Source organism: Pseudomonas sp. 2848 (assembly GCF_003253945.1).
Classification (GTDB): Bacteria; Pseudomonadota; Gammaproteobacteria; order Pseudomonadales; family Pseudomonadaceae; genus Aquipseudomonas.
Genome location: NZ_QKZD01000008.1, coordinates 1 through 112,750 on the forward strand (window position 1 = coordinate 1; position 112,750 = coordinate 112,750).

General features: G+C 63.2%; 106 protein-coding genes, 5 tRNA genes and 1 pseudogene. 79 read left to right on the top strand and 33 right to left on the bottom strand.

Features of this window, described 5'->3' with window-relative positions; translation table 11 throughout:
* Positions 1-154: 154 nt before the first annotated feature.
* Positions 155-2,284 carry a TonB-dependent siderophore receptor gene (locus DFS21_RS16735; RefSeq protein ID WP_111532678.1) on the bottom strand — a complete coding sequence of 710 codons (2,130 nt, stop codon included), beginning with the start codon at positions 2,282-2,284 and terminating at the stop codon, positions 155-157.
* A 235-nt stretch (positions 2,285-2,519) separates the two neighbouring features.
* Complete coding sequence (locus DFS21_RS16740; protein ID WP_046856576.1) at positions 2,520-2,897, bottom strand: hypothetical protein; 378 nt, start codon at positions 2,895-2,897, stop codon at positions 2,520-2,522.
* A gap of 439 nt (positions 2,898-3,336) precedes the next feature.
* On the opposite strand from DFS21_RS16740, the gene DFS21_RS16745 reads away from it, so the two are divergent.
* The 5 genes from DFS21_RS16745 to DFS21_RS16765 all read left to right on the top strand — a co-directional run bounded on the left by DFS21_RS16745 (position 3,337) and on the right by DFS21_RS16765 (position 9,641).
* Positions 3,337-4,794 (top strand): serralysin family metalloprotease, encoded by a 1,458-nt coding sequence (locus tag DFS21_RS16745; RefSeq protein WP_110698136.1) that lies wholly within the window; start codon positions 3,337-3,339, stop codon positions 4,792-4,794.
* A 64-nt stretch (positions 4,795-4,858) separates the two neighbouring features.
* On the top strand, positions 4,859-5,224 hold the full coding sequence (locus tag DFS21_RS16750; RefSeq protein ID WP_256591405.1) for an AprI/Inh family metalloprotease inhibitor: 366 nt from the start codon (positions 4,859-4,861) through the stop codon (positions 5,222-5,224).
* Positions 5,225-5,268: 44 nt separating this feature from the next.
* Positions 5,269-6,990: a type I secretion system permease/ATPase gene (locus tag DFS21_RS16755; protein ID WP_110698140.1), complete on the top strand. Its 1,722-nt coding sequence runs from the start codon at positions 5,269-5,271 to the stop codon at positions 6,988-6,990.
* Positions 6,987-8,279, top strand: coding sequence for an HlyD family type I secretion periplasmic adaptor subunit (locus DFS21_RS16760; RefSeq protein WP_110698142.1), 1,293 nt, complete (start codon positions 6,987-6,989; stop codon positions 8,277-8,279). Before DFS21_RS16755 ends, DFS21_RS16760 begins: the two co-directional genes overlap by 4 nt.
* 9 nt (positions 8,280-8,288) lie before the next feature.
* Positions 8,289-9,641 (top strand): TolC family outer membrane protein, encoded by a 1,353-nt coding sequence (locus tag DFS21_RS16765; RefSeq protein WP_110698144.1) that lies wholly within the window; start codon positions 8,289-8,291, stop codon positions 9,639-9,641.
* Positions 9,642-9,779: 138 nt separating this feature from the next.
* Here DFS21_RS16765 and DFS21_RS16770 read toward each other — a convergent pair whose 3' ends face one another.
* Both DFS21_RS16770 and DFS21_RS16775 read right to left on the bottom strand, forming a co-directional pair.
* Positions 9,780-10,967, bottom strand: coding sequence for an MFS transporter (locus tag DFS21_RS16770; protein WP_110698147.1), 1,188 nt, complete (start codon positions 10,965-10,967; stop codon positions 9,780-9,782).
* Between the two features lie 169 nt (positions 10,968-11,136).
* Positions 11,137-11,886, bottom strand: a complete 750-nt coding sequence (locus tag DFS21_RS16775) for a 3-oxoacyl-ACP reductase family protein (protein ID WP_111532679.1) — start codon at positions 11,884-11,886, stop codon at positions 11,137-11,139.
* A gap of 124 nt (positions 11,887-12,010) precedes the next feature.
* On the opposite strand from DFS21_RS16775, the gene DFS21_RS16780 reads away from it, so the two are divergent.
* Complete coding sequence (locus DFS21_RS16780) at positions 12,011-12,940, top strand: LysR family transcriptional regulator (protein ID WP_110698223.1); 930 nt, start codon at positions 12,011-12,013, stop codon at positions 12,938-12,940.
* Positions 12,941-12,947: 7 nt separating this feature from the next.
* Here DFS21_RS16780 and DFS21_RS16785 read toward each other — a convergent pair whose 3' ends face one another.
* Both DFS21_RS16785 and DFS21_RS16790 read right to left on the bottom strand, forming a co-directional pair.
* Positions 12,948-13,430, bottom strand: coding sequence for a GreA/GreB family elongation factor (locus DFS21_RS16785; RefSeq protein WP_110698149.1), 483 nt, complete (start codon positions 13,428-13,430; stop codon positions 12,948-12,950).
* A 2-nt stretch (positions 13,431-13,432) separates the two neighbouring features.
* Complete coding sequence (locus DFS21_RS16790) at positions 13,433-13,831, bottom strand: hypothetical protein (protein ID WP_110698151.1); 399 nt, start codon at positions 13,829-13,831, stop codon at positions 13,433-13,435.
* 135 nt (positions 13,832-13,966) lie between these two features.
* On the opposite strand from DFS21_RS16790, the gene earP reads away from it, so the two are divergent.
* Together earP and efp are read left to right on the top strand one after the other, a co-directional pair.
* The gene (gene earP, locus DFS21_RS16795; protein ID WP_110698153.1) at positions 13,967-15,100 is read left to right on the top strand and encodes an elongation factor P maturation arginine rhamnosyltransferase EarP; all 1,134 of its coding nucleotides are present in this window, start codon (positions 13,967-13,969) and stop codon (positions 15,098-15,100) included.
* Between the two features lie 48 nt (positions 15,101-15,148).
* Positions 15,149-15,718 (top strand): elongation factor P, encoded by a 570-nt coding sequence (efp, locus tag DFS21_RS16800; protein ID WP_012271109.1) that lies wholly within the window; start codon positions 15,149-15,151, stop codon positions 15,716-15,718.
* A gap of 108 nt (positions 15,719-15,826) precedes the next feature.
* Here efp and DFS21_RS16805 read toward each other — a convergent pair whose 3' ends face one another.
* The 3 genes from DFS21_RS16805 to DFS21_RS16815 all read right to left on the bottom strand — a co-directional run bounded on the left by DFS21_RS16805 (position 15,827) and on the right by DFS21_RS16815 (position 17,853).
* Positions 15,827-16,255 (bottom strand): organic hydroperoxide resistance protein, encoded by a 429-nt coding sequence (locus DFS21_RS16805; RefSeq protein WP_011532840.1) that lies wholly within the window; start codon positions 16,253-16,255, stop codon positions 15,827-15,829.
* Positions 16,256-16,385: 130 nt separating this feature from the next.
* A complete protein-coding gene (locus tag DFS21_RS16810; protein ID WP_110698155.1) occupies positions 16,386-16,841 on the bottom strand; it encodes a MarR family winged helix-turn-helix transcriptional regulator in 456 nt (151 codons plus the stop codon).
* A gap of 55 nt (positions 16,842-16,896) precedes the next feature.
* Positions 16,897-17,853, bottom strand: a complete 957-nt coding sequence (locus DFS21_RS16815) for a LysR family transcriptional regulator (protein WP_046856564.1) — start codon at positions 17,851-17,853, stop codon at positions 16,897-16,899.
* Positions 17,854-17,968: 115 nt separating this feature from the next.
* Between DFS21_RS16815 and DFS21_RS16820 the strand changes: the two genes are divergently transcribed.
* A complete protein-coding gene (locus DFS21_RS16820; RefSeq protein WP_110698159.1) occupies positions 17,969-18,718 on the top strand; it encodes a sulfite exporter TauE/SafE family protein in 750 nt (249 codons plus the stop codon).
* A gap of 76 nt (positions 18,719-18,794) precedes the next feature.
* Here DFS21_RS16820 and DFS21_RS16825 read toward each other — a convergent pair whose 3' ends face one another.
* Positions 18,795-19,646: a LysR substrate-binding domain-containing protein gene (locus DFS21_RS16825; RefSeq protein WP_031316005.1), complete on the bottom strand. Its 852-nt coding sequence runs from the start codon at positions 19,644-19,646 to the stop codon at positions 18,795-18,797.
* Between the two features lie 96 nt (positions 19,647-19,742).
* Between DFS21_RS16825 and DFS21_RS16830 the strand changes: the two genes are divergently transcribed.
* Together DFS21_RS16830 and DFS21_RS16835 are read left to right on the top strand one after the other, a co-directional pair.
* Positions 19,743-19,961, top strand: a complete 219-nt coding sequence (locus DFS21_RS16830; protein WP_031316004.1) for a DUF1127 domain-containing protein — start codon at positions 19,743-19,745, stop codon at positions 19,959-19,961.
* A gap of 70 nt (positions 19,962-20,031) precedes the next feature.
* On the top strand, positions 20,032-21,252 hold the full coding sequence (locus DFS21_RS16835; RefSeq protein ID WP_110698161.1) for a winged helix-turn-helix domain-containing protein: 1,221 nt from the start codon (positions 20,032-20,034) through the stop codon (positions 21,250-21,252).
* Here DFS21_RS16835 and DFS21_RS16840 read toward each other — a convergent pair.
* Positions 21,233-22,579, bottom strand: a complete 1,347-nt coding sequence (locus DFS21_RS16840; protein ID WP_110698163.1) for a class II 3-deoxy-7-phosphoheptulonate synthase — start codon at positions 22,577-22,579, stop codon at positions 21,233-21,235. The genes DFS21_RS16835 and DFS21_RS16840 overlap by 20 nt on opposite strands.
* 116 nt (positions 22,580-22,695) lie before the next feature.
* Between DFS21_RS16840 and DFS21_RS16845 the strand changes: the two genes are divergently transcribed.
* Positions 22,696-23,451: a spermidine synthase gene (locus DFS21_RS16845; RefSeq protein WP_110698165.1), complete on the top strand. Its 756-nt coding sequence runs from the start codon at positions 22,696-22,698 to the stop codon at positions 23,449-23,451.
* A gap of 303 nt (positions 23,452-23,754) precedes the next feature.
* Positions 23,755-25,471 (top strand): annotated as a pseudogene (locus tag DFS21_RS16850) (DEAD/DEAH box helicase).
* An 86-nt stretch (positions 25,472-25,557) separates the two neighbouring features.
* On the opposite strand, the gene DFS21_RS16855 reads toward DFS21_RS16850, so the two are convergent.
* On the bottom strand, positions 25,558-26,310 hold the full coding sequence (locus tag DFS21_RS16855; protein WP_111532680.1) for a class III extradiol ring-cleavage dioxygenase: 753 nt from the start codon (positions 26,308-26,310) through the stop codon (positions 25,558-25,560).
* 101 nt (positions 26,311-26,411) lie between these two features.
* On the opposite strand from DFS21_RS16855, the gene DFS21_RS16860 reads away from it, so the two are divergent.
* Positions 26,412-27,062 carry a thiopurine S-methyltransferase gene (locus DFS21_RS16860; protein ID WP_110698169.1) on the top strand — a complete coding sequence of 217 codons (651 nt, stop codon included), beginning with the start codon at positions 26,412-26,414 and terminating at the stop codon, positions 27,060-27,062.
* Between the two features lie 65 nt (positions 27,063-27,127).
* Here the strand turns inward: DFS21_RS16860 and htpX are convergent, their stop codons facing one another.
* Both htpX and DFS21_RS16870 read right to left on the bottom strand, forming a co-directional pair.
* Positions 27,128-28,015 (bottom strand): protease HtpX, encoded by an 888-nt coding sequence (htpX, locus tag DFS21_RS16865; protein ID WP_111532681.1) that lies wholly within the window; start codon positions 28,013-28,015, stop codon positions 27,128-27,130.
* Positions 28,016-28,243: 228 nt separating this feature from the next.
* Complete coding sequence (locus tag DFS21_RS16870; protein ID WP_110698171.1) at positions 28,244-29,455, bottom strand: pyridoxal phosphate-dependent aminotransferase; 1,212 nt, start codon at positions 29,453-29,455, stop codon at positions 28,244-28,246.
* Between the two features lie 167 nt (positions 29,456-29,622).
* Here DFS21_RS16870 and msrB point away from each other — a divergent pair, with 167 nt between their 5' ends.
* Together msrB and DFS21_RS16880 are read left to right on the top strand one after the other, a co-directional pair.
* A complete protein-coding gene (gene msrB, locus DFS21_RS16875; protein WP_110698173.1) occupies positions 29,623-30,018 on the top strand; it encodes a peptide-methionine (R)-S-oxide reductase MsrB in 396 nt (131 codons plus the stop codon).
* A gap of 12 nt (positions 30,019-30,030) precedes the next feature.
* A complete protein-coding gene (locus tag DFS21_RS16880; RefSeq protein WP_110698175.1) occupies positions 30,031-30,519 on the top strand; it encodes a glutathione peroxidase in 489 nt (162 codons plus the stop codon).
* Here the strand turns inward: DFS21_RS16880 and DFS21_RS16885 are convergent.
* A complete protein-coding gene (locus DFS21_RS16885) occupies positions 30,509-32,863 on the bottom strand; it encodes a response regulator (RefSeq protein WP_111532682.1) in 2,355 nt (784 codons plus the stop codon). The two genes, DFS21_RS16880 and DFS21_RS16885, sit on opposite strands and share 11 nt — an antisense overlap.
* 177 nt (positions 32,864-33,040) lie before the next feature.
* Between DFS21_RS16885 and DFS21_RS16890 the strand changes: the two genes are divergently transcribed.
* Positions 33,041-33,928, top strand: coding sequence for an ATP-binding protein (locus tag DFS21_RS16890; RefSeq protein ID WP_110698179.1), 888 nt, complete (start codon positions 33,041-33,043; stop codon positions 33,926-33,928).
* Positions 33,929-34,411 (top strand): GAF domain-containing protein, encoded by a 483-nt coding sequence (locus tag DFS21_RS16895; protein WP_046856554.1) that lies wholly within the window; start codon positions 33,929-33,931, stop codon positions 34,409-34,411. It abuts the gene before it with no gap.
* An 84-nt stretch (positions 34,412-34,495) separates the two neighbouring features.
* Here the strand turns inward: DFS21_RS16895 and DFS21_RS16900 are convergent, their stop codons facing one another.
* Positions 34,496-35,263 (bottom strand): hypothetical protein, encoded by a 768-nt coding sequence (locus DFS21_RS16900; protein WP_046856553.1) that lies wholly within the window; start codon positions 35,261-35,263, stop codon positions 34,496-34,498.
* A gap of 446 nt (positions 35,264-35,709) precedes the next feature.
* On the opposite strand from DFS21_RS16900, the gene DFS21_RS16905 reads away from it, so the two are divergent.
* The 6 genes from DFS21_RS16905 (at position 35,710) to DFS21_RS16930 (ending at position 36,742) form a co-directional block, all read left to right on the top strand.
* Positions 35,710-35,785, top strand: a tRNA-Glu gene (locus tag DFS21_RS16905).
* 4 nt (positions 35,786-35,789) lie between these two features.
* Positions 35,790-35,865 (top strand) — tRNA-Gly (locus DFS21_RS16910).
* A 92-nt stretch (positions 35,866-35,957) separates the two neighbouring features.
* Positions 35,958-36,033: transfer RNA gene (locus DFS21_RS16915), tRNA-Glu, on the top strand.
* A gap of 4 nt (positions 36,034-36,037) precedes the next feature.
* Positions 36,038-36,113, top strand: a tRNA-Gly gene (locus DFS21_RS16920).
* Positions 36,114-36,193: 80 nt separating this feature from the next.
* Positions 36,194-36,269: transfer RNA gene (locus DFS21_RS16925), tRNA-Gly, on the top strand.
* A gap of 248 nt (positions 36,270-36,517) precedes the next feature.
* Positions 36,518-36,742, top strand: coding sequence for a hypothetical protein (locus DFS21_RS16930; RefSeq protein ID WP_110698183.1), 225 nt, complete (start codon positions 36,518-36,520; stop codon positions 36,740-36,742).
* Between the two features lie 68 nt (positions 36,743-36,810).
* On the opposite strand, the gene DFS21_RS16935 is transcribed toward DFS21_RS16930, so the two are convergent.
* The 4 genes from DFS21_RS16935 to DFS21_RS16950 form a co-directional block, all read right to left on the bottom strand.
* Positions 36,811-37,221, bottom strand: coding sequence for a PA2817 family protein (locus DFS21_RS16935; RefSeq protein ID WP_110698185.1), 411 nt, complete (start codon positions 37,219-37,221; stop codon positions 36,811-36,813).
* 232 nt (positions 37,222-37,453) lie between these two features.
* Entirely contained in the window at positions 37,454-39,901 is a 2,448-nt protein-coding gene (locus tag DFS21_RS16940) for an acyl-CoA dehydrogenase (protein WP_111532683.1), read from the bottom strand.
* Positions 39,902-40,049: 148 nt separating this feature from the next.
* Positions 40,050-40,289: a DUF3077 domain-containing protein gene (locus DFS21_RS16945; protein ID WP_110698189.1), complete on the bottom strand. Its 240-nt coding sequence runs from the start codon at positions 40,287-40,289 to the stop codon at positions 40,050-40,052.
* Positions 40,286-40,525: a hypothetical protein gene (locus tag DFS21_RS16950; protein WP_111532684.1), complete on the bottom strand. Its 240-nt coding sequence runs from the start codon at positions 40,523-40,525 to the stop codon at positions 40,286-40,288. Before DFS21_RS16950 ends, DFS21_RS16945 begins: the two co-directional genes overlap by 4 nt.
* Positions 40,526-40,926: 401 nt before the next feature.
* Between DFS21_RS16950 and DFS21_RS16955 the strand changes: the two genes are divergently transcribed.
* The 3 genes from DFS21_RS16955 (at position 40,927) to DFS21_RS16965 (ending at position 43,392) form a co-directional block, all read left to right on the top strand.
* The gene (locus DFS21_RS16955) at positions 40,927-41,550 is read left to right on the top strand and encodes a glutathione S-transferase (protein ID WP_111532685.1); all 624 of its coding nucleotides are present in this window, start codon (positions 40,927-40,929) and stop codon (positions 41,548-41,550) included.
* 133 nt (positions 41,551-41,683) lie between these two features.
* Positions 41,684-42,616 carry an ABC transporter ATP-binding protein gene (locus DFS21_RS16960; RefSeq protein ID WP_110703895.1) on the top strand — a complete coding sequence of 311 codons (933 nt, stop codon included), beginning with the start codon at positions 41,684-41,686 and terminating at the stop codon, positions 42,614-42,616.
* Positions 42,613-43,392 carry an ABC transporter permease gene (locus tag DFS21_RS16965; RefSeq protein WP_046856545.1) on the top strand — a complete coding sequence of 260 codons (780 nt, stop codon included), beginning with the start codon at positions 42,613-42,615 and terminating at the stop codon, positions 43,390-43,392. The genes DFS21_RS16960 and DFS21_RS16965 overlap by 4 nt, the downstream gene beginning before the upstream one ends.
* On the opposite strand, the gene DFS21_RS16970 is transcribed toward DFS21_RS16965, so the two are convergent.
* Positions 43,276-43,896 (bottom strand): DUF2062 domain-containing protein, encoded by a 621-nt coding sequence (locus DFS21_RS16970; protein WP_146603145.1) that lies wholly within the window; start codon positions 43,894-43,896, stop codon positions 43,276-43,278. The genes DFS21_RS16965 and DFS21_RS16970 overlap by 117 nt on opposite strands.
* Before the next feature lie 144 nt (positions 43,897-44,040).
* On the opposite strand from DFS21_RS16970, the gene DFS21_RS16975 reads away from it, so the two are divergent.
* The 8 genes from DFS21_RS16975 to murB all read left to right on the top strand — a co-directional run bounded on the left by DFS21_RS16975 (position 44,041) and on the right by murB (position 50,912).
* The gene (locus tag DFS21_RS16975) at positions 44,041-46,251 is read left to right on the top strand and encodes a DNA internalization-related competence protein ComEC/Rec2 (RefSeq protein ID WP_111532686.1); all 2,211 of its coding nucleotides are present in this window, start codon (positions 44,041-44,043) and stop codon (positions 46,249-46,251) included.
* 124 nt (positions 46,252-46,375) lie between these two features.
* On the top strand, positions 46,376-47,011 hold the full coding sequence (locus DFS21_RS16980) for a MotA/TolQ/ExbB proton channel family protein (RefSeq protein ID WP_110703965.1): 636 nt from the start codon (positions 46,376-46,378) through the stop codon (positions 47,009-47,011).
* Complete coding sequence (locus DFS21_RS16985; protein ID WP_111532687.1) at positions 47,008-47,442, top strand: biopolymer transporter ExbD; 435 nt, start codon at positions 47,008-47,010, stop codon at positions 47,440-47,442. Before DFS21_RS16980 ends, DFS21_RS16985 begins: the two co-directional genes overlap by 4 nt.
* Positions 47,442-48,452 (top strand): tetraacyldisaccharide 4'-kinase, encoded by a 1,011-nt coding sequence (gene lpxK / locus DFS21_RS16990; protein WP_110703899.1) that lies wholly within the window; start codon positions 47,442-47,444, stop codon positions 48,450-48,452. Before DFS21_RS16985 ends, lpxK begins: the two co-directional genes overlap by 1 nt.
* 33 nt (positions 48,453-48,485) lie before the next feature.
* Complete coding sequence (locus tag DFS21_RS16995) at positions 48,486-48,671, top strand: Trm112 family protein (protein WP_003247142.1); 186 nt, start codon at positions 48,486-48,488, stop codon at positions 48,669-48,671.
* Complete coding sequence (gene kdsB, locus DFS21_RS17000) at positions 48,668-49,432, top strand: 3-deoxy-manno-octulosonate cytidylyltransferase (RefSeq protein WP_110703901.1); 765 nt, start codon at positions 48,668-48,670, stop codon at positions 49,430-49,432. The genes DFS21_RS16995 and kdsB overlap by 4 nt, the downstream gene beginning before the upstream one ends.
* Positions 49,432-49,896: a low molecular weight protein-tyrosine-phosphatase gene (locus DFS21_RS17005; RefSeq protein ID WP_111532688.1), complete on the top strand. Its 465-nt coding sequence runs from the start codon at positions 49,432-49,434 to the stop codon at positions 49,894-49,896. Before kdsB ends, DFS21_RS17005 begins: the two co-directional genes overlap by 1 nt.
* Positions 49,893-50,912, top strand: coding sequence for a UDP-N-acetylmuramate dehydrogenase (gene murB / locus DFS21_RS17010; RefSeq protein ID WP_111532689.1), 1,020 nt, complete (start codon positions 49,893-49,895; stop codon positions 50,910-50,912). The genes DFS21_RS17005 and murB overlap by 4 nt, the downstream gene beginning before the upstream one ends.
* Positions 50,913-51,094: 182 nt before the next feature.
* On the opposite strand, the gene rne is transcribed toward murB, so the two are convergent.
* Positions 51,095-54,310, bottom strand: coding sequence for a ribonuclease E (gene rne, locus DFS21_RS17015; RefSeq protein WP_111532690.1), 3,216 nt, complete (start codon positions 54,308-54,310; stop codon positions 51,095-51,097).
* Positions 54,311-55,104: 794 nt separating this feature from the next.
* Here rne and rluC point away from each other — a divergent pair.
* Genes rluC through DFS21_RS17035 form a run of 3 tightly spaced genes read left to right on the top strand, consistent with a single transcriptional unit; the run spans position 55,105 to position 57,731 of the window.
* Complete coding sequence (rluC, locus tag DFS21_RS17025; RefSeq protein ID WP_102683593.1) at positions 55,105-56,058, top strand: 23S rRNA pseudouridine(955/2504/2580) synthase RluC; 954 nt, start codon at positions 55,105-55,107, stop codon at positions 56,056-56,058.
* A gap of 3 nt (positions 56,059-56,061) precedes the next feature.
* On the top strand, positions 56,062-56,742 hold the full coding sequence (locus tag DFS21_RS17030) for an HAD family hydrolase (RefSeq protein WP_111532691.1): 681 nt from the start codon (positions 56,062-56,064) through the stop codon (positions 56,740-56,742).
* Positions 56,743-56,744: 2 nt separating this feature from the next.
* On the top strand, positions 56,745-57,731 hold the full coding sequence (locus DFS21_RS17035; protein WP_110703910.1) for a S49 family peptidase: 987 nt from the start codon (positions 56,745-56,747) through the stop codon (positions 57,729-57,731).
* Between the two features lie 90 nt (positions 57,732-57,821).
* Here the strand turns inward: DFS21_RS17035 and DFS21_RS17040 are convergent, their stop codons facing one another.
* Positions 57,822-58,400: a nucleoside triphosphate pyrophosphatase gene (locus DFS21_RS17040; RefSeq protein ID WP_111532692.1), complete on the bottom strand. Its 579-nt coding sequence runs from the start codon at positions 58,398-58,400 to the stop codon at positions 57,822-57,824.
* Positions 58,401-58,496: 96 nt separating this feature from the next.
* Between DFS21_RS17040 and DFS21_RS17045 the strand changes: the two genes are divergently transcribed.
* The 12 genes from DFS21_RS17045 (at position 58,497) to DFS21_RS17100 (ending at position 68,356) form a co-directional block, all read left to right on the top strand.
* On the top strand, positions 58,497-59,024 hold the full coding sequence (locus DFS21_RS17045) for a YceD family protein (protein WP_023630499.1): 528 nt from the start codon (positions 58,497-58,499) through the stop codon (positions 59,022-59,024).
* A 13-nt stretch (positions 59,025-59,037) separates the two neighbouring features.
* Positions 59,038-59,220 carry a 50S ribosomal protein L32 gene (gene rpmF, locus DFS21_RS17050; RefSeq protein WP_028690987.1) on the top strand — a complete coding sequence of 61 codons (183 nt, stop codon included), beginning with the start codon at positions 59,038-59,040 and terminating at the stop codon, positions 59,218-59,220.
* A gap of 3 nt (positions 59,221-59,223) precedes the next feature.
* Positions 59,224-60,234 (top strand): phosphate acyltransferase PlsX, encoded by a 1,011-nt coding sequence (gene plsX / locus DFS21_RS17055; RefSeq protein WP_111532693.1) that lies wholly within the window; start codon positions 59,224-59,226, stop codon positions 60,232-60,234.
* A gap of 168 nt (positions 60,235-60,402) precedes the next feature.
* Positions 60,403-61,341: an ACP S-malonyltransferase gene (gene fabD, locus DFS21_RS17060; RefSeq protein ID WP_111532694.1), complete on the top strand. Its 939-nt coding sequence runs from the start codon at positions 60,403-60,405 to the stop codon at positions 61,339-61,341.
* Positions 61,342-61,357: 16 nt separating this feature from the next.
* On the top strand, positions 61,358-62,098 hold the full coding sequence (fabG, locus tag DFS21_RS17065; protein ID WP_023630496.1) for a 3-oxoacyl-ACP reductase FabG: 741 nt from the start codon (positions 61,358-61,360) through the stop codon (positions 62,096-62,098).
* 203 nt (positions 62,099-62,301) lie between these two features.
* The gene (acpP, locus tag DFS21_RS17070) at positions 62,302-62,538 is read left to right on the top strand and encodes an acyl carrier protein (protein ID WP_046856533.1); all 237 of its coding nucleotides are present in this window, start codon (positions 62,302-62,304) and stop codon (positions 62,536-62,538) included.
* A 154-nt stretch (positions 62,539-62,692) separates the two neighbouring features.
* Positions 62,693-63,937: a beta-ketoacyl-ACP synthase II gene (fabF, locus tag DFS21_RS17075; RefSeq protein ID WP_111532695.1), complete on the top strand. Its 1,245-nt coding sequence runs from the start codon at positions 62,693-62,695 to the stop codon at positions 63,935-63,937.
* Complete coding sequence (gene pabC, locus DFS21_RS17080) at positions 63,937-64,752, top strand: aminodeoxychorismate lyase (protein ID WP_110703916.1); 816 nt, start codon at positions 63,937-63,939, stop codon at positions 64,750-64,752. The genes fabF and pabC overlap by 1 nt, the downstream gene beginning before the upstream one ends.
* A gap of 3 nt (positions 64,753-64,755) precedes the next feature.
* The gene (gene mltG, locus DFS21_RS17085) at positions 64,756-65,931 is read left to right on the top strand and encodes an endolytic transglycosylase MltG (RefSeq protein ID WP_110703918.1); all 1,176 of its coding nucleotides are present in this window, start codon (positions 64,756-64,758) and stop codon (positions 65,929-65,931) included.
* Positions 65,928-66,560, top strand: a complete 633-nt coding sequence (tmk, locus tag DFS21_RS17090; protein ID WP_111532696.1) for a dTMP kinase — start codon at positions 65,928-65,930, stop codon at positions 66,558-66,560. The genes mltG and tmk overlap by 4 nt, the downstream gene beginning before the upstream one ends.
* Complete coding sequence (locus DFS21_RS17095) at positions 66,553-67,539, top strand: DNA polymerase III subunit delta' (RefSeq protein ID WP_046856528.1); 987 nt, start codon at positions 66,553-66,555, stop codon at positions 67,537-67,539. Before tmk ends, DFS21_RS17095 begins: the two co-directional genes overlap by 8 nt.
* 34 nt (positions 67,540-67,573) lie before the next feature.
* A complete protein-coding gene (locus DFS21_RS17100; protein WP_102683581.1) occupies positions 67,574-68,356 on the top strand; it encodes a TatD family hydrolase in 783 nt (260 codons plus the stop codon).
* Positions 68,357-68,602: 246 nt separating this feature from the next.
* On the opposite strand, the gene DFS21_RS17105 is transcribed toward DFS21_RS17100, so the two are convergent.
* Positions 68,603-69,736 carry an aminotransferase class V-fold PLP-dependent enzyme gene (locus tag DFS21_RS17105; RefSeq protein ID WP_111532697.1) on the bottom strand — a complete coding sequence of 378 codons (1,134 nt, stop codon included), beginning with the start codon at positions 69,734-69,736 and terminating at the stop codon, positions 68,603-68,605.
* A 73-nt stretch (positions 69,737-69,809) separates the two neighbouring features.
* On the opposite strand from DFS21_RS17105, the gene DFS21_RS17110 reads away from it, so the two are divergent.
* The 8 genes from DFS21_RS17110 (at position 69,810) to DFS21_RS17145 (ending at position 75,806) form a co-directional block, all read left to right on the top strand.
* Positions 69,810-70,445: a TetR/AcrR family transcriptional regulator gene (locus DFS21_RS17110; protein ID WP_023630645.1), complete on the top strand. Its 636-nt coding sequence runs from the start codon at positions 69,810-69,812 to the stop codon at positions 70,443-70,445.
* A 128-nt stretch (positions 70,446-70,573) separates the two neighbouring features.
* On the top strand, positions 70,574-71,542 hold the full coding sequence (locus tag DFS21_RS17115; RefSeq protein ID WP_111532698.1) for a GTP 3',8-cyclase MoaA: 969 nt from the start codon (positions 70,574-70,576) through the stop codon (positions 71,540-71,542).
* Positions 71,543-71,608: 66 nt separating this feature from the next.
* Positions 71,609-72,214 (top strand): DUF4823 domain-containing protein, encoded by a 606-nt coding sequence (locus DFS21_RS17120; RefSeq protein ID WP_023629097.1) that lies wholly within the window; start codon positions 71,609-71,611, stop codon positions 72,212-72,214.
* A gap of 11 nt (positions 72,215-72,225) precedes the next feature.
* A complete protein-coding gene (locus tag DFS21_RS17125) occupies positions 72,226-72,786 on the top strand; it encodes a DUF1285 domain-containing protein (RefSeq protein WP_111532699.1) in 561 nt (186 codons plus the stop codon).
* Positions 72,787-72,892: 106 nt separating this feature from the next.
* Entirely contained in the window at positions 72,893-73,306 is a 414-nt protein-coding gene (locus DFS21_RS17130; RefSeq protein ID WP_110703930.1) for a GFA family protein, read from the top strand.
* A 73-nt stretch (positions 73,307-73,379) separates the two neighbouring features.
* Complete coding sequence (locus DFS21_RS17135; RefSeq protein ID WP_102683576.1) at positions 73,380-73,718, top strand: FKBP-type peptidyl-prolyl cis-trans isomerase; 339 nt, start codon at positions 73,380-73,382, stop codon at positions 73,716-73,718.
* Positions 73,719-73,907: 189 nt separating this feature from the next.
* Positions 73,908-74,570, top strand: coding sequence for a histidine phosphatase family protein (locus DFS21_RS17140; RefSeq protein WP_102683575.1), 663 nt, complete (start codon positions 73,908-73,910; stop codon positions 74,568-74,570).
* A gap of 33 nt (positions 74,571-74,603) precedes the next feature.
* On the top strand, positions 74,604-75,806 hold the full coding sequence (locus DFS21_RS17145) for a D-amino acid dehydrogenase (protein WP_256591408.1): 1,203 nt from the start codon (positions 74,604-74,606) through the stop codon (positions 75,804-75,806).
* A 95-nt stretch (positions 75,807-75,901) separates the two neighbouring features.
* On the opposite strand, the gene DFS21_RS17150 is transcribed toward DFS21_RS17145, so the two are convergent.
* The 5 genes from DFS21_RS17150 to DFS21_RS17170 form a co-directional block, all read right to left on the bottom strand.
* Entirely contained in the window at positions 75,902-76,630 is a 729-nt protein-coding gene (locus tag DFS21_RS17150; protein WP_110703939.1) for an aspartate/glutamate racemase family protein, read from the bottom strand.
* 17 nt (positions 76,631-76,647) lie between these two features.
* Complete coding sequence (locus DFS21_RS17155; RefSeq protein WP_111532701.1) at positions 76,648-78,183, bottom strand: NCS1 family nucleobase:cation symporter-1; 1,536 nt, start codon at positions 78,181-78,183, stop codon at positions 76,648-76,650.
* Between the two features lie 466 nt (positions 78,184-78,649).
* Positions 78,650-79,111 (bottom strand): toxin-activating lysine-acyltransferase, encoded by a 462-nt coding sequence (locus DFS21_RS17160; protein ID WP_110703943.1) that lies wholly within the window; start codon positions 79,109-79,111, stop codon positions 78,650-78,652.
* 4 nt (positions 79,112-79,115) lie between these two features.
* Positions 79,116-80,837: a hypothetical protein gene (locus DFS21_RS17165; RefSeq protein WP_111532702.1), complete on the bottom strand. Its 1,722-nt coding sequence runs from the start codon at positions 80,835-80,837 to the stop codon at positions 79,116-79,118.
* A 156-nt stretch (positions 80,838-80,993) separates the two neighbouring features.
* Positions 80,994-81,197, bottom strand: coding sequence for a response regulator transcription factor (locus DFS21_RS17170; protein WP_094010633.1), 204 nt, complete (start codon positions 81,195-81,197; stop codon positions 80,994-80,996).
* 244 nt (positions 81,198-81,441) lie between these two features.
* On the opposite strand from DFS21_RS17170, the gene DFS21_RS17175 reads away from it, so the two are divergent.
* From DFS21_RS17175 to DFS21_RS17190, 7 genes are all read left to right on the top strand, one after another.
* The gene (locus DFS21_RS17175) at positions 81,442-82,695 is read left to right on the top strand and encodes an HlyD family secretion protein (protein ID WP_256591409.1); all 1,254 of its coding nucleotides are present in this window, start codon (positions 81,442-81,444) and stop codon (positions 82,693-82,695) included.
* Between the two features lie 10 nt (positions 82,696-82,705).
* Positions 82,706-84,859: a peptidase domain-containing ABC transporter gene (locus DFS21_RS17180; RefSeq protein ID WP_111532704.1), complete on the top strand. Its 2,154-nt coding sequence runs from the start codon at positions 82,706-82,708 to the stop codon at positions 84,857-84,859.
* Positions 84,856-86,268 (top strand): TolC family protein, encoded by a 1,413-nt coding sequence (locus DFS21_RS17185; protein ID WP_110703953.1) that lies wholly within the window; start codon positions 84,856-84,858, stop codon positions 86,266-86,268. The genes DFS21_RS17180 and DFS21_RS17185 overlap by 4 nt, the downstream gene beginning before the upstream one ends.
* Before the next feature lie 87 nt (positions 86,269-86,355).
* A complete protein-coding gene (locus tag DFS21_RS26490; protein WP_146603146.1) occupies positions 86,356-86,649 on the top strand; it encodes a hypothetical protein in 294 nt (97 codons plus the stop codon).
* A 51-nt stretch (positions 86,650-86,700) separates the two neighbouring features.
* Complete coding sequence (locus DFS21_RS26495) at positions 86,701-86,922, top strand: hypothetical protein (RefSeq protein WP_146230448.1); 222 nt, start codon at positions 86,701-86,703, stop codon at positions 86,920-86,922.
* Positions 86,923-87,409: 487 nt separating this feature from the next.
* Entirely contained in the window at positions 87,410-87,565 is a 156-nt protein-coding gene (locus DFS21_RS26630; RefSeq protein ID WP_158539556.1) for a hypothetical protein, read from the top strand.
* Positions 87,566-87,693: 128 nt separating this feature from the next.
* The gene (locus DFS21_RS17190) at positions 87,694-88,806 is read left to right on the top strand and encodes an SbmA/BacA-like family transporter (protein WP_111532705.1); all 1,113 of its coding nucleotides are present in this window, start codon (positions 87,694-87,696) and stop codon (positions 88,804-88,806) included.
* Between the two features lie 21 nt (positions 88,807-88,827).
* Here DFS21_RS17190 and DFS21_RS17195 read toward each other — a convergent pair whose 3' ends face one another.
* A complete protein-coding gene (locus tag DFS21_RS17195; protein ID WP_110703957.1) occupies positions 88,828-89,265 on the bottom strand; it encodes an Lrp/AsnC family transcriptional regulator in 438 nt (145 codons plus the stop codon).
* 133 nt (positions 89,266-89,398) lie between these two features.
* On the opposite strand from DFS21_RS17195, the gene DFS21_RS17200 reads away from it, so the two are divergent.
* From DFS21_RS17200 to DFS21_RS17255, 12 genes are all read left to right on the top strand, one after another.
* Positions 89,399-90,298 carry a DMT family transporter gene (locus DFS21_RS17200; protein WP_110703959.1) on the top strand — a complete coding sequence of 300 codons (900 nt, stop codon included), beginning with the start codon at positions 89,399-89,401 and terminating at the stop codon, positions 90,296-90,298.
* A 149-nt stretch (positions 90,299-90,447) separates the two neighbouring features.
* Complete coding sequence (locus DFS21_RS17205; protein ID WP_111532706.1) at positions 90,448-92,142, top strand: ShlB/FhaC/HecB family hemolysin secretion/activation protein; 1,695 nt, start codon at positions 90,448-90,450, stop codon at positions 92,140-92,142.
* 56 nt (positions 92,143-92,198) lie between these two features.
* On the top strand, positions 92,199-102,971 hold the full coding sequence (locus DFS21_RS27100; RefSeq protein ID WP_111532707.1) for a DUF637 domain-containing protein: 10,773 nt from the start codon (positions 92,199-92,201) through the stop codon (positions 102,969-102,971).
* Positions 102,971-103,399 carry a hypothetical protein gene (locus tag DFS21_RS26500; protein ID WP_146603147.1) on the top strand — a complete coding sequence of 143 codons (429 nt, stop codon included), beginning with the start codon at positions 102,971-102,973 and terminating at the stop codon, positions 103,397-103,399. Before DFS21_RS27100 ends, DFS21_RS26500 begins: the two co-directional genes overlap by 1 nt.
* 229 nt (positions 103,400-103,628) lie before the next feature.
* Positions 103,629-104,027 (top strand): hypothetical protein, encoded by a 399-nt coding sequence (locus DFS21_RS17220; protein ID WP_111532709.1) that lies wholly within the window; start codon positions 103,629-103,631, stop codon positions 104,025-104,027.
* A 305-nt stretch (positions 104,028-104,332) separates the two neighbouring features.
* Positions 104,333-104,647: a hypothetical protein gene (locus tag DFS21_RS26505; protein ID WP_146603148.1), complete on the top strand. Its 315-nt coding sequence runs from the start codon at positions 104,333-104,335 to the stop codon at positions 104,645-104,647.
* 168 nt (positions 104,648-104,815) lie between these two features.
* The gene (locus DFS21_RS17230; RefSeq protein ID WP_111532710.1) at positions 104,816-105,337 is read left to right on the top strand and encodes a DUF2247 family protein; all 522 of its coding nucleotides are present in this window, start codon (positions 104,816-104,818) and stop codon (positions 105,335-105,337) included.
* Between the two features lie 165 nt (positions 105,338-105,502).
* A complete protein-coding gene (locus tag DFS21_RS26820; RefSeq protein WP_218281292.1) occupies positions 105,503-106,012 on the top strand; it encodes a hypothetical protein in 510 nt (169 codons plus the stop codon).
* Complete coding sequence (locus DFS21_RS26510) at positions 106,009-106,344, top strand: hypothetical protein (RefSeq protein WP_146603149.1); 336 nt, start codon at positions 106,009-106,011, stop codon at positions 106,342-106,344. Before DFS21_RS26820 ends, DFS21_RS26510 begins: the two co-directional genes overlap by 4 nt.
* Positions 106,345-106,656: 312 nt before the next feature.
* Positions 106,657-107,016 (top strand): hypothetical protein, encoded by a 360-nt coding sequence (locus tag DFS21_RS17245; protein ID WP_146603150.1) that lies wholly within the window; start codon positions 106,657-106,659, stop codon positions 107,014-107,016.
* 366 nt (positions 107,017-107,382) lie between these two features.
* A complete protein-coding gene (locus DFS21_RS17250) occupies positions 107,383-107,760 on the top strand; it encodes a hypothetical protein (protein WP_256591412.1) in 378 nt (125 codons plus the stop codon).
* A gap of 228 nt (positions 107,761-107,988) precedes the next feature.
* On the top strand, positions 107,989-108,855 hold the full coding sequence (locus DFS21_RS17255) for a hypothetical protein (protein WP_111532713.1): 867 nt from the start codon (positions 107,989-107,991) through the stop codon (positions 108,853-108,855).
* Here the strand turns inward: DFS21_RS17255 and nfi are convergent.
* Entirely contained in the window at positions 108,824-109,537 is a 714-nt protein-coding gene (gene nfi / locus DFS21_RS17260; protein WP_111532714.1) for a deoxyribonuclease V, read from the bottom strand. The two genes, DFS21_RS17255 and nfi, sit on opposite strands and share 32 nt — an antisense overlap.
* A gap of 406 nt (positions 109,538-109,943) precedes the next feature.
* Here nfi and DFS21_RS17265 point away from each other — a divergent pair, with 406 nt between their 5' ends.
* Together DFS21_RS17265 and DFS21_RS17270 are read left to right on the top strand one after the other, a co-directional pair.
* A complete protein-coding gene (locus DFS21_RS17265; RefSeq protein ID WP_111532715.1) occupies positions 109,944-110,447 on the top strand; it encodes a hypothetical protein in 504 nt (167 codons plus the stop codon).
* A gap of 221 nt (positions 110,448-110,668) precedes the next feature.
* A complete protein-coding gene (locus tag DFS21_RS17270) occupies positions 110,669-111,061 on the top strand; it encodes a DUF2846 domain-containing protein (protein WP_031314530.1) in 393 nt (130 codons plus the stop codon).
* Between the two features lie 119 nt (positions 111,062-111,180).
* Here DFS21_RS17270 and DFS21_RS17275 read toward each other — a convergent pair whose 3' ends face one another.
* A complete protein-coding gene (locus DFS21_RS17275; protein ID WP_046856513.1) occupies positions 111,181-112,041 on the bottom strand; it encodes a glutathione S-transferase C-terminal domain-containing protein in 861 nt (286 codons plus the stop codon).
* Position 112,042: 1 nt separating this feature from the next.
* The gene (locus tag DFS21_RS17280) at positions 112,043-112,690 is read right to left on the bottom strand and encodes an FMN-dependent NADH-azoreductase (protein ID WP_023629104.1); all 648 of its coding nucleotides are present in this window, start codon (positions 112,688-112,690) and stop codon (positions 112,043-112,045) included.
* Between the last annotated feature and the right edge of the window lie 60 nt (positions 112,691-112,750).

Here is a 112,750-nt window from a genome sequence, read left to right on the forward strand (position 1 = left end):
GCTTCGCCAGCGACTCCATCTGGAGGGAGTCGCTGGCGAAGCTATGTCTGAAAGGATCTTTCTAAAAAAATCCCCTCAAGACAGTTGCTCCCACAAGGTAATGCGATCTCCTGTGGGAGCCGGCTTGCCGGCGATGGGCTGCGAAGCAGCCCCTTTAGAAACTTACTGAGGCCGACAGCCGTGCCGTGCGCGGCGCGCCCTGGAACAGGTAGTTGTCGCCCAGGTAGTCGCCCACGTCGCGCCAGTAGCGCTTGTCGAAGACGTTGTCCACGGTCAGGCGCAGCACGGTGTCGTAGCCGCCGATGTTCGTGCGGTAGCGGCTGCCGATGTCGAACACGGTGTAGCCGCCGACTTCGACATTGCCTGCAGAGCTTGCGTACTTGCTGGCGCTGTAGCGGGCGCCGCCGAGCAGGGCCAGGCCGGGGACGGGGAGGGCGTAGTCGGCCTGCAGCGCGGCGCGCAGGCGCGGCACGTTGATCGCCTGGTGGCCTTCGTAGGCGACGGTGTCGCTGTTCTGCACCCGGGCGCGGATCGCCGCGGCGCTGGCCTGGATCTGCAGGTTGGAGGTGACCCAGCCGCTGGCGCCGAGTTCGAGGCCGGTGTTTTTCTGCTGGCCCGACTGCACGTAGGTCGGCGCCGGGTTTTCATCGGGGCGGGCGTACTGGTAGGCCTGGCGGATCTGGAACAGGGCCGCGCTGAAACTCATGCCCTGCCAGTCACGCTTGATGCCGACTTCGAGCTGGCGCGACAGGGTGGGGGCGAGGATTTCGAACGCGTTGCTGGCATACCAGGGGGCGGTGCCACCTGAGGACAAGCCTTTCGCATAGCTGGCGTACAAGGTGGTGTCCGGCTGCGGCTTGTAGATCAAAGCTGCGTTGGGCAGCAGTTGGTACTGTCGGGTGTGGCGCCCGGCAACGCCATTCTGGTCCCAGGTCTTTTCGTCCAGGCGCACTTCCCGTGCGCCGATCACGGTCTGCCAATTGTCGTTGAAGGTGATGCGGTCGCTGAAGAACAGGCCGTACTGGCGGCTGTCCAGGCGACGCTCACTGCTGCCAATGGGCTTGTCCGATGGCTCCACGGCTGGCGCACCGGTATGGATGTTGCCCGTACCTCGCCACTCGTTGTAGCCCGGTCGCTGATCGAGCGTGCGGCGTTGGGCGCTGGTGCCGACGGTCAGCTCATGGCTCACGCCCAAGGCATCGAAGCGCCCGTCGAGCGTGGCCTGGGCTTCGTCGATGCGACGGGTATCGTCAGGGCTGCGGAAATCGTAGATGTCGTAGTCGCCATTGCTGCCGAAGTAGGACCCTTCGCTCGAACCCCAGGCGAATGCGCTGTAGTCATCGATTACCACCTTGCTGCGCGAGGCGCTCAAGGTACCGTTCCAGTTGTCGTTGAACTGGTACTTGAAGCGCCCGCCCAGGTTGAGCGAGTCGTTCTGCACGGGTTTGGCCCACGACTGCCAGGCCAAGTGATCCTTGGGGTCGACGCCATGGGGCAGTTGGGTGCCGCCGAGCAGTTGATACCCCGGCACCGAATACTGCTCGCGGTGCTGGTATTCGGCATCCAGCTCCAGCACGGCATTCGGGTTGAGCTGCCAGTCGAGGGCCAGGGAGGCGAAATCGCGCTTGCCGTCGGCATGATCGACATACGAGCGGATATCCTCGTGAGCAAGGTTCACCCGCAGGCCCAGCTGGCGCTCGGCGCCGAACCAGCCGCCCAGGTCGGTGGCCAGGTAGCGTTCGCCCTGTTCGTTGCTCGACACGCTGAGGCTGCGTACATCCTCCGGGCGCTTGGTCACATAGTTGACCAATCCGCCGGGCTCCGACACGCCGCTCTGCAACCCGGACAGCCCCTTGAGCAGCTCCACCTGCTGCTTGTTCTCCAGCGCCACGTTCTGCTCGCCGGCGATGGTCTGGCCGTTGACCCGGTAGCTGCTGGCAGCGTTGAGCTCGAAGCCGCGCACGTTGAAGTTTTCGTAGTAGCCGATCGGCGCATAGCTTTCGCCCACCGAGGCATCGCTCTGCAGCACCTCGCTCAGCTTGCGCACCTGGCGGTCGTCCAGCAGCTGGCGGCTGAACACGCTGACCGCTGCCGGGGTGTCGAGCAGCGGTGTGCTGTGCAGGCCGCCGACCTGGGCTTCGCGTGCCTGGTAGCCGCTGTCCTGAACATCCGAGATGCGCACGGGGGCCAGGGCCACACTGTCGTCGGCAAGGCCATGGCCACTGTGCAGGGCAAGGCCCAGGCCGAGCAGGCCCAAGGGTAGGCGGGGGCGAAGCGGGGTCATGCAAGGCTCCTTGAAAAGCGGACGCGCCGTTATCGCTCGGCAGCTGTCGGGCAGGCAAAAGGGCGCCATGGTAGCAGGCTGCCGAGCCTTTCAGGGATGCAGGGTGCAGACATGGGATTGGCGCACCGCCGCTCCCACCGATACCGCGCAATGCAGAGGCATGCGCGTTTCCTGTGGGAGCCGGCTTGCCGGCGATGACGCCAGTACAGTCAATACGAACGAAGCGGGGTGTGATTCAGGCCGCCGCCGGGCGCTGGTGCCGGCGCCAGCTGTCGTCGATCTTCGACCAGGTCTTGCCGTCGGTGATGGCCAACAGCTTGCGGCCATCCTTGAAGGTGGCGAGGAAGGTGACTTCTTCCTCCTTGCCGCCCAGCAACAGGCCGGCGAGCAGGCCGACCGGGCCGGCCACCAGGGCGCCGGCCACCCCCCAGCCCAGGGCGGTGCCCAGGCTGCGGGTCGACTCGAGGTTGGCCAGTTTCAGATCCTTGATCCGCGCCAGTGAAATGCGCTCGCCGGGCGAAGGGCTGCGCGGGGTCTTGAGTGTGAGCGCTCCATTGCGATACTCGCCTTCACCTTGCAAGAAATCGCCGGATTGCACCGTGAGTCTTGTCATTGTGTCGTCCTGTCAGGAAGGGGCTTTGACCAACGCCTACTGAGCGCTCCGCACGCTGGCAAGTCAACGCCGAGGCGACGGAGGGTCGTGCGGCAGGTCGTCGCGTAGTAAAGCGCCTAAACGAAGCGTTGATGGCAAATCACAGGCACAAGTCGCATTTTCGAAAGTAAACTTCGAATCGTCGTCTATAAAGCCCTGGGGGCATGATTGGAACTAATGCTTGCAGCTGCCGCCATTGATCCATCGCAGTTTGCGCAAATAAGTGCGATGCAGTTGAGTTTTCGAAAACGAAAAAATGGCGCCAAAAAACGCTGGACATTAAGTTTCAATGTGTGTCAGTTTTTTTGCGCCTCATAAAGGCGAGTGACAGGAAGTTCTCGCCAGGTGGGAAATCCTGTCTGACATCAACTGCTTTTTTGTAAACAAGGAAGTAACCTGCATGTCGAAAGTCAAAGAAAGCGCTATTGTTTCGGCCGTTTCCGCACTGCAGCCGAAGGGACCAAGTTCGTCCTTCGGCCTGATCGATAGCTTTGCCCACCAGTACGATCGCGGCGGCGCGAACATCAATGGCAAGAAGTCCTTCACGGTCGACCAGGCCGCCGACCACCTCCTGCGTGATGGCGCAGCCTGGAAGGACCTGAACAAGGACGGCACGATCAGCCTCACCTACACCTTCCTGACCAAGGCACCGTCTGACTTCTACAGCCGCGGACTGGGCTCGTTCAGCCAGTTCAGCGACCTGCAGAAACAACAGGCCAAGCTCTCCATGCAGTCCTGGTCGGACGTGGCCAAGGTCACCTTCACCGAGGCAGGATCGGGCGGCGACGGTCACATGACCTTCGGTAACTTCAGCGCCAGCAACGGCGGCGCGGCATTTGCCTACCTGCCGTTCGACGGCCCGGGTTCGCACAAGGGCGAGTCCTGGTACCTGATCAACAGCGGCTACCAGGTCAACATCACCCCGGGCACCGGCAACTACGGGCGCCAGACCCTGACCCACGAGATCGGCCACGTGCTCGGCCTGTCCCACCCTGGCGACTACAACGCCGGCGAGGGCAACCCGACCTACCGTGACGCCGACTACGCCCAGGACACCCGTGGCTACAGCGTCATGAGCTACTGGAGCGAAAGCAACAACGGGCAGAACTTCATCAAGGGCGGCGGGCAGTACTACGCCTCGGCTCCGTTGATGGATGACATCCTGGCGATCCAGAAGCTCTACGGCGCCAACTATGCCACCCGCGCCAGCGACACCACCTACGGCTTCAACTCCACCGCTGATCGCGACTTCTACTCGGCCACCTCGGCCTCGTCGAAGCTGGTGTTCTCGGTGTGGGACGGTGGCGGCAACGACACCTTCGACTTCTCTGGCTTCACCCAGAACCAGAAGATCAACCTCAACGAAGCGTCGTTCTCTGATGTCGGCGGCATGGTCGGCAACGTATCCATCGCCAAGGGCGTGACCATCGAAAACGCCTTCGGCGGCTCGGGCAACGACCTGCTGATCGGCAATGCGCTGGCCAACGTGCTCAAGGGTGGTGCCGGCAACGACATCATCTACGGCGGCGGCGGTGCCGACCAGCTGTGGGGCGGCAGTGGCGCGGACACCTTCGTGTTCGCCGCCGTCAGCGACTCCACCAAGGCGGCGCCGGACCGCATCATGGACTTCACCTCGGGCGTGGACAAGATCGACCTGTCGGCCATCTCCGCGTTCGCCGTGAACAAGCTGCCGCTGCAGTTCGTCAATGCCTTCAGCGGCCATGCCGGCGAGGCGCTGCTGACCTACGACCAGGCCACCAACCTGGGCAGCCTGTCCATCGACTTCACCGGAAACGCCTCGGCTGATTTCCTGGTGACCACCGTTGGCCAGGCCGCTGTCACCGACATCGTGGTCTGATGTACCAGGGGGCGGCGTTCGCGCGTCGCCCTTTTGTCGGCGAGGCAGACGAATGAAAGCAACCTTGCGAACGATCGCGCTGGCCGCGATTGCCCTGATGTCGATGACCGAGGTAGGTATGGCGAGCAGCCTGTTACTCCCCAGCGCCGCGCAAATGGCCGGTGATTGGACGCTTTACTCCGAACAGCCGCAGGCGCAAACCTGCAACCTGCACCTGGGCGCCAACGAAGGCGAAATCGAAGGCGACCTGGATTGCGCCAGGGACCTGCTGGGCCTGCGCCCCGGCAGCTGGCTGGTAACCCCCGACACCCTGGCCCTGGTGGGCGGCGACGGCAGCAGCGTGGTGCACTTCAGTCGCGAGGGTGCCAGGCGTTACGCCTGGACCCGGCCGGACGGTACGCAACTGGTGCTCAAGCGCCTGGACAAATAACCCCGGCCTGAAACTTAAAAGTTTCAGGCAAGCAAGGGCGAAACATGAAACTACCGAGCAAAAAGCCCGGGGCGCCTTTGTGGGCGGCACTCGGCGAACATAAGTCGACCTTGATCAGCGTCGGCTGTTTCACGGCATTGATCAACTTGCTCATGCTGGTGCCGTCGATATATATGCTTCAAGTGTACGACCGTGTACTGAGTTCGCAGAGCACGACAACTTTGTGGGTGCTGACGCTGATGGTGGTCGGCTTCTTCGTTTATATCGGCGGGCTTGAAGCCGTACGCAGTTTCATTGTCATTCGGGTCGGCAACCAGTTGGAAAAGACGTTCAATATGAAGGTCTACCGCGCCGCCTTCGAACGCAATCTGCGCCAGCGTGACGGTGCCGCTGGCCAGGCCCTGGGCGACCTCACCCAACTGCGTCAGTTCATCACCGGCCCCGCGCTGTTCGCCTTCTTCGATGCGCCCTGGTTCCCCATCTACCTGGCGGTGATCTTCGCCTTCAACGTCTGGCTGGGCGTGATGGCGACGGTCGGCGCGCTGCTGTTGATTGCCCTGGCCATCCTCAACGAGCGCCTCACCCACGCCACCCTGGCCGAGGCCAGTGGCATTCAGCAGCAATCGACACTGCTGGCTGGCAGCCAGCTGCAAAGCGCCGAAAGCATCCAGGCCATGGGCATGCTCGGTGCCCTGCGTCAGCGTTGGTACAGCTTGCACGGGCGTTTTCTCGACCTGCAGAACAAGGCCAGCGACACCTCGGCGGTGATCACCGCCACCAGCAAGGGCCTGCGCTTGTGCCTGCAGTCGCTGGTACTGGGGCTGGGCGCGCTGCTGGTGATCGAGGGGCAGATGACCCCGGGCATGATGATCGCCGGCTCCATCCTCATGGGCCGGGTGCTGGCGCCGATCGACCAGTTGATCGCGGTGTGGAAGCAATGGAGCGGTGCGCAGCTGGCCTACCAACGCCTGGACGGCCTGCTGCGCGAACACCCCGAGCCGCCGACGCCGATGCCCTTGCCGGTGCCCACCGGGCAACTGGCGGTGGAGCAGGTCAGCGCTGGCCCGCCCGGGCGTAACTTGGCCACCCTGCAACAGGTGAACTTCGCCCTGGCGCCGGGTGAACTGCTCGGCGTGCTGGGGGCTTCGGGGTCGGGCAAGTCGACCCTGGCCAAGGTGCTGGTCGGCGTCTGGCCGACCCTCGGCGGCCATGTCCGCCTCGATGGCGCCGAGCTCAGCCAATGGGACCGCGACGCGTTGGGCCCGCACATCGGCTATCTGCCGCAGAACATTGAGTTGCTGCGCGGCAGCATCGCCGAGAACATCGCCCGCTTTGGCGAGCTGGACGGCATCAAGGTGGTCGAGGCGGCTCGCCTGGCGGGCGTGCATGACCTGATCCTGCGCCTGCCCCAGGGCTACGACACGCGCCTGGGCGAGGAGGGGGTGGACCTCTCCGGCGGCCAGAAGCAGCGCATTGCCCTGGCCCGCGCCCTGTACGGCGATGCCCGGCTGATCGTGCTCGACGAACCCAACTCCAACCTCGACAGCCACGGCGAGGCCGCCCTGGCCAACGCCATCGTCCAGCTCAAGGCCCAGGGCCGCACCGTGGTGCTGGTGACCCACCGCAGCGCGGCGTTGGCCCAGGCCGACAAGCTGCTGGTGATGAACGAAGGGCGCATGCAGGGCTTCGGCCCGGCTCGCGATATCCTCCACGCCATGGGCCAGGCCCCGGCGCAACGACCCCTGCAAGCCGGAGGTGGCGCATGAGCCAGCACACCCGTGATGCCCGTTTCCATGTCCGCCTGGGGTGGTGGCTGACCCTGGTCGGTTTCGGCGGCTTCATGGCCTGGGCCAGCTTCGCCCCGCTCGATCAGGGCGTGCCGGTGCAAGGCACCGTGGTGGTGTCGGGCAAGCGCAAGGCGGTGCAGTCCATGGGCGCGGGCGTGGTCAGCCGCATCCTGGTCAGCGAAGGCCAGCTGGTGCGCCAGGGCGAGCCGCTGTTCCGCCTCGACCGCACCCAGGTGCAGGCCGACGTCGATGCGCTGCAGGCCCAGTACCGCATGACCCGCGCCGCCCTGGCACGCTGGCAGAGCGAGCGTGACAACCTCGGCCAGGTGCAGTTTCCCACGGAGTTGCTCGAAGACGCCGACGCCCGCCTGGCGCTGATCCTCGAAGGCCAGCGCCAGCTGTTCGACAGCCGCCGTCAGGCCCAGGCCCGCGAGCAGGGCGCCCTGGCCGCCAGCATCGACGGCTCCCAGGCCCAGCTGACCGGCATGCGCCGGGCGCGCGGCGACCTGCAGGCCCAGGCCGACTCGTTGCGCGAGCAGCTCGACAGCCTGCGCCCGTTGGCCGGCGAGGGCTATATCCCGCGCAACCGCGTGTTGGAATACCAGCGCCAGCTGTCGCAGGTGCAGCGCGACCTGGCGCAGAACGCCGGCGAAAGCGCGCGCCTGGAGCAGGTGATCGTCGAAGCCCGGCTCAACTTGCAGCAGCGCCGCGAGGAGTACCAGAAAGAGGTGCGCAGTCAGCTGGCCGAAGCCCAGGTCAAGGCCGCGACCCTGGAGCAGCAGCTCAACTCCGCGCACTTTGAACTGCAGCACAGCGAGATCATCGCGCCGGCCGACGGCATCGCGGTAAACCTTGGCGTGCACACCGAAGGCGCCGTGGTGCGGGCCGGCGATACCCTGCTGGAAATCGTGCCCCAGGGCACCGCGCTGGAAGTGGAAGGGCGCCTGCCGGTGAACCTGGTGGACAAGGTGGCACCGCAGTTGCCGGTGGACATCCTGTTCACCGCCTTCAACCAGAACCGTACGCCGCGGGTGACCGGGGAGGTGGCGCTGGTGTCGGCCGACCAGCTGATCGACGAGCGCAGCGGCCAGCCGTACTACGTGCTGCGCAGCACGGTCAGCGAAGAAGCGCTGGCGCGTCTCGAGGGGCTGGCGATCCGCCCGGGCATGCCCGCCGAGCTGTTCGTGCGTACCGGCGAGCGCTCGCTGCTCAACTACCTGTTCAAACCCCTGCTCGACCGTGCAGGCACCGCCTTGACCGAACAATAAGGACCGCCAGTGAAGAAGTTCCCACTGATCGGGTTGCTGCTGGCCTGCGCCTGGCTGCCGACCGCCGCCCAAGCCGCCATGGGGCCGTTCCAGGTATACGAGCAGGCCCTGCGCCGCGATCCGACCTACCTCGCGGCGTTCAAGGCCCGCGAGGCCGGCCAGGAATACCGCGCCATCGGCCGCGCCGGCCTGCTGCCCAGCCTGTCGTACAGCTACAACAAGGGCCGCAACGATTCCGAGGTGCGCTACCTCGGCGATTCACGCCGGCAAAAGGAAGACCGCACCTACAACAGCATGGGCTCGACCTTCATCCTCCAGCAGCCGCTGTTCGACTATGAAGCCTATTCGAGCTATCGCAAGGGCGTGGCCCAGGCGCTGTTCGCCGACGAGAGCTTCCGCGACCAGAGCCAGCAACTGCTGGTGCGGGTGATGACCAGCTACACCCAGGCGCTGTTCGCCCAGGACCAGATCGCCATCAGCGTCGCCAGCAAGCAGGCCTACCGCCAGCAGTTCCAGCAGAACCAGCGGCTGTTCGACGCAGGCGAAGGCACGCGCACCGATATTCTCGAAGCCCAGGCCCGCTACGAGTTGGCCGATGCCGAGGAGATCAAGGCGCGTAACGAACAGGATGCCGCGCTGCGCGAACTGGGCGCGCTGATTGGCGAGCCGGCGGTGCGGGTCGAGGACCTGGCGCCGCTGCGCCTGGGCTTCGCCCTGCCAGTGGTCGACCCCAGCGGCTACGAGGCCTGGCAGGAGCGGGCCCTGGCCAACAACCCGCAACTGGCGTCATCGCGCCAGGCCCTGGAAGTGGCGCGCTACGAAGTCGAGCGCAATCGTGCCGGGCACCTGCCCAAGGTCACCGCGTTCGCCACCTCGCGGCGCCAGGAGTCGGACAGCGGCAACACCTACAACCAGCGCTACGACACCAACACCGTGGGCATCGAAGTCAGCGTGCCGATCTTCGCCGGGGGCGGGGTGCTGGCTTCGACCCGCCAGGCCAGTCGGCATCTGGAGCAGGCCGAGTACGAGCTCGACGGCAACACCCGCAGCGCCTTGATCGAGCTGCGCAAGCAGTACAACGCCTGCCAGTCCGGCGCCAGCCAGTTGCGTGCCTACGAGCGGGCGCTGGTGGCGGCCGAGGCGCTGGTGGTGTCCACACGCAAGAGCGTGCAAGGTGGCGAACGGGTGAACCTGGATGTGCTCAACGCCGAACAGCAACTGGCCACCACCCGCCGCGACCTGGCCCAGGCGCGCTACGACTACCTGCTGGCGTGGATCAAGCTGCATTACCAGGCGGGGGTGTTGAGCGAAACCCAGCTGGCGCGGGTGGACGAAGCGTTTATTGAGGGCAAATCCGGTTGATGCTCTGATCGCCTACCAGCGTGGGAGCGGGCTTGCCCCGCGATCACCGGCGAAGCCGGTGCCATATATCGCATCGCGGGGCAAGTCGCAGCGGCGAACCGCCGCTCCCACGCTAGTAGGCGAGTCACTGAAAAGCATTCAGGCTGTCACCGCTGCCTTTCCCCGCTTGCGCTCAGCCAGCCCCCACACCAGTAGCGCCAGCGCACCGATCACCAGCCCGGCCACCACGATCCCATCCCAGCCATGCACCTCGAACAGTTGCGTCCCCAGCAGCGACCCCAGCGCGCCGCCGATGAAGTAGCAGGTGATATAACCGGCATTGAGCCGCGTGCGCGCCTCGGGGCGCAGCACGATCACCGCGTTCTGGTTGCTCACGTGCACCAGTTGCACCGCCAGGTCGAGCAGCAGCACCCCAACCAGCAATGCCACCAGCGAGTTCTGCGCAAACCCCAACGGCACCCACGACAGCAACAACGCCAACAGCCCCACGGTGGTGCCCAGCGAACCTTTGCCGCGGTCGGCCAGGCGCCCGGCCCAGTTCGCCGCCAGTGCGCCGATCGCCCCGGCCAGGCCGAACAGGCCGATCACCGCGTCGGAGTAATGGTAGGGCGCCTCGCTCAACAGGAATGCCAGCGGTGTCCAGAACAGCGCGAACAGGCTGAACGCCAGCAAGCCCAGCAGCGAGCGCAGGCGCAGCACCGGTTCTTCTACGAACAGACGGAACACCGAGCCGATCAGCGCCGGGTATTTCAAGCCGGCGTGGCTGTGGTGTTGCGGCAGGCTGCGGTACAGCGCGAGGGCACTGATGGCCATCAACACCGCGGCCAGCACGTAGATGCTGCGCCAGCCGCCCAGCTCGGCCATGAAGCCGGCGGCGGTGCGCGCCAGCAGGATGCCCAGCAGCAGGCCGCTCATCAGCGTGCCCACGGCGCGGCCGCGTTGATCCGGCGCACTGAGCGCGGCGGCCATGGGTACCAGCACCTGGGCCACCACCGAGAACAGCCCGGTCAGCGCCGTGCCGAACAACAGCCACGGCAGGCTTGGCGCGCAGGCGCTGATCACCAGCCCGGCGGTGGCGATCAGCACCATGGTGACGATCAGCCGTCGCTGCTCGAACAGATCGCCCAGTGGCGCGAGCAGCAGCAGCCCGGCGCCGTAGCTGAGCTGGGCGGCGATGACGATGGTGCCGGCGCTGGCGGTACTCAGGCCGAACTGCTCGGCGATGCTGTGCAGCAGGGGCTGGGCGTAGTAGTTGCTGGCCACGGCCAGGCCGGTGGCGGTGGCCATCAGCAGGATCAGGGCGCGACTCAGAGTCGGGGAATTCATGGGCAGTCTCGGTGCAGGCAAGGTTGAATAGCGACAAGTATCAGGAAGTGCCCGGCATGATGCCAATTTATGGTTTTCAACTTAACCGTGTTGACAGCAGCACGGGGCAAGCCCGCTCCCACGCGTGACTGCGCGTTGGAGCGGGCTTGCCCCGCGATAGGGTGTTTGTTCAGGCCGCAAACCCACCATCGGCCAGCAAGCTCGCCCCTGTGATGTAGCCGGCCTCAGGCCCCGCCAGGTAGGCCACGAAGCTGGCGATCTCGTCCGCCTGGCCATAGCGCCCGATGGCCATCAGTGGGATCAGGCTCTCGGCGAACTCGCCACTGGCCGGGTTCATGTCGGTGTCCACCGGCCCAGGCTGCACATTGTTGACGGTGATCCCCTGCGGCCCCAGGTCCCGCGCCAGGCCCTTGGTCAGGCCGACCAGCGCTGACTTGCTCATGGCATAGGGCGCGCCACCGGCGAACGGCATGCGCTCGGCGTTGGTGCTGCCGATGTTGATGACCCGTCCACCCTGGCCCATGTGCTTCACCGCCGCCTGGGTGGCCACGAACACGCTGCGCACATTGACCGCCAGCAGCCGGTCGAAGTCGGCCAGGTCGAACTCGGCGACCGGCGCCACCGCCAGCACACCGGCGTTGTTGACCAGGATATCCAGGCCGCCGAAGGCCTTCGCGGTGTCGGCCACGGCCTGCTGCACGGCCTGGGTGTCGGCGCTGTCGGCGCGCAGGGCCAGGGCTTGGCCGCCGCCGCTGTTGATCTCACCTGCCAAGGCCTCGGCGCTGGCGCTCGAGCTGACATAGGTGAAGGCGACCTTGGCGCCGTTGCGGGCCAGACGGCGGACGATGGCCGCGCCGATACCACGGGAACCGCCCTGGACCAGGGCCACCTTGCCGGTGAGGGGAAGTGCTTGGGACATGCTGATCTCCTGCGTTCAAGCAAGGCCGGATGCCTTGGATGGACACAGTATCGACGCTCGATTACCTATTGATAAGATGGCAATCACGCCAGTCAGAATAAACCAGGAGTTGGCAATGGCCGCGATGGAATCCTTCAGCAGCCTGGAATGCTTCATCCGCAGCGCCGAAGTCGGCAGCTTTGCCGAAGCGGCCAGGCGCCTTTCGCTCACCCCCGCGGCGGTCGGCAAGAACGTCGCCCAGCTGGAGGCGCGGCTTGGTGTGCGCCTGTTCCTGCGCAGCACGCGCAAACTGACCCTGACCGAGGCCGGGCAGCGTTTTCTGGCCGAGGTGAGCGAGAGTTTTCGCACCATCCAGTATGCCGTGGCCAATCTGGCCAACTGCGAAGGCCACCCCTCGGGCGTGCTGCGGGTCAGCATGGGTACGGTGTTCGGGCGCCTGTACGTGTTGCCGTTGCTGGGCGAGTTCCTGGCCCGCTATCCGGCGGTGACGGCGGACTGGCATTTCGACAACCGCCAGGTCGACCTGATCGGCCAGGGTTTCGACGCCGCCCTCGGCGGTGGTTTCGAGCTGCCGCCTGGGGTGGTGGCACGCAAGCTGACGCCTGCGCACCGGGTGCTGGTGGCCTCGCCGGGCTATGTGCGTCAGCACGGGCCGATCGACCGGCCGGAGCAGTTGCAGGCTTGCGCCGGCATCCTCATCCGCTCGCCGCAGACCGGCAGGGTGCGCAGCTGGCCGCTGACCAGTCGCTGGCAGGAGCAACAGCCGCTGCAGCTGCCCCAGCGCCTGACCATGAGCGATTCGGACGCTGCCTGCGCGGTGGCCGAGCAGGGCCTGGGCATCGCCCTGGTCAGCCTGCCGTTCGCCTTGCCTTACCTGGCCTCAGGCCGGCTGTGCCGGGTGCTGCCGGACTGGTACGTCGACGATGGGCACATCAGCTTGTACTACGCCGAGCGCAAACTGTTGCCGGGCAAGACCCGCGCCTTCATCGATTTCGTGGTGGAGCAGTTTGCCGAGCAGGGGCTGGCACAGCGCTTCGATGCCTTGCAGCGATAACGCCCGGTCAGGCGATATCAATGATGAACTGCACCTGGGCCACCCCAGCCAGCCCCAGGCGTACTTCGTCATCCACGCGCTTGCCGACCAGCTGCTGGCCTAGCGGTGCGCGAGGTGTGATCACCGTCACCAGCGCCTCTCCCTCACCAATCTTCAAGCCGGCGCCTTCGGGTCCGAGGAACAGCCTGCGACGCTGCCCCTGTTCGTCCTCCAGGGTCACCAGGCAGCCGACCTGGATCCCCCGCGCCGGGTCATAGTCGCGTGGCACCAGTTGCTGATAGGTCTGCAGCGCCTGGCGGATCTCGGCGGTGCGTCGGGCCTGCCCGGTGGCCAGGTACGAAGCCTCGAGCCCCAGGGTGTCGTACTTGTTCTCGGCGATGTTCTCTTCGGCGGTGGCGGCCTCGTAGGCGGTCTGGGCGGCGCGGCGCAGCACCTCCATGTCGTGCTCGAGGGTGGTGACGATGCGCTGCAGCAGGGTGGCCTTGTCCATGGTCAGTAGCAGAACTCCAGCACGTTGGCCTGGCTCTTGTCGGTCGGCGCGGTGCGGTTCTGCTGCAGCCAGAACTGGCACTTGGGGCTGTTCAGGTTGCGCGGGTTGCCCTGGGCGGCCTCGGCGGCCTGCTGCAATTCCTGCTTGTGCAGGATGTCTTTGTAATGTTCGAACATCTGCGCCTGGGCATCGACCGGTGGCGCTGGAGGAGTGGTTGGCGCAGGCTGGACCTGCGCGGGGGCGGTGGCCTCGACCAGCGGTTGCACCTGCTGTGGCCACAGGTGCAGGGCCAGCCACAGGCTCACGGCGATCGCCAATGCGCCGAGCCACAGGCCGAGGGCGACGCACAGCACCAGCTGCACCGGTTTCAGGGTGATCTTCAATTCGCGGGGGCGGGGCATGATGGCCTCCTGGCAGGCGGGGCGAGGGCGCCATTCTCGCATGCCGCGGCAGGTATTTTCAGCGCCGCGCTTTTGTTGGCCGGCATTTTTCAGCAAAATCCGCGGTCTTTTTTCCGCAGGTAACGGAACGTGGCGATGAAAACCACCTGGGACATCTTCTGCACGGTCGTCGACAACTATGGCGATATCGGCGTCACCTGGCGCCTGGCGCGCCAGCTGGCGAGCGAGCATGACCTGGCCGTGCGCCTGTGGGTGGATGACCTGCAAGCCTTCGTGCGCCTGTGCCCAGAGGCCGACAGCCAAGCCGAGCAGCAGTGGCGGCAAGGGGTCGAGGTGCGCCACTGGCCGGCCACGTGGCAAGGTGCGGAGCCGGCGCAGGTTGTGGTGGGCGCCTTCGCCTGCCAGCTACCGCAGGCTTATGTCGAGGCCATGGGCGAGCAGGCCACGCCGCCCTTGTGGCTGAACCTGGACTACCTCAGTGCCGAAGACTGGGTGGATGGCTGCCATGGCTTGCCGTCGCCCCAGGCCAATGGGTTGCGCAAGTTCTTTTTCTTCCCGGGTTTCACCGAGAAGACCGGTGGCCTGCTGCGCGAAGCAGCCTTGCTGCCCCGTTGCCAGGCGTTCCGCCAGGCGCCGGATGAGCGGGCGAGGTTCCTGGCAGGGCTGGGCGTCCACCCCGAGGCCGGGGCGCGTCTGATCTCGCTGTTCGCCTACGAGAATCCACAGTTGGGCAACTGGCTCGACGTACTGGCCGAAGGCGCGCACCCCAGCCACCTGCTGGTACCGCAGGGGCGCATCCTGGGCGACCTCGGCCATTGGCTGGGCGAGGCGGACTTGGCCGTGGGGGCGCTGCATCGGCGCGGCGCCTTGACGGTCCAGGTGCTGCCTTTTATCAGCCAGGACGACTACGATCGGTTGCTGTGGAGCTGCGATTTCAACGCCGTGCGCGGCGAGGACTCGTTCGTGCGGGCGCAATGGGCTGGGGTGCCGATGCTGTGGCACATCTACATCCAGGAAGAGAACGCCCACTGGGAAAAGCTCGAAGCATTCCTCGCCCTTTATTGCCATGGGTTGTCGGCCGCCGCCGGGCAGGCGCTTAGCGAGCTGTGGCGGGCCTGGAACATGGACCGCCCGATGGGGCAGGCCTGGCAGGCGCTGCAGCCACACTGGGAGGAAGTGCGCGAACATGCCCGCCAGTGGCAGGCCACGCAGGCCGCTCGGCCGGACCTTGCCACGAGGCTGGTACAGTTTTACCGAAATTCGCTATGATACGCGGCCTCGATTTTTATAAATCCATCCAGATTCGGATACTTCGTAATGAAAACTGGTAAAGAACTGAAACCCGGTACCGTACTGCGGATCGACAACGACCCGTGGCTGGTTCAGAAAGCTGAGTTCACCAAGTCGGGCCGTAACAGCGCGATCATGAAGACCAAGCTGAAGAACCTGCTGACCGGCTACAAGACCGAAACCGTATACGGTGCGGACGACAAGCTGGACGACGTGATCCTGGATCGCAAAGAAGCGACCCTGTCGTTCATCAGCGGTGACTCGTACACCTTCATGGACACCACCGACTACACCATGTACGAGCTGAACGCCGAAGACATCGACGCCGTTCTGCCGTACATCGAAGAAGGCATGGAAGACATCTGCGAAGCCGTCTTCTTCGAAGGCCGCCTGGTATCGGTAGAACTGCCGACCACCATCAGCCGCCAGGTTGTCTACACCGAGAACGCCGCACGTGGCGACACCTCGGGCAAGGTCATGAAGCCTGCCAAGCTGAAGAACGGTACCGAGATCCAGGTTGCCGACTTCATCCAGATCGACGAGTGGATCGACATCGACACTCGCGACAACAGCTTCAAGGGCCGTTCCAAGAAGTAATCCTTCTTGCGATGAGCACGAAAAACCCGGCCTTGGCCGGGTTTTTTTGTGCTCGTGAAACCGTGTCGCCTTCATCGCGGGGCAAGTCGGCTCGCCCCGCGATGGCATTCACACCGTCACATGCAGGCGCACATCCACATTGCCGCGGGTGGCGTTGGAGTACGGGCAGACCTTGTGCGCCTTCTCCACCAGCCCTTCGGCGTCGGCCTGGGCCAGGCCAGGCAGGTTGATGTGCAGGTCGATGTCCAGGCCGAAACCGCCGGGGATCTGGCCGATGCCGACCTTGGCGGTGATCGAGGCGTCCGCCGGCAGGGCTTTTTTCTCCTGGCCGGCAACGAACTTCAATGCGCCGATGAAGCAGGCCGAGTACCCGGCGGCGAACATCTGCTCGGGGTTGGTGCCTTCACCTCCGGCGCCGCCCAGCTCTTTCGGGGTGCTCAGCTTGACTTCCAGCTTGCCGTCGCTGGAGCGGGATTTGCCATCACGACCACCGGTGGAAGTGGCTTCTGCGATGTACAGCGGAGTGACCTTTTGCATCTTGAGCCTCGCTTGGGTGTTGTGCGCCGTCGGCGCTGAGTGGGTATGGGTTTAACTTATCGCGCAATTATTTAGTGCGCAAGTTAAATGTTCGACCATTCATCCGAACAGCCACCTCACAGCTTAGACGTCAGAGGTTTTCTTGCAGCTGCGCGCGCAGGGCGAGCAGGTCGGCCTGCAGTTTGCGCAGTTGCTCGGCGCTGTGCCCGCTGGCCTGCAGGATGCATTGCGGCACGCGTTGGGCTTCGGCCTGCAGGGCGCGGCCCTTGTCGGTCAGCTGCACCAGTACCACCCGTTCGTCCTCGCGGCTGCGGCTGCGCTTGAGCAGGCCTTCGCTTTCCAGGCGCTTGAGCAGCGGGGTCAGGGAGCCGGGGTCGGTGAGCAGGCGCTGGCTGATCTCACCCACGGTCAGGCCGTCCTGCTCCCACAGCACGAGCATGGCCAGGTACTGCGGGTAGGTCAGGCCCAGGGCCTGCAGCAAAGGCTTGTAGACCTTGGTCATCAGCAACGAGGTCGAGTGCAGGGCGAAGCAGACCTGGTTGTCCAGCAGCAGCGCGTCGCAGGGGGCTTGGGTGTCGGCGTTCATGCAGGTCCTTGGAATCGGTGAGTAATAAAATCTAGCACGCCAAAGCTTGGTGCGCTCATTGCCAGCGCAGCTCGCTTCTCAGCGCCAGGTCCCAGGGCGGCACCGGGCTGAAACGGCTCTTGAGGAATTCGAGCAGCAAGCGGCTGCGAGAGTTCGTTTCATGTTCAAGGCGCAGTGCATAAATCCCGCTGGTTTCGGGGGCCGGCAGGCCGTTGTCGCAGAACAGGGGGAGCAGTTCGCCGCGCAGCAGGTAGTCGCTGACCAGCCAGGTCGGCAGGTGGGCGATGCCCAGCCCGGCCAAGGCACCGAACAGCAGCGTCTCGGCATTGTTGGCGGCCATGCGCATGCGCGTCGGGCGGTACAGGCGGGTCTGGCCACCGACCTCGAAGCGCCAGGCGAACGGCGGTGCCAGGCCGTCCCAGTCGAGGCCGTCATGCCCAGGCAGCTCGCTGGGGCAGGCCGGAACGCCGCGATTGGCCAGGTACGCCGGGCTGGCGCAGGCGATCCGCACCATATAGGCCAGTGGCGTGGCCACCAGGCGCGTGTCGGCCAGGGGCCCCGCGCGCAGCACCAGGTCGACTTCGCCCAGATGGCTGCCGTGCAGGTCGACGAAACTGTCGATCAGGCGCAGTTGCACGTCGAGACCGGGGTAGGCCACCAGGAAGTCGGCGATGGCCGGAGCGAGGTGGCGACGGCCGAAGGCGGCCGGGGCGTCGATGCGGATCAGCCCTTCTGGGGCATTGCTCAGGGATACCGCCTCGGCGCGAGCCAGGCGCAGTTCCTCGATGATGCGCCGGGCCCGTTCGGCGAACGCATTGCCGGCCGGCGTGGCGCGCACCGCATGGGTGCTGCGCGAGAACAGCCGGCTGCCCACCGCGTTTTCCAGGCTGTCGATGCGCCTGGCCACGGCCGAAGGCGTGAGCGGATGGCGACGGGCGGCGGCGGAGAAGCTGCCGGTCTCCAGCACATCGAGGAACAGGCTCAGTTGTTCGGTGAGGATATCGGGGCTCATGATGATTCTGCTTTTGCGGATTACGCAAAGCCATTGTGCGCTGCTGTGCGTTTCCCCGCCAGCCGTGACTGGGTAGCATGCCGGCATTCTCTGAGAGCAGGCGGATGAGGCGCGAATGATCGAGTGGTTGATGTACATCGTTTTGGGCGCAGCCCTGGGCACCTTGGGTGGCTTGTTCGGGATTGGTGGCGGGCTGATCGCGATCCCTGCACTGGGGGTGCTGTTCGGCCTCGACCAGCAACTGGCCCAGGGCACCGCTCTGGTGATGGTGGTGCCCAACGTGCTGCTGGCGTTGTGGCGCTATCACCAGCGCAACCGCATCGAGTTGCGCCATGCCGTGCCGCTGTCGTTGTGCAGCTTTTTGTTCGCCTGGCTGGGGTCGATCTGGGCAGTGGGCATCGATGCCCAGTCGATGCGCCTGTACTTCGTCGGTTTCCTGGTGGCCCTGGCGTTGTGGAACGTGGCGCGCATGTGCCTGCCGGTGAAGCCGCCGAGCAACCAACTGCGCTACCCCTGGCCATGGCTGGGCGTGCTGGGCAGCTTTGCCGGGACCATGGGCGGGCTGTTCGGCGTGGGTGGCGCGGTGGTGGCCACGCCGATATTGACCTCCGTGTTCGGCACCACCCAGGTGGTGGCCCAGGGGTTGTCGCTGGCATTGGCGGCGCCGAGCACCGCGGTGACCCTGCTGACCTACGGCCTGCACCAGAGCGTGGACTGGAGCATCGGGGTGCCGTTGGCGGTAGGTGGGTTGCTGAGCATCAGCTGGGGGGTGAAGCTGGCCCATGCGTTGCCGGAAAAGGCATTGCGCTCGATGTTCTGTGTGTTTCTGGTGGTGTGCGCGGTGATGCTCGGGTTCGAGCTCTGAGCGCAAGGGGCTGCAGAGCCCATTGCCATCTGTGGGAGCCGGATTGCTGGCGAAAAGGGCGCGAAGCGTCCTCGGCTTACTTGAACCCTTCGACGATGTACTCGGCCATGCAGTCGGTAATCGGTGAATGCTGCTGGTCGTTGCGCAGTAGCATCACATTGGCCATGTGCAGCTGCGGCAGGCCGTCGTCCTCGCCGAGGATGCGCAGTTCGCCGCCAACCAGACTGTGCAGCTGCGCGGTCACCGCCAGCCCCGCCTGCACGATGGCGAAGATCGCCGCCAGGCTCGGGCTGGTGTAGGCAATACGGTACTCGATGCCGTGGCGCTCCAGGGCATTGCAGGTCCAGGCGCGGCAAAAGCAGTCGGTGTTGAACAGCGCCAGCGGCATGGGCCGTTGCTCTTGCGGGCAGAAGCCCTTGGCCGCGGCCCACACCAGGCGCTCCTGGCGCAGCAACTGGCCGACCTCGTTGCCCGGCTCGCGGGTCACGATGGTCAGGTCCAGGTCCTGGCGCAGCATCAACTGCTTGGACGAATCGCAATGCACCTCGACATGGATCAGCGGGTAGGCCTGGGCAAAGCGGGTGAGAATGCCCGGCAGGTAGCGCATGGCGTAGTCGTCCGGCGTGCCGATGCGCACCACCCCGACCATGTGCGGCATGCGCAGTGTGTTGAATACCTCGCCATGCAGCTTGAGGATGCGCCGCGCATAGCCCAGCAGCACCTGGCCCTCGGCGGTCAGGCGCACCTGGCGGCCGTCGCGCTCGAACAGCTGGCGCTGCAGGATGTCCTCCTCCAGGCGCTTCATCTGCATGCTCACCGCCGACTGGGTGCGGTTGACCACTTCGCCGGCGCGGGTGAAACCACCTTGCTCGGCAATGGCGACGAAGGTGCGCAGCACCTCGGCGTCGAGACTCTGATACTGGGACATGGCATCAATCTCCGAGATGCATGGCATCAGAAACATTCGTTGGATTGATCTTAGGCCTGGGACGAGACTGGAGCCATCCACAAGGAGGGCGTCATGATGAAAGGTCATTTCAACGTAGCTCACCAACCGGCCGCATCCCTGGGCCATCTGTGGCACGACGCCAGCGGGCTGGTGCTGCGCTGGTTCGAACTGCACCGCCAGCGCGACGAGCTGGCGCGCCTGAGCGATGCCACGCTGCACGATCTTGGTTTGTCGCGGGCGGACATCCAGCAGGAAGCCGACCGGCATTTCTGGGAGGACCCGTTGCGTAAATGAAGGTGGCGACAATCGCGGGCTTGCCCCGCGATTGCGTCTTTACTGTCTGGACACCAGACGGAGCCACCTCATGTCCTTCAGCCTGTCCCTCGCCCAGGCCCGCCGCCTGGCCTTGTCCGCCCAGGGCTTTGGCAAGTCGCCCGCGCACCCGCCGACCTTCGCCACTCTCAAGCGCATGCTCCAGCGCCTGGGCGTGGTGCAGATCGACTCGGTCAACGCGCTGGTGCGCTCCCATTACCTGCCGTTGTTCTCGCGCCTTGGCGACTATCCAGCCGACCTGCTGGACCAGCTCGCCTGGGGCAAGCGCCGTCAGCGGCGGCTATTCGAATACTGGGGGCATGAGGCGTCGTTGCTGCCGCTGGAGCTCTACCCGCTGATGCGCTGGCGCATGGCCCACGCCGCCGACGGCAAGGGCATCTACCGGCAACTGGCGACCTTTGGCCGTGAGCGACGCGAGGTGATCGACCGGGTACTGGCGGCCGTGCGCGAGCGCGGCGCGCTGGGTGCCGGCAGCCTGTCGACCCGCGAGGAACGCGCCGGCCCCTGGTGGGACTGGAGCGAAGAAAAGCACGCGCTGGAATGGCTGTTCGCCGCTGGGGAGGTCACGGTGGCCGGGCGTCGTGGTTTCGAGCGCCTGTACGACCTGCCCGAGCGGGTGCTGCCGGCGGCCATCCTCGATCAAGCCCAGCCCAGCGAGGCTGAAGCGCACCAGGGCTTGCTGCTGCACGCCGCCGGCGCCTTGGGCGTGGCCACCGAACAGGACCTGCGTGATTACTTTCGCCTCTCGCCGCAGCAGAGCAAGGCCGCCCTGGCCGTTTTGGTCGAGGGCGGGCGCCTGCAGGCCTGCGCCGTGCAGGGCTGGAAACAGCCAGCCTATGTCGCGGGCGTGCCACGGATTCCCCGACGCATCGAAGCCAGCGCCTTGCTTTCGCCGTTCGATTCGTTGGTCTGGGCGCGGGATCGCACCGAGCGCCTGTTCGATTTCCGCTATCGCCTGGAGATCTACACCCCCGCGCACAAGCGGGTGTACGGCTACTACGTGCTGCCGTTCCTGCACGACGGGCGCATTGCCGCGCGCCTGGACCTGCGTGCCGAACGCGCCCACGGACGTCTGGCGGTGCATGCGGTGCACGAAGAGGCGATGGGGCTGGACGAGGCGGGCTACCAGGCGTTGGCGCTCAGCCTGCAGAGGCTGGCCAACTGGCTGGGCCTGGCGCAGGTGCAGCTCAACTGCCCCCGCGCTGAGGGCAGCCGGCTGCGTCAGGCGTTGCTCAGCGGCGTACCTGCTTGAGGGTTTCGGCGATCAGGAAGGCCAGTTCCAGCGACTGGTCGGCGTTCATGCGCGGGTCGCAGTGGGTGTGGTAGCGGTCGGAGAGGGCGTCTTCGGTGATCGGCCGGGCGCCGCCGATGCACTCGGTGACGTTCTGCCCGGTCATTTCGATATGGATGCCGCCGGCGTGGCTGCCTTCGGCCTGGTGCACCTGGAAGAACTGCTTGACCTCATCGAGGATCTGCGCAAAGTCGCGGGTCTTGTAGCCGCTGCTGGCCTTGATGGTGTTGCCATGCATCGGGTCCGAGCTCCACAGCACCTGGCGGCCCTCGCGTTGCACGGTGCGGATCAGCCCCGGCAGATGGTCGCCGACCTTGCCGGCGCCCATGCGCACGATCAGGTTCAGGCGGCCAGGGTCGTTGTCCGGGTTGAGCACGTCGATCAGGCGGATCAGCTCTTCGGGGTTCATGCTCGGGCCGACCTTGACCCCGATCGGGTTGTGCACGCCGCGCAAGAACTCGACGTGGGCGCCGTCGAGCTGGCGGGTGCGGTCGCCGATCCACAGCATGTGCGCCGAGCAGTCGTAGTAGTCGCCGGTCAGGCTGTCGCTGCGCACGAAGGCTTCTTCATAGTTGAGCAGCAGCGCTTCGTGGGCGGTGAAGAAGCTGGTTTCGCGCAGTTGCGGCGCCGTGTCCAGGCCGCAGGCGCGCATGAAGGCCAGGGTTTCATCGATGCGGTTGGCCAACTGGTGGTACTTGTCGGCCAGCGCCGAGTTGGCGATGAAATCGAGGTTCCACTTGTGCACCTGGTGCAGGTCGGCAAAGCCACCCTGGGCGAAGGCGCGCAGCAGGTTGAGGCTGGCGGTGGCCTGGTGGTAGGCCTGCAACAGGCGCTCGGGGTCGGGAATGCGGCTTTTCGCGTCGAAGCCGATGCCGTTGACGATGTCGCCACGGTACGCCGGCAGGGTGATGTCACCGAGGGTTTCGTCGTTGGCCGAGCGTGGCTTGGCGAACTGCCCGGCCATGCGCCCGACCTTGACCACCGGGCAGCCGGCGGCGAAGGTCATGACAATGGCCATCTGCAGCAGCACCTTGAAGGTGTCGCGGATCTTCGCCGCGGAGAACTCGGCGAAGCTCTCGGCGCAGTCGCCACCCTGCAGCAGGAACGCCCGGCCCTGGGTCACCTCGGCGAACTGCCGGCGCAGCTCGCGGGCTTCGCCGGCGAACACCAGCGGCGGATAGCTGGCCAGGGTCTGCTCGACCTTCAGCAGGTGCGCGGCGTCGGGGTAGATCGGTTGCTGCTGGATCGGCAGGGTGCGCCAGCTGTCGGGGGTCCATTGTCGGGTCATTGCAAGCTCTATCCATAAGTGTCGTTAAGGCCTGCCAGCCATGGTACGCCCGCGCGTGCTTGTTGCACCACCGGCATTGGCGGACAATGGCGGTTTTGCGCGGGCAGGTGGTAGGGATGGCGACGGAGCGGGAAGAGCGGCTGCTGGCACGGGTCGAGGACGCCTTTGGCGTTATCAGCGTGTACGAGGTGGATGACTATCGCTTCCTCGAGTTCGGCGACGCCATCGAGCAGAGCTGCACCTTCACCGCCGACCCCAGCTGGCTGGAGTACGACTACACCCGCGCCATGCTGGTCGGCGCGCTGTGCCACGGGCAGCCGGAAAGCGCGTTGTTCCTCGGCCTTGGCGCCGGCACCCTGACCCAGGCCTGCCTGAAGTTCCTGCCGCTGGAGGATGTCGAGGCCATCGAACTGCGCCCGGACGTGCCGCGCCTGGCCATGGAGTTCATGGGCCTGGACGACGATCCGCGGCTGTACGTGCGGGTGGGCGACGCCCTTGAGCTGCTGCCCAGCGCCGAAAAGGCCGACCTGCTGTTCGTCGACCTGTATACCGACTATGGCCCCGGCGTCGGGCATCTGGCCTGGGGGTTCCTGGAAAACTGCCAGAAGCAGCTCAACCCCGATGGCTGGCTGGTGATCAACCAGTGGGCCGGGGACGATGGCAAGCCACTGGGCGCGGCCTTGTTGCGCGGGCTGTACCATCGCCATTACTGGGAGCTGCCGGTCAAGGAGGGTAACGTGATCCTGCTGGTGCCGGCGGACCTGGAGCAGGTTTTGGACCTGCAAGCGCTGCGTGCCCGTGCCGAATCCTTGGCGCCACGCCTGGGTTATTCACTGGATTACCTGATCAAGGCAATCCGCCCGGCGACATGAGTTCTGCGGAGGCGGCGCAAGCCTTTGGAGGAAACGATTCAGCCTGGATCCAATACTGCCCGCGTGGCGGACATCAGGATTGAAATATTTCTCACAGCTCATGGCAATTTCGGGTATAGTACGCGCCGGTCTTTTAGCGGACCTCGAATCAGGTGGTGCAAATCCTCCGAACCCAGCTTCGGCTGAGCGTCCGCTAGTCGGACCTTCCCAAGACGTTCCTTTTTCAATCGTTTTCGCAAATCCCCGCCGCCAAAACTGCCTGGGTGACCGCTTGGTCTTTCAAGGCATGTGCAGTTTTGGAGCATGGGTCTTTGCGGATGCACCTAGAGGCAGACCCATGACCCAGGAAACCGGCGGATTCGCCGCTCTCGATCTCAATCCGAATATCGTTGCTGCTGTTCTGGCCACCGGCTACGAAGAGCCTTCGGCTATTCAGCATCAGTCGATCCCGATCATCCTCGCCGGTCACGACATGATCGGCCAGGCGCAGACTGGCACCGGCAAGACCGCTGCCTTCGCCCTGCCGATCCTCAACAAGATCGACGTGAGCAAGCGCGAACCGCAAGCCCTGATCCTGGCGCCAACCCGTGAGTTGGCGCTGCAAGTAGCCACCGCTTTCGAAACCTACGCCAAGCAGATGCCGGGCGTTAACGTGGTGGCTGTCTACGGTGGTGCCCCGATGGGCCCACAACTGCGTGCCATTCGTAACGGCGCGCAAATCGTCGTGGCCACCCCTGGCCGCCTGTGCGACCACCTGCGCCGCGACGAGAAAGTCCTGTCCACCGTTCAGTATCTGGTACTCGACGAAGCGGACGAAATGCTCAAGCTGGGCTTCATGGACGACCTCGAAGTGATCTTCGACGCCATCCCTGCAACCCGCCAGACCGTGCTGTTCTCCGCCACCCTGCCGGCCTCGATCCGTGCCATCGCCGAGCGCCACCTGCGCGAGCCGAAGCACGTCAAGATCCAGAGCAAGACCCAGACCGTGACCGCGATCGAGCAGGCCCACCTGATGGTCCACGCCGACCAGAAGATCCCGGCCGTGCTGCGCCTGCTGGAAGTGGAAGAGTTCGACGCGCTGATCGCCTTCGTGCGTACCAAGCAAGCCACCCTGGACCTGGCCGCCGCCCTGGAAGCCAAAGGCTACAAGGCTGCCGCGCTGAACGGCGACATCGCCCAGAACCAGCGTGAGCGCGTGATCGACTCGCTCAAGGATGGCCGCCTGGACATCGTCGTCGCCACCGACGTCGCTGCCCGTGGTCTGGACGTACCGCGTATCACCCACGTGTTCAACGTCGACATGCCGTACGATCCGGAGTCCTACGTGCACCGTATCGGCCGTACCGGCCGTGCCGGTCGCGATGGCCGTGCGCTGCTGCTGGTCACCCCGCGTGAGCGCCGCATGCTGCAGGTGATCGAGCGTGTCACCGGGCAGAAGGTTGCCGAAGCCCGCCTGCCTAACCCGCAGGCCGTGCTGGACGCACGCATCAAGAAGCTGACCAAGAGCCTGGCGCCACTGGTGGCCGAGTCCGAGGCCAGCCATGGCGAGCTGTTCGACCGCCTGACCGCCGATCTGGGTTGCAGTGCCCGTGCCCTGGCTTCGGCCCTGCTGCGCAAGGCCACCAATGGCCAGGCGCTGGACCTGGCTTCGGTCGAGCGCGAGCAGCCGTTGGTGCCGACCCACACTCCGCGTGAGCGCAGCACTGGCGAGCGTACCGAGCGTGGTGAGCGCAGCGACCGTGGTGACCGCGAGCGTCGCGCGCCGATGCCGCTGGCTGAAGGCCGCGTGCGTTGCCGTACCGCCCTGGGTGCCCGTGACGGCATCGCCGCCAAGAACCTGCTGGGCGCTATCCTCAATGAGGGTGGCCTGGCACGTGACGCCATCGGCCGCATCCAGGTACGTGACAGCTTCAGCCTGATCGAGCTGCCCGAAGACGGCCTCGAGCGTCTGCTGACCAAGCTCAAGGACACCCGCGTGGCCGGCAAGCAGCTGAAGCTGCGCCGCTACCGCGAGGACTGATCCTGGTGCTGCAATGAAAAATCCCCGGCCTAGGTCGGGGATTTTTTTTGCCTGTGTCGAGCACTGTAACTCTGTGCGTGAGAGCGTCAGTCGAACCGATAGATATCCATCCCCAGCGCCCCCAGCGTGAATCCCTGGTGAACGATGCCAAACCGCTCGCCAGCGCCCATGGCGAAGAACAGCGGCAGCAGGTGCTCGTCACTGGGATGATTGCGCACTGCAAACGGCGCCTGGCGCCGATAGTCCACAAGCGCCGCCTCGTCTCCCGCCTTCAGCCGCTCCACCACCCAGTCGCGAAACGCCAGCGCCCAGGGCTCGACCGCATCCGGCCCCGCATGCCAGTCAAGCTCGCCCAGGTTATGGGTGATGCTGCCCGAGCCGATCAGCAGGATGCCTTCCTCGCGCAGCTGCGCCAGCGCCTGCCCGACCTTCAGTTGCAGGGCGGGGCCGGCCTGGCTGGGCAGCGACACCTGGACTAGCGGAATCTCCGCTTGCGGATACATCAGCGACAGCGGCACCCAGGCACCATGGTCGAAAGGCCGTTGTTCATCCAGGCGGGCGCCGAGCAAGCCGGCCAGCCGCTGCGCCAGTGCCGGTTCGCCGGGGGCCGGGTAGTGCACCGCGTACAGGGCCGGCGGAAAGCCATGGAAGTCATGCCAGGTCTGCGGATGTGGGTTGCTCATCACCAGCAGTTCGCGGCTCTCCCAGTGCGCCGACACCACCACGATCGCTTTCGGGCGGGGCAGTGCGCGGGCCAGTTCGGCCAGGGCAGGGCCGCTGGCGCCAGGTTGCAGGGCGAGCATGGGCGAACCGTGGGAAATGAACAGGCTGGGCAGCATGGTGGTGTCCTGGCAGGTAAGATGCTGCCATCTTCGATCAGCCTTCGATCGAGATCCAATATAAGTTTTCACAGTCTTTTATCGAAAAACCGGGAGGGATCATGGAGCCAGCGTTCTGGCACAAGCGGTGGGCGGACAACCAGATAGGCTTTCACCAGGCCCAGGTGAATCCGTACCTGCAGACTCACTGGCCGACGTTGGGGCTGGCCCCGGGCGCGCGGGTGCTGGTGGCGCTGTGTGGCAAGAGCCTGGACATGCTCTGGCTGGCCGCGCAAGGGTATCGGGTGCTGGGTGTGGAGCTGTCGCGGCGGGCGGTGGAGGATTTCTTCGCCGAGCACGGGCTGTTGGCGCAGGTGACGCAGCATGGGGGCTTCGAGGTGTGGCGCAGCGACGAGGTGGAGTTGTGGTGCGGCGATGTGTTCGCCCTGCGTGCCGAGGATCTGGCTGGTTGCGCGGGAGTGTACGACCGGGCGGCGTTGATTGCCTTGCCGGGGCCGATGCGTGAGCGCTACATGGCGTTGTTGAGCGAGCAGTTGCCGGCGGCCTGTCGGGGGCTGCTGGTGACCCTGGATTACGACCAGGGATTGATCGATGGGCCACCGTTCTCGGTGCCGGACGCCGAAGTGCGGACAGGTTTTGCCGGGTGGCGGCTCGATGAGGTCGAGGCGCGGGAGATTCTCGACGAGAGTCCGAAGTTTCTCAAAGCTGGTGTCGAAAGTTTGGTTGAGCGAGTCTACAGCGTTCGGCGTTAAAGCCATCGCGGGGCAGGCCCATGAAAAAGGGCGACCGAAGTCGCCCTTTCTTGTTGCTGCCTGGCTCAGCCGCGGCGACGCAGCGCGTCGATGCGGTCTTCCAGCGGCGGGTGGCTCATCAGCAGGCCGGCCAGGCCATGCTTGAGGCCGCCGTTGATGCCGAAGGCCTTCATCGTGTCGGGCATGTGCACCGGCAGGCCCTGCTCGGAGCGCAGGCGCTGCAGCGCGCCGATCATTGCGCCGGTGCCGGCCAGGTGGGCGCCGGCCTCGTCGGCGCGGAACTCGCGGCGGCGCGAGTACCACATGACGATGATGCTGGCGAGGATGCCCAGTACCAGCTCGGCGACGATGGTCGCGATGAAGTAGGCGATGCCGTGGCCTTCTTCGTTCTTGAAGATCACCCGGTCGACGAAGTTGCCGATGATGCGGGCGAAGAACATCACGAAGGTGTTCACCACGCCCTGCACCAACGCCATGGTGACCATGTCGCCGTTGGCCACGTGGCCGATCTCGTGGGCCAGCACCGCGCGCACCTCATCGGGCGAGAAGCGCTCCAGCAAGCCCTGGGACACTGCCACCAGCGCGTCGTTGCGGTTCCAGCCGGTGGCGAAGGCGTTGGCCTCGTAGGCTGGGAAGATGCCCACCTCGGGCATCTTGATGCCGGCCTCGCGGGACAGCTCCTCGACGGTCTGCAGCAGCCACTGCTCGTGACGGGTGCGGGGCTGGGTGATGATCTGGGTGCCGGTGCTCATCTTCGCCATCCACTTGGAGATGAACAGCGAAACGAGCGAGCCAGCGAAACCGAACACGGCGCAGAAGACCAGCAGCTGGCCGAGGTTGAGGTCAACCCCGTTGGCGGCCATGAACCCGTTGAAGCCGAACAGGCTCAGGGTAATGCTTGCAACCAGCACCACCGCGAGGTTGGTGGCTACAAACAACAGAATGCGCATCATGGTTGTTACGTTCTCCTGACGGATGAGTTTGTTGCGTACTGCGGGGTATATAAGGGGGAGGGCGCGGCTATTCAACCGGGCGACTATTTCAAACTGTGTACGCGAGGAGTATGGCAGAGGATGCCGTAAGGGCTGTGGGGTAGAGCGTTGCAGGATGTAAGGCAAAAGCATCGCGAGGCAAATCGCATCGGCGTACCGATGCGACTTGCCTCGCGATGGCGATATCGCTTACTGCGAATAGGTGCGCAGGAAGTTGCCGATACGCCCGATCGCCTGTTCCAGGTCATCCACCCGCGGCAAGGTCACCACGCGGAAGTGGTCCGGCCACGGCCAGTTGAACGCCGTGCCCTGGACGATCAGCAGCTTCTCCGACAGCAGCAGGTCGAGGGCGAATTTCTCGTCGTTGAGGATCGGGCAGACCTTCGGATCGATGCGTGGGAAGGCGTACAGCGCGCCCATCGGCTTGACGCAACTGACCCCGGGGATGTCGTTGAGCAGCTCGTAGGTGCGGTTGCGTTGCTCCAGCAGGCGGCCCGGCGGCAGCACCAGGTCGTTGATGCTCTGGTAGCCGCCCAGGGCGGTCTGGATGGCGTGCTGGGCCGGCACGTTGGCGCACAGGCGCATGTTGGCCAGCATGTCGATGCCTTCGATGTAGCTCACGGCATGGTGCTTGGGCCCGGAGATGATCAGCCAGCCGGAGCGGAAGCCCGCCACCCGGTACGACTTGGACAGGCCGTTGAAGGTCAGGCACAGCAGGTCCGGGGCCAGCGACGCGGTGCTGATGTGCACGGCCTCGTCGTAAAGAATCTTGTCGTAGATCTCGTCGGAGAACACCACCAGGTTGTGCTGGCGCGCCAGCTCCAGCATGCCCAGCAGCAGCTCTTTGGAGTACACCGCGCCGGTCGGGTTGTTCGGGTTGATGATCACCAATGCCTTGGTGTTCGGGGTGATCTTGGCCTTGATGTCGTCAAGGTCCGGGAACCAGTCGGCCTGCTCGTCGCACAGGTAGTGCACCGGCTTGCCGCCGGCCAGGCTCACCGCGGCGGTCCACAGCGGGTAGTCGGGTGCCGGGATCAGCACCTCGTCGCCGTTGTTGAGCAGCGCCTGCATGGACATGACGATCAGCTCGGACACGCCGTTGCCGAGGTAGATATCCTCGATGGTGACGCCTTCGATTGCCTTCTGCTGGCAGTACTGCATCACCGCCTTGCGCGCGCTGAACAGGCCCTTGGAGTCGCTGTAGCCCTGGGCGGTGGGCAGGTTGCGGATGACGTCCTGGAGGATCTCGTCCGGCGCCTCGAAACCAAACGGCGCCGGGTTGCCGATGTTAAGCTTGAGGATGCGATGGCCTTCCTCTTCCAGGCGTTTGGCGTGCTTGAGCACTGGGCCGCGAATGTCGTAGCAGACATTGGCGAGCTTGTTCGATTTGCTGAACTGCATGATGAGATCCCGAGTGAGAATACGCGCCGCCGTCTTTCGAAAGGTTTGAAAGGGCGGGAACCGGGTGCCAGACTGGCTGCCTTGCACACGAAGCCAACTAATATACGTGCCACCCGCGCCAGGGAAAAGCCGGTGCGAGGTGAAATTCAGCCTGCCGAGGTCTCACCATGCAAAAGATCGACAAAACCCTGGACGAATGGCGCGCCATGCTCGATCCGGCCCAATACCAGGTGTGCCGCCTGAAGGGCACCGAGCGGCCGTTCAGCGGCAAGTACAACAGCGAGCGCCGCGACGGCGTCTACCACTGCATCTGTTGCGACCTGCAGTTGTTCGACGCCAAGGCCAAGTTCGACTCCGGATGCGGCTGGCCGAGCTTCTACGAGCCGATCGAAGAGGCCGCGATGATCGAGATCCGCGACACTTCCCACGGCATGATCCGCACCGAAGTCACCTGCGCCCAGTGCGACGCCCACCTGGGCCATGTATTTCCCGACGGCCCGCCGCCGACCGGGCTACGCTACTGCATCAACTCGGTGTGCCTGGACTTCAAGCCACGCAATTGACGGAGAGCGAACATGGCCGATGCGCTGCTGGACATCCCCTGCGTCACCCTTGGCGGTGAGCAGAAAGTGCTGGGCGACTTCGCCGGCAAGGCGCTGCTGGTGGTCAACACCGCCAGCCAGTGCGGTTTCACCCCGCAGTACAAAGGGCTCGAGCGCCTGTGGCAGGACTACCAGCGCCAGGGCCTGGTGGTGTTGGGCTTCCCCTGCAATCAGTTCGGCAAGCAAGAGCCGGGCGACGCCCGGGAGATCGCGCAGTTCTGCGAGCTCAACTTCGGCGTGAGCTTCCCGCTGTTTCGCAAGATCGATGTCAACGGCCCCGGCGCCCACCCGCTGTTCGCCGAGCTCAAGCGCCGCGCACCGGGCCTGCTGGGTACGCAGAAGATCAAGTGGAACTTCACCAAGTTCCTGGTCGACCCGCGCAGCGGCAAGGTCACCCGCTTTGCCCCGACCACCAAGCCCGAGGCGCTGAAAGCGGCGATAGAGCCGCTGCTCAACCGCTGACCGGCACCCAGTGCTCGATCAGCGCCAGCAGTTCCTCGCGCCGGAACGGCTTGGCCAGGTAGTCGTTCATGCCCGCGGCGCGGCAGCGTTCGCGCTCCTCGGGCATGGCGTTGGCGGTCAGCGCGACGATCGGCAGCTCCGGCCAGCGGCTGCTCTGGCGGATGCGCCGGCTGGCCTCGTAGCCGTCCATCACCGGCATGTTGCAGTCCATCAGCACCAGGTCGAAGCTGTCCCGTTCCAGGTAGTCCAGGGCCTCCTGGCCGTGGGCGGCCACCTGCACCTGGCAGCCGAGCTTGCCCAGCATGCCCTTGGCCACCAACTGGTTCACCGGGTTGTCCTCCACCAGCAAGATGCGCGCCCGCAACTCGCGCGAGGCCGGCACCTCGTGGGGCAGCGGCGTGTTGGGTTCCCCTTGCAGGATGCGGCGCAGCGTCTGGTACAGGGCATTGCGTGCCAGGGGGCGGGCCAACTGCTGCAAGGGTTGCAGTTGCTCGGCCTGTTCGGCAGGTAGGAAGTTGCCGTAGGCGGTCACCAGCAGGATCGGCGCCGCGATGGCCGGGCGCAGGTCGAGCACGTGGTCCAGGTCGTCGGTGATCAGCAGGTCGACCGGCAGGCCGGCCAGTGCGCCGGCATCTGCATGGCGCACGTAATCCAGCCCCCAGCGCGGCAGCAGCCCTTGCAGCAGCTCGGCCAGGCCGCTGCCGGGGTTGCCCAGGGCCACCACGTGTCCACTTATTGCCGCCGGCGGGATTGCCTCGGTATGCGCCGGTAGCGGCAGGTCGGCGCTGAAGCGGCTGCCGAAACCGGTCTCGGAATGGATGTGCAGGTGCCCCTGCATGGCCTTGCACAGGTTGCGGGTCAGGGCCAGGCCCAGGCCGGTGCCGCCGTACTGGCGGGTGATACCGGCGCCGGCCTGGGTGAACGGCTGGAAAATCCGCGCCTGGGCCTCCTCGGGGATGCCGATGCCGGTGTCGCTGACCTCCAGGCGCACGCCGCCGACGATGCTGCTCAGGCGTACATCAACACGCCCGAAGCGGGTGAACTTGAGTGCGTTGGACAGCAGGTTGCTGACAATTTGCCGTACCCGCGTCGGGTCGCCCAGCACCGTGCTGGGAAAGTCCGGGGCGATCAGGCAGGTCAGCTCGACACTGGGCGCGGCATTCTGCGATAGCAGGTTGGCGGTGTCCTCGACCATCGCGCCGAGGTCGAACGGGATGCGTTCGAGTTCCAGCTGGCCGGCGTCGAACTTCGACAGGTCGAGGATATCGTTGAGCAGCTCCACCAGCACCTTGCCCGAGTCGTGGGCGATCGACAGCTGCTGGCGCTGCTCGGCGGCCAGGCCGCTGTCCAGCGCCAGGGCGATCATACCGAGCATGCCGTTGAGTGGCGTGCGGATCTCGTGGCTCATGTTGGCCAGGAAGGCGGCGCGGGCCTGGGCCATGTCCAGGGCGCGCTGGCGCGCTTCGTCCAGTTCCTGGTTGGACTGGCTCAGGCGGCTGTTGCTGGCCTTGAGCTCGTTGGTACGGGCCGAGACGATATCTTCCAGCTCGTTGAGGTACTGGGTCAGGCGGTTCTCGGCGGTGCGCCGCTGCTGGATCTCGGTGGCCATGCTGACGAACTGCTGGTTGGCGACCCGCACCAGCACGCCGATCTCGTCGTTCTCGTGCCCCTTGGGGCAGTCCACGCGGTTCTGCCGGGGCGTGCGCGCATCATTGCCGCTGAGCGCGCCGATCACCGTCACCAGCGGCTTGGTCAGCATCAGGTAGAACAGCGCCAGGAGAATGCCGGTCAGCACCAGGCTGCGGGCGAAGCCGTTGACCAGGGTGACCCCGGCACGGTCGAGAAAGCGCCCGCCGAAGGCATAGGTGTCGACGTCCAGATACAGGGTGCCGAGGTACTCCTCGGGCATGTGGGCGAGAAACAGCCGGTCCTGGAACAGGCGCTCCTCGCCGAACAGGAAGTCGGACAATGGTCGGTAGCGGCTTTCCATGCGCGGCCGCTGCACGTCGGCCAGCACCGTGTCGTTGTTGTCGATCAGCCGCGCACGGATCAGCGCCGGTGATTTCAGCAGCCCGCCGGTCAGCTCCTGGGCCAGCTCGGTATCGATGTTGTAGGCGATGCGTGAGGCCGTGTCGTGGCTGATCTTCAGCAGCGCCTGAATTTCACGGTTGATGGACGCGTCTTCGCTGGCATAATCGATGCCGATCTGGATGAGACTGAGCAATGTTCCCAGGATGAAGCCGACCAGGACTGTCAACCGGGCTTGCTTGTATGACAGGCGATTGGTGAACTTGATATCCATGGGTCCCAAGCCGGTTACTTGCTCCGTGCGCTGCGCAAGCATAGCCGATCAGCCCTGGCTGCTGGCGGGTCTGTCTGTTCATTTCAGTTGATCGTTGTAAACGGGGCCTGCGGCCCATCGCGGGGCAAGCCCGCTCCCACGGAGTATTACGTGGGAGCGGGCTTGCCCCGCGATGGCGCCTCCGATGCCCTGGATAACTGAAATCCCTAGGAGCCCATCATGGACGCCCGCCTTACCGCTTTTCTCGACCGCGCCGAATCGGTCCTCGCCCGCCTCGAACCCCTGCTGCCGGCCCCGCGCCCGGACATCGACTGGACCCACACCCTCGCCGCCCGCTGGCAGCGCGATGGCCGCAGCGGCTACCTGATGCCCCTGGAGGTCAGCCTCGATATCCGCCTGTCCGACCTGATCGGCGTCGACCAGCAGCGCGAGCAGCTGGGCCGCAACACCCACCAGTTCATCAACGGCCTGCCAGCCAACCACGCCCTGCTGTGGGGCTCGCGCGGCACCGGCAAGTCGTCGCTGGTACGCGCGCTGTTGGCCGAGCACGCAGGCCAGGGCCTGCGCCTGATCGAGATCGAGCGCGACCACCTGGCCGACCTGCCGCGGGTGGTCGAGCAGCTGCACAAGCTCGAGCAGCGCTTCATCCTGTTCTGCGACGACCTCTCGTTCGAGGCCGGGGAGGGCGACTACCGGGTGCTCAAGAGCGTGCTCGACGGCTCGCTGGAGCAGGCCCCGGACAACGTGCTGCTGTATGCCACTTCCAACCGTCGCCACCTGGTGCCGGAGAAGCAGAGCGACAATGAAAACTGGAAGATGGTCGACGGCGAGCTGCACCCCAACGAAGCGGTGGAGGACAAGATCGCCCTGTCCGACCGCTTCGGCCTGTGGCTGTCGTTCTACCCGTTCAGCCAGGAGCATTTCCTCAACGTGGTCGAGCACTGGATCGGCCAGCTGGCGCGCCCGGCCGGGCTGCGCTGGCAGCGTGACGAAGCCCTGGACATCCTCGCCGTGCGCTGGGCCACCGGCCGCGGCAACCGTAATGGCCGTTGTGCCTATCAGTTCGCCCGCTACTGGGTCGGGCTGCAATTGCTGGAGCAGAAATAAATGATCGACCTCAACGCCAGTGGCCAAGGCCTCGATGGCTACGACCTGCTGGCCGCGCAAGTGCAGGCGCTGTTCGCCGATGAGCGTGACTTCATCGCCAATGCCGCGCAGTTCTCGGCGTTTCTCTACAACCAGGTGGAGGACCTGAACTGGGCGGGCTTCTATATCAACCGCAACGAAGAGCTGGTGCTCGGCCCGTTCCAGGGCCAGGTAGCCTGCGTGCGCATTCCATTCAGCCGTGGTGTGTGCGGCGCCGCGGCGGCCACCCGCAGCACCCAGCGAGTGGAGGACGTCCATGCCTTCCCCGGGCATATCGCCTGTGACAGTGCGTCGAACAGCGAGCTGGTGATTCCGCTGGTCAAGGCCGGCAGGCTGATCGGCGTGCTCGACCTGGACAGCCCGAAGCTGGCGCGCTTCAGCGCGGCCGACCAGGCAGGGCTGGAGCGCCTGGTCGAGGTGTTCCTCGAGTTGACCGACTGCTGAAATGAACAAGGGGCCTGCGAAGGCCCCTTGTTCTTGGATGTTACGGCGTGGAAGCGGGCTTGCCCCGCGACAGGGCCGGCACTGTCAGTCGTAGATCACCTTCTTCTTCCAGGTCTCGTCCTCATCGGTCTTGAGCCCCTGGGTCAGCGCATTCTGGTCGTTCTCCGCCGGCTCCATCTGGTCCAGCACCTGGGCGTTGGCCCGGTTCAGCAGTTTCTCCATATAAGTCAGCTGCTCTTCGTACTGCTTGGGCTCCGGCTGCTTGCGCAGGTACTGCACGCCACGCTCGAAGGCCAGGCGCGCCTGGCCCGGCTGGTTCTGCTGCAGGGCCTGTTGGCCAAGGTTGTTGAAGAACTCGATATGCAGCAGCACCAGGATATGGCGGATCTCCTTGACCCAGTACTTGCCTTCGTTGGTCGCCAGGAAACCTTCCTGGGTGGCACGCACGATCTGGTTGTGCAGCAGCTCGAGCAAAAAGCGCACGTCCTTGGCCTTGACCTCGGTGTGGATCGGCGCGGGTGGGTTGCTCACCGGGATGCGCTCGCCCAGGCCAATCAACCCCTCCAGCTCGGCGATGCGGGCCTTGAGGTCGCCGCTGTGCTTGTCCAGGGCCAGCTGGCGCTGGTTGAGGTTCAGTTCGAGGCGGGTCAGCAGCAGCTTCAGCGCAGGCGTCATGAACTGCCCAGGGAAGGTCTCGGTGATCTCGCCGCAGCGGCGCAGGCGGTCGGCCAGTTCGACCTTGAGCCGTGCACGCTCGAGCTTGCCGTTTTCAACCACATTGTTCAGGTAGCCGATCACGATCAGCAGCGCGATACCTGCAACGATAAGCAGGGTGATCAGAAGTGGTGTCACCGTTAACGCCTCATGAAGAAGTTTTGCATCTATCGAGAGTGTAGTGAGTCCGCCCGAAAGCGAACAGTGCAGCCCGGCGGAACAGCCTGCGCTCCATTGAATCTGTGGCGGATTCGTGGGAGCGGCGGTGCGCCGATGCGACTTGCCCGCGATCAGGCCCTCAAGCCTTGTCTATATCTATCGGCCCGTAATCCAAAACCTACAGATGCTGGCACATCGCTACGAGCTTGCCGAGCCGGCGTCAGAAAAGCAACGCCAATCCCCGGACGCATCCTGCATCACTGCCCATGATGACGGGAAGTCATTGATTTAAATAAATTTCTACAAAGGGGTTGACGACCCTGCGAGGCATCCATAGAATGCGCGCCACTTGCAGCGTAAAGCACACAGCGAAACGCGGCAGGGAGTGAAAGCAAGCAGTACTTAATAGGTAGTGCGAGCAGCGTGTCCCCTTCGTCTAGTGGCCTAGGACACCGCCCTTTCACGGCGGTAACAGGGGTTCGAGTCCCCTAGGGGACGCCACATTGCGGGAATAGCTCAGTTGGTAGAGCACGACCTTGCCAAGGTCGGGGTCGCGAGTTCGAGTCTCGTTTCCCGCTCCAGTTTCTCCGGCACTGCTTCGGCAGGGCAGGAAAAGAAAATCCAGGCTGAATCGTGAGGTTAATGTTCTGGTGCGCTGAAAAGCGTCGGCTTAGTCCCCTTCGTCTAGTGGCCTAGGACACCGCCCTTTCACGGCGGTAACAGGGGTTCGAGTCCCCTAGGGGACGCCATATTGCGGGAATAGCTCAGTTGGTAGAGCACGACCTTGCCAAGGTCGGGGTCGCGAGTTCGAGTCTCGTTTCCCGCTCCAGTTTCAATGCATCGTTTCGGCGGTGCCGGTGGTGAAGGTCTTCAAGGCGCTTCACGCCACATGCGGTAAAGCTTCACCCTGCGGGAATAGCTCAGTTGGTAGAGCACGACCTTGCCAAGGTCGGGGTCGCGAGTTCGAGTCTCGTTTCCCGCTCCAAATTGAAAACGCCACTTCGTTTGAAGTGGCGTTTTTTTTTGCTCGAATGATTGGTTCTTGGGGCGAGCTGGCTCGGCACACCTATCAATTTTACTAGTTGGCTAATGTCGTCTGGGGGCGTACAACGGCATGGCGCTACTCGTTACGAGCCCGATGTTCGTACTCGTTCCATCAGTTATTACTCTGTCGGGGGAGAATGTTGGGCGCACCTGATTTCACTCCATTCTGTCTTGAACAAGGAAGGAGCAATGACCGTGACGATCGAAAAGACGGATTTGGAAGTCCAGCTGGAGATATGTAAACGGGCGGTCGATGCTTGGAGGCGTTATGAAGAAAGTAAAGGGCAGCACCCCCCTTCGCAGGTAGAGCGACTTCGACTGGAAGCCGAGTTCTTATTTTCTTCGGCGCATCATTTTTTTAGGGGCAAGGCTGGTATTCCCCCTGACTTGCTAGATCGTGATTTGTCAGAGTGAGTTCACTTGCCCCGCTCTGGCGATTTGGGTTCCCGGCCCAGATGAGGCCGGGATGCATCTATACCAGATCAGTGAATATCACTCTGAGCAGGCTTGGCTAGCAGTTGCTTTTCTTGATGCCAATCAAACGCTTCGCCGTTCTGCTCTGCTTCGTACCGGCGCTCTTCTAGCGTCTGGTAAAGCTCCAGCTCTTCATCCGGCATGAAGTGCAGGCAGTCGCCGGCAAAGAACCACAGCAGGTCGCGCGGCACCAGGTGGGCGATCTGCGGATAGCGCTGGATCACCTGGCAGATCAGGTCCTGGCCCAGGTACTGGCTTTGCAGCGGGTCTTGCGGTAGCAGGGTGAGCAGTTCGTCGAAGCGCTCGAGGAACAGGGCGTGGCTTTCCTCCGGGACCTGTTCGGCTTCACCCAGCGCGGCCAGGATAGTGCGCAGGTGGTGAAGCAGTTGCAGGTGGTATTCCAGGTGGGGGTTGGCCATGGCGGCGCTCCTCGGTGGTTGAAACGGGGGGCGGAGTATACGCCGGTTGGGCGAGGGAGGCACCCGGCGTTGATCGTCAGGGCACTTGTGTTGCTGGTACCGGCCTTATCGCCGGCAAGCCGGCTCCCACAGGTACTGCGCAGGCCTTGAAACCGACGTGACCGGTGTGGGAGCCGGCTCGTCGTGGCGACGAACCGCGGCGAAAGGGCCGCACAGCGGCCCCGTCGTCCTATCAGCGAATCTTGCCTGTCACAGGCTCCAGTTGCGCCTTGTCGAACGCATCCACATCGATCACCACCCGACGTGCCTGCTCGGCTTGATGCAGGCGTTGGCCTTCCTCCGCCTGCAGCACACCTGCTTCGATGGCGGCGTCGATCACCGATTGCCCGGCTGCCGCCTGCACCTTGCCTTCCTTGACCGCCTGATGCAGCGCCTTGTGCAAGGGGGCCGTATCGTCCAGCAGGTCACAGGCCGTCTGCAGCGCGGCCACCGGGTCGCCCTCGACCTGAGGCCTGAAGCAGCCCTCCAGCACGGCTTCCAGCGCCGGGTCGCCTTTGCGCCGGCCGATCAACGCGGCCACCTCGGCATCCAGCTCATCGCTCGGCCCGGTATGCCTGCGGCCAAATGGGAATACCAGCACGCGCAGGGCGCAGCCGATGAAGCGGTTGGGGAAGTTGTCGAGCAGCGCGGCGAGCGCCTTTTCCGCCTGGCCCAGGTTTTCCTCCAGCGCCCAGCGCAACAACGGGCGCAGGTGCTCGGGCGAGCCCAGGTCGTGGTAGCGCTTGAGCGCGGCGCTGGACAGGTACAGGTAGCTGAGCACATCGCCCAGCCGGGCGCTCAGGCGTTCGCGGCGCTTGAGCGCGCCGCCCAGCAGCATCATCGACAGGTCGGCCAGCAGCGCGAAGGCTGCCGCCTGGCGGTTGAGGGCGCGGAAGTAGCCCTGGCTCAGGGCGTCGCCCGGGACCTTCTCGAAATGCCCCAGGCCCAGGCCCAACACAAAGGTGCTGGCGGCATTGCCGGCGGCGAACAGGATGTGCTGCATCAGCAGGTCGTCGAATTCTTTCAGCGCCTGGTCATGGTCCTCGCGCCCGGCCAGGGCCATTTCCCTGAGCACGAACGGGTGGCAGCGGATGGCGCCCTGGCCAAAGATCATCAGGTTGCGCGAGAGGATGTTGGCGCCCTCGACGGTGATGAAGATCGGCGCGCCTTGCCAGCTGCGGCCCAGGTAGTTGTTCGGGCCCATGATGATGCCCTTGCCGCCGTGCACGTCCATGGCGTGCTGGATGCATTCGCGGCCACGCTCGGTGAGGTGGTACTTGAGGATCGCCGACAACACCGAGGGTTTTTCGCCCAGGTCCACGGCCTGGGCGGTGAGCAGGCGGGCGCTGTCCATCAGCCAGGCGTTGCCGCCGATGCGCGCCAGCGACTCCTGGATGCCCTCGAAGGCGGCCAGTGGCACGTTGAACTGTTCGCGCACGCGGGCGTACTGGCCGGTGACCAGGCTGGTGTACTTGGCCGCGCCGGTGCCGACCGCGGGCAGGGAGATGGAGCGGCCCACCGACAGGCAGTTCATCAGCATCATCCAGCCCTTGCCGAGCATTTCCTGGCCGCCGATCAGGCAGTCCAGCGGCACGAACACATCCTTGCCGCTGTTGGGCCCGTTCATGAACGCCGCGCCCAGGGGCAGGTGGCGTTGGCCGATCTCCACGCCCGGCAGGTCGGTGGGGATCAACGCCAGGCTGATGCCCAGCTCGGCCTGCTCACCCAGCAGGTGCTCGGGGTCGTAGGCCTTGAAAGCCAGGCCCAGCAGGGTGGCCACCGGGCCGAGGGTGATGTAGCGCTTCTCCCAGTTCAGGCGCAGGCCGATGACTTCCTCGCCTTGCCACTGGCCTTTGCAGATGACGCCGGTGTCGGGCATGGCGCCGGCGTCGGAGCCGGCCAGGGGGCCTGTGAGGGCGAAGCAGGGGATATCGTCGCCGCGGGCCAGGCGCGGCAGGTAGTGGTTGCGTTGCGCCTCGGTGCCGTAGTGCAGCAGCAGCTCGGCCGGGCCCAGGGAGTTGGGCACCATCACCGTGGAGGCCAGGTCGCCGCTGCGGGTGGCCAGCTTCATCGCCACCTGCGAGTGGGCGTAGGCCGAGAAACCCTTGCCGCCGTATTCCTTGGGGATGATCAGGGCGAAGAAGCCGTGCTGCTTGATGAAATCCCAGGCCTGCGGCGGCAGGTCGAGGTCCTGGCCGACCTGCCAGTCGCTGACCATGGCGCACAGTTGCTCGGTGGGGCCATCGATGAAGGCCTGTTCTTCCTCGCTGAGCTTGGGCGCGGGGTAGTCAAGCAGGGTGTCCCAGTCGGGGCGGCCGCTGAACAGGTGGCCGTCCCACCACACGGTGCCGGCATCGATGGCTTCGCGCTCGGTGGGCGACATCGGCGGCAGGGTGCGCTGGAACCAGCTGAACATCGGCGTGGTGAACAGCTTACGGCGCAGCTCCGGCAGGGCGAAGAAGGCCGCCTTGGCGGCGATCACTACCCAGATCAGCGCCAGCAGCCAGCCTGGCGCGGTGCTGAAGATGCCCATCAGCAGGGTATAGGCGGCGATGGCCACGAGGATCTGCAGGGGCGCCAGGCGCCGGTGCAGGAGATACGCGGCGCCAAGCACCAGGACCAGCAACCACAACAGCAACATGATTCTTCCTCCTTGGAAGCGGGCGTTAGGCCGACCCACAGAGCTTAGACGCGCTGGGGCGGATGGCCTGCTTAGAAGACTGACCGGGTTCTGTAGCGGGAGTTCGGTGGTGTTGATGGATCCCGGGGCCGCAAAGCAGCCCCGGGGATCATTTGCTTCTATTCAACCCCAGCTCCATGTCATCGATCAGCGCCTTGGCCATGGCGCTGAGGATGCGCGCGGAGCTGCCGGCCAGCAGGTCGCCCTCCATTTCCGCCTCGCAGGTCAGGTGGCGAATGCAACCGAGCAGCACCGACAACTCGCTGAAGGCATCCTCGAAGGTCACGCCCGGCTCGACCTTGAACAGGTCCAGGCAGGTGGTGCGGCCTGCGGTATGGCCACGGCTCATGGCTGCACCTGTGGCTTGTGCTCGAGCAGGGCGCAGGCGAGCTGGCCGAGGTAGTCGCTGGCGGTGAACAGGCGGTCCTGGGTTTCGCCGGGCTCGGTCTTGAAGTAGATGTCGAGGACGTCGGACATGGCGGTGGCCACTTCGACGGCGGCGGACATGGCTTCTTCGCGGGTGAGGGTGGGGCGGATGCTGATGAAGGGGCCGAGGCGGGGTGGGTCTGGGACGATTTTTTTCATGGTAGAGAGTCCTATGCGGTCAATGAAAACCGCCATTCAGGTCCTTTCTCACGAGGTCAGGGTGGCGGCCGTGTACGAGGTGAGAAAACCGGGACATAGGACAAACCCGGTCAGACCGAAGTCTGCCCGCACACGGCCACCATGACGAAGCCGCTGGTTGTCATATGTAGTCGGGTTTCTCACGCCCGGTCACCAAATGTGGCGACCCGGTGAAGGTATCCCTGGGGTATTTCCCCGACAACGCGGCGGCTTCCGGCAAGCGCGTAGGATAGTTCCCAAGCTTTGCTGGCTGAAGCATTTGGTTTCAGGTTCGGAAATATCTGACAGATCGCGGGGGCCGCTGGCACCGCCCAACGCTTGGAGTAGACTGTCCCACCTCCCGCATTCATAAGGACGTTGCCATGCTGAAGATCTGGGGCCGCAAGAATTCGAGCAATGTGCGCAAGGCGTTGTGGATCGCCCACGAGCTGGGCCTGGACTTCGAGTCCATCGATGCCGGCGGCGCCTTCGGCGTGGTCAACGAACCGCACTACCGGGCCCTGAACCCCAACGGCCTGGTGCCCATGCTCGAAGACGGCGACCTGGTGCTGTGGGAGTCCAACACCATCGTGCGCTACCTGTGCGCCGAATACGGTGCAGAGCAGGGCTGGTACCTGGACGACCCGCGCCAGCGCGCCCTGGCGGACAAGTGGATGGACTGGGCCACCTCGTCCTTCGCCGGCCCCTTCCGCCCGCTGTTCTGGGGCCTGCTGCGCACCGCAGAGGACCAGCGCGACTGGGTGGCGATCAACGCCGCGCACAAGCAATGCGCCCAATTGCTGGCCATCGCCGACCAGACCCTGGCCCAGCAGCCGTACCTCTCCGGCGCGCAGATCGGCATGGGCGACATCCCCCTGGGCAGCTTCATCTACGCCTGGTTCGAAATGCCGATTGAACGCCCGCCCATGCACCACCTCGAAGCCTGGTATGCGCGCCTCAAGCAACGTCCGGCCTACCAGGCGGCGGTGATGACCGCCCTGACGTGACGCCACTTCGATAGTCACTATCGATACATGTGACTGTACTTGTGCGGCCGGGCCTTGCACCATGGCCGCACTCACTGCGCCAGTGTCTTTACCTGGCGTGTCCCGAACCTTTTTCATCGGTACCTGACCCGCCATGAGTTCCGCCCTGTCCATTCGACAGCTGACCAAGACCTACGGCAACGGCTTCCAGGCCCTCAAGGGCATCGACCTGGACGTTGCCGAAGGCGACTTCTTCGCCTTGCTCGGCCCCAACGGCGCCGGCAAGTCCACCACCATCGGCATTCTCTCGACCCTGGTGAACAAGACCAGCGGCACGGTCAACGTGTTCGGCAACGACCTGGACCGGTCGCCCGCGGCGCTCAAGCGCTGCCTGGGCGTGGTGCCCCAGGAGTTCAACTTCAACCAGTTCGAGAAGACCTTCGACATCGTCGTCACCCAGGCCGGTTACTACGGCATCCCGCCCAAGGTGGCCAAGGAGCGCGCCGAGCAGTACCTCACGCAGCTGGGCCTGTGGGACAAGCGCGACGTGCCTTCGCGCTCGCTGTCCGGCGGCATGAAGCGCCGGCTGATGATCGCCCGGGCGCTGATCCACGAGCCGCGCCTGCTGATCCTCGATGAGCCGACTGCGGGGGTGGACATCGAACTGCGCCGTTCGATGTGGAGCTTCCTCACCGAGCTCAACCAGAAAGGCATCACCATCATCCTCACCACCCACTACCTCGAAGAGGCCGAGCAGCTGTGCCGCAACATCGGCATCATCGACCACGGCACCATCGTCGAGAACACCAGCATGCGCCAGCTGCTGGGCAAGCTGCACGTCGAGACCTTCGTCCTCGACCTCAAGCGCGACCTGCCCGCCGCCCCTGAGCTGCAGGGCTACCCGTGCCGGTTGATCACCCCGCACACGCTGGAGGTGCAGGTGGACAAGGACATCGGCATCACCGCGCTGTTCGGCCAGCTGGCGCTGAAGAACATCGAGGTGCAGAGCCTGCGCAACAAGACCAACCGACTCGAGGAGCTGTTCGTGTCCCTGGTGGAAAAGAACCTGTCGAAGGTGGCCGTATGAGTGTGGAACTGCGCACCAACTGGGTCGCCCTGAACACCATCGTCTACCGCGAAGTGCGGCGCTTCCTGCGCATCTGGCCGCAGACCCTGCTGCCGCCGGCGATCACCATGGTCCTGTACTTCGTGATCTTCGGTAACCTGATCGGCCGGCAGATCGGCGACATGGGCGGCTTCACCTACATGGAGTACATCGTGCCGGGGCTGATCATGATGTCGGTGATCACCAACTCCTATGGCAACGTGGTATCGAGCTTCTTCGGCAGCAAGTTCCAGCGCTCCATCGAGGAGTTGATGGTGTCGCCGGTGTCGCCGCACACCATCCTTGTTGGCTATGTGTTGGGTGGCGTGTTGCGCGGCTTGGCGGTGGGGGTGATCGTGACCTTCCTGTCGCTGTTCTTCACCCATTTGCAGGTGCACCACCTGGGGGTGACAGTCATCGTGGTATTGCTGACCGCGACCATCTTCTCGCTGCTGGGCTTCGTCAACGCGGTGTTCGCCCGCAACTTCGACGATATCTCGATCATCCCGACCTTTGTGCTGACACCGCTGACCTACCTGGGCGGGGTGTTCTACTCGATCAACCTGCTGCCGCCGTTCTGGCAGACCGTGTCGCTGGCAAACCCGGTGTTGCACATGGTCAACTCGTTCCGCTACGGCATCCTAGGGGTGTCGGATATCAGTATTGGCACGGCGATCAGCTTCATGCTGGTGGCCACCGCAGTGCTCTACCTGCTGTGCGTGCGCCTGCTGGTCAGCGGCCGCGGCATGCGTGCGTAGGCACTGGCGCCGGCGCCACTGCCGGCCCACCCACCAGCGCCAGTAGCCCATGGTGGTGAAGTAGGCGAGCACGCCCAGCACCACCCCGCACACTACCGAGCCGAGCAGGAACGGTTGCCAGATCGTCGCCAGCTGCTCGGTGACCCAGTCGACGGTGATCGACTCGGGCAGCGTGCGCGGCGGCACCTGCATCAACCAGGCGCCGGTCATGTAGGTGACGAAGAACACCGGCGGCATGGTCAGCGGGTTGGTCAACCACACCAGGCTCACCGCGATCGGCAGGTTGCCGCGCACGGGAATGGCCAGCGCGGCGGCCAGCAGCATCTGCATGGGGATGGGAATGAGCGCGGCGAACAGGCCGACGCCCATGGCCCGCGCCACCGAATGGCGATTCAGGTGCCAGAGGTTGGGGTCGTGCAGCAGCTTGCCGAAAAAGCGTAAGGACTTGTGTTCGCGGATGCTGGTCGGGTCCGGCATGTAGCGTTTGAACAGACGGCGCGGCATGTGGGCTCCCGGCAGGGTTGAAGGGCGTCAGTATGCCCTGATTGAAACGCAGCCTCGTTCAGAGTTTGTGACAATTGATTAGCAGGGTTTGCCCGCCAATCGGCTAAGCCTCAGGGGTCGTGATCGCTTCTGGAGCTCTATCTCATGCGCACAGGGATGCTGGCGCTGGTGCTCGGGCTGTTGAGCCTGCGCTTGTTACCTGCCTTGCCACCGGTCGGATGGCTGATTCCATTGCTGTTGCTGGCCTTGGCCTGCCTGCGCACGCGGGCCTGGCCGCTGGGCTGGTTTGTGCTGGGTGGCTGCTGGGCCTGCTGGTCGGCGCAGCAGGCGCTGGATGATCGCCTGGCCCCGGCGCTGGATGGCCGCACGCTGTGGCTGGAGGGGCAGGTGGTGGGGCTGCCGACCCGCACGGGGCGCGGTGTGCGGTTCGAGCTGGAGCATCCTGAGTCGCGCCGGGCGCAATTGCCCAGGCGCCTGCAACTGAGCTGGTTCGCCGGGCCTGAATTGCGCGCCGGTGAGCGCTGGCGCCTGGCGGTGAACCTGCGCCAGCCCCACGGGCTGCTCAACCCCCATGGCCCGGATCGCGAAGCGCTGTTGCTGGCCCGGGGTATCGGCGCCACCGGCTCGGTCAAGGCCGGCGAGCAGATCGGGCAGGCTGCGGTGGATTGGCGCGATGCCGTGCGCCAGCGACTGCTGAATGTGGATGCCCACGGCCGCGAGGCGGCGCTGACGGCCCTGGTGCTGGGCGATGGCGCCGGGCTGGCGCGCGAAGACTGGCAGACCCTGCAGGCCACCGGCACTGTGCACCTGTTGGTGATCTCCGGCCAGCATATCGGGCTGTTGGCCGGGCTGGTGTACGGCCTGGTCGCGGGCCTGGCGCGGCTGGGCGCCTGGCCATCGCGCTGGCCGTGGCTGCCCTGGGCCTGTGGCCTGGCCATGGCCGCGGCGTTGGGCTACGGCTGGTTGGCCGGGTTTGGCGTGCCGGTGCAGCGGGCCTGCCTGATGCTGGCGGTGGTGTTGCTCTGGCGCCTGCGCTTCAGGCACCTGGGGGCCGCCTTGCCGCTGCTGTTGGCGTTGTCGGGGGTGTTGCTGATCAATCCATTGGCCAGCCTGCTGCCGGGATTCTGGCTGTCGTTTGCCGCGGTTGGCGTGCTGATGCTGTGCTTCTCTGCCCGGCTCGGCGCCTGGCGACCCTGGCAGGCCTGGAGCCGCGCCCAGTGGGTGATCGCCGTGGGCCTGTTGCCGGTGCTGCTGGCGCTGGGGCTGCCGGTCAGCCTGACGGCGCCGCTGGCCAACCTGCTGGCGGTGCCCTGGATCAGTTTCGCGGTGTTGCCGCTGGCCCTGCTTGGCACGGCAGCGTTGCCGCTGCCTGGGGTGGGGGAGGGGCTGTTGTGGCTGGCGGGGCTTTCGCTGGATGGGCTGTTTCACCTGCTCGCGCAGCTTGCGGGGCAGTGGCCGGCGTGGCTGCCCGAACCGTTGTCGCTGTGGGCCTGGCTGTTGGTCGCGCTGGGCGCGCTGTTGTTGCTGCTGCCTCGGGGCGTGCCGTTGCGCTTGCCGGGTGCGGTGATGCTGGTGGCCTTGTGGGCGCCGCGCGAGCAGGTGCCCCACGGGCAGGTGCAGGTGTGGCAGCTGGATGTCGGCCAGGGCCTGGCGGTGTTGCTGCGTACCCGTCACCACGCATTGTTGTACGACGCCGGGCCTGCCCACGGCGACAGTGACCTGGGCGAGAGCGTGGTGCTGCCCACCTTGCGCAGGCTGGGGGTGAGGCACCTGGACCTGATGCTGGTCAGCCATGGCCACGCCGATCATGCCGGCGGGGCGTCGGCAGTGCGTCGGGGGCTGCCGGTGACGCGGGTGCTGGCGGGGGAGGTTGCCGGGCTTGCGCCTGCCGCGCTGTGCGACAGTGGTGAGCGCTGGCGCTGGGATGGGGTCGATTTCGAGCTGTGGCATTGGCCGCAGGGTGCCTCCAGCAATGACCGCTCCTGCGTGCTGCGGGTAGTGGCCAATGGCGAGCGCCTGCTGCTGGCCGGCGACATGGAGGCCGCGGCGGAGCGGGCTTGGCTGGCGGCCAGCGAGGATCCGCGTGTCGACTGGCTGCAGGCACCGCACCACGGCAGCCGCACGTCGTCCACCGAACCGTTCATCAAGGCGCTGGCACCCCGCGGGGTGATGATTTCGCGGGGGCGCAGCAACGGCTTCGGGCATCCGCATGCGCAGGTGATCGAGCGCTATCGGCGGCATGGGATCAGCATCCATGACACTGCGCTGGCGGGAGCGCTGAGTTTGCGCCTGGGGAGTCAGGGTGCAGCGGTAGGGGGGCGCGCAGAGCGCAGGTTCTGGCGGGAGCGCGAATGACGCCATCGCGGGGCAAGCCCGCTCCCACGGCTGCCATGCGACGGGTGATTCCCTGACCTCCGGCAGATGAGCCCCAGGCGGTCCTATGGTAGAGTGGCGGCCTTTTTCCGAGGGGATGCTTACTGTGTGGGAATTGGTCAAGTCCGGTGGCTGGATGATGCTGCCGATCATCCTGAGCTCCATCGCTGCCATGGCAATCGTCGGCGAGCGCCTGTGGACCTTGCGCGCCAGCCGTGTCACCCCGCCGCACCTGCTGGGCCAGGTATGGATGTGGATCAAGGACAAGCAACTCACCAGTGACAAGCTCAAGGCGCTGCGCGCCGATTCGCCGCTGGGCGAGATCCTCGCCGCGGGCCTGGCCAACTCGCGCCATGGCCGCGAGATCATGAAAGAGTGCATCGAAGAGGCCGCCTCGCGGGTCATCCACGAGCTGGAGCGCTACATCAGCACCCTCGGCACCATCGCCGCCATGGCCCCGCTGCTGGGCCTGCTGGGCACCGTGCTGGGCATGATCGACATCTTCAGCGCCTTCATGGGCTCGCAGATGACCGCCAATGCCGCCGTGCTGGCTGGTGGTATTTCCAAGGCTCTGGTCACTACCGCGGCCGGCCTGATGGTCGGCATTCCGGCGGTGTTCTTCCACCGCTTCCTGCTACGCCGCATCGATGAGCTGGTGGTGGGCATGGAGCAGGAGGCGATCAAGCTGGTCGAGGTGTTGCAGGGCGACCGCGAAGTGGAAGTGGCCGGAGGCAAGGCGTGAAGTTCCGGCGCAATCGCCAGCGCGAGAACGTCGACATCAACCTGGCGTCGTTGATCGACGTGGTGTTCGTGCTGCTGCTGTTCTTCGTGGTCACCACCACTTTCACCCGCGAGACCCAGCTGCATGTCGAGTTGCCTGAAGCAAGCAGTGCCGCGCCCGCGCAGCCCGATGATGGCAAGCTGATCGAAGTCACCATCAGTGCCGACGGCGTGTACTCGGTGAACAACCACCTGCTGCCCAAGAGCGACCTGGCCACCCTGACCGAAGCCATCGAGAAGGAGTCCGGCGGTGACATCACCCTGCCGCTGGCGATCAGCGCCGACGGCAAGACCCCGCACCAGGCTGTGATCACCGCAATGGACGCGGCCGGCAAGCTCGGCTTCAGCAAGTTGCGCATGACCACCGTCGAGGCCGCGCAGGGCAATCCCTGATGGCCTTCGCCGACCGTCTGCTCGCTGCCTGGTATGCCGGGCACCCGGCGCTGGCCCTGCTGCGCCCGCTGGAGGCGCTGTACCGCCGCGTGGTGACGCGCAAACGAGCGCGCTTCCTCAGCGGCACCAGCCCCAGCTACCGCGCCCCGGTGCCCGTGATCGTGGTGGGCAATATCACCGTGGGCGGTACCGGCAAGACACCGATGATCCTCTGGCTGATCGAGCACTGCCGCCGGCAGGGGCTGAAGGTCGGTGTGGTCAGCCGTGGCTACGGCGCCAAGCCGCCGCAGTATCCCTGGCGTGTCGCCGCCGACCAGCTCGCCGAGCAGGCCGGTGACGAGCCTTTGCTGATCGTCCAGCGCACCGGCGTGCCGCTGGTGATCGACCCCGACCGCTCCCGCGCCGTGCAGGCGCTGCTGGCCAGCGACGCGCCGGACCTGATCCTGTGCGACGACGGCATGCAGCACTACCGCCTGGCCCGCGACCTGGAGCTGGTACTGATCGACGCCGCCCGTGGCCTGGGCAACCGTCGCTGCCTGCCGGCCGGCCCGTTGCGCGAGCCCGCCGAGCGCCTGGCCGAGGCCGACGCGGTGCTGTTCAACGGCGCCGAGGCCGACCGTGACGGTGGCTTTGCCTTCCGCCTGCAGCCGTCGGCGCTGATCAACCTGCGCAGCGGCGAGCGCCGCGAGCTCGACCTGTTTCCCGCTGGCCAGGCGCTGCACGCCGTGGCCGGCATCGGTAATCCGCAACGTTTCTTCAACACCCTGCTGGGGCTACACTGGCAGCCGGTGCCGCACCCCTTTGCCGACCATGCGCCGTACAGCCGCGAAGTGCTGTCGTTCAGCCCGCCGCTGCCGTTGGTGATGACCGAGAAGGATGCGGTGAAATGCCGGCCGTTCGCTGCTGACGACTGGTGGTACCTGGCGGTCGACGCCGTTCCATCGCAGGCGTTCGTTGCCTGGTTCGACGCCGAGCTCGATCGCCTGCTGCCTGGCCGTCCCCGGCCCTGAGCCTTTTTCAATTTCCGTTTCAAGGAAGCTCCCATGGACACCAAACTGCTCGATATCCTGGCCTGCCCGATCACCAAGGGCCCGCTCAAGCTCAGCGCCGACAAGACCGAGCTGATCAGCAAGGGCGCGGGCCTGGCCTATCCGATTCGCGATGGCATCCCGGTGATGCTGGAAAGCGAGGCGCGCACCCTGACCGACGACGAGCGCCTGGACAAATGAGCCTGGACTTCACCGTGGTGATCCCCGCCCGGCTGCGCTCCACGCGCCTGCCGGGCAAGCCGCTGCTGGCGATTGCCGGCAAGCCGATGGTCCAGCATGTGTGGGAGCAGGCGCGCAAGAGCGGCGCCAGCCGCGTGGTCATCGCCACCGACGATGCCAGCATCGTCGAGGCCTGCCAGGCGTTCGGCGCCGAAGTGCTGCTGACCCGCGCCGACCACGAGTCGGGCACCGACCGCCTGGCCGAAGTGGCTGCCCAGCTGGGCCTGGCCGCCGATGCCATCGTGGTCAATGTGCAAGGTGACGAGCCGCTGATTCCGCCGGTGATCATCGATCAGGTGGCGGCCAACCTCGCCGCGCACCCCGAGGCCGGCATCGCCACCTTGGCCGAGCCGATCCATGCGCCGGAAACCATCTTCAACCCTAACGCGGTGAAAGTGGTCAGCGACAAGAACGGCCTGGCCCTGACCTTCAGCCGCGCCCCATTGCCATGGGCCCGCGACGCGTTTGCCAAGGACCGTGAGCGCTTGCCCGAAGGCGTGCCGTACCGCCGCCACATCGGCATGTACGCCTACCGCGTGGGATTCCTTCAGGACTTCGTCGCCTGGGGCCCGTGCTGGCTGGAGCAGACCGAGTCGCTGGAGCAGCTGCGTGCCCTGTGGCATGGCGTGCGCATCCATGTTGCCGATGCCATCGAGGCCCCGGCCGTGGGCGTGGACACCCCTGAAGATCTGGAGCGCGTACGGCGCTTGCTGGAGGCCTGATGCGCGTTCTGTTCGTCTGCCTCGGCAATATCTGCCGCTCGCCGACTGCCGAAGGCGTGCTGCGCCATCAGCTCGAGGCCGCAGGGTTGGGTGATGTGGTGCACGTCGCCTCCGCCGGTACCGGCGACTGGCATGTGGGCAAGGCCCCCGACAGCCGTACCTGCAAGGCCGCGCTGGCCCGTGGCTACGACCTGTCGCGTCAGCGCGCCCAGCAGGTCAAGGCGGCGCATTTCGCCGAGTACGACCTGGTTCTGGCCATGGACAAGAGCAACCTGGGCAATTTGCAGGCGTTGCGCCCACACAACGCCAAGGGCGAGCTCGACCTGTTCCTGCGCCGCTATGGCGCGGCCCTGGACGAAGTGCCGGACCCTTACTACGGCGGTGCCGAAGGCTTCGAGCAGGTCCTGGACCTGATCGAGGCGGCGTGCCGTGAGCTGGTCGTGGAAATCAAGGGGCGGTTATGACGGCGCACTGGCAGGAGCGGGTATCGCTCAAGCCCTACAACACTTTCGGTATCGACGTCAGTGCCCGCTACTTCACCCAGGCCCACGACGACGACGAAGCGCGCCAGGCACTGGCCCAGGCCGCCGAGCGGCAGGTGCCGGTGCTGGTCATTGGTGGTGGCAGCAACTTGCTGCTATCCCGCGATGTCGACGCCCTGGTGCTGCACATGGCCAGCCGTGGGCGGCGCCTGCTCAGCGATGACGGTGAGCGCGTGGTGGTCGAAGCCGAGGCCGGCGAGCCCTGGCATCCGTTCGTGCAGTGGAGCCTCGACCAGGGCCTGTGCGGGCTGGAGAACCTCAGCCTGATCCCCGGCACCGTCGGCGCTGCGCCGATGCAGAACGTCGGCGCCTATGGCGTGGAGATCAAGGACGTGTTCGCCGGCTTGACCGCGCTGGACCGCGAGACCGGCGAACTGCGTGACTTCTCGCTGGAGGCGTGCGGTTTCGGTTATCGCGACAGCCTGTTCAAGCGCAATCCGGGCCGCTGGCTGATCCTGCGCGTGCGCTTTGCGCTGAGCCGGTCGTTGCAGGCGCACCTGGACTACGGCCCGGTGCGTCAGCGCCTGGCGGAGCAGGGTATCGAGCAGCCCACCGCGCAGGTGATCAGCGATGCGATCTGCAGTATCCGTCGGGAAAAGCTGCCGGACCCGGCTGCGCTGGGTAACGCCGGGAGCTTCTTCAAGAATCCTGTGGTGCCTGCTGCACTGGCCGAGCATATTCGTGCCGAGCATCCTGGCGTGGTGGCTTATCCGCAGGCCGATGGCCAGGTGAAGCTGGCGGCCGGCTGGTTGATCGAGCAGGCGGGGTGGAAAGGTTATCGCGATGGTGATGCTGGTGTGCACCGTTTGCAGTCGCTGGTGCTGGTGAACTACGGCCAGGCGAGCGGGGCGCAGTTGCATGGGCTGGCTCGGCGGATCCAGGCGGATATCCTTGAGCGCTTTGGGGTCGAGCTGGAGATGGAGCCGAACCTGTACTGATGGGCTGGCCCTATCGCGGGGCAAGCCCGCTCCCACGCCATAATCACATGCCTGCTCAGGCGTAGGATGGTGGCGTAGGAGCGGCCGCACCGCCCGGATCACCAGCAGAGCCGCTACCATCCCGGCAAAGAAAAAGCCCCGCCAGTTCGCACTGGCGGGGCTTTTTCATTCAGCCGAGGCTATCAACCGTGATGAGGCTTGTGCTCATCGGCGGTCTCCAGCGCTTGCGCAGGGGCGGCTTCGGCAGCGGCCTGGGCGGCAGCGGCGGCGGCTGCTTCGGCTTCACGCTTGCGGCGACGCACTTCACGTGGGTCGTTCGGGGCGCGGCCGTTGGCCAGCATCGCCGAAGGCGCTTCGACCGGGGCCGGTGCTTCCACGGGCGCCTGCTCGGCAACGATCGGCGCAGGCTCGGCGGCAGGTGCTTCAGCCACTTCCGGCTGGGCCTCGACCACTGGCTCGACGATCGCTACAGGCTGCTCGGCTACCGGGGCTTCGACCACGGTGGCTTCGACTACCTGCGGCTGCTCGATTTCACCGGCTTCCACGGCAGGGGCTTGCAGCGCCTCGGCGACGACGGCAGGCTGCTCGGCAGGGGCTTCTTCGACCACTGGCTGCGGCGCTACTTCGACCACCGGTTCGATGCTCGGCTCAACGGCGACCACTGGCTCGCTGACCGGTTGCTCGACCACCGGGGCGATGGCGACCTGCTCGGCCACGACCTCGGTGATTTCCACCTGGGTTTCGGCGACAGCGGCGCTGGCGCGCTCGGCCTGCTGGTTGGCTTGGGCTTCGGCATCGGCGCTGATGTTGCTGGTGGCCACGGCGGCGATGACGGCAGTGCCGGCGGCCAGTTCAGCGCCCAGCTCGGTGGCCTGGTGCTGTTGTGGCTGCTGCTCTTCGCCGGCGTCTTCGTCGCCTTCGATCAACTCGCCATTGGCGTTGCGCTGGCGCTCACGACGGTTGCTGCGACGACGCTGGCCACGGGAGCGGCGGCGCGGACGCTCGCCATCGGTGCCTTCCTGTTCGTCCTGCAGCAGTTCGTCGTTCGGCAGTTGCTCTTCGGCGAGCTCGGCGGCCTGTTCGACGGCCTGCGCCTCAGGGCGCAGCTGGCGCTCTTCACGCGGAGCGCGTTCGTCACGTGGCGCACGCTCTTCACGAGGGGCGCGTTCTTCACGCGGTGCACGCTCTTCGCGTGGGGCGCGTTCTTCACGTGGCGCACGCTCTTCACGTGGTGCACGTTCTTCACGCGGCGCGCGCTCTTCGCGAGGGGCACGTTCTTCACGTGGTGCACGCTCTTCACGGGCTACACGTTCCTCACGTGGCGCACGCTCTTCACGTGGGGCGCGTTCTTCGCGGGCGGCCGGGGCCGGTGCGGCATCCAGCGGCTCGCGCAATTCGCGCACGCGCTCTTCGCGGTTGCCACGGCGGTCTTCGCGCGGCTGGCGCTGACGCTCTTCGCGTGGGGCGCGTTCTTCACGCGGTGCACGTTCTTCGCGTGGCTGACGCTCTTCACGCGGGGCGCGCTCGCTGCGTTCTTCACGCGGCTTGCGGTCTTCCTCGCGGCGGCCATTGCGGTTGCGGCTCTGCTGGCGCCCGTTGCGGCGCTCTTCGTTGCGTGGCGAGCGCTCGGTGGCCGGTTTTTCGGTGGTGACGGCCGGTGCGGCGGCAGGCTCTTCCTTGCCGGCGAACAGGCTGACCAGCGACTTGACCAGGCCCTTGAACAGGCTTGGCTCCGGTACGCTCGGCGCAGGCGCCGCGGGTGCGGCTGGCTGTTCTTCGACGGCGGTTGGTACCGGTGCGTTGGCGCGGGCCGGCGCGGTCTTCACCGCGGCTTCCTGGCGTACCAGGGTGCGGGTGGCGGTCGGCAGCGGCGCTTCTTCGGTCTCGGCCGAGGCGATTTCGTAGCTGGACTGGTTGTTCAGCACGTCCGGGTTGTCGTCGCGCAGGCGCTGGACTTCGAAGTGCGGGGTTTCCAGGTGATCGTTCGGCAGGATGATGATGCGCGCGCGAGTACGCAGTTCGATCTTGGTGATCGAGTTGCGTTTCTCGTTGAGCAGGAAGGCGGCCACCGGGATCGGCACCTGGGCGCGCACCTCGGCGGTGCGGTCCTTCAGGGCTTCTTCCTCGATCAGGCGCAGGATCGCCAGCGACAGCGACTCGACGTCACGGATGATGCCGGTGCCCGAGCAGCGTGGGCAGACGATGCCGCTGCTCTCGCCCAGCGATGGGCGCAGGCGCTGGCGGGACATTTCCAGCAGGCCGAAGCGCGAGATGCGGCCGACCTGCACACGGGCGCGGTCGGCTTCGAGGCATTCGCGCACGCGCTCTTCGACGGCGCGCTGGTTCTTCGCCGGGGTCATGTCGATGAAGTCGATGACGATCAGGCCGCCGATGTCACGCAGACGCAGCTGGCGGGCGATTTCCTCGGCCGCTTCCAGGTTGGTCTGCAGGGCGGTTTCCTCGATGTCGCTGCCTTTGGTGGCGCGCGCCGAGTTGATGTCGATGGACACCAGGGCTTCGGTCGGGTCGATCACGATCGAGCCACCGGACGGCAGGTCGACCACGCGCTGGAAGGCGGTCTCGATCTGGCTTTCGATCTGGAAGCGGTTGAACAGCGGCACGCTGTCTTCGTACAGCTTGACCTTGCTGGCGTACTGCGGCATCACCTGGCGGATGAAGGTCAGGGCTTCTTCCTGGGCGTCGATGCTGTCGATCAGTACTTCGCCGATGTCCTGGCGCAGGTAGTCGCGGATGGCGCGGATGATGACGTTGCTTTCCTGGTAGATCAGGAACGGCGCGGTACGGTCCAGCGAGGCTTCCTTGATGGCGGTCCACAGCTGCAGCAGGTAGTCGAGGTCCCACTGCATTTCTTCGCTGCTGCGGCCCAGGCCCGCGGTGCGCACGATCAGGCCCATGTCGCCCGGAACGGTCAGGCCGTTCAGCGCTTCACGCAGCTCGTTGCGCTCTTCGCCTTCGATGCGGCGGGAGATGCCGCCGGCGCGCGGGTTGTTGGGCATCAGCACCAGGTAGCGGCCGGCCAGGCTGATGAAGGTAGTCAGGGCGGCGCCTTTGTTGCCGCGCTCTTCCTTCTCGACCTGGACGATGACTTCCTGGCCTTCGCTCAGGACTTCCTTGATGTTGACCCGGCCTTCAGGGGCTTTCTTGAAGTATTCGCGGGAGATTTCCTTCAGCGGCAGGAAGCCGTGACGTTCGGAGCCGAAGTCGACGAAGGCGGCTTCAAGGCTGGGCTCGATCCGGGTGATCTTGCCTTTGTAGATGTTGGCCTTTTTCTGCTCACGGGCACCGGACTCGATGTCCAGGTCGTAGAGGCGTTGGCCGTCCACCAGGGCTACACGCAACTCTTCGGGTTGGGTTGCGTTAATCAGCATTCTTTTCATGTTGTACCGTCGGTTTCCGGGCTGCCGGAAACGGCGTTCGGCACACACGACTTTTCATGATCGGTGCCAAGGTGCGCAAAGGGTGGCGAACCACCCCCGTGTCTGACGACGTTCGGCACCAGCCGGTTGCCCAGCCTGCCGTTGTCGCGACGACGCGTCCTGTTTTGCGGTGCCAAAAGGCCTGTCGAGCTTTTCGAAGGTTATCCGAATCAATCGAGCGGGCCTGGTGCACTCAGTCAGGAGGAGGAATCAACCGGTCGTCCGTGGATGCCACGAGGGCGTCTGTTCAGGACCTTGCCCGCTCATCGCCCGTTGAGTGGGGCGGTGGGTCGGGTTCGGTGCCACACGGTCCGAAGGCTGTGCATCTCCACCCTGCACGTATCCCTGAAAATTCGGTGCTGCCGCGCGCTGAATCCGCAACGGGTTGCATTTTTCGCCAGCCCGGTACCGGGCTGGCGCCATGACATATCCAAGGCAGGTATTTCCGAAGCATTCGCCCGAATGCGCGGAAACGACGGTGGCGGGCAGAGGTACGGCGAAAAGAAGCGGGTAAGCAGGTGAAACACCGCACTTGTCGTTTTTTTCCGGTCTTCTCTACACAGCGCTGGTGGCGATTCCAGGCATTTAGTTAAACTGGCGAACGCTCCGTAGGACGGCCTCGCGTCCTCGGAATTGCGATGGTCAGGGCCGGCGTAGAGCCTGATGCCGCTGGCCTGCCGCTTTTGGCGGCGTTCGCGACTATAGCAGTTATGATTAAGTGCTTCAATTCCATAAAAAATTGTTATGATCCCGCCATGACGACCAATACCCCTCCGACTTCCGGCGTTCAGCTGATCGAAGTCGCGCCGGAGCTTGCCGGCCAACGCATCGACAATTTCCTCATCACCGCGCTCAAGGGCGTGCCCAAGACGCTGGTCTACCGCATCCTGCGCAAGGGCGAGGTGCGGGTCAACAAGGGCCGGATCAAGCCTGAGTACAAGCTGCAGGCCGGCGATATCGTGCGGGTGCCGCCGGTGCGCCTGCCCGAGCGTGACGAACCCGCGCCCGTGGCCCAGGGGCTGTTGCAGCGCCTGGAAGCCGCCATCGTCTATGAAGACAAGGCGCTGATCGTGATGAACAAGCCGGCCGGCATTGCCGTGCATGGCGGCAGCGGTCTGAGTTTCGGGGTGATCGAGGCACTGCGCCAGTTGCGCCCCGACGCCAAGGAGCTGGAGCTGGTGCACCGCCTGGACCGCGACACCTCGGGCCTGTTGATGATCGCCAAGAAGCGCAGCATGCTGCGCCACCTGCATGCCGCGCTGCGCGGCGATGGCGTGGACAAGCGCTACATGGCGCTGGTGCGCGGCCATTGGCCGACCTCGAAGAAACAGGTCAATGCGCCGCTGCAGAAGAGCAACCTGCGCTCCGGCGAACGCATGGTCGAGGTCAATGACGAGGGCAAGGAGGCGCTGACGCTGTTCCGCGTGCTGCGCCGCTTCGGCGAATTCGCCACGATTGTCGAGGCGCGGCCGATCACCGGCCGTACCCATCAGATCCGCGTGCACACCTTGCATGCCGGGCACATGATCGCCGGCGACAGCAAGTACGGCGATGAAGACTTCAGCCGCGAGATTCGCGACCTGGGTGGCAAGCGCCTGTTCCTGCATGCCTACCAGTTGACCGTGCCGCTGCCCGACGGCGGCGAGCTCAAGCTCGAGGCGCCGGTGGACGAGATGTGGGCCAAGACTATCGAGCGGTTGGCGTCCTGAGCCATGAATAAAAGTTATGACCTGCTGGTCTTCGACTGGGATGGCACGCTGGCCGATTCCATCGGGCGCATTGTCGAGGCCATGAGCGTGGCCGCCGGGCGTGCCGGGGAGGCCGCCAGCAGCGACGAGGCGATCAAGGGCATCATTGGCCTGGCGCTGGGGGAGGCGATCGCCACCCTGTATCCACATCTTGAGCTGCCGCAGGTGGAAACATTCCGCCAGCATTATGCCGATGTCTACATGGCGCTGGATCAACAGCCGTCGCCACTGTTCGACGGTGTGGTCGAGTCGCTGGAGGCGTTCCGTGCCGAGGGGTATCGTCTGGCGGTGGCCACCGGCAAGGCGCGACGCGGTCTGGATCGGGTGCTCAAGGCCAATGGCTGGGAAAGCTACTTCGACATTACCCGGGCGGCCGACGAAACCCGCGGCAAACCGCATCCGCTGATGCTCGAGGAGATTCTCGCCCACTGCCAGGTCGAACCCGGGCGGGCGCTGATGGTCGGAGATTCGGCGTTCGACCTGCAGATGGCCAGCAATGCCGGCATGCATTCGGTCGCCGTGGGCTATGGCGCCATGTCGCTGCAGGCTCTGGCCGAATTTGGCCCGCAAGTGTGCATCGAGCATTTTTCCCAGTTGCGCGAATGGCTGGCTGAGCCTGCGCAGATCAATTTCCAAGGTAGGTGAGCATGACTGACGAGTGGAAGGCGCCCGAGGCCGATGAGGCTGGCGAGGAGCGCAAGAGCTGGAAGCTGCTGGAGAAGACCTTGCTGGCGGGTGTCCAGGAGCAGCGTCGGGCGCGGCGCTGGGGGATCTTCTTCAAGCTGCTGACCTTCGTTTACCTGTTTGGCATCCTGTTCCTGTTCACGCCATTGATGGATGTGGACAAGGCTGCCTCGCGCAGCGGCAGCCATACCGCGCTGGTCGAGGTGCGCGGGGTGATCGCCGATCAGGAGCCTGCCAGCGCCGACAATATCGTCAAGAGCCTGCGCGAGGCGTTCAAGGATCCGAAGACCAAGGCCGTGGTCATGCGCGTCAACAGCCCGGGCGGCAGCCCGGTGCAGGCGGGCTATGTGTACGACGAGATCCGCCGCCTTCGTGCCGAATATCCGGCCATCAAGCTGTACGCGGTGATCGCCGACCTGGGGGCCTCCGGCGCCTACTACATTGCCAGCGCCGCCGACGAGATCTATGCCGACAAGGCCAGCCTGGTCGGCTCCATCGGCGTCACTGCGGCGGGCTACGGCTTTGTCGGCACCATGGACAAGCTGGGCGTGGAGCGGCGCACCTACACGGCGGGCGAACACAAGGCCTTCCTTGATCCGTTCTCGCCACAGAAGCCGGAAGAAACCGCGTTCTGGCAGGGTGTGCTGGATACCACGCACCGCCAGTTCATCGCCATGGTCAAGCAGGGGCGTGGCGAGCGCCTGAAGGACAAGGATCACCCTGAGCTGTTCAGCGGTCTGATCTGGTCGGGCGAGCAGGCCAAGGCGCTGGGCCTGGTGGACGGGCTGGGCAGTGCCAGCTATGTCGCCCGCGAAATCGTCGGCGAGAAGGAACTGGTGGACTTCACCGTGCAGGAGTCGCCGTTCGATCGTTTCTCCAAGCGCATCGGTGCCAGTGTGGCGGAGCGCATGGCGCTGTACATGGGCTTCCAGGGGCCTTCGCTGCGTTGATCTGAAGTCGGCGTGGCATCGCGGGGCAAGCCCGCTCCCACGGGTCGCTCATTGACCTGGTGGGAGCGGGCTTGCCCCGCGATTGCATTTTCAAGGCACCTGCACGCCTTCCTTGTGCAGCATGTCCACCAGCCGAATCAGCGGCAGCCCGATCAGGCTCGTGGCGTCGCAGCCGTGGGTGCTCTGGAACAGGCTGACCCCCAAGCCCTCCGCCTTGAAGCTGCCAGCGCAGTCCAGTGGCTGCTCGGCCGTCACGTAGCGCTCCACGCGCTCCCGGTCCAGCTCGCGCATCGTCACGGTAAACGGCACGCAATCGACCTGGCACTGGCCGGTGGCGCTGTTCAGCAGTGCCAGCCCGGTGAGGAAGGTGACCTGCTGCCCGCTGGCCTCCAGCAGTTGCTCGCAGGCGCGCTCGAAGGTGTGAGGCTTGCCGAGTATCTGTTCGCCCAGCACCGCCACCTGGTCGGAGCCGATGATCAGGTGGTGGGGGTGGCTGGCGGCCAGGGCCTCGGCTTTTTGCCGGGCCAGGCGGCGCACCAGCTCGACGGCGGGCTCGCCATCGAGGCGCCGTTCGTCAAGGTCGGGGCTCGCCCAGGTGAAGGGCAGGCGCAGGCGGGTGAGCAGTTCGCGGCGGTAGGGCGAGCTGGAAGCCAGTAACAAGGGAAGCATGGTAGACTCCTGGGCAATTGCCCCGAATTCTAACATGCGAGATGGCACCTAATTTCCTTTGACAGGGAGGGGGTGCATCCCTAGAATGCTGCGCCTATGTTGAATGACCCGATTCCACCTCACGTTGACCCGCGCAAATTGGCTGATCGTGGCGTAACCCTCGAAGGTTCGCTGCAACTCGCTGATTTGGAAAGACTCTGCGACCCGCTTTCCGACAATGTCGGTACGGTGCAGGCGAAGTTCGATTTTGAACGAGATGAACAGCACGTGGTGGTTATCCACAGCGCGCTGGATGTCGAAGTCAAGATGGTTTGCCAGCGTTGTCTTGAGCTGGTCACCCTGCCGATCCATAGCGAATGTACGTACGCTGTGGTGAAGGAGGGTGCGAACACCCAGTCGTTGCCGAAAGGCTATGACGTGCTGGAACTGGGCGAAGATCCATTGGATCTGCAGGCACTGGTCGAGGAAGAGCTTTTGCTTGCCCTGCCAATCGTGCCTGCTCATCATCCGGAAGAATGCCAGCAGCCGGCGGGACTCGATGAGCCCGAGCCGAGCAAGGACGAGGTATCGCGGTCCAACCCGTTCAGTGTATTGGCGCAGTTAAAGCGTGACCCAAACGTTTAGGAGTTAATCAATTATGGCTGTTCAGCAGAACAAAAAATCCCGCTCTGCCCGTGACATGCGCCGTTCGCACGACGCCCTGTCGGCAGAAGCTCTGTCGGTAGAGAAGAGCACCGGTGAAGTACACCTGCGTCACCACGTTTCGCCAGAAGGCGTATACCGTGGTCGCAAAGTGATCGACAAGGGCGCTGACGAGTAATCCTTGTCCGCTCAGATCATCGCGATCGACGCAATGGGCGGGGACTTCGGTCCCCGCAACATTGTCCAGGCTAGCATTGCCTGCCTATCGGCTACCCCCTCGCTGCACCTGACCCTCGTCGGTCAACCCTCCCTCCTTGAAGATCTTGTCGGCGGCCTCGCGGCTGCGGATCGCGCACGCCTGCAGATTGTCGCGGCCAGCGAAGTGATCGGCATGGACGAGCGGCCATCGCAGGCGTTGCGGGGCAAGCCGGACTCGTCGATGCGCATCGCCCTCGAACTGGTGCGTGATGGCAAGGCCCAGGCCTGCGTAAGTGCCGGCAATACCGGCGCGCTCATGGCCTTGTCGCGCTTTGTGCTCAAGACCTTGCCCGGTATCGATCGTCCGGCGATGGTGGCGGCGATCCCGACCCAGGCCGGCTACTGCCAGTTGCTTGATCTCGGCGCCAACGTCGATTGCAGCGCGGAAAACCTCTACCAGTTCGCCGTGATGGGCTCGGTGGCCGCCCAGGCTCTGGGCGTGCATCGGCCGCGGGTGGCGCTGCTCAATATCGGTACCGAGGACATCAAGGGCAACCAGCAGGTCAAGCTGGCCGCCAGCCTGTTGCAGAACGCCCGGGGGCTGAACTACATCGGCTTCGTCGAGGGTGACGGGTTGTACCGGGGCGAGGCGGACGTGGTGGTGTGCGATGGTTTCGTCGGCAATATCCTGCTCAAGTCCAGCGAGGGTCTGGCGACCATGATCGGTGCGCGCATCGAGGCGCTGTTCCGTGGCGGGGTGTTGGCGCGAGCCGCAGGTGCCCTGGCCATGCCGCTGCTCAAGCGCCTGCAGGCCGACCTTGCGCCTGCGCGGCACAATGGTGCGAGTTTCCTGGGGTTGCAGGGCATCGTCATCAAGAGCCATGGCTCGGCGGGCGTGCAGGGTTTGCAGAGCGCGATCCAGCGAGCGCTGATCGAGATCCAGGAAAACCTGCCGCAGCGCCTGCACGGGCGTCTCGAAGACTTGTTGCCCTGAGCTGCGCGATGAGGTCATTACTGGAAATGCAAAGCTTTTGGGCATACCGCCCATGAAGTGCTTAAATGTGACCGCTTGGTCCGCCGCTCCATCCAAGCTTTCAGATTGCGCGTCTGGCCCGCGGCCTGGCGCACCCTATCCGACGACAAGATCATAAGGGCTTGTTCAATGTCTGCATCCCTCGCATTCGTCTTTCCTGGTCAAGGTTCCCAGTCGCTGGGCATGCTCAAAGAGCTGGGCGCCGAAAAACCGGTAATCGTCGAGACCTTCAAGGAAGCGTCCGAGGCCCTGGGCTACGACCTGTGGAAACTGGTCCAGGAAGGCCCGGAAGAACAACTCAACCAGACCGACAAGACCCAGCCGGCCATCCTGACCGCCTCCATCGCCTTGTGGCGCCTGTGGCTGGACGAGGGCGGTGCGCAGCCGGCCTTCGTCGCCGGGCACAGCCTGGGTGAATACAGCGCCCTGGTCGCTGCCGGCAGCCTGTCGCTGAAAGATGCCGTACGCCTGGTCGAGCGCCGCGGCCAGCTCATGCAGGAAGCCGTACCCGCCGGCCATGGTGCCATGGCCGCCATCCTTGGCCTGGACGACGCCGTGGTGGTCGAGATTTGCGCCGAAGCCGCCGAAGACGAAGTGGTCAGCGCGGTGAACTTCAACTCGCCGGGCCAGGTCGTCATCGCCGGCAACAAGGCTGCGGTCGATCGTGCCATCGAGCTGTGCAAGGCCAAGGGCGCCAAGCGTGCCCTGCCATTGGCGGTCAGCGTGCCATCGCACTGCGCCCTGATGAAGCCGGCCGCCGAGCGCTTCGCCGAGGCCGTCAACGCCATCGAATGGAAAGCGCCGCAGATCCCGGTGGTGCAGAACGTCACCGCGGCCATCGCCGCCGACCTTGATGCCCTCAAGCAAGACCTGCTGGCGCAGCTGTACCAGCCGGTACGCTGGGTCGAGTGCGTGCAGGCCCTGGCCGAGCACGGTGCGGTCAACCTGGTCGAATGCGGCCCGGGCAAGGTCCTGGCTGGCCTGAACAAGCGTTGCGCCGACGGCGTGACCACCTACAACCTCAACACCCCAGACGCTGTCGCCGCCACCCGTGCGGCGCTGGCCTGAATTCGGAGAAGCTTGCATGAGCCTGCAAGGTAAAGTTGCACTGGTCACCGGCGCCAGCCGTGGTATCGGCCAGGCCATCGCCCTCGAACTGGGCCGCCAGGGCGCGACCGTGATCGGTACCGCCACCACTGCTTCCGGTGCCGAGCGTATCGCCGCCACCCTGAAGGAGCACGGCATCAACGGCACCGGCCTTGAGCTGAACGTCACCAGCGCCGAGTCCGTGGACGCAGTGCTGGGCGCCATCGGCGAGCAGTTCGGCGCGCCGGCCATCCTGGTCAACAACGCCGGTATCACCCGCGACAACCTCATGCTGCGCATGAAGGACGATGAGTGGTTCGATGTGATCGACACCAACCTCAACAGCCTCTACCGTCTGTCCAAGGGCGTGCTGCGCGGCATGACCAAGGCCCGTTGGGGCCGTATCATCAGCATCGGTTCGGTGGTGGGTGCCATGGGCAACGCCGGCCAGGCCAACTACGCCGCCGCCAAGGCCGGCCTGGAAGGCTTCAGCCGGGCCCTGGCTCGTGAAGTGGGCTCGCGTGGCATCACCGTCAACTCGGTGACCCCGGGCTTCATCGACACCGACATGACCCGTGAGCTGCCAGAAGCGCAGCGCGAGGCCCTGCAGAAGGAAATTCCGCTGGGCCGCCTGGGCCAGGCCGAGGAGATCGCGAAAGTGGTTTCCTTCCTGGCTTCCGACGGCGCAGCCTATGTCACCGGCGCCACCGTGCCGGTGAACGGCGGGATGTACATGTAAAACCGCAACTCAATGTGACGGATTGCTTCAAAAAAGAGTCATACTCCGAGCCTAAAATCCGTTATAAAGCTGCAACCAGATTCCGGGCAGAGGGCCCGGTGACTTGGTGGAAGGCGCGTTACGCTTGAAAAGCAGGCGTCTTCCTATAAACTTGGTCACCGGCCAGCTGCCTGACATATGTCCATTAGGAGTGAAAACTAGGTATGAGCACCATCGAAGAACGCGTCAAGAAAATCGTCGCCGAGCAACTGGGCGTCAAGGCTGAGGAAGTCAAGAACGAATCTTCCTTCGTTGAGGACCTGGGTGCCGATTCGCTTGACACTGTTGAGCTGGTGATGGCTCTGGAAGAGGAATTCGAGACCGAAATCCCTGACGAAGAAGCCGAGAAGATCACTACCGTTCAAGCTGCTATCGACTACGTCAACGCCCACCAGGCCTAAGACGCTGTAGTCGACGCTTCTTGTCGGGAAAAACCGCACTGCCTTTGCCGGCGTGCGGTTTTTTCTTTGCGAGAGCCGGGGTTTGCTGCCATTCCATTCGCCATGGCAAGTGCACTGGCAAGAGACTCTGTTATTTGGAAATGAGGAGAGTACTGTGTCGCGTAGACGCGTCGTGGTCACTGGTATGGGTATGCTGTCGCCACTGGGTACCGATGTACCGAGCACCTGGCAGGGCATTCTGGCTGGCCGCAGTGGCATTGGTCCGATCGAGCATACGGATCTGTCTGCCTACTCCACCCGTTTTGGCGGCTCGGTGAAGGGCTTCGAAGTCGAGCAGTACCTGTCGGCCAAAGAGGCACGCAAGCTCGACCTGTTCATTCAGTACGGCCTGGCGGCCGGCTTCCAGGCGGTGCGCAATGCCGGGCTGGAAGTCACCGATGCCAACCGTGAGCGCATCGGCGTGGCCATGGGTTCGGGGATCGGCGGGCTGACCAACATCGAGGAAACCAGCCGTACCCTGCATGAGCAAGGGCCGCGGCGGATTTCGCCGTTCTTCGTGCCGGGCTCGATCATCAACATGATCTCCGGCTTCCTGTCGATCCACTTGGGTCTGCAGGGGCCGAACTATGCAATCGCCACTGCCTGCACCACGGGCACCCACTGCATCGGCATGGCCGCGCGCAACATCGCCTACGGCGAAGCCGACGTGATGATCGCCGGTGGCGCCGAGATGGCCGCCTGCGGCCTGGGCATGGGCGGCTTCGGTGCTTCCCGTGCGCTGTCCACCCGCAACGACGAGCCGGCCCGTGCCAGCCGTCCCTGGGACAAGGGGCGTGACGGCTTTGTGCTGTCCGATGGTGCCGGCGCCCTGGTGCTCGAAGAGCTGGAGCATGCCAAGGCTCGTGGCGCGACCATCTACGCCGAGCTGGTCGGTTTCGGCATGAGCGGTGACGCCTACCACATGACCTCGCCGCCCGATTCCGGCGAAGGCGCCGCTCGCTGCATGGCCAATGCCCTGCGTGATGCTAGCATCCAGCCTGAGGACGTCAGCTACATCAACGCCCACGGCACCTCGACGCCGGCTGGCGACGTGGCCGAAGTGGCTGCGATCAAGCGGGTGTTCGGCGAGCATGCCTACAAGCTGGCAGTGAGTTCGACCAAGTCGATGACTGGCCACCTGCTCGGCGCTGCCGGTGCGGTGGAGGCGATCTTCAGCGTCCTGGCGATCAACAGCCAGATGGCGCCGCCGACCATCAACCTGGACGAACCGGACGAAGGCTGCGACCTGGACTTCGTGCCGCACCAGGCGCGCAGCATGCCGATCGATGTGGTGCTGTCCAATTCCTTCGGCTTTGGCGGGACCAACGGTTCGCTGGTGTTCCGCCGGTTCGCCGGCTGATGCTCAGCTGGATCGATGGCCAGGACGCGGCTGCGGTCAATCTGCAGAACCGTGGCCTGGCCTACGGTGATGGTCTGTTCGAGACCATCGCCGTGCGCGGCGGCAGGCCCAGCCTGCTCACGCAGCATCTCGACCGCCTGGCGCTGGGGTGCCAACGCCTGGCGATCGACGCCGACCTGACGCTGGTTCGCAATGAACTGTTGCAATTCGCCCGGCAACTGGGCGAAGGCGTCGCCAAGCTGATCCTGACCCGCGGCGACAGCCAGCGCGGCTATGCCCCGCTGGCCGGCGCGCAGGCGCGGCGTATCCTGCAAGGCGGCCCCTTGCCGGCCTACCCGACGCAGCATGCCGAGTTCGGCGTGCGGCTGTTCCCCTGTGAGACGCGCCTTGCGGAACAACCGCTGCTGGCCGGGCTCAAACACCTCAACCGCCTCGAGCAGGTGCTGGCCCGTGCCGAATGGCAGGACAGCGCGTTTGCCGAAGGCTTGATGCGTGACGCCCAAGGGCGGGTGATCGAAGGGGTGTACAGCAACCTGTTCCTGGTGCGTGATGGCGTACTGTTCACCGCCGACCTGAGCCGTTGTGGCGTGGCCGGGGTGATGCGTGCGGCATTGCTGGAACAGGCCGCGCTGCTGGGGATTGCCACGCAGGTGCGCGACCTTCCGTTCGAGGCGCTGCAGCAGGCTGACGAAGTATTCCTCTGCAACAGTGTCTATGGCGTCTGGCCCGTGCGTGAATTCGCCGCGCTGAACTGGCCGGCAGGGCCGCTCACCCGTAAACTGCAGGCCGTTGCCCGTACGTTACTGGATACCTGATTCGTGAGACGCAAATTCCTGCTGCTGCTGGAAATGAGCTTGATCCTCGCCGGCCTGGCACTTGGCTGGGCTGCCTGGAAGGTCAACTCGGTCCTGGAGCAGCCGCTGCAAGTGGCACAGGAGCGCATGCTCGATGTGCCCAATGGCACGACGCCAAACCGTATGTTCTACCGGATGCAGGGCGAAGGCCTGCTCGACGATCCGTTGTGGCTGCGCCTGTACTGGCGCTTCAACATGGCCGGCACGGCGTTGCACACCGGTGAATACCGCCTGACCCCGGGCATGACCGTGGGGCAGTTGTTCGATGCCTGGAAGCGTGGCGATGTGGTGCAGTACAACCTCACCCTGGTCGAGGGCTGGACCTTCCGCCAGGTGCGCGCCGCGGTGGCGAAACATGAAAAGCTCAAGCACACCCTCGAAGGCCTGTCCGATACCGAGGTGATGGACAAGCTTGGTCATACCGGCGTGTTCCCCGAGGGCCGTTTCTTCCCTGACACCTATCGCTTCGTGCGCGGCATGAGCGATGTCGAGTTGTTGCAGCAGGCCTACATGCGCCTGGACGAAGTGCTGGCCAAGGAATGGGCCGAGCGCAGCACCGACCTGCCGTATCGCGACCCGTATCAGGCGCTGATCATGGCCTCGCTGGTGGAGAAGGAGACCGGCATTCCCCAGGAGCGCGGGCAGATCGCCGGGGTGTTCGTGCGGCGCATGCGCCTGGGCATGATGTTGCAGACCGACCCCACCGTGATCTACGGCATGGGCGAGCGCTACAACGGCAAGATCACCCGCGCTGACCTGCGTGAACCGACGCCCTACAACACCTACACCATGACCGGCCTGCCGCCGACGCCGATCGCCATGGTCGGGCGCGAGGCAATCCACGCCGCGCTGAACCCAAGCGATGGCTCGAGCTTGTACTTCGTCGCCCGTGGCGACGGCAGCCATGTGTTCTCCGATGACCTGGACGATCACAACAGCGCGGTGCGCGAGTTCCAGATCAAGCGGCGGGCGGATTATCGTTCGAGCCCTGCGCCGCAGGCCGAACCGACGACGCCCGAACCGCAGACGACGCCTGACGCGGCCCCTGCGCCCGCACCTGAAAGCGACGCGCCGGCCCCCACTGATGAATCCGCGCCGGCTGATACGTCGGTGCCAGTAGACCCTAAGGAACGCTCGTGAGCGGCTTGTTTATCACCCTGGAAGGCCCCGAAGGCGCGGGCAAGAGCACCAATCGTGAGTATCTGGCGGCGCGCCTGCGCGAGCAGGGCGTCGATGTGGTCATGACCCGCGAGCCCGGTGGTACACCGCTGGCCGAGCGCATCCGTGAACTGCTGCTGGCGCCGAGCGAGGAGCGCATGGCGGTCGACACCGAGCTGCTGCTGATGTTCGCCGCTCGCGCCCAGCACCTGGCCGAAGTGATCTGCCCGGCGCTGGCCCGTGGTGCCGTGGTGCTGTGCGATCGGTTCACCGACGCCACCTACGCCTACCAGGGCGGCGGCCGCGGTCTTTCGGTAGAGCGTATCGCCATCCTGGAGAGCTTTGTACAGGGCGAGCTGCGCCCGGACCTCACCCTGGTCTTCGACCTGCCTGTGGAGGTCGGCCTGGCCCGCGCTGCGGCCCGTGGCCGGCTGGATCGCTTCGAGCAGGAGGGCCAGGCCTTCTTCAAGGCGGTGCGCCAGGCCTACCTGCAGCGCGCAGGCCAGCAGCCACAGCGCTATCGCCTGCTGGACGCCGCGCAGCCCTTGAGCGCGGTGCAGCAGGCCATCGACGCCCTGGTGCCGGGCATCCTGGAGCGTTGCCGTGGCTGAGGCCTACCCCTGGCAGCAGGCGCTCTGGCAGCAACTGGCCGGGCGTGCCCAACACGCCCACGCCTACCTGCTGCACGGCCCCCAGGGCATCGGCAAGCGGGCCCTGGCCGAACGCCTGATGGCGCGGCTGTTGTGCCAGCAGCCACAGGGCCTGGATGCCTGCGGCCAGTGCAAGTCGTGCCTGTTGCTCAAGGCCGGCAGCCACCCGGACAACTTCGTGCTGGAGCCGGAGGAGGCCGACAAGCCGATCAAGATCGACCAGGTGCGTGAACTGGTGTCGTTCGTGGTGCAGACGGCCCAGCAGGGCGGGCGCAAGGTGGTGCTGATCGAGCCGGTGGAGGCAATGAACATCAATGCCTCCAACGCCTTGCTCAAAAGCCTGGAGGAGCCCTCCGGCGACACCGTGCTGTTGCTGGTCAGCCATCAGCCCAGCCGCCTGCTGCCAACCATCAAGAGTCGCTGCCAGCAGGTCGCCTGCCCGCAGCCAAGCCTGGAACAGAGCCGTGCCTGGCTGGCCGGCGCGCTCGAAGGCAGCGACGAACAGGAGCGCGAAGAGCTGCTGACCTTGGCCGCGGGTTCGCCGCTGATGGCGGTCAGCCTGCAGGCCCAGGGCGTGCGTGAGCAGCGGGCGCTGGTTACCGAAGGGGTGAAGAAGCTGCTCAAGCAGCAGCAGTCGCCTACCCAGCTGGCCGAAGCCTGGAACACGGTGCCCCTGTTGCTGCTGTTCGACTGGTTCTGCGACTGGTCGCACCTGATCCTGCGTTATCAGTTGACCCAGGACGAAGAGGGTTTAGGCTTGCCCGACATGCGCAAGGTGTTGCAGTACCTGGCGCAGAAGAGCCGCCAGGCCAAGGTGCTGGAGGTCCAGGCGTGGATTCTCGAGCAGCGCCAGAAGGTGCTGGGCAAGGCCAACCTCAATCGTGTACTGCTGCTCGAAGCGTTGCTCGCCCACTGGGTGCAGCTGCCGGGCATGCGTTGATTTCCACCGCTCCCCTAATGTGTGTCGTGTTCCTATGCTCGTAGATTCCCATTGCCACCTCGACCGTCTCGATCTCAGTGCCCACCAGGGTTCCCTCGACGCCGCCCTGCAGGCGGCCCGCGAGCGTGGGGTGGGGCATTTCCTGTGCATTGGCGTCAGTGCCGAGAATGCCGGTGCGGTCAAGGCGTTGAGCGAGCGTTACGCCGATGTCGATTGCTCGGTGGGCGTGCACCCGCTCGACCTGGCGCCCGGTGAGACGCCGGCCCTGGAGTGGCTGTTGCGTGAACTGGCCCACCCGCACGTGGTGGCCATTGGCGAAACGGGCCTGGATTACCACTACGAGCCGGAAGCCGCCGAATTGCAGCAGGCTTCGTTCCGCCTGCACCTGGAAGCCTCCCGGCAGACCGGCAAGCCGGTCATCGTGCACACCCGTGCGGCGCGTGAGGACACCCTGGCGCTGCTGCGCGAGGCCAGCCTGCCCCAGGCCGGCGTGCTGCACTGCTTCACCGAGGACTGGCCGATGGCCAAGGCCGCGCTGGACCTGGGCTATTACATCTCGTTGTCCGGCATCGTCACCTTCCGCAATGCCGATGCCCTGCGCGAGGTGGCCCGGCAGGTGCCGGTGGACCGCCTGCTGGTGGAAACCGACTCGCCGTACCTGGCGCCCATCCCGCACCGCGGCAAACCGAACCTGCCGCAGTATGTGCGGGAAGTGGCCGAGTACGTGGCGTCGTTGCGCGGTGTGAGCTACGAGCAATTGGCCGCGCAGACCACGGGGAATTTCAAGCGCTTGTTCCCGCTGGCGCGGGTGGCCTGAGGCCTCTGCGCAGCCCCCAAGCTTGAGGCCCGGACAAAAAAAACCCGGGTTCTGGGGGGGGAATCCGGGTTAAGACCATTAGGAGTAAAACAAAGGTACACGGTCCCTGGGCACCTTTATCGGCGCGCCACTTGGGGGGGATGTGCCGCGCCAACACTTCAAGTATTGGCCAGGATTGGCGTGCTGCCAGCGGCTGCTGATCGTTTTTTAAACAGATTTGGAATACGTAGGCAGCGCCTTGCGCGATCAATGCATTGCCAATTGGCGGATCTGGCACAGTACTTCGTCGATCAGGCGCTGGCCAGTATAGAAATGTGGGGAAAATCGCACGCCAGGGCCTCGCAGGGCGCAAATTACCCCGTTATTGCTCAGGGCTCGATAAATGTCGACGTTGGCCTGGCCGTCAATGCTGAAGTTGACTATCCCTGCCCGGCGTGAAGGGTCAGCAGGGCTGTGCACCTGCACGCCGGGGATCGCCAGTAAACCTTGATGCAGTTGCTCGACCCGCAGTTCCAACTGTTCGGCGACCAGCGCCATGCCCACGTCTTCCAGCAGTGACAGGCTGGCTTCCAGTGCGCAGGCGCCGAGCATGTTCGGGCTGCCGCATTCGAAGCGCCGCGCGCTGCGTGCCGGTTGCCACTCGCGGCGCTCGAAGTCGCCGAGGTGTTCCAGCATGTGCCAGCCGTAGGCGTGCAGTTTCAACTGCCTGCGCAGTTCGCTACGGCAATAGAACACGCCCAGCCCCTCTGGGCCGAGCATCCACTTGTGACCGTCGGCCATGGCGAAGTCGCACTGATAACGCTGTACATCGAAGGGCAGGGCGCCCACCTGCTGGATCGCGTCGATGCACAACAGCACGCCGCGCTGACGGCAGGCGACGCCGAGGCGCGCCAGGTCCAGGCGCAAGCCGCTGGCGAACTGCACGGCGCTGACCGAGAGCAGTCGCGCCCGTGGGCCGCAGGCGGCGAGCAGCGCCGCTTCCGGATCGGCGCCGGCCAGGTTCGCCTCGACCACCTCGACGCCATGGTTGGCCAGCGCTTGCCAGACCACGCGGTTGGAGGGGAACTCCTCGTCGCTGATGACGACCTGGTCGCCGGGCTGCCAGTCCAGGCCAAAGGCCACCAGCGACAGCGCCTGCGAGGTATTGCCCACCAGGGCGATATCACCGCTGGTGGGGGCATTGAGCAGGCGTGCCAGGCGTTCGCGCAGGCGTCGCTCAGTGGCCAGCCAGGCCGGATAAGCGCTGGCACCCAGGCGTACATTGTCACGGGCGAAGCTTGCCACGGCCTCGGCGGCCCGGCGTGGCCAGGGGCCTATTGCCGCGTGGTTCAGGTAACACAGGCCCGGGGCCTGCTCGAACTCATCAAGAAACACAGACATGGTTGGAAGATCCGTGCATTTTGCCGCCAGTTAGGCATAATAATCCGCTTCGATTGTCATCCCAGTCCTTCTTATGCAGAAAGAACCTCGCAAGGTCCGTGAGTTTCGCCGTCGCGAACAAGAGATCCTCGACACGGCGCTCAAGCTGTTTCTCGAACAAGGTGAAGACAGCGTCACCGTCGAGATGATCGCCGACGCCGTGGGTATCGGCAAAGGCACGATCTACAAGCACTTCAAGTCCAAGGCGGAGATCTACCTGCGCCTGATGCTCGACTACGAGCGCGACCTGAACGCGCTGCTGCACTCGGCTGACGTCGACCGCGACAAGGAAGCCCTGTCGCGCGCCTACTTCGAGTTCCGCATGCGTGACCCGCAGCGTTACCGGCTGTTCGACCGCCTGGAAGAAAAGGTGGTCAAGGGCAACCAGGTGCCGGAAATGGTCGAGCAGTTGCACAGCATCCGTGCTTCCAACTTCGACCGCCTCACGCAATTGATCAAGGGGCGCATCAGCGAGGGCAAGCTCGAGGACGTACCGCCTTACTTCCATTATTGCGCGGCCTGGGCCTTGGTCCATGGCGCCGTGGCGCTGTATCACTCGCCGTTCTGGAGCAATGTGCTCGAGGATCAGGAAGGCTTCTTCCAGTTCCTCATGGACATCGGCGTGCGCATGGGCAACAAGCGCAAGCGCGATCCGGAAGGCGCGAACTAAAGCCCTCGCAAGATGCCTGTCGACCTTCGCCAGGCATCCTCGCTTCAAGGCTTCGACAGGAAGGCTTGCAAAAACCTGATTTTTGAGTCAGGTTTTGCCGGCCCGATTCATCCATGCCGGAGTCATCCATGATCGTCGATCGTCAAGGCAGGCGCTTTCGCAACCTGCGCGTCAGCCTGACTGCTGCCTGCAACTATGCCTGCACCTACTGCGTGCCTGACGGCAAGCGCCTGGTGGCGGCGCAGGACGAGCTCACGGCGGATGCCCTGGCCCGCGGCGTGGCGTACCTGGTCGAGGCGGCCGGGGTGGAGCGGCTGCGCATCACCGGTGGCGAGCCGCTGGTGAGCCCACGACTTGAGGCCTTCCTCGGCGCGGTGGCCGGGCTGGGGCTCGAGGACATCAGCCTGACCACCAACGGCCAGTTGCTCGCCCGCAAGCTCCCGCTGCTGCGCGACGCAGGTATCCGCCGGCTCAACGTCTCGCTCGACACCCTCGATGGCACGGCCTTTCGCCGCATCGCCCGCGGCGGCGACCTGGCCAGCGTGCTGACGGGCATGGCCCAGGCCAGTGACGCGGGGATGGCGATCAAGGTCAACATGGTGCCCATGCGCGGGCAGAACCTCGACCAGGTGCTGCCGCTGCTCGACTATTGCCTTGAGCGCGGCTACGAGCTGCGTTTCATCGAGCTGATGCGCATGGGCCACCTGGCGCGTGATGGCAACGCCTTCCTGCAGCAGTTCGTAGGCCTGGAGCAACTGTTGGCGCTGATCGGGCAGTCCCATGCCTATGAACAGGCGCCACGCCCGTTGGATGCCACGGCCTTGCGCTATCGCATTCCCGGCAAAGGTCATTTCGGGGTGATCGCCAACGAGAGCGTGCCATTCTGCCGCAGTTGTTCGCGCCTGCGCCTGTCGTCCACCGGTTGGCTGCATGGTTGCCTGTCGTCGAGTAACCGTCATTTTGTCGGGGACCTGCTCGACAAGCCCCGTCATCAAGCGCTTCCGGCATTGCAGCGGCTACTGGTGAAGGCCCTGGCGGACAAGCAGGATGTGGCATTTTCCGGCGATGTGATGGTGATGAAGGTGATCGGCGGCTGACTCTGGCGCAAAAGCTGCATCCTGCGGCTATTCGCCGGTTTTTCGTCACCGGTTTCTGGAGGAAAGATGCGTAGCCTGGTCTTGCTGCTGGCGCTGATGGCGTTGGGCGGCTGCATGAATGTCAGCGATATGGGCGAGGGCGTCCGTTACCACATGAGTGATGCGGGCCTGCTGGATCACAGCGATACCACCCGTACCCTGTCGATCCGCCTGCAGCCGGACTCGTTCATCTTCATCGGCCAGGGCGCCTTCGTGCCACCGGGCAAGGGGCCGGTGCCACGGCAGAACGCAGTGGCCGAGGAGGCCTTCAAGAGTTTCGTCGAATACTTCCCGCTGGTGCGCCGTGCCCAAGGCCCGCTGGGGCTGGAGGACGCAATCGCCGAGGCCCGTTCGGTCGGCGCCGATTACGTGCTGTACACCCGTTTCGCCCGCACCGACGACCGTATAGGCAACGGTGACGAATGGTATGACGAGCAGGCCGTCGACCGCCTGGGCTGGGACCGTGGCGTGGTACAGATGATGTTGATCGAGACCAGCACCCGTTATCTGATCGATACGGCGCGGATCAAGAGCCGCGGCGGTTTGTTGACGTTCCACGACAACACGCCACAGGATTTGCTTGCCGCGCCAATGCGCGAGTACGCTCGTAGCCTCCTGGGCATGAGCAACTGAGCGAGCGAGTCATGAGCGATTCCGGCAAGGCCAGCGATCTGCTGGCGCAGATCCCCGCGCACAAAGGGCTGCCCCCGGTGCACCTGTGGAACCCGGATTTCTGCGGCGACATCGACATGCGCATCGCGCGTGACGGCACCTGGTACTACCTGGGCACGCCGATTGGCCGCAAGCCCATGGTGCGGCTGTTCTCCACCATCATTCGCCGCGATGGCGACGACTACTTCCTGGTCACGCCGGTGGAGAAGGTCGGTATCACGGTGGATGACGCGCCGTTCGTGGCTGTGCTGCTCGACGTGCAGGGCAGTGGCGAGCAGCAGGTATTGCGCTTCACCAGCAACGTCGAGGACCAGGTCGAGGCCGGGCCGGACCATCCGCTGCGGGTCGAGCTCGATCCGGTCACCCAAGAGCCTTCGCCCTATGTACTGATGCGCGGCAATCTCGAGGCGCTGGTCCATCGCAACGTGTTCTACCAGCTGGTGGAACTGGCGGTGCCGCGCGAGATCGACGGGGAGGAATGGCTTGGGGTTTGGAGCCGGGGCACGTTCTATCCGATTGGGCGTGCTGCCTGACGATGGCTTGTCGGGGCCGCCCAGCCCCATCGACACGCGTTCTTGCTCTTGACTGGCCGGACCCTATACTCCAAGTCCCCAAGAACAACAGCAAGGAGCCCGGGCCATGTCACTGGAAAAGCAAGGCAGTTGCCTGTGCGGCAAAACCCGACTGAGTGTCACGCTCGAGAATAACCATGTCAGCGCTTGCCATTGCAGCATGTGCCGCAAATGGACCGGCGGCCCGCTGCTGGCAGTGCAATGCGCCAAGCCCCCGACCATCGAAGGCCCGGCCCCCATCGCCTATGACTCCTCTCCCTGGGCCCAGCGCGGCTTCTGCGGCCAGTGCGGCACGCACCTGTTCTACCGCCTGAAAGAGAGCGACCTGTACGTCGTACCGGTCGGCCTGCTGGATGGCGAGCAAGACTGGAGCTTCACCGAGCAGATATTCGTCGACGAACAGCCCGCCTGGTATTGCTTCAAGAACGAGACCCGGCACCTCACCGGTCAACAGGTCTTTGACCAGTTCGCCCCCACCTGACACCGCCCGCCTTGCCAAACCTGCGCATTCCTGAGAAAACGGCGCCACGAAAAACCGCTTCGAGGAACCTGCCATGAGCAGTGAGCTGCACGTAATCGATCTACAGGAAGGCGACGGCAAGGCCGTGGTCAAGGGTGCGCTGATCACCACCCAGTACCGTGGCACCCTGGCTGACGGCCGTGAATTCGATTCTTCCTGGGCACGCGGCAAACCGTTTCAGTGCGTCATCGGTACCGGCCGGGTGATCAAGGGCTGGGACCAGGGCCTGATGGGCATGCGCGTGGGTGGCAAGCGCAAGCTGCAGGTACCGGCGCACCTGGGCTATGGTGAACGCTCGGTCGGTGCGATTCCGCCGAATTCGGACCTTACGTTCGAGATCGAATTGCTGGAAGTGCTGACCCGCGACGACTGAACCGCCTGTAATACTTCAGCAACACCGATGCGCTAAGGTGCTGATTGTCCAAGGAAGGTATGTGCAGTCATGGAGGAACCAAACGGGCCGCAGGCACTCTGAGCCTCACTCGCTGCCAAGGATGGCGATCACGACAGGGACATGTGGCGGGGCAACCCGATATCCAGTGCCACATAGAGCCCGCCCTGTATGAAGCTGCCAGCCTTCCTTCGCCGTCGCCGCCACCTGCTGTTGAGCCTGACGCTCGTCGCCGCCGCCGTGCCGCTGGCCCTGGATGTGGTCGAAAGCCGGGCGCAACCGGTCGACGGGACCCAGACCCTGGTGTTCCTGCGTCACGCCGAGAAACCCGGCGAGGGTCTCGGGCAGTTGAACTGCCAGGGCTTGAACCGGGCCCTGGACCTGGCGACCCTGTTGCCCGAGCGTTTCGGTGATGCCGACTACGTCTTCGCCGCCAACCCTTCACGAGGTGTCGAGGAGGGCAGCCAGGATGAGCGCTACAGTTATATCCGCCCGCTGATGACCATCAGCCCCGCCGCCATCCGCCTCGGTTTGCCGGTCAATATCGACTACGGCGCCAACGACACAGCCGCGCTGGCCGATGAACTGCTCAGTGACAAGTACCGCAATGCGACGGTCTACACGGCCTGGTCACGGGGGTATCTGCCGGAGCTGATCAACACCGTGGCCGGCAAGGCCCTGGGTGAAGACCGGGTGCTCACCGAGGACTGGCACCGCGACGATTTTGACTCCCTGTACGTGCTCACGCTGACCTGGCGCGATGGCAAGGCGACCCTGCTCAGCCGTAACGTGCGCCAGGGCCTGGATAACGGCGAGTCTGGCTGCCCGACCTGAGCTGCTGTTACTGTCTGGCTTTCTGGGCCGGGCATGGATGTGCCGATGGAGCGGGTAACGGTGATCGGTGGCGGCGTGGTCGGGCTGGCCACGGCCTATGCACTGGTGCGCGAAGGCTGGCAGGTCGATCTGGTCGAAGCTCGCGATAGTTTGGCCAGCGCGACCAGCTTCGCCAATGGTGGGCAGTTGTCATATCGCTACGTGGCGCCGCTGGCCGATGCCGGGGTGCCATGGCAAGCGCTGGGCTGGCTGTTGCGCGGCGATTCGCCGCTACGTCTGCGGCTACGTTTGGACACCGCGCAGTGGCGCTGGCTGGCGGCCTTCGTCATGGCCTGCCGTACCCGGGTCAATCGGCGCAATGCCGCCCAGTTGCTGGATCTGGCCTTGCAAAGCCAGGCCGTACTCGCCCGCTGGCGTGAAGAGGACGGCCTCGATGGCTTCGCCTGGCGACGCAATGGCAAGCTGGTCGCGTTCCGAACCCAGCGCGCATTCGAGCACGCTCGCCAACACCTGCTGGACCCCGACACGCAACGGGTCCTGAATGCCGCCGATCTGCGCGGGCTCGACCCGGCGCTTGCCGAAGCCCCTTTCGTGGGCGGCGTGTTCACTGCGGATGAAGAGGTCGCTGACTGTCACCGCTTCTGCCTGCGCCTGGCCGAACACCTGCAGGCCTCAGGGCAGTGCCGGTTGCTGCTGGGGCGGCCGGTGACCCGGTTGATAGCGCGCGATGATCGTGTGGCCGCGCTGGAGCTGGGTGGTGAACAGCTGGAGGTGCAGCGCCTGGTGCTCAGCGCCGGGCACCGTAGCGCCGGCCTGGCCTTGCCCGGCTTGCAGCTGCCGGTATACCCATTGAAGGGCTACAGCCTGACCGCGCCGGTCGTTGCCACGCACCGGGCGCCCGAGGTGAGCATCACCGACTACGAACGCAAGATTGTCTATGCCCGGTTGGAGGATCAACTGCGGGTGGCGGCGATGGTGGACATCGTCGGTTATGACGAGGCGGTGGATGCCGGCAGGCTGGCGAGCATGCGCCGGTTGGCGCGCGAGACCCTGCCGCAGGCCGCTGATTACGGGCAAGCGGTGGAGTGGGCGGGTATGCGGCCGGCGACGCCGACCGGGGTGCCGATCATCGAGGCCACGCGGTATCGCAACCTTTGGCTGAACTTGGGGCATGGCGCGTTGGGGTTTACCTTGGCGTGTGGCAGTGGCGAGCGGCTGGCGAGGCTGTTGCGCTGACCTTGTTGGCCTCATCGCGGGGCAAGTCGGGTCGCCGCATCGCCGCTCCCACGGATTGCTTTTGGCGCTGGGGGAGTGGGCTTGCTTCTGGCAGATCAGCGCCCGAAGCGCATCGGCCAGCCCACCACCTTCTTCGCCCTCGGCGTGGCATAGGTACGCACCTTGGAGGTGCTCAGCCCCATCCGCACCAGCGATTCAGCGATGGTCACCGCCGCGCTCACGCCGTCCACCACCGGCACCCCGGTGCGCTGGCGAATCTGCTCGTCGAGCCCAGCCATGCCGCCGCAACCCAGGCAGATCACTTCGGCCTTGTCCTCGCGCACGGCACGCTCGGCCTGCTCGACGATGGCTTCCACCGCACGCCGTGGATCGGCTTCCAGCTCGAGCACCGCCAGGCCGCTGGCGCGCACCGAGGCGCAGCGCTCGTATAGCCCGGACAGTTTCAGGCGGTCCTCGATCAGCGGCACGGTGCGGTCCAGCGTGGTCACTACCGAGTAGGCGTGGCCCAGGTACATGGCGGTGCTGGCGGCGGCATCGGTGATGTCCACCACCGGCACCTCCAGCAGTTCCTGCAGGCCTTCGCGGCCATGCTCGCCGTAGCCGGCCTGGATCACGGCGTCAAACGGCTGGTCGTAGGCCAGCACCCGGTCCATCACCGCGATGGCGGCCAGGTAGCTTTCGAAATTGCCCTCCACCGACTCGGCGCCGAACCACGGGGTCAGGCCGACGATCTCGGTGCCGGGCGCGGCCACGCTGCGCGCCTGTTCGGCAATGGCTTCGGTGATGGCGGCGGTGGTGTTGACGTTGGCGATCAGAATACGCATGACGGATCTCCCTGAATTCAGTGGCTGCTGTGGTCGACGGCGATGCATTCGCCGCTGACGTCGTGGTACTGGACGTGGCGCGGCGCGATCAGCAGGTACACGGCGGCGGCGATGCCGGCACCGATCAGCCACGAGAACGGCGCGACGCTTTGGAAGTTGGGTACCAGGGCCAGGACGATGGCCAGCAGCGCGGCGGGGATGAATGCCGCCACGGCGCGCAGGTTGATGCCCTTGGTGTAGTGGTAGGCGCCGGCGGGGTTCTCGCTGTACAGCTCGGGCACATTGATGCGGCCCCTGCGCAGCAGCCAGTAGTCGGCCATGATCACCCCGTACAGCGGGCCGAGCAGGGCGCCGAGGCCGGAGAGGAAGTACACGATCACCAGCGGGCTGTTGTACAGGTTCCACGGCAGGATCAGCAGCGCCAGGGTGGCGCTGATCAGCCCGGCGCGGCGGAAGTTCAGATGCCGCGGCGCCAGGTTGCTGAGCACGAAGGCCGGGGCGACGAAGTTGGCCATGATGTTCACCGCCACGGTGACGATCAGGAAGGCCAGGCAACCGAGCACCAGGAACGCGGTGTTGGGGATGCTGGCGACGATCTGCGTCGGGCTGTCGATGATCTGGCCGTTGATCTGGAACTGCGCGCCGCACAGCACCACGGTGATCGCCGCGAACACCAGGATGTTCACCGGCAGGCCCCAGAAGTTGCCGACACGGATGGTCTTGCGGCATGGCGAGCTGCGGGCGAAGTCGCAGAAGTTGAGCACCAGGGTGCCGTAGATCGCCAGCCACAGCGCGCCGCCGGCGAAGATGTTGCGCCACATCTCGTAGCCGCTCAGGGGCTCGGCCACCGACCAGGCGATGCGCGCATCGGCCTTGAAGTACATGAACACGGCAAGGCTGGCCACGGTGAGCAGGATTACCGGCCCGGCGAACGCCTCGTAGCGGCGCACCATTTCCATGCCGTAGGCGAGGATTACCAGCTGCACCAGCCAGATCGCCACGAAGCACACCCAGCCCAGGCTCGACAGGCCGAGGATGCTGTCGTGATCGAAGGCCGCCACCTGCGGCCACACCGCGGTCAGCAGCACGCGCAGTACCACCGAGGCCAGGTAGGTCTGGATGCCGAACCAGGCGATGGCGATCACCGCGCGGATCAGTGCCGGGATCTGCGCGCCGTGAATACCGAAGGCGATACGGCTGATTACCGGGAACGGCACGCCGGTCTTCTGCCCCATGTAGCCGGACAGGTTCATGAAGAAGTACACCAGCGCCGCGCCGATCGCCAGTGACAGGAGGATCTGCCAGCCGCCCAGGCCCAGGGCGAACAGCCCCATGGCGAACGAGTAGTTGGCGATATTGTGCACATCGTTGGTCCACAGCGCGAAGATGCTGTAGCCGCCCCAGCGGCGGCCTTCGAGTTTGGTCGGGGCGAGGTCGCGGTTGTGCAGGCGTGGGCTCAGTTCGAGGTCGGCCGGGTGGCCTTCGAGGCTGGTGGTCGAGGGATGGGTGCTGGCAACGGAAAGTTCAGGGGCAAGGGGGAGGCTGCTACTCATTCCGGCGGCTCCTGATGCGCGTGACTGCGATGAGCGGGCGCTGGCGCACGGGCTCGCCATCTCGTCGGTGCAGGCGTTGGCATCACTGGGTTCTGGGCGCAACGGCCGCCGATGGGGCGGCGCTGCGGGTTATTGTGTATTTATGTTTTGTTGAATTTGTATACAAAACACAGACACACAAAAGCCAGTTCCATGCCAGAGGGAATCGGAGTGCGGTGTAGCTTTTATTTCGAATCGATCTAGTTGGTAGGTAAGTTAATGAAAGTAGTCGATTATAAACTGACCAAATGAACAGGTTTAAAATTTATGATGTTGAATTAGTTGATCATTTGGTCAAATTTTATAACGATTGATGTGTAACTTATTGGGGCGTTACCTTGTGAAAGTGCACACAAAAATGGCACCAATGGTGACGTTTGTGTGTACAACTCTTTATGCGGGTGGATCCTTTTTACGGCCAGGACATTCATGTCCTGCAGCTTCCAACGCGCCGGATCGAATAGTCAGCGCGTCTGCGTGCCCAGGAAATCTGGCTGACGCCGGCTTCGCGCAAATGCTTCCGGAACATGGCAAGCGCTTCCTTGACAGCGCCGCCAGGGAAGCAGAAATCGATCACCCAGGCCCGTCCACCCTCATTCCACTCGCTGGGGTGCAACAGGAAATTCGGGTCCTGCACAAAGCGTTGTTCGGTATCGGGCGCCAGGTGCGCCCAGATGAGAAAACCTCGGGGGTTAGATGACGAATCGAAGAGCATGATGATCTGTGCGTGCTCGATAGCGGGTGCGAGCCAGTAGTACAACGTGCGTATCTGGAAGCTTGAAGAGCGTCGGCAGCAGGCCATGACCATGGCCGCATGGCCCAACATCGCCGCCTTGTCATTGAGCTTGGTATCCCGGCAGTTGGTCTGCAGGTTGTAATGTCTGGTCATCTTTTCACCTCGCGAGGCCAGGGTAGAAGTTCAATGCTTGTCTGATTTCTTCATCGCCATCGGCCTCGGCCAGTAGCGCCTCCAGGGTCAGCGCTTGTGCAGCACGCCCTGGTAAGGTGAAGCAGCCGGTTTCAGGGTTGAAGCTGATGGCCAGCGTGGCAGTTGACCAGAACGGCAGGGCGTCCGGCTGTTCATGGCCGAGGTTGAAGCGAGCCGCCAGCAGCGCGTGGTCTTGCAAGGCATGCAGGGCCGCTCTTCGGTCACCGTCCGGTTTCTCGTCGAGGGCATCGATCTGGCTTTGCAGCTCATGCAGCACGCGGTGGCTGCGGTTCAGCCGCGTGGCATTGATCAGCAGGGCGAGGTGCAAGTGCCGGCGGTCGATGCCGTGATCGCCAGCCGCCTGTGCAACCTTGTCAAACAGCTGACCGTAACTTGAGTGCAGTTGAGCGTCCAGCGTGGGATTGCTCGCCAGCCAGGCTGGGCCGGCTGCTGCAGTGTCCTGGTCCAGGCTGGCCAGCAGGGCGTGAAAGAGCGCTCCACTCCAGCGTTCATATCCGTCCCAACCTACTGCGTCGGCTATGGAGGTGACCGTGAACTGGTCAAGTTCCAGAGCACGGTGCAGTGCCGTGGCAAAGGCGGTGAACTCCGGGGTATTTTCCACCGCGCGCAACAACCAGAGCGGGAACCCGGCCTGAGCGATCTGATACAGGTGCAGGTAGTGGTTGTAGCGTTGGGTAAAGTGCTCCGCAGTCGTTTGCCAAAGGCGTAGCGAAACGTCGCCTGTCACGACCGCATATTTGCCCAGGTAGTAACACAGGCTCTGCAGGCTTTGCACGGCGGGCAGGTATTCGGTATTGAAACGGTCGATGCTGGAGCGGTCGTGTATAGCGTCGTCAGTGAAAAGGCAAATACCGCTGAGGTCCAGCCAGCCGCCTGTAAGTGAAACATTGGATGCGCTGACATTGAAATGGATGATGTGCTTTGCTCGCGCAGCAGCGAATTGCTCGGCGTAGCGGTCGGCCAGTTCAACAAGGCCACTTTGCAGGCGTTGTTCGAGTGCGGGCATCTGGGCGGTCGAGCCTGGTGCCGCGGGGAGGAATTCGACAAGTCGCTGAATGGCCTGTTTTACCCGCAGCGCATCCTCGCCCAAACCATCCAGGCGCTTCTGTCTGAAGTAAACGGACCTGATGAAATGCGCGGGGCGCACAACCGGTTGACGCACGAGAAGGCCTCGTTTCAACGCCCCTTTCCACGTGTCATAGGTCAGACCGGTGTCGAGGATGGCCACGGTGCGCGTCGCCCCGAAAGGCAGCACCGACTCGATGATCTCTGCCCAGATCGATTCATAGAGCGCGGTGGTCAGCGACAGGTTGCCATCCCCATGGCCCGCGTCGACATCATGACCGACCAGGGCATTGGCCCCCAGCCCCTTGAGTTGCCAGGTGCCGTCGAACCCGCAGCGCGCACCACCGCCGTTACTAAGAATGCCGTCGCCGCCATAGCGTTCAGCCATGAAGGTCTTGCGCGGTGCGCTGTCGCACCGCGGCACGGCCTTGGGCTTGATCAAGTAACTGTAAGAAGCGAGTACGTCATCCGAAGTCTGTTGTTGGCACAGCGACTCGTTGAGATAAACAACTTCACAGCCTTCGATAAGTACGGCGTCGAAAGGGACGAATACTTCGTGCAGCTCATTGAGTTGAGCCGCTTTATTGTCTGGGGCGTTCATCGGGAAAGCGTAGTTTCGACAGTGGTGGGCAGGTGGGTGCCGAAGTGGCCAGTCAGCGTATCGAACTGGCGGGGCAGTGACTGTTTATACCTCACGGTCATGCCAAAGTGCCACCCTACAGGTGTAGGATGGCCTGAACTTCAAGAGTGTGGATAATCAAGCATTGTGCGCAGGAACTTTAGACGCATTGATAAGAATCGCCAGTTCAATACGGCTGCTGATATTCAATTTCTTGAATACCGAAGACAAATGGTCTCTGACGGTGTGCTGGCTGATACCCAATTGTTGCCCGATTTCCTTGTTGGTCAATCCTTTTGATAAACAGTGAATGACGTCATGTTCTCGTTCCGTGATGTTCAACGCATGTTCCCTTAGTGTTGCAGTTGCCGACTGTCAGGCGGCGGATGGTAAAAATCGAGTGGCTGTATGTGCTGTCCTGCTCATGGTGGGGTGGGACGAACGGTCAGGTCAAAAATTTAGTGCGCAGGCCCATTTTCTATCGGCCACCGAGGGCGACCTCTTGACGCGATTGGCCCTGTGGGGTTGAGCCGGGAGCATGACGCCCGGCCAAAAAAAGGATGACTGCGTGACAGGTAAGGCCCCCTTGTTTCGACACGAAGCGCTGGCCGCGCGACAGACCAACTGGCTGGGTGACATCGTGCTGGTCCGGCCCGTTTCCTTCACGGTGATGACACTCGTGGCGTTGTTGCTCGCGGCGATGGTCGTGAGTTTTTTCTTCTACGGCAGCTATACCCGGCGCAGCACAGTCCCGGGTCAACTGGTGCCGTCATCCGGGCAGTTGAAAATACACGCACCGCAGTACGGTGTCGTGCTGGAGCGTTTCGTCGAAGAGGGTCAGCTGGTAGAGCAAGGGGCTCGGTTGTTGCTGATTTCCAGTGAGCGCTCGGTCGACTCTGGGCCTGTCCAGGCAGAGGTCAGCGATCAGCTCCAGCACCAGCGTCATTCCTTGGAGGAAGAGCTGCGCAAGCAGCAGCAACTGCAAGTCGAAGCGCGGCTGAGCCTGGACAGCAAATTGCAAAGCCTGACTCAGGAACTGGACACGCTGGCCCAGCAAATCGCCAGCCAGCAGCGGCTTGTGCAACTGGCCAGCAATGCGGCGGAGCGTTACCAGGGCCTCATGGACAAGGGCTACATCTCCATGGACCAATTGCAGCAGCGGCAGGCCGAGCTTCTTGGTCAGCGCCGGAGCCTGCAGGGGTTGGTGCGCGAGTCCACGGTGCTCAAGCAGCAGTTGGTCGAGCGCCAGCACGAACGGGCCGGGCTGGCCGCGTTACACGGCAATCAGCTGGCCAGCATCGGCCGCTCCCTGTCGTCGGTGCAGCAGGCGCTGATCGAGAGCGAAGCCAAACGCTCACTGGTCATCACGGCGCCGCAGCAAGGCGTGGCCACTTCCATCCTGGCCGAGCCGGGGCAGGTCGTGGACAGTTCGCGATCTCTGATGAGCCTGGTGCCGGCGGATGCCAACCTGCAAGCCGAGTTGTATGCCCCCAGCAAGGCCATAGGCTTCATCCGGGCGGGCGATGCCGTGTTGCTGCGTTACCAGGCCTACCCCTACCAAAAGTTCGGCCAGCACCATGGCCAGGTGATTTCCGTGTCCAGAACGACGCTTTCGGCCGCCGAGCTTGCCAATGTGGTGGGGACCGTGCCGGGCCTGGGAGGCGACGGCGAACAGATCTATCGCATCCGCGTGGAGATACAGAAACAGGCGGTGCTGGCCTACGGTGAGTCCCGGCCCTTGCAGGCGGGCATGCTGCTAGAGGCGGATGTCCTGCAGGAAACCCGGCATCTGTACGAGTGGGTGCTCGAACCGCTCTACAGCTTGACCGGCAAGCTCTAGGAATGCATGCATGAACTACATCGATGCCATCACCCCGACACTGGGGCGCCGCCTGCCGCTGATCCTGCAGACCGAGGCCACCGAGTGCGGGCTCGCCTGCCTGGCCATGATCGCTGGCCTGCACGGCCACCATACGTCCCTGATGGAGCTGCGCCGGCAGTTCAGCGTCTCGCTCAAGGGCATCACCCTCAGGCAACTGATGCAGACTGCGCAGCGCCTCGATCTTGGCACTCGGGCGGTAAGGCTGGAGCTGAGCGACCTGAACAAGCTCAAGCTGCCCTGTGTGCTGCACTGGAACTTCAACCATTTCGTGGTGCTCAAGGCGGTCAACGGGCAGCGCCTGACCCTGCATGATCCCGCGCAGGGGGTACGGCAACTGAGCCTGGCCCAGGCCAGCGAATGCTTCACCGGCGTTGCGTTGGAGGTCTGGCCCGAGCAGGGCTTCGAACCGCAGGCTGCCAAGCCTCGGCTCGGCCTGACGAGAATGCTGGGCCGCGTCAGCGGGCTGTATCGCGGCCTGGTCCAGGTGTTGCTGCTGGCGCTGGCGCTGGAGGTGTTTTCGCTGGTCAGCCCGTTCCTGTTGCAATGGACCCTCGACAATGTGCTGGTCACCCAGGACCGCGACTTGCTGAGCACGCTGATGATCGGCTTCGGCCTGTTGCTGCTGATGCAGCAATTGGTCAGCGCCACGCGGGCCTGGGTGATGATGCACATGAGCACCTTGCTGAGCGTGCAATGGCGGGCGAACGTCTTCAGCCACCTGTTGCGCCTGCCGATCCAGTACTTCGAGAAACGCCACCTGGGTGATGTGGTGTCTCGCTTCGGGGCTGTCGATCAAATCCAGCATACGCTGACCGCCGCATTCTTCTCGGCGATTCTCGATGGCCTGATGACCATCGCGACCCTGGCCCTGATGTTCCTCTACAGCCCCCTGTTGGCGATGATCGCGGTACTGGCCATGGTGGCCTACATCGGCGTGCGCTGGGCATGGTATGGCCCTCTGCGCCGTGCCAGCGAGGAGCAAATCGTGCATGCGGCCCGCCAGCAGAGCCACTTTCTTGAAACCCTGCGCGGCATACGCACGCTCAAACTGTTCCAGCGGCAAAGCGAAAGGCGTTCCACCTGGCTGGGGCTGCTGGTCGCGCAGATCAACGCGGGGTTGCGCACGCAGAAACTGCAGTTGCTCTATACCCAGCTCAATGCGTTGATCTTCGGCCTGGAAAACCTCTGCACCATTGGCTTTGGCGCTGCGCTGGTGATGGACAACCACTTCACGGTTGGCGTGTTGATGGCGTTCGTGGCGTACAAGAGCCAGTTCGTCAGCCGTGTGGCGAGCCTGGTAGACCACCTGTTCGACCTGCATATGCTGCGTTTGCAGGGCGAGCGTCTGGCTGACATCGTTCTGCAGCCGCCCGAGGAGCAGCGCGATGGGTCCCAATCGGTGAACTGGCCAGCCGGGCGGATGAGCATCGACATCCAGAACCTCAGCTATCGCTACTCCGAGCATGAGCCGCTGGTGCTCGATGGCATCGACCTGCGCATTGCTCCCGGAGAGTCCGTGGCCATCACCGGGGCCTCCGGATGTGGCAAAAGCACCCTGGTGAACGTGCTGCTGGGGGTGTTGCCGGCCACCAGCGGGCAGATCCGCATGGCGGGGCATGAACTGCGCCAGCTGGACCTGGAATCCTGGCGCGGGCGGATCGGCACGGTGATGCAGGACGACTGCCTGTTTGCCGGCTCGCTTGCGGACAACATCACCTTCTTCGAAACGAGCCCCGATCTGGAATGGGCCATGGAATGCGCGCGCATGGCCGCCATCGATGCCGACATCGCAGCCATGCCGATGGGCTACAACACGCTGGTGGGCGACATGGGCACCGTACTGTCGGGCGGGCAGAAACAACGCGTGCTGCTGGCCAGGGCCCTGTACCGGCGGCCGGACATTCTCATTCTCGACGAGGCCACCAGTCATCTCGATGTGGCCAGCGAGCAGTGTGTCAACGCGGCGGTGCGTGCACTCGACGTGACGCGAATCATCGTTGCCCACCGTGCCGAGACGATCGCCTCCGCAGATCGGGTAGTGCGTCTCGAGGCGGGGCGCGTGGTGCTTGACCAGCGGGTGGCTTGCGTGTCGTCGGGTCTGGGTGAAGCTGTCACGCCATGAGTGCAGGTGTCTTCAAACGTTGCCTGCTGGTGCTTGTGTGCACATGGGCGTCCTGTGCCGCTGCCCTGGACGTGTTCTCGACCGTCGACGCCGTGGCGCCTGCGGCCGTGCTCGAAGGCACAGGCCTGGGCGCGGCCTGCGTGGATGGGGCGCTACCGGAGGTGCTCAGCCTGGAGGTCATGGTCGAGCGGGTGTTGTGTCACGACCCCCAGGCCCGGCATGCCTGGGCGCAGGCCAAGGCCCAGGCGGCGCAGGTCGGGCTAGCGCGCTCGGCGTACCTGCCCAGGCTCGATGCGACGGCCACCTACAGCCGCGGTCGTAATGACACCCATTACGAACAGACCGACTCCTCGGTGCAGGGGCGTCAACGTCAGCTGGATCATCGTCTGAGCCTGAGCTGGGTGCTGTTCGATTCCGGCCGGCGTGAAGCCGACCTGCGCAATGCGCGGCAGTTGCTGGTGGCGGCCAATGCCAATCAGGATGAGCGCTTGCAGGAGGCCTTTGTGCAGGCAGCCAGCCTGTACTACGACACCCTGGCCGCCCAGGACAGGCAGCGGGCCGCCGAGCAGGTTGCCGCGCTGGCGGCGGAAAACCTCAAGGATGCCAGCGCCAAGTTCGACGCGGGCGCCGCCGCGCTGAGCGACCGCCTCCAGGCGCAGACCGCCTACTCGCAGGCCAGCCTGAACCTGGTTCGCGGCCAGGGGGCGGTGCGCGATGCCAAAGGCCAGATCGCCTTGCGCATGGGGCTGGCGCCGCAGACGCGGCTGATGCTGGCGCAAACGCTGACACGACGGCCGGACACCGCCTTCGTCAAAGGCCTGGATGCACTGCTCGAGCAGGCGGGCAGCGACCACCCTGCGTTGATCGCCGCCAAGGCGAAACTGGAGGCGGCAAAGGCAGCCGTCGTCGAGCGCGAGGCTGCCGGCCGCCCATCGCTGTCGTTGATTGCCTCGCTGTCGGATGTGAAGACCCATCAAGCCATGGATTACAACGGCGATAGTCATATCCGTGACAACAGCGTTGGTCTTCAGGTCAGCATCCCGTTGTTCGAAGGGTTCGGGCGCACCTATCAGGTTCGGGGTGCCCGGGCCAGGGTGCAGGCCCAGGAAGCAGAACTGGCCGATGCTCGGCAGCGTGTGGCGCTGGAGCTGTGGGCCAGTTACCAGGCCTTGGGTATCGAGACCCAGGCGCTGGACAGAACCGCCGAGTGGGTCGAGCAGGCAATGCTCGCCCTGACCGTGGTCCAGGGCCGTTATCGCTCTGGAGTGGGCAGCATGATCGAGCTGCTCAATGCTTCTTCCGCCTATGCAATGGCGGAGCAGGAGCATATTGCTGCATTGAATGGTTGGCACCGTGCGCGATTGCGTCTGGCGGCGAGCTTGGGGCGCCTGGGGTTCTGGGCGCTTTGATCGCTGCTGTACGACAAGTGGGGTCGCGCGTGTAGCCAAAGGGTAAATGCCAAACGTTTTTCCATGAAATCATAGGGAGTTGTAACAATGCGAGATATCACAGCAGAAGAGCTCGAGATGGTGGCAGGCGCCTTTGGTCCTGTTGGGGCAGTCGGTGGTGCGGCAGTTGGAGTTGCTACTTATCTCGGTAGCCAGACCGGTGGTGGAAGTATCAATGGAGCTGATCTGGCGTTGGCGGCAGGGGCTGGTGCTCTGATAGGTGCTTTTACCGGCCCTGCCGGCATCGGCAGCATTGCTGCGGGAACGACCGCAGGTTTTGGTGGCGGAGTGATTACAGGTAATGGATCGCGTATGTGGGGCAGTGGTTCGACGGGGGCTTGAGCGTTTATCCCGATGGTGGTGATTTCGAGGTGAGAACGGTTTTTCCTCACGATGGCACGTTACATCAATGCCCGCAGGTTGGAGGTAAGGTTGATATATGTTATGGATTTGCTGTCGGCCTTGCTGTTGGCAGTGTTGTTCAAAAAAGTGGCCGGCTTGCTGAAGGGCAAGTTCGGTTGGAACACTGACGGCGTGCTGGGTCTGATATCGGTACCGGTCATCTACCTGTTGATTTATTTTGTTGTTCACCCGTCGTTGTCCAAGTGGTTCTAGACAGGTTGCCGCTCGCCTGTAAAGCTCGATTGCCTTACAGGCGCGCAGTAACAGGGTGGCTGCAAAGTGCTTTCGATGGCCCACCATCAGGGAAGGCAGTGCGGTCAATTTTGACCGGTTGACCGCTTCAACGTCGAAAGAGGCTTGAACATCCCGTATTCGCTGGGTGTTTGAGCTTCTTTTCGACTGGGCGAGTCAACTAGTGTGGTGTTTTGCAAATACGACCAATAAATCGCGAGCGATTTTTGCGCTCAGGCAAGGCGTCGCGACGAGTCTTAGCCCAGCTACGGCGAGGAGCGACAACGCCGCATGAGCGCAAAAAGCGCCACGAGTTATGGTCGTTATTTGTGAAACACCACACTAGATCCAGCCCTACACCTGTAGGGTGTCGGGCGCGGTCGGGTGGCGATACACTGAATGTGAGTGGTGGCATCTGGCCTCGGTTCGACGAAAAAAGTCAGACGATAGATGATCTGGAGTAGTACTGATGAATGCTTTTGTCGCGATGGTCGTAACCATCTTGATCGGAATAGCCGTGGGTACGGCTGCCGATTATTGGATGCTTGATAAATTTATAAAGTACGCATTGATGGCAGTGGTGATAACGCTGTCGCTACGGGTACTGCGTGGAAGTAAACTGTAAGGCAGTTGTTCTTGGTTTTCAGTGGCCGGTTCGCGGCCCTGCGCGCAAGGGTTAGATGGTGCGTGCAGCGTGTATATAAGGAGTGGTACACACTCCGCTAATAATGAATTTTTATTCCGTGATGTCCAATGAATTCGAAAATCGCTAGCGGGAATGATGGCGTCCCTGAAGACGCGTCATTTTTGCGTAAGACCTTTTGTTTGGTGTCGTTGTACTGGAAGAGTGAAGAGAAGCTATTCGCCTGGTGTTCACTGGTGGCCTTGGCGGTGTTGTCGCTGCTGGCCGTAGCCACCGCGTTGGCTATCAACGAATGGTACAAGCACTTCTACAATGCCATCCAGGCACTCGATGCCTCTTCCTTCTATCGTCTGGTGCTGGTATTTGTTGCCGTTGTGCTGCTGTCGGTATTGCGCTCCGTCTTGATCACCTATTGGGTCGACGTCTTCGCATTGAGATGGCGGCGCTGGTTGACCAATCACTACCTGTCCGCATGGGTCGTCGAGTCGAATCGCCCTCAGCAGATCGAGCAGCAGGTCGATAATCCCGATCAGCGCATCGCCGAGGACATCAACAAATTCACGTTCGAGACCATCGATCTGGCCTGCGGCCTGTTCTACACCCTGGCCAGCGTGGTCTCGTTCAGCGTGGTGTTGATCAGTATTTCAGGCAGTGCGCAACTGTGGGGCTTGAGTATCCCCGCCTACATGTTCTGGGCTGCCATTTTCTACGCCCTGCTGGGCACCTTCATCAGCCAGAAAATCGGCTTCAAACTGGTCTCCTTGAGCAACAACCAGCAGCGTTCCGAGGCGGACCTGCGATATTTCCTCATCCGTTTCCGTGACCACTCCTGCGAGCAGGGGGGGCAGTCAGGCCGCAATGGCCAAAAAGACCGCATCAGTGAAAAGCTCGATGTCAGCCTGGCCAACATGCGCCGCACTATCCGCGTGAAGATGCGTCTTTCGTTGTTCACCGAGAGTTACAGCCAGCTCTCGCTGGTGTTCAGCAGCCTGCTGGCGGTTCCGCGCTTCTTTTCCGGTGCCATCCAGTTTGGTGACGTCATGCAGATCAACTCGGCGTTCGGCAACCTTTGCGATAATCTCAGCTGGTTCATCAATGCCTATCACCGCCTGGCCGACTGGAAAGCCACGACGGACAGGTTGATCTCGTTCGATGGCGCATTGGCCGAACGCTCCGTAATAGAGGGTGTGACGCGTGGGCACGGAACTGTCTTCGCGAAGTAGCCTCACCCTGAGGCGCCTTTATCAATTCATCGGCGGCAACCGCCGCTTCACCGGCGTCTTCTTGATGATCGCCGTGTTGGTCTCGGCCAGCACATTCAGGCGGTCGAGCAGCGTGTCCAACTGCTCCATCGAGCGCACATGCAGCCGCGCGATGAAGCAGTCCTCGCCGGTCACCTTGTCGCACTCGGTGAACTCGGGGATGGCGACGATTTGCCGTTCCACTTCCTGCAACTGCCCCGGCAGCGGGCGGATGCGCACGATGGCCTGCAACTGGTAGCCGAAACAGCGCGGGTCCACCTCTACCGTGTAGCCGCGCAGCACGCCGCGCTCCTCCAGGCGGCGCAGGCGCTCGCTGACGCTGGGCGCCGACAGGCCGCTGATCTGCGCCAGGGCCTTGAGCGAGCGGCGCGAGTCCTCCATCAGGGCGTTTATCAGTAACTGGTCGATGGCATCGGTCATGGCGGCCTCGTTAGGCAATTTTCAAGATATGCCTTGATAGTAAAGGCGCAAGCCCGGATATGCCTTGGTTATCCGCTGGAAGGTCACCTTCGACCCTCCGCATACTGTGCCCATCGTCGACAGGAGGTGTGAGATGGACAATGCGTTGCGCCGTGGTTCGCTGGAAATGATCGCTGCCATGCTGATCTCCGGGACCATCGGCTGGTTCGTGCTGGTGTCCGGGCAACCGGTGCTGGAGGTGGTGTTCTGGCGCTGTTTGTTCGGTGCCGGCACCTTGCTGCTGATCTGCGCGGCCATGGGCGTTCTCAAGCCGGGGGTGCTGACCCGCGCCACCTTCTTGCTGGCGGTGGTCAGCGGGGTGGCGATCGTCGGCAACTGGGTACTGCTGTTCGCCTCCTACTCGCGGGCATCGATCGCCATCGGTACCGCGGTGTACAACGTCCAGCCGTTCATGCTGGTGGGGCTGGCGGCACTGTTCCTGGGCGAGAAGATCACCCTGGCCAAGCTGACCTGGCTGAGCGTGGCGTTCCTCGGCATGCTCGCCATCGTCAGCGCTCATGGCGCGGGGCAGGCCAGTGGTGGCGAGTACCTGCAGGGCATCGCCCTGGCGCTGGGCGCGGCGTTCCTGTATGCCGTGGCGGCGCTGATCATCAAGCGCCTGACCGGCACGCCGCCGCACCTGATCGCGCTGATCCAGGTAAGTACCGGCGTCTTGCTGCTGGCGCCCTGGGTGAAGCTGGGCGGGCTGCCGGGTGAACTGCCGGCGCTTGGCAGCCTGGTGACGCTAGGGATCGTGCATACCGGGTTGATGTACGTGCTGCTGTACAGCGCCATCCAGCGCCTGCCCACGGCGTTGACCGGAGCGTTGTCGTTCATCTACCCGATCGCTGCGATCCTGGTCGACTGGGTGGCGTTCGACCATCGTCTGGCGCCGTTGCAATGGCTTGGGGTGGGGCTGATTCTGCTGGCGGCGGCGGGCATGCAGCAGGGGTGGTGGTTTCGTGCTGCCGCCAAGTCCGCCCAGCAGCGCTGAATCAGGGGTCAGGAAGAATCCTATATGCGGAAAAGAATTATCCTATAGGTGGCAGATTGATGTCGTATTGATGGCTCGTGGCTGGTCTTGTACCCTTCGCAGCCGTTTCGCAGTGATGCGATCAGTTTTCACGTGATGGACCATCTCGTATGCCCCTCGTTCTTCGCGCCCTGGCTGTCAACTTGGCGCTGCTGCCGCTGTTTGCCAGCGCGGCTCCGTTCCAGTCTCCCGGTGACCGTGACCTGATCCGTGACCGTCAGGAAAACCTGTTGCAAGAGCAGCGCAGGCGTCTTGAAGAGTTGCAGCAGTTACCTGGCAAACAGGTTGCGCCAGCGCCTGTCGCGCCCACCGAGCAAGGGCGTTGCTTCCAGATCCAGCGCATCGACCTGCAAGGCGCCAGCCTGCTCGACGAGCCACAGCGCAAGGCGCTGCTCGAAGGCTACGAAGGCAAGTGCCTGCAGGTCGGCCAGCTCAACGAGCTGCTCAAGCGCATCACCGACCATTACCTGAACCGTGGCTACCTGACCACCCGGGCCTACCTGCCTCAGCAAGACCTGGGCTCCGGCGTGCTGCAGATCATCATTGTCGAAGGCCGCCTGGAAGGGCTGGACGGCTCCGCCCTGGCCAGCCCCCGGGAAATGGCCATGGCCTTCCCCGGCAAGACTGGCGAGTTGCTCAACCTGCGCGACATGGAACAGATGGTCGACCAGCTCGGCCGTTTGCCCTCGCGCCAGGTCGAGGTGGAGCTGGTGCCCGGCCAGGAGGTCGGCGGCAGTCGCGTGCAGCTCAAGGGCCAGCGTGACAAGCCCTGGCGGGTCTCGGCCAGCCGTCACAACAACGGCGACGCCAGCAGCGGCGAGCAGCAGATGAACCTTGGCCTGGAGTGGGACAGCCCGCTGGGCCTGGCCGATCAGTTGAGCCTGCGTGGCGGGCGCGACGTGGTCAGCGACCACTGGCGCCACTCCGACAGCCATGGCCTGAACTACAGCCTGCCGTGGGGCTGGTGGACCTTCAACTACAGCTACAACCACAACTACTACCGCACCCGCGATACCTCCAGCGGTTTCCCCTTCAAGCTCGACGGCGACAACAGCGTGCATCAGTTCCAGGCCGAACGGGTGCTCCACCGCGACAGCCTGAGCAAGACCGCGGTCAATGCCGGCGTCAGCCACCTGCGCACGCGCAACTACCTGGACGACACCCTGATCGGCGTTTCCAGCCCCCGTATCACCGAGCGCCAGCTGGGCGTCAACCACGGCCGTCGCATCGGCAATGCCTTCGTCAACCTCGATGCCGGCTGGCAGCAGGGTATCGGCGCGCTCGACGCCCAAGGCGCGGGCGACCCTCACGGTAGCGAATCCGTGGCGCGCTACAACAAGTACACCCTCACCCTGAGCTACCTGCAGCCGTTCCAGCTGTGGGGCGAGCAGTTCACTTTCGACAGCCTGGCCACCGGCCAGCGCAGCGAGGATGCGCTCTACAGCGGCCAGCGCATCAGCGTCGGCGGGCTGACCTCGGTGCGCGGTTTCAAGGAGCAGACCCTCACCGGCGACAGCGGCGGCTACTGGCGCAACCAGTTGCGCTGGCGCCGGCCGGTCACCTGGGCGCCGCTGCAGCCCTGGCTGCGCGAATACGGCATGGCGTTCGCCTACGACGCGGGGGTGATCAAGGGCCAGCACGGTAACGGCCAGGACCATGGCCGCCTGAGCGGCAATGCCCTGGAGTTCAACGTGCGCGGCCAGTACTTCGCCGCCAGCGCGACCTTCGCCCGTTCGCTGGAGCGCCCCGACGTCATCACCCGCCGCGAACACCCGATCTACTTCCGTGTCGACGCGTTCTTCTGAGCCCCGATCCACCTTTTGCCCGTGACACCGCCGCCCGCGCCTGGAGTTTGTTCGACATGGATATCCGCACCCCACTGAACCAATGCATTGCCCTGATCGTCGCGGGGGTGCTGTTCCTCAACCCCATCGTCGCCACGGCCGCGCAGTTGACCGTCGATGCGGCGGCCAACGCCAATACCAGCCTCAAGCAGGCGGGCAACGGGGTGCCGATCGTCAATATCGCCACGCCCAACGGCAGCGGCCTGTCGACCAACACCTTCCGCGACTACAACGTCGGCAGCAACGGGCTGATCCTCAACAACGCCACCAGCAAGACCCAGTCGACCCAGCTGGGCGGCATCATCGTCGGCAACCCCAACCTCAGGGGCCAGGCGGCCCAGGTGATTCTCAACCAGGTCACCGGCGGCAACCGCAGTACCCTGCAGGGCTACACCGAGGTGGCGGGGCAGGCGGCCCGGGTCATCGTCGCCAACCCCCATGGCATCACCTGCAAGGGCTGCGGCTTCATCAACACGCCGCGGGCGACCCTCACCACCGGCAAGCCGATCATGGACGGCGAGCGTCTCGACCGCTTCCAGGTGGACGGCGGCGACATCGCCATCGAAGGCGATGCGCTCAATGCCACCAACCTCGACCAGTTCGACCTGATCACCCGCAGCGCCAAGCTCAACACCGAACTGCACGCCAAGCAGCTGAACATCGTCACCGGGCGCAACGACGTCAAGGCTGACACCCTGCAGGCCACGCCGCGTGCCGACGAGGGCGGCGACAAGCCGCTGCTGGCCATCGACAGCTCGGCGCTGGGTGGCATGTATGCAAACACCATTCGCCTGGTCGGCACCGAGCAGGGCGTGGGCGTCAAGCTGGCCGGCAACATGGCCGCCACCACCGGCGACATCCAGGTGGACGCCAACGGCAAGGTGACCCTGGCGCAGACGTCCAGTGCCGGCAACCTGACGGTCGCCGCGCAGAGCGCCGAGCTGACCGGCAAGACCTACGCCGCCGGCAGTGCCACCGTGCGCGTGCGTGACGAGGTAACGATCGGCCAAAGCCTCGCCGCCAAGGACAGCATCACCGTGACCGGCGCGCGGATCGACAACCAGGGCATCATCGAAGCCGGCGTGGAACCGGACAACACCCGCAATGCCCACGGCGACGTGACCCTCACCGGCCAGACCCTGCGCAACCGTGGCAGCGTGGTGGCCAACCGCACCCTGGAGGCCACCGGCAGCACCACCCTCGATAACCAGGGCGGCACCTTCAAGGGCCAAGTCACCACCCTGACGGCTGGCCAGCTGGACAACCGCAAAGGCCAGGCACTGGCCGACGACATCCTGACGGTCAATGCCAACGCGATCGACAACCGTGACCAGGGCCTGCTGCAAGGCAAGGGCAAGGCCGTGGTGGACGTCGGCACCACCCTCGACAACCGTGGCGGCCGCCTGGTGGGCCAGGGCGACCTGCAGGTCACCGCCACCCGGCTGGACAACCGTGACAAAGGCCTGGTCGGCAGCGATCGGCAGGCCAAGCTGACCACCCACGCGCTGCTGGACAACCAGGGCGGCGGCAAGCTCAGTGCGGACCGCCTGGACATAACCACCGCCGGCCTGCTCAACGGTGGCGGCCAGTTGCTCGGCGGCGATGTGCTGATAAACGCCAGCGCCGACATCGACAACCGTCTCGGCGTGGTTTCGGCCAAGCGCCTGCTCGACCTCAAGGCCGTGGGCCTGGACAACAGCGGCAAGGGCAACCTGCGCAGCGACGGCACACTGGGCGTCAAGGTGGCGACCCTGGACAACCGTGACAACGGCCTGCTGTCGAGCCTCGGCGACCTGACCTTGGATGGAAAGCGCCTCGACAACCGCGGCGGCCTGGTCCTCGCCGACCGCTCGCTGACCGTCACCGGCGGGCATTTCGACAACCGCGACAAGGGCGCGGCCACCACCAAGGGCAAGGCCCACATCGACGTCGCCAGCCTGTCCAACAGCGATGCCGGCCACCTGCAGAGCGATGGTCGTCTCGACCTGATCGCCGGCACGGTCGACAACGAGCGCCTGGGCAACATCACCGCCAAGGGCGACCTCGAGGCCCACCTGGGCACCTTGAACCATCAAGGCGGCAGGTTGACCAGCCTGGGCAGCCTGCTGCTCACCGCCGACACGATCGACAACCAGCAGGGCGGCAAGATTGGCGCGACCAGCGTGGCCGACATCAGCGCGGCGCGCATCCTCAACCAGCAGGGTGAGATTTCCAGCGCCGGCAAGGTCATCCTCAATGCCAGCGAATTGCTGGACAACCAGGGTGGCAAGGTCATCGGCGACCGTGGCCTGGCCCTCACCGTGCAGCGCCTGCTCAACCAGAACAAGGGCCTGCTCAGTGGCCATGACCGCCTGAGCCTGCACGGCACCGAGCTGCTCAACAACGGCGGCAAGCTGAGCAGCCACCAGCACATCGACGTGACCCTGGACGGCAAGCTGGACAACAGCGACGCGGGCCTGATCATCAGTGACGCCAGCGTCACCCTGAATGCCGGCACGCTGCTCAATCGCCAGGGCGGCAAGGTCTCGGCCATCGCGGCCCTGGACCTGACCAGCCAGGAGCTGCTGGACAACCAGGGCGGCACCCTGGTGACTAACACCGGACTGCTGCTCAAGGCCGCTCGCCTGGACAACAGCCACCTCGGCGTCATCAGCGCCCAGGGCCACGCCGAGCTGCGCAGTGGCGCCATCGACAACAGCGCCAAGGGCAATATCGGTGCCGGCAGCCTGCTGCTGGTCGGTACCCAGCTCGACAACTACGGCTATGGTCGCATCAGCGCCGCCGGCCAGATCGACGCCACGCTGACCGGCCTCGACCAGCATGACCACGGGCAACTGGTCAGCGAGACCGGCATCGACCTCGACCTGCAGCACGGCCAGTGGGTGAACCGTGATCACGGCCTGCTGCGCTCGCCGGGCAACCTGTTGTTGCGCCAGATCGGCGTGGTCGATAACCGCGACGCTGGGGAGATTTCCAGCAGCCGTGGTTTCAGCCTGGTCGCCAGCCGCCTCGACAACCGGGGTGGGCGAGTGGTCAGCAGCCAGGACCTGACCCTGCGCATCGCCGGCGTCCTCGACAACAGCCTGAAGGGGGTGTTGTCGGCCAGCCGCGACCTCGAGGTCGCGGCCGTCAGCCTCGACAACTTCAGCGGTGGCAGCCTGGCCAGCGGCCAGGCCCTCAAGGCAACAATCGACGAGCAGCTCGACAACCATGACGAGGGCATCCTGTCCGCCGTTGGCGGGCTGACCGTGACCAGCGCCGGCTTGCTCAACGGCGAGCGCGGCCTGTTGTCGGGCAACACCGGCGTGACCGTCACTACCGGCCAGTTGGACAACCATCAAGGCGGCCAGCTCACCAGCCAGGCGGCGATGACCGTCGACAGCAACGAACTCGACAACCGTGGCGGTACCCTGAGCAGCAAGCAGGCGATGAAGCTGACCACCGGCGAGTTGCGCAACGGCGCCGATGCCCTGCAGCGCGGCGGTCGGATCCACAGCGATGGCGCATTGACGCTGGTGGCCGGGCAGGTCGATTCCAGCCAGGGCGGCGAAATCTCCGCCAAGGGCGACCTGCTGCTGCGCGTCAGCACATTGATTCAGCGCCAGGGGCGGCTGATCGGCGAACAGAAGCTCGACCTCGACCTGAACGGCGGCGACCTGCTGAACCAGGGCGGCCTGATCAGCGCCAACGGCCCACTGAACATCCAGAACCTGCGCAAGCTCGACAACAGCACCGGCGAAATCACCAGCCAGCAATCCTACAACCTGCTCGCCAAACGCATCGACAACCAGCAGGGGCGCATCCTCAGCGATGGCCGGCTGACCGTGGAGGCGCCACAGCTGGACAACAGCGCCAAGGGCCTGATTTCCGGCGCGCAGGGCCTGCTGGCCAAGGGGACCGACCTGAACAACAGCGGCGAAGGTACCCTGTCCAGCAAGGACGGCGACCTCACCGTGACCCTGGCCGGTACCCTCGACAACCGCGACCTCGGCGCCCTGGTCAGCAAGGGTAGCCAGCAGATTACCGCGGTCAACTTGCACAACCGCAAGGGCATCATTTCTTCCGAACAGGCCATCATCCTCAGTGTCACCGACCGGCTCGACAACAGCGGCGGCGGCCTCGTTTCCGCCACCGGCGACCTGGCGTTCGACCAGGACGGTACCGTCATCGACAACCAGGGCGGACAGATCAACGGCCAGGTGATCACCGTCACTGGCAAGCGCCTGGAAAACGCCAAGGGCCAGCTGACCAGCCGCGCGCTGCTTGACCTGACCTTGGCCGAGGCGCTGCTCAACACCGACGGCGCGCGCCTGGTCAGTGGCGCCGACCTGTTGCTCAAGACCGGCAGTGTCGCCAACAACGGCGGCAAGCTGATCAGCCACGGCCTGTTGCGCGTCGACGCAACGACGCTGGACAACAGCCGCGGCGGTAACCTGGCCAGCCAGCAGAACCTGGTACTGCGCCTGAGCGGCGACCTGCTCAACGGCCAGGATGGCCTGCTGTTCAGCGAACACGGCAAGCTCGACATCCACGCCAATGCCCTGGACAACCAGGCCGGTACGCTGAAGAGCCAGGGCGCCATCGAAGTGCGCCTGGACAAGGCCCTGAACAACCACGGCGGGCGCCTGGAGAGCCAGGACGGCGGCCTCGAGCTGCACGCCGCGAGCCTCGACAACGGCGGCAGCGGCATGCTCAGCGCGGCCAAAGGCTTGTTCAAGGGCGTATTCAGCGGCCTGTTCGACAACGGCGGCGGCACCACCCAGGCGCAGTCGGTGGACATCAAGGCCGACACCCGGATGAACAACCAGGGCGGCTACCTCTCGGCCCTGGGTGGCGACAATCAGCTCGTCACCGCCGAATTCGACAACCAGGGCGGCGGCCTGTACGCCGCCGGGCTGCTGCACCTGCAGGGCCAGCAACTGCTCAACCAGGGCGGCAAGATCGGCGCCGGACGCATCGACTTCGGCTTGAGCGGCGCGTTGTACAACGGCCTCGGCCAGCTGGAAAGCGAGAGCGACCTGCAGCTGCGCGCCAGCGAGCTCGACAACCGCACGGGCAACCTGCGCGCCCTCGGCAAGACCGGCACCAGCCGCTTCATCGTCACGGGCAACCTGCTCAACGACAACGGCGTGCTGGCCACCGCCAACCACGACCTCGACCTGCAGATCGGCGGCCTGAGCAACAGCGGCGGGCAACTGCTGCACACCGGCCTTGGCACCTTCGGCCTGGCCTCCGACAAGGTCACCCAGGCCGGCGGTGTACTGCACACCGATGGCCTGCTGAGCATCGGCGCCGCCAGCTGGACCAACAGCAGCGTGCTGCAGGCCCGGCGCCTGGAGCTGGACATCGGACGCTTCGTGCAGACCGCCAGCGGCAAGCTGCTGGCGGTCGAGAGCTTCAAGGGCCGCGGTGGCGACTGGACCAACCATGGCCTGCTGGCCAGCGATGGCAGCCTGCAACTCGACCTCACCGGCAACTACGACGGCAACGGCCGCCTGAGCAGCCTCGGCAGCCTGGGGTTGAGCGCCACCGATATCCGCCTGTCCAGTGCCGCCAGCCTGGCCGGCGGCGCGGGCAGCGTGGTGACCGCCCGCAACCTGCTGAGCAACGATGGCCGCCTGACCGCCCTGGGCAGCCTCACGGTGAACGCCGCCACCCTGGAAAACCGTGGCACCCTCGGCGGCGCCACGGCGGTGAAGCTCACCGCCAACACAGTGAGCAACCAGCGCGGCCTGCTGTTCAGCGGCAGCGACATGACCCTGCGCGTGGGCACCTTCACCAACTACTACGGCGACCTCTACAGCCTTGGCGGGCTGGACCTGGCCGGTAACGCCAGCGCCCGCGCCGTGCTGCTGGAGAACATCTCCGGCAGCCTGGAAAGTGCCGGCAACATGACCCTGGCCGTGGACACCTTGCTCAACCGCAAGGAGAAACTCACCTCCAAACAGAAACTGGTGGCCGGCAACGTCAATGTCTATTCCGATGACGGCTGCAAGGGCAAAGGCTGCGAGCTTTACTTCTCGGCCACCGAAAGCTGGCAGGACGTTATCGATGAGGACAGCTCCACGGCCTTCATCACCGCCGGGCAAAAGCTGAACTTCGCAGGCACCGCGTTCCGCAACCACTACAGCAGTGTGTCGGCGGGCGGTGACATTGGCATCAACACGGCCGTGTTCGAGAACAAGGGTGCCGGTGGCGGCGAGCAACGCAACCTGAGCGCGAGCATGTACACCCGCAACCGCGCCCAGTACAACGCGTTCATCCAGGCCAAGAACCAGTTCAACCAGAACCCTGGCTCGCTGACCCTCGACCAGGTGATGGCCGCGGCGGGTTACCCGCAGTACAGCATCTACAACGTCATCGACAACAAGACGCCGATTGCCGGCGCCGTGGTGGCGCCTGCCGTGGTGCAGTCGGCAGGTTCGGTAACCATCAACGCCACCCAGCGCATCGACAACAGCGTGGTGCGCGCCAACCAGGCCGGTGCTGGCGCCATCAATGCCCGTGGCGATGCCTCCGCCGACCCGCGCCTGGCCCAGACCCAGGTGCGCGCGCTGAACCCGCAGCTGCCGCCCGACCTGGCCCAGCGCCAGGTCAACCCGGTGACCCTGCCCAGCTTCAGCCTGCCCCAGGGCAACAACGGCCTGTTCCGCATCAGCAGCCAGGCCGGCCAGGCCGCCATCAGCGGTGACGCCCTGGGCGCGACCGCTGACCGCACCCAAGCCGGCAGCGGCACCTTCATCGCACCGCTGGCCACTGCGACCAGCGCCGACAGCCGCGCGGCGTCGGCGCTCGGTGCCGACAGCGCGGCGTCTGCCCAAGGCGCCGTGGCCGGCTCCGGCGTGGCGCTGGGCGGCTTGGCCGCTGGCGTCAAGCTGGTCCAGGGCGTGCCTGAGCGCAGCGTGCCGAGCGTCTCGCACAAGTACCTGGTAGAGACCAACCCGGTCCTGACCGACCTCAAGCAGTTCCTCAGCTCCGACTACATGCTCGGCCAGCTCAATATCAAGCCGGACCAGGCGATCAAGCGCCTGGGCGACGGCCTCTACGAGCAGCGCCTGATCCGCGAGGCGGTGGTGGCCCGTACCGGGCACCGCTACATCGACGGCATGACCAGCGACGAGACGCTGTTCCGCTACCTGATGGACAACGCCATCGCCAGCAAGGACAAGCTGTCGCTGAGCGTGGGCGTGTCGCTCAGCGCCGAACAGGTGGCGGCGCTGACCCACGACATCGTGTGGATGGAAAACATCGAGGTCAACGGCGAGACGGTGCTGGCCCCGGTGCTGTACCTGGCCCACGCCAACGGCCGCGTGGCCCCCAACGGCGCGTTGATCCAGGGCCGCGACGTCAACCTGATCAGCGGCGGCGAGCTGGTCAACGTCGGCACCTTGCGCGCCACCAACAACCTCGCTGTCAGCGCCACCAACATCGGCAACGCCGGGTTGATGGAGGCGGGCGGGCGCCTGGACATGCTGGCCACCGAGTCGATCCGCAATGCCCAGGGCGGGATCATTGCCGGGCGTGAAGTGAGCCTTACCGCGTTGACCGGCGACGTGATCAACGAGCGCAGCGTCACTCGCCTGGAAGGCCGCGCGGGCGGTGAGCACGTGACCAAGGACCTGGTCGACACCGCCGCGCGCATCGAGGCGGCGAACAACCTGACCATCACGGCGGGGCAGGACATCGGCATTGTCGGCGGCGCCGTGCAGGCCGGCGGCAACATCGACCTCGATGCCGGGCGTGACCTGATCATCGCCAGCCAGGAAGGTGTCGACAGCCACGAGTACCAGCGCCGCCGCGTCAGCGGCCACGACACCAGCATCACCCAGTACGGCAGCGAGGTGAAGGCCGGCGGCAACCTCACCGCCACGGCCGGCCAGGACCTGAGCATCGTCGCCAGCGAAATCGAGGCCCGCCGCGACCTGGCCCTGCAGGCCGGGCGCGACGTGACCCTGGCCGCCGCGGCGAACGAGGAGCACAGCTACGCCAAGGGCAAGAAAGGCAAGACCAAGTACGAGCGCCAGGAGGACGACGTCGAGCAGCAGTCGGCCGAAGTGAAGGCCGGCGGCGACCTGACCATCGACGCCGGGCGCGACCTGCGCATGGTGGCGAGCAAGGCCAGCGCCGGCGACGAAGCCTACCTGGTGGCCGGCGACAAGCTCGAGCTGCTGGCCGCCAACGACAGCCAGTACTCGCTGTATGACATGAACAAGAAGGGTGGTTGGGGGAGCAAGAAGACCCAGCGTGATGAAGTGACCGACGTGAAGGCGGTGGGGAGTGAGATCACCAGTGGTGGCGACCTGACCCTCGAGAGCGGCAGTGACCAGCTGTACCAGGGCGCGAAACTCGCCTCCGGCGCGGACCTGACCATTGATAGCGGCGGTTCGGTGACCTTCGAAGCGGTCAAGGACATGCATCAGGAGAGTCACGAGAAGTCCAAGGGTGACCTTGCCTGGAACAGCATGAAGGGCAAGGGCAGCACCGACGAGACCCTGCGCCAGAGCCAGCTGACCGCCAATGGAGATTTGGTGATTAAAGCGGTGGATGGCTTGAAGGTCGATGTGAAACATGTCGACCAGGCGACCATCAGCCAGAGCATCGATGCGATGGTTGCGGCCGATCCACAGCTGGCTTGGCTGAAGGAAGTCGAGAAGCGCGGGGATGTGGACTGGCGGCAGGTGAAGGAGGTGCATGACTCCTTCAAGTACAGCCATTCCGGGCTTGGGGCAGGGGCGCAGATGGTCATCGCCATCCTGATCGCCTATTTCACCGCAGGTGCGGCCAGTGGGTTGGTTGCCAGCGGAGCCTCGGCCGCAGGTGCTTCCACGGCTGCGACTACAGCCAGTGGCATGTGGGCGGCCGGTACGGGGGCGTCCTTGCAGGGTATTGGTTGGGCCAACGCAATGGTGACTGCAGGCGCTATGGGCATGACCAGCAATGCAGCCATCAGCACGATCAACAACAAGGGCAACCTGAGTCTGGTGCTCAAGGACGTGACGTCCAAGGATGCGCTGCGAGGATACGCCGTCTCGGGTATCACCGCCGGGCTGACCGCGGGGCTGTTCGACGGGTGGACGGAGACGAAGACTGACGTTGCTGGTGCGGCTGGCGCGACCGGGGTCGTTGCGAAGACAACTGCGGTGCTGCCGCCGGGCGGGCTTTCCACGCTGGACGGTATCGGGCGTTTCGCCGGTAGCCAGATGTTGCAGAACGGTACGTCCGCTGTGCTCGACCGCGCACTGGGCGGCAACAGCTCGTTCAGCGATGCATTGCGCAATAGCCTGGTCAACACCTTTGCGGCGGCTGGATTCAAATGGGTTGGTGATATCAGCGCAGAGAACAAACTCAACCTGAAGGATGGGGGGTTACCCAAGATCGCGCTCCATGCGCTCATGGGCGGCCTTGCAGCGGAGGCTGCGGGAGGCAACTTCAGGATGGGGGCCCTGTCAGCTGGTGTGAACGAAGCTGTGGTCGGACTGCTGGCCGATCAGTACACCAAGATGCCGAAAGAAGAAAAAAACCGGCTGTTGGTGATGAACTCGCAGCTCATTGGCGTATTGACCGCTGCCGCCGCTGGCGGCGACGCCAAGGACCTGCAGACGGGGTCGTGGGTCGCGAGCAGTGCAACCTCTTACAATCGCCTGTTGCATGACGCCGAAAAGAAGGCACTTACGACCGAGGCAGCAGAACTGCAGAAGCGACTTGGCAAGCCAGGGACCGATTTGTCCTGGGACGACTTGCTGCTGCTGGCTGCCAACGCGCAGGTAGATGAGACGGAGAACAAGCGGCTGCAGGCGCTTCTGCAGATGTACGACCCGAAAAAACCTGAGGGGCAGCATTTTGCCGAAAATCTGCTGATCGCCCAGCAGAGCATTGCCAAATTGGCGGCCCAGGACATCGTCCTGACCTGGAAGGATGGCCGTCCGATCACGGCCGATGGTGATGAGGTCAAAGCATTCCAGTCCACTGGAAAGCAGTTCCAGGACCACGGGTTGTTCAATACCGACTCGAAATGGACGCAGGCGTCGGGTAACAGCTGGGCCGGTGAAGTCGATACGGTGCCCGAGGCATGGAAGCGGCAGTTTGGTGAGAAGAATGCCGCGATCTACATGCGCGAGATTGGGCAGGTCTCAAGCAGCCCGGCGGAAATGAAAGACCTGATGGAGCGAATCTCGGTCATCGCCACGGGCGGTGTGAAGGATGTAACGGTGGACCTGGATGTCGCTTTGGCGATGACAGGGGCGCCTGCTGTGTTGCGGGCGTTGCTGGCCAAGCGGGTTAGTGCTGCAATGGCTGAGGCAGGTGGTTCGGCTATAAGTAAGGAGACTCCCAAACTTGACCCTCCTTTGGCATTGCCCTCAGCAAGGCCAGGCATTGTTATCAGGGGAGCTTTGGAGGACCATGAATTCAAGCAGGCTTCAGAAATCGTTGCCTTCAGGGGCGGTGAGTTCAAAGGTGCGGAGGGCAAAAGCTTTGCGGGTATTGATGGTTGGCTAGATGGAGTTCCCGTGCAGCTTAAAGTCGTAGAAGGAACAAGCATCAATGCTGTACGGCGGAATATTATCAGTGGCGCCAAGGATATGCGTAAGGCTGGGTATAAAGGCGATATGTATGTTGATGCTTCGAAAACAGGCGTCTCGATGGAGAAAATGATTGACCATTTCCGGCCTGGCTCTCCGGTATCTAATGTTGTGGGGGAAGGAACGGTCTCAAATGTTTATATTAAAACTCAGGATGGCTGGCTGAATGTATCGGCTGGTAGGGTTTCCCAGCATAAGGGGTGGCAGTAGTGGCAGCAAGTTTATTTGTCCCTGTGACGCGTGTGCCTGAATTTGAAGAGTTAAAAAACTGGCTTCAAGAGGCTTTGTCTGCTTTAGGGTTTGTGGTTAATAGAGTTACGGTTGGTGTTAATTTGGTTGGTACATCTGACTTGCTCTCGAACATGATCTATATTTTTGATCATGAAAGAAATGTCTGTTGCTGGGTGACGTTCTTGAGTGCAGATGACTGTTTGCTGGAAGAGGACGAGTTTGGTATGCCATTTATTGCGCATATTTCAGGTAGCGTTGGCAAAGGAAGGAATCTCGCTCTTGCAGTTTCGTATAGTGTGGGTGTGGGTGGGGGAGGGAAGGTTGTATATGATGACGGTTGTTTGTACTTCGATGATCAGAAAGGTGTTGCTAAATTGGAAGATATAAGATCCATGTGTGAAATGTGAGGAGAGATTTTCCTGTGCAGGGCTTATGGCTTCAAATTATGTTGAGAAAATACATGGCCGAAAATTGAAAAGGCGGTAGAAAGGGGGCAGATTTATTTTTGCTACTTTAACGTTGGTTCCTGGCGGCGAAGAGGTCTAGCCATCATGTAGGTAGGCCGAGATTAGATTAGGAAAAATAAATCTATCCCCTTTTTTAGAAGCTGCTGAAGCTCGAGTGAGGTACTAATCCATGGGGCAAATAAATAAGGATAGTGTTTTTCGTTTTGTAGAGCTTCAGTGTCAGTTGGTGCTTGAGTTCATGCGGACACACCCCGACGTAAAAGACTTTACATGGCTTCTCGACTTTCCTAAGGCTGGTGAGGTTTTTGTTGGTGGCGATAAATGGCGATTTATTAGGCATGGTTCAGGTTTGCGTTTTGAAAAAAAAGCGTATCAGTCGTGCTGGGTCGTGGATGTTCATAAGTGTTTTGATGATCCCAGGATAATCGATGATTGGCGGCTGCTTCAGTTCTTCGAGTCATCTGGAGAGTGCATGGGTGAGAGTCAAGTTTCGCTGCTGTTAAATGAAATGTGCCTGGGCGGGCATTTGCTTGACCAAGATGGTGGGCAGTATCTTTTTGTAGGTTAACTATGTAGGGCTAGAAAAGCGCGACAAAAAGGGGGCAGATTTAAGTTGCTTGCTCTAATTTCGGTTCTTGGCGGCGAAGGGATCTAGCCATCATGTAGGTAGGCCGAAATTAGAGTAGAGAAAATAAATCGAGAAAATAAATCTGTCCCCCTTTTCTTACCCTTTTCTTAGTCGATATGAATAGGGTGATTGGCGTAGACGCAAAAACTGGAGGTAAGCCAACGAGTACTATGACAGTGATTACTGATCATAAAGGTAATCTTGTGAACGCTTTTCCAGGGAAAACATTCTGAATGTACTGTGCTATGTTGTGGAGTAAGGAAAGGGCCGCTGCGGGGTTGGATGGAGTGCTGAAGGTAATTGAAATTCCTAAAGATGCCATTCCAATGCTCATAAATGCGGATTCTAAAAATTATCCATTGCTCTCGGAACTGTGTCTTGATGATTATGGGTTGTACTCTGGAGGGCAGTTGGATCGGTTGCGGCTTGAGTTGAAAAATATGTCAAGAGCAACGAGTGGAATGGATGGATTTTTTTGTTCTTTGGACGATCTTGCTTTAGAGGCAAGGGTGCTTGGAGAAAGTGTTTTGTTTGATCCGTTTAGGGATTTAAGTAGTTAAGAGGAAAGCAAGAGGAAAGGGGACAGATTTATTTTTCCTACTCTAATTCCAGCTCCTGGCAGTAGGGAAAATAAATCTGTCCCCTTTTTCGGTAGACCCAAAGCTAGGCGGTGTGACGCATCGAATTTTTGTGCCGAATGGTGCTGTTAATGGTATACCGGTGAAACCATGATTGAAGTGGTATATGAACGAATCTCCAAATATGAACTGACTGACTGGGGTGTGATACTTCAGGGCGTCTTGGGTGTTCCTGGTCTTATAGGAAGTTTGCCGGCATTATATGTGGAGAAGTTTGCAAATAAAGAGCTTCAAAGAATTGCTGAGGACAGTCCGGCATATGATTTAATTGTCAGTTTGGCTTGTGATAGTGAACTGCCGGCATCTGAATTGTGTGCGCAATTGGAAAGAATCTGTACACTCCGAAAGTCGGATATGCTCCGATCCAGAAAGGTTTGGCAAGCGGTTGCGTTGGAGGAGTTGTTGTTAAATATAGACTCTGATCCAGTATATGGGTTGATAAAATTGTCTGAATTTTGGTCAAGTTGGGAATGGCCTGCTGACGCACCATTGTCCATGGTTTCAGGTATGGAAGCTTTACCGGAAGATGCGTACCATTCGTCATCGAACTATAAATACGTTGTAGATGAGCATGAGCGGTGGGTGAAAGATCAATTGTCTAATTTGAAGTAAAAATGAGTAAAAATGAGATAGATTTATTTTTCCTACTCTAATTTCGGTTCCTGGCAGCGAAGGGAGCTAGCTGTCATGTAGGTAGGCCGAGATTAGGGTGGGGGAAATAAATCTGTCCCCTTTTTTCTTCCGCCCTACGTACCGGCCAGGCATGATTTTGTGTCGATGGGTGAGTTGAAAGCCGGAGACTTGCTACAGTCCTTGGCTGACGGGACTGGAAACAACACGTCGAGCCGTGTTTCTTCGGTGGAACTGCACAAGGTGGTGGGCGAGACGTTTAACCTCACGGTTGATGTTGGGCACACCTTCTATGTAGGTCAACTTAAAACTTGGGTCCATAATACTGGGCCGTGTGATGTTAAATATGTACCCAATGCAGGCAGTGTTGGCAATATGGGGGAGTTCTTCAAGTTGCCTGGGTTTGGCGCGAAGGTCTATGATGGCTCTACGAAAACCAAACAAATTTATGATGGTCAGAGCGTTTATGTGGCCAATGTAAGTATTGGTGAGAATATTGACAGAGGTGATAAGTTTTATTTGGATGGGAGTTACATGAATCATATTGAGGTTTTTGATAGTCGCCACAAGGCTAAGTTTGTTCTGAGTCTCGATGGTTCGATTAATGAGGCGAAAACAAAGGTTGCTCTTAAGCAAAAGAGGAAGCTGCCAAAATGAATGATTTTTCTGGTGTCGATGCGGTTAGGGCGTTATTCGCTGGAATTGCTCGGGAAAAATTACCGGAGCTTAACCTGAAGGAGCTAAAGGTTAGTTATGGTGAGGATCTTTCTATGCTGTTCGCAAAACGCATAGCTCAACTAACTCAAGATATAAGCAGGCTGGCGTCGAGTCGTGGGGACGCTTTGGCCACTCAGTCCGCGCTTATTCATATTCGAGGTCATGCCATGAGTTTGTGTGGTTTTTTTGATAATATTGCCGAAGATGCCGAGTATTTGTTACTTGAGGCTGAGTGGCCAAGTATACCTGAAGACTATGTTGCACCATCATGAAAGAAGAGGGGTAAGGATAAAGGGAAACGGATCTGAATAGGGGAAAAGGGGACGGGGAAAGGACGGAAAAGGGGACAGATTTATTTTTCCTACTCTAATTTCGATTCCTGGCGGCGAACGGATCTAGCCTTCATGTAGGTAGGGCGAGATTAGAGCAGGGAAAATAAATCTGTCCCTTTTTTAAGGCCAACCCTTCTTCATTTTTTTTCTTACAGATCAAAGGGTTGACTGCTACGTAAGTGCCATTCAGATCTGTCCCCTGTTTTTCTCCTTTTTCTCTTGCCTTCTTCGAGATTTATTCCTGAGGTGATTGTGAATTATTTAGAAATACGCTCCGAGATGGAAATGGTATTTAAACGAGGTATTAGTGAGCGAGGCCTCACATTGTATCAGGCTCTTGGTTATGCCTATGACGAGATGGATCACTATTTGCAGTCTAAGGCTGAGGGCGTGTCCTTGGCTGCCTATGTATCATTATTTATAATTCCCGTCAGGGCTGGGTTGAAATTTATAACGGAGGATCCCTTTACTCAGGATGTCTCCTCTGAATTCGTGGAAGTATATTCCTGTTTGCAGGCTGAAGGATTTTCTCAATTGAATGAAGATGGGTTGGTGATGTTGGTAGATGCCAGTGAGGTCATAGACTGCTTGGATAAGTTTGGATTGGTTTAGTTTGGCGCAATAAAAATGCATGTGCTATTCGGGAAGGACCGTTTTTCCACTTTGATTCCGGTGTCGATGAGGACGAAGGGGCGAGCAGCAATTAATGGTAGGTGGAATTTAAGTGGGAAATTAAGTTTGTCAATTTTCCATTGGTTATTTGAGTTATTGCAAGAAAAGGATAGGTGGTAGTGAAGTTCAATGTAATGTTGGTTTTGTTTTTTTGCTTTGTCTGGCTGCGTAACCAATCAACTGCATTTCGCCGCCTACACTACAGACGCAGAGCTATCTTCAATCAAAAGCAAAATTACTCACTCAACGATAACCATTGTATCCGGCGACGAGCGCTGCACTCACTGTTCCGAGAGTAGTAAGGTGGTGTGGCATGCAGCCAACTACAAAACGGGTTTGTATGAGGGTTTTGCTAACGTCCCAGTCACCGATTGGTCTGAGTTTACCAAACGGTCTATCGGGTCTGATGCAGATGCGAGCATAAAAACCAGAGTCGAGATTGACCGGATTTTCGTCAAGACTTGGGGAAGTCCTGAGTATTATGCGTGCGAGGCCAGGCTCTCGGTGTATGTTGGAACGACCAAATATACGGGGCAGTCGCGTGTAAAAATAAAAATGGCAGGCCAGGAGTTGGTTGGTCGGGATTTGGCCTATCTGAAATCCGAGACATTAAATGCTGTTAGTCTTGCGTTGAAGGCAGCTTACATAGATGCATTTGGTAGGATTGAAGAAGTTTCGCGCTGAATTAGTTATAGGTTTGCAGGTCTATTTTGCTAATATAAATTCGTTTCTTGAGAGGCGGAAAAGAGGCGGAAAAGGGGACGGATTTATTTTTCCTACTCTAATTCCAGATCTGGCAGCGAAGGGATCTAGCTGTCACGTAGGTAGGCCGAGATTAGAGTGGGGAAAATAAATCTGTCCTCTTTTTTCTAAGTAAGAGGATGTGGATCTAATCACTGGGAGGGAATATTTATGATTATAAAGATAGCGGCGTTGACAGAAGAGGCGGGTACATGGGTCTTTCGAGGTGCCCCATACTCTGGGGCGGCATTGGAGTTTGTGGACGGAGATCTCATGTGGGGTGGCTTGTACGACAATGGCTGTTACATAGGTGATTATCGCAGCGAATTTATTTTGGAGGGAGAGTGCGGCGGAATTGAATTTGAACGTGATTACACAGGTGAACAATTTTTTCTGGGGGGTGAAGTCTATAATGGGTTTGCTTATGAGTTTGCCGGTGAGGTTTGTGTCAGTGAACAGCTGTTTGAGTATGGCTGGGTTATTGCGGAGGTTACGTATTATTCAGGGGGACAGCTTCGTTCCCTTGAGGTGGGTGAGGATGTCATACAACAATATGAGTGGTATGAGAACGGCGATTTAATAAATGTAATGCTGTATAAGCGTGATGCCTTCATGATGTCTTTGGGCTTTTCAATGAGTAGATTGCAGCGTTTAACGTTAATGGGAGATTATTTCGGGAAGGTGTCGACGGTTAGTAACTCCATAAGATTCCCTGTGTTGAGAGAAAAGAAGGAGCTTTCGGAGCTTATATGCGGTTCTCGGTTATCGCTAAGTGGGGATGGTGTTGATGAGTCAGCTATTAAGTACTTGTTAAATAGTGAAAATTTAAGCTATGTAAAGGAGTTGTGTGTGGATCGTATCTCCGATTCGCCTGAGACTTTGGCCCGCTTGAGAACCCTTGACCAACTGAAAGAGCTGAAAGTCGCCGAAGATGAGGGGAAGCGTGATTTTTGGCGCAAGTGGTGTGCGGAGTTCAAGGCGCTTCACACGGAATGTGATGTTTACTTCAATAATCGAATGGTAGGTTTGGGGACTTGATGGGCGGTTTGTTCTGTTCGTAGAACTGCCTTCCATATCGGTCTGCAAGTCGAGTTGTTTCTGGTAATCGATAGTGGCGTGTGGCGTTCAGTACCCAGTGGCAGGCTGTTTCAAGGGAGATTCGGTGGCCGATTGAAACGAACACGGGTTTTACATTTTTTTGAGTCCTAAGCGTGGTCCCGATTAGTTCGTCGCCGTCGAACAGGCCTGATTGGCATCCCCTTTCATCAAGGGGAGGTGCGTACTCACCAATGAAGCGACTTTTTCCGCATCCAATAGTGGGTATGTCATAAAGTACCCCCAAATGCGATGCCAAGCCAAACCGACGAGGGTGAGCTATACCTTGCCCGTCGCAGATGATCAAGTCAGGTCGGTGGGTTATAGTTGATAAGAGCTTTACGATAGAAGGCAGCTCTCTAAACGAAAAAAGACCAGGCACATAGGGGAACGAAGTCGTATCCGACCATGCATGCTCTTCGATGATTTCCAGGTTTTCTGCGTCAACCACAACAATAGAGGCAATGAGTGTATCGTTTTCTTTGTGGTAGGCGACATCAATGCCTGCGATACTAGAGATAGGTCCAAGCTGATCTTGCTTGACTACAAGTTCAGATAGTCGTATCTGTAGATCGATAGCCTCGCTAGGGGTTATATCCCAAGGGTGTTGTATGACTGGCTGCATGTGGACTGTTCTCGCTCAATCAAGCGGGTGAGGTTGTCGTAAACGATTCGTAAGATTATGCCATGTAAGAGGCAAATGACCAGCTGATTTACTATTGATCTTGGGCATGAAAAGCATGAAAGGGGCTAAACGTTGGGCGGATCTAGTTTTTCTACTCTAATTTTAGTCCCTATGGGGTCGCAGGGGTCAGGTAATCATGCAGGTCAAGAAAAATAAATCTGTCCCCATTTTCTGATTGGTCCCCATTTTCTGATTGATGCTTTTTCGGAGCCGCCACGACACCCCTAGATGCCTATTCGGATCATGCGGAATATAGATGGTTATATACTGCTGGCAGTATCGAGGAAAAGGCGTAGACGTGGGCTTATTCCATTTTTCACCGCACTTTCCACATTGGCGCACGAACATGAAAATAATCAAATCCTTCGCGAAATTGACAGGGCTTAAAAGGTTTGCGGCTTGGCGAGCCGGCTGGCAGGAACCAGCGTCTGTCGACCTGTTTTCCTATATTGAAGATGTCGTCAGCCCAGAGGACAGTTTGATTTTTTGCAAATGGCTGTTCCCGGATTTCGTCGTGTTCGAGGATTCGGTGATACTGGAAATGAAATTTGACGAGCCCGCATTTCGTGTGTGGCTTGATCATTTTTCAGGCGATAAAGCCGGTGTCGAGAGGATGCTGAATCACACCCATCTGTACGATGTGTTTTCAGGGTGTGGATCTGCGGTGGACGAGGTGGTTTTCGAGCAACTGTCCAATGTGCTGGCCATGTCCTGGCGAATGGTATTGAAGGCGCAATTTCCTGATAGAAGCTTCCACGTAGAGGCTATTAACTCTGATCAGGAGTATGGCCCGGTGGTCACGTTCCATGAAATGCGTGCGACCGTCTCCATGTCGATGACCTCTGGATAGTGCCCCTGCCACGAATACAATCTTTGCTCCACGTCCTGAGACTGCAGATTGACGTCAAGATGATGTCAAATTAATATCGCCTCGCTCGGCCCACCCACCGTAAATGACTACCCTTTTCGTACGCAAGGAAGCCCCCTGTGATCAAGACCCTGTTCAAAGCTGCCGCCGTTCTCTCCGTCGCCCTGTTGTACGGCTGCGCCTCCACCCCTTCGGCAGACAAGATGCAGGCGGAAGTCGCCAACTACGCGTTGCCCAAGGCTGCGGTGGCCGACAAGGCTTTGGTCTATGTGGTCCGCCCCAGCAATGCCGGGATGATGGTGCGTTTCAACGTCTTCCTCGATGACAAGGAAGCCGATTCGGAAATGGGCTACAACCGCGGCAACCAGTACATCTATTTCTACGTGACACCGGGCACTCACGTGATCAGTTCCAAAGCCGAGAACTGGGCCGACATGACCGTGAATGCGAAGGCCGGCGAGGTCATCTACCTCAAGCAGGAAGTCGAGATCGGTGTGGTCATGGCGCGTAACAGCCTCAAGGTGCTGAGCGACCTCGAAGGCCGCTACCTGGTCAAGGACGCGGCGCTGGGCACCATCGCCAAAGAGAGCAAGTAAGCGCTGCCGATCCGTGTGGTGATCGGCATGAACAACAAGGGCGACCCTCGGGTCGCCCTTGTTGTTCATGCCGTGGAAAAAGGCGAAAGAAGGAGCGCGCTCCCAGCAACGCCAACTACTCAGTTCAACCAACTCAACGCCGGCCCCTGCGGCACGATCCGCGTCGGGTTGATGTGGTTGTGCGAGTAGTAGTAATGCAGCTTGATATGCGCCATGTCGATGGTGCGGTAGATCGCCGGGATCTGCGTCAGGCGCACCAGGTACTGATACAGCGCCGGGTACTCGGCCAGGGTCTTGTGGTTGGCCTTGAAGTGCACGTAGTACACCGCCTCGTAGCGGATCAGCGTGGGCAGCAGGAACAGGTCCGACAGGCTCAGCTTGCCGCCCACCAGGTACGGCTGCTTGCGCAGCCGGTGCTCGAGGGTGTCCATGGCCGCGAAGAACTGTTTGTAGGCCTCGTCGTAGCTCGCCTGGTCCGGGGCGAAGCCCATGTGGTAGACCATGCGGTTGATGTTGGTGTGCAGCCACTGGTTGAGCTCGACGATGTCGCAGCTGGAGCGGTCGGGCACCAGGTCGATCGGGGTCTTGGCCAGGGGCAGCAGGCGGGTGGCCATCTGCAGCGCCAGCTCCGCCGAATCGTTGTGCACGATGCGGTTCTGCTGGCGGTCCCAGAGCACCGGCACCGACTGGTTGCCGGCAAAGCCCGGGCGCGAACGCTCGTACAGGCTCGACAGCAGGGTCACGTCCTTGTGCAGCGGGTCCTGGTCGTGCTCGTCGAACTCCCAGCCCTGGTCGTGGCGGCGCGCCGCCACCGAGGTCACGTCCAGCGCGTCTTCCAGGCCCAGCAGGCTCTGCACCAGGTGCACCCGGTGCGAGAACGGGCAGGCGTGGGAGATGTACAGGTGGTAGCGGTTGGGCTCGGCCACCAGTTCGCTGAGGAACAGCTCCTGGACCGACGGGTTGTCTTGGCTGCGGGTCATCTTACCTCCCTACTGCGGTGGCCAGGCTTGGGCATGGGCGCTCGCCGAGGGCGGCGATGCTGTGCTGGATCTTCAGGTTGGCGGCGGCCAGGCCCGCGGCCAGGCTCTCTTCGCCCATGCCCAGGCCTTCGGCGTAGATGAATTCGACGCTGTTCAGGCCGACGAAGCCCAGGGTCTGCGACAGCCAGCCGGCCAGGGTGTCGGTGCCCTGGCTGTAGACGCCGCCGCTGGCGTTGAGCACGTGCACCGGCTTGTCGTCGAGCAGCCCGACCGGGGCGCCGTCGACATAGGTGAAGGTGACGCCGCCGCGCACGATGTAGTCGACCCAGGTGTGCAGGATCGACGGTGCGCCGAAGTTGTAGCGCGGCAGGCCGATCACCACGCGGTCGGCTTCCTGGATTTCTTCGATCAGCTCGTTGGACAGCTTCAGCGCCGCAGCCGCCTCGATGCTGCTGGCGTCGCCGCCGAACAGGGCGTCCATGGTCACCGCATTGAGGTGCGGAATGGGCTGGGCGTGCAGGTCGCGCACCGCCACCGAAGCTTCGGGGTTGACCTCTTTGAGCTGCTTGAGGAAGTTGTCCACCAGTTGGCCGGAGAAGCCGCCATCGGACTTGATCGAGGAGCGGATGACCAGGACCTTGTGATTCATTGCGCGAATCCTTTCTGTGATGTGTGTGGCATGCAGTCTTGAGCAATCGGGCGGGAGTGA

Bases quoted from the DNA above. Each gene is read 5' to 3' on its own strand.
- nfi (WP_111532714.1), bottom strand. From the start codon at position 109,537: ATGCAGCCAGTCATACAACACCCTTGGGATATAACCCCTAGCGAGGCT.
- DFS21_RS16830 (WP_031316004.1), top strand. From the start codon at position 19,743: ATGAAAGGTCATTTCAACGTAGCTCACCAACCGGCCGCATCCCTGGGC.
- DFS21_RS16735 (WP_111532678.1), bottom strand. From the start codon at position 2,284: ATGACCCCGCTTCGCCCCCGCCTACCCTTGGGCCTGCTCGGCCTGGGC.
- DFS21_RS16940 (WP_111532683.1), bottom strand. From the start codon at position 39,901: ATGTTGCTGTTGTGGTTGCTGGTCCTGGTGCTTGGCGCCGCGTATCTC.
- DFS21_RS16955 (WP_111532685.1), top strand. From the start codon at position 40,927: ATGCTGAAGATCTGGGGCCGCAAGAATTCGAGCAATGTGCGCAAGGCG.
- DFS21_RS17190 (WP_111532705.1), top strand. From the start codon at position 87,694: ATGAATTCGAAAATCGCTAGCGGGAATGATGGCGTCCCTGAAGACGCG.
- acpP (WP_046856533.1), top strand. From the start codon at position 62,302: ATGAGCACCATCGAAGAACGCGTCAAGAAAATCGTCGCCGAGCAACTG.
- lpxK (WP_110703899.1), top strand. From the start codon at position 47,442: ATGGCCTTCGCCGACCGTCTGCTCGCTGCCTGGTATGCCGGGCACCCG.
- efp (WP_012271109.1), top strand. From the start codon at position 15,149: ATGAAAACTGGTAAAGAACTGAAACCCGGTACCGTACTGCGGATCGAC.
- DFS21_RS16755 (WP_110698140.1), top strand. From the start codon at position 5,269: ATGAAACTACCGAGCAAAAAGCCCGGGGCGCCTTTGTGGGCGGCACTC.
- DFS21_RS17005 (WP_111532688.1), top strand. From the start codon at position 49,432: ATGCGCGTTCTGTTCGTCTGCCTCGGCAATATCTGCCGCTCGCCGACT.
- DFS21_RS16745 (WP_110698136.1), top strand. From the start codon at position 3,337: ATGTCGAAAGTCAAAGAAAGCGCTATTGTTTCGGCCGTTTCCGCACTG.
- DFS21_RS17140 (WP_102683575.1), top strand. From the start codon at position 73,908: ATGAAGCTGCCAGCCTTCCTTCGCCGTCGCCGCCACCTGCTGTTGAGC.
- msrB (WP_110698173.1), top strand. From the start codon at position 29,623: ATGCAAAAGATCGACAAAACCCTGGACGAATGGCGCGCCATGCTCGAT.
- DFS21_RS26820 (WP_218281292.1), top strand. From the start codon at position 105,503: ATGGGTGAGTTGAAAGCCGGAGACTTGCTACAGTCCTTGGCTGACGGG.
- DFS21_RS16885 (WP_111532682.1), bottom strand. From the start codon at position 32,863: ATGCTTGCGCAGCGCACGGAGCAAGTAACCGGCTTGGGACCCATGGAT.
- DFS21_RS26510 (WP_146603149.1), top strand. From the start codon at position 106,009: ATGAATGATTTTTCTGGTGTCGATGCGGTTAGGGCGTTATTCGCTGGA.
- DFS21_RS17135 (WP_102683576.1), top strand. From the start codon at position 73,380: ATGAGCAGTGAGCTGCACGTAATCGATCTACAGGAAGGCGACGGCAAG.
- DFS21_RS17100 (WP_102683581.1), top strand. From the start codon at position 67,574: ATGCTCGTAGATTCCCATTGCCACCTCGACCGTCTCGATCTCAGTGCC.
- DFS21_RS16945 (WP_110698189.1), bottom strand. From the start codon at position 40,289: ATGAGCCGTGGCCATACCGCAGGCCGCACCACCTGCCTGGACCTGTTC.
- DFS21_RS16825 (WP_031316005.1), bottom strand. From the start codon at position 19,646: ATGTCCCAGTATCAGAGTCTCGACGCCGAGGTGCTGCGCACCTTCGTC.
- rne (WP_111532690.1), bottom strand. From the start codon at position 54,310: ATGAAAAGAATGCTGATTAACGCAACCCAACCCGAAGAGTTGCGTGTA.
- DFS21_RS17160 (WP_110703943.1), bottom strand. From the start codon at position 79,111: ATGACCAGACATTACAACCTGCAGACCAACTGCCGGGATACCAAGCTC.
- DFS21_RS26505 (WP_146603148.1), top strand. From the start codon at position 104,333: ATGTTGTGGAGTAAGGAAAGGGCCGCTGCGGGGTTGGATGGAGTGCTG.
- pabC (WP_110703916.1), top strand. From the start codon at position 63,937: ATGCTCAGCTGGATCGATGGCCAGGACGCGGCTGCGGTCAATCTGCAG.
- kdsB (WP_110703901.1), top strand. From the start codon at position 48,668: ATGAGCCTGGACTTCACCGTGGTGATCCCCGCCCGGCTGCGCTCCACG.
- DFS21_RS16975 (WP_111532686.1), top strand. From the start codon at position 44,041: ATGCGCACAGGGATGCTGGCGCTGGTGCTCGGGCTGTTGAGCCTGCGC.
- htpX (WP_111532681.1), bottom strand. From the start codon at position 28,015: ATGATGCGCATTCTGTTGTTTGTAGCCACCAACCTCGCGGTGGTGCTG.
- DFS21_RS16960 (WP_110703895.1), top strand. From the start codon at position 41,684: ATGAGTTCCGCCCTGTCCATTCGACAGCTGACCAAGACCTACGGCAAC.
- DFS21_RS17030 (WP_111532691.1), top strand. From the start codon at position 56,062: ATGAATAAAAGTTATGACCTGCTGGTCTTCGACTGGGATGGCACGCTG.
- DFS21_RS16780 (WP_110698223.1), top strand. From the start codon at position 12,011: ATGGAATCCTTCAGCAGCCTGGAATGCTTCATCCGCAGCGCCGAAGTC.
- DFS21_RS16775 (WP_111532679.1), bottom strand. From the start codon at position 11,886: ATGTCCCAAGCACTTCCCCTCACCGGCAAGGTGGCCCTGGTCCAGGGC.
- fabD (WP_111532694.1), top strand. From the start codon at position 60,403: ATGTCTGCATCCCTCGCATTCGTCTTTCCTGGTCAAGGTTCCCAGTCG.
- DFS21_RS16840 (WP_110698163.1), bottom strand. From the start codon at position 22,579: ATGACCCGACAATGGACCCCCGACAGCTGGCGCACCCTGCCGATCCAG.
- DFS21_RS17265 (WP_111532715.1), top strand. From the start codon at position 109,944: ATGAAAATAATCAAATCCTTCGCGAAATTGACAGGGCTTAAAAGGTTT.
- fabG (WP_023630496.1), top strand. From the start codon at position 61,358: ATGAGCCTGCAAGGTAAAGTTGCACTGGTCACCGGCGCCAGCCGTGGT.
- DFS21_RS17205 (WP_111532706.1), top strand. From the start codon at position 90,448: ATGCCCCTCGTTCTTCGCGCCCTGGCTGTCAACTTGGCGCTGCTGCCG.
- DFS21_RS16845 (WP_110698165.1), top strand. From the start codon at position 22,696: ATGGCGACGGAGCGGGAAGAGCGGCTGCTGGCACGGGTCGAGGACGCC.
- DFS21_RS17130 (WP_110703930.1), top strand. From the start codon at position 72,893: ATGTCACTGGAAAAGCAAGGCAGTTGCCTGTGCGGCAAAACCCGACTG.
- rpmF (WP_028690987.1), top strand. From the start codon at position 59,038: ATGGCTGTTCAGCAGAACAAAAAATCCCGCTCTGCCCGTGACATGCGC.
- DFS21_RS16790 (WP_110698151.1), bottom strand. From the start codon at position 13,831: ATGCCCCGCCCCCGCGAATTGAAGATCACCCTGAAACCGGTGCAGCTG.
- DFS21_RS26630 (WP_158539556.1), top strand. From the start codon at position 87,410: ATGAATGCTTTTGTCGCGATGGTCGTAACCATCTTGATCGGAATAGCC.
- rluC (WP_102683593.1), top strand. From the start codon at position 55,105: ATGACGACCAATACCCCTCCGACTTCCGGCGTTCAGCTGATCGAAGTC.
- DFS21_RS16815 (WP_046856564.1), bottom strand. From the start codon at position 17,853: ATGAGCCCCGATATCCTCACCGAACAACTGAGCCTGTTCCTCGATGTG.
- DFS21_RS16890 (WP_110698179.1), top strand. From the start codon at position 33,041: ATGGACGCCCGCCTTACCGCTTTTCTCGACCGCGCCGAATCGGTCCTC.
- DFS21_RS16895 (WP_046856554.1), top strand. From the start codon at position 33,929: ATGATCGACCTCAACGCCAGTGGCCAAGGCCTCGATGGCTACGACCTG.
- DFS21_RS17220 (WP_111532709.1), top strand. From the start codon at position 103,629: ATGGGGCAAATAAATAAGGATAGTGTTTTTCGTTTTGTAGAGCTTCAG.
- DFS21_RS17230 (WP_111532710.1), top strand. From the start codon at position 104,816: ATGATTGAAGTGGTATATGAACGAATCTCCAAATATGAACTGACTGAC.
- DFS21_RS17125 (WP_111532699.1), top strand. From the start codon at position 72,226: ATGAGCGATTCCGGCAAGGCCAGCGATCTGCTGGCGCAGATCCCCGCG.
- DFS21_RS16740 (WP_046856576.1), bottom strand. From the start codon at position 2,897: ATGACAAGACTCACGGTGCAATCCGGCGATTTCTTGCAAGGTGAAGGC.
- DFS21_RS16770 (WP_110698147.1), bottom strand. From the start codon at position 10,967: ATGAATTCCCCGACTCTGAGTCGCGCCCTGATCCTGCTGATGGCCACC.
- DFS21_RS16760 (WP_110698142.1), top strand. From the start codon at position 6,987: ATGAGCCAGCACACCCGTGATGCCCGTTTCCATGTCCGCCTGGGGTGG.
- DFS21_RS16935 (WP_110698185.1), bottom strand. From the start codon at position 37,221: ATGGCCAACCCCCACCTGGAATACCACCTGCAACTGCTTCACCACCTG.
- DFS21_RS17200 (WP_110703959.1), top strand. From the start codon at position 89,399: ATGGACAATGCGTTGCGCCGTGGTTCGCTGGAAATGATCGCTGCCATG.
- DFS21_RS16965 (WP_046856545.1), top strand. From the start codon at position 42,613: ATGAGTGTGGAACTGCGCACCAACTGGGTCGCCCTGAACACCATCGTC.
- DFS21_RS17255 (WP_111532713.1), top strand. From the start codon at position 107,989: ATGATTATAAAGATAGCGGCGTTGACAGAAGAGGCGGGTACATGGGTC.
- DFS21_RS17185 (WP_110703953.1), top strand. From the start codon at position 84,856: ATGAGTGCAGGTGTCTTCAAACGTTGCCTGCTGGTGCTTGTGTGCACA.
- earP (WP_110698153.1), top strand. From the start codon at position 13,967: ATGAAAACCACCTGGGACATCTTCTGCACGGTCGTCGACAACTATGGC.
- DFS21_RS16855 (WP_111532680.1), bottom strand. From the start codon at position 26,310: ATGCTGCCCAGCCTGTTCATTTCCCACGGTTCGCCCATGCTCGCCCTG.
- DFS21_RS17045 (WP_023630499.1), top strand. From the start codon at position 58,497: ATGTTGAATGACCCGATTCCACCTCACGTTGACCCGCGCAAATTGGCT.
- DFS21_RS16810 (WP_110698155.1), bottom strand. From the start codon at position 16,841: ATGAACGCCGACACCCAAGCCCCCTGCGACGCGCTGCTGCTGGACAAC.
- DFS21_RS17280 (WP_023629104.1), bottom strand. From the start codon at position 112,690: ATGAATCACAAGGTCCTGGTCATCCGCTCCTCGATCAAGTCCGATGGC.
- DFS21_RS17270 (WP_031314530.1), top strand. From the start codon at position 110,669: ATGCAGGCGGAAGTCGCCAACTACGCGTTGCCCAAGGCTGCGGTGGCC.
- DFS21_RS17180 (WP_111532704.1), top strand. From the start codon at position 82,706: ATGAACTACATCGATGCCATCACCCCGACACTGGGGCGCCGCCTGCCG.
- DFS21_RS16930 (WP_110698183.1), top strand. From the start codon at position 36,518: ATGACCGTGACGATCGAAAAGACGGATTTGGAAGTCCAGCTGGAGATA.
- murB (WP_111532689.1), top strand. From the start codon at position 49,893: ATGACGGCGCACTGGCAGGAGCGGGTATCGCTCAAGCCCTACAACACT.
- DFS21_RS16880 (WP_110698175.1), top strand. From the start codon at position 30,031: ATGGCCGATGCGCTGCTGGACATCCCCTGCGTCACCCTTGGCGGTGAG.
- DFS21_RS17120 (WP_023629097.1), top strand. From the start codon at position 71,609: ATGCGTAGCCTGGTCTTGCTGCTGGCGCTGATGGCGTTGGGCGGCTGC.
- DFS21_RS26495 (WP_146230448.1), top strand. From the start codon at position 86,701: ATGGCACGTTACATCAATGCCCGCAGGTTGGAGGTAAGGTTGATATAT.
- DFS21_RS16870 (WP_110698171.1), bottom strand. From the start codon at position 29,455: ATGCAGTTCAGCAAATCGAACAAGCTCGCCAATGTCTGCTACGACATT.
- DFS21_RS16820 (WP_110698159.1), top strand. From the start codon at position 17,969: ATGATCGAGTGGTTGATGTACATCGTTTTGGGCGCAGCCCTGGGCACC.
- DFS21_RS17035 (WP_110703910.1), top strand. From the start codon at position 56,745: ATGACTGACGAGTGGAAGGCGCCCGAGGCCGATGAGGCTGGCGAGGAG.
- DFS21_RS16950 (WP_111532684.1), bottom strand. From the start codon at position 40,525: ATGAAAAAAATCGTCCCAGACCCACCCCGCCTCGGCCCCTTCATCAGC.
- DFS21_RS17110 (WP_023630645.1), top strand. From the start codon at position 69,810: ATGCAGAAAGAACCTCGCAAGGTCCGTGAGTTTCGCCGTCGCGAACAA.
- DFS21_RS17115 (WP_111532698.1), top strand. From the start codon at position 70,574: ATGATCGTCGATCGTCAAGGCAGGCGCTTTCGCAACCTGCGCGTCAGC.
- DFS21_RS16860 (WP_110698169.1), top strand. From the start codon at position 26,412: ATGGAGCCAGCGTTCTGGCACAAGCGGTGGGCGGACAACCAGATAGGC.
- DFS21_RS17165 (WP_111532702.1), bottom strand. From the start codon at position 80,837: ATGAACGCCCCAGACAATAAAGCGGCTCAACTCAATGAGCTGCACGAA.
- DFS21_RS17155 (WP_111532701.1), bottom strand. From the start codon at position 78,183: ATGAGTAGCAGCCTCCCCCTTGCCCCTGAACTTTCCGTTGCCAGCACC.
- DFS21_RS17145 (WP_256591408.1), top strand. From the start codon at position 74,604: ATGGATGTGCCGATGGAGCGGGTAACGGTGATCGGTGGCGGCGTGGTC.
- DFS21_RS16785 (WP_110698149.1), bottom strand. From the start codon at position 13,430: ATGGACAAGGCCACCCTGCTGCAGCGCATCGTCACCACCCTCGAGCAC.
- DFS21_RS17105 (WP_111532697.1), bottom strand. From the start codon at position 69,736: ATGTCTGTGTTTCTTGATGAGTTCGAGCAGGCCCCGGGCCTGTGTTAC.
- DFS21_RS16995 (WP_003247142.1), top strand. From the start codon at position 48,486: ATGGACACCAAACTGCTCGATATCCTGGCCTGCCCGATCACCAAGGGC.
- DFS21_RS17040 (WP_111532692.1), bottom strand. From the start codon at position 58,400: ATGCTTCCCTTGTTACTGGCTTCCAGCTCGCCCTACCGCCGCGAACTG.
- DFS21_RS17195 (WP_110703957.1), bottom strand. From the start codon at position 89,265: ATGACCGATGCCATCGACCAGTTACTGATAAACGCCCTGATGGAGGAC.
- DFS21_RS27100 (WP_111532707.1), top strand. From the start codon at position 92,199: ATGGATATCCGCACCCCACTGAACCAATGCATTGCCCTGATCGTCGCG.
- DFS21_RS16970 (WP_146603145.1), bottom strand. From the start codon at position 43,896: ATGCCGCGCCGTCTGTTCAAACGCTACATGCCGGACCCGACCAGCATC.
- DFS21_RS26490 (WP_146603146.1), top strand. From the start codon at position 86,356: ATGCGAGATATCACAGCAGAAGAGCTCGAGATGGTGGCAGGCGCCTTT.
- DFS21_RS16835 (WP_110698161.1), top strand. From the start codon at position 20,032: ATGTCCTTCAGCCTGTCCCTCGCCCAGGCCCGCCGCCTGGCCTTGTCC.
- DFS21_RS17275 (WP_046856513.1), bottom strand. From the start codon at position 112,041: ATGACCCGCAGCCAAGACAACCCGTCGGTCCAGGAGCTGTTCCTCAGC.
- DFS21_RS17150 (WP_110703939.1), bottom strand. From the start codon at position 76,630: ATGCGTATTCTGATCGCCAACGTCAACACCACCGCCGCCATCACCGAA.
- DFS21_RS16805 (WP_011532840.1), bottom strand. From the start codon at position 16,255: ATGCAAAAGGTCACTCCGCTGTACATCGCAGAAGCCACTTCCACCGGT.